Source organism: Achromobacter colocynthidis, from assembly GCF_057334535.1.
The window spans coordinates 69,364-161,776 of record NZ_JBHFIZ010000029.1; the positions used below are offsets into that span (position 1 = coordinate 69,364).

Annotated in this window: 77 protein-coding genes and 1 pseudogene; 51 read left to right on the plus strand and 27 right to left on the minus strand. The window is 65.1% G+C overall.

The window, feature by feature from the left end; all coding sequences use genetic code 11:
- Positions 1-20 precede the first annotated feature (20 nt).
- Together ACE04A_RS12800 and ACE04A_RS12805 are read right to left on the minus strand one after the other, a co-directional pair.
- Positions 21-1,490, minus strand: a complete 1,470-nt coding sequence (locus ACE04A_RS12800) for an NAD-dependent succinate-semialdehyde dehydrogenase (RefSeq protein ID WP_100856579.1) — start codon at positions 1,488-1,490, stop codon at positions 21-23.
- A 126-nt stretch (positions 1,491-1,616) separates the two neighbouring features.
- On the minus strand, positions 1,617-2,879 hold the full coding sequence (locus tag ACE04A_RS12805) for a 4-aminobutyrate--2-oxoglutarate transaminase (RefSeq protein ID WP_485820177.1): 1,263 nt from the start codon (positions 2,877-2,879) through the stop codon (positions 1,617-1,619).
- Between the two features lie 96 nt (positions 2,880-2,975).
- Here ACE04A_RS12805 and pdxR point away from each other — a divergent pair, with 96 nt between their 5' ends.
- Positions 2,976-4,469: a MocR-like pyridoxine biosynthesis transcription factor PdxR gene (gene pdxR / locus ACE04A_RS12810; protein WP_391431081.1), complete on the plus strand. Its 1,494-nt coding sequence runs from the start codon at positions 2,976-2,978 to the stop codon at positions 4,467-4,469.
- Between the two features lie 57 nt (positions 4,470-4,526).
- On the opposite strand, the gene ACE04A_RS12815 is transcribed toward pdxR, so the two are convergent.
- Complete coding sequence (locus tag ACE04A_RS12815; protein WP_448718162.1) at positions 4,527-5,423, minus strand: DUF72 domain-containing protein; 897 nt, start codon at positions 5,421-5,423, stop codon at positions 4,527-4,529.
- A 92-nt stretch (positions 5,424-5,515) separates the two neighbouring features.
- On the opposite strand from ACE04A_RS12815, the gene ACE04A_RS12820 reads away from it, so the two are divergent.
- From ACE04A_RS12820 to ACE04A_RS12850, 7 genes are all read left to right on the plus strand, one after another.
- Positions 5,516-7,633, plus strand: a complete 2,118-nt coding sequence (locus ACE04A_RS12820; protein WP_448718163.1) for an ATP-dependent helicase — start codon at positions 5,516-5,518, stop codon at positions 7,631-7,633.
- Between the two features lie 64 nt (positions 7,634-7,697).
- Positions 7,698-8,762, plus strand: coding sequence for a magnesium and cobalt transport protein CorA (locus ACE04A_RS12825; protein WP_448718164.1), 1,065 nt, complete (start codon positions 7,698-7,700; stop codon positions 8,760-8,762).
- Between the two features lie 106 nt (positions 8,763-8,868).
- A complete protein-coding gene (locus tag ACE04A_RS12830; RefSeq protein WP_259246002.1) occupies positions 8,869-9,555 on the plus strand; it encodes a thermonuclease family protein in 687 nt (228 codons plus the stop codon).
- Between the two features lie 167 nt (positions 9,556-9,722).
- Positions 9,723-11,957, plus strand: coding sequence for an ABC transporter substrate-binding protein (locus ACE04A_RS12835; protein WP_485820178.1), 2,235 nt, complete (start codon positions 9,723-9,725; stop codon positions 11,955-11,957).
- Entirely contained in the window at positions 11,954-12,931 is a 978-nt protein-coding gene (locus tag ACE04A_RS12840; RefSeq protein WP_448718166.1) for an ABC transporter permease, read from the plus strand. Before ACE04A_RS12835 ends, ACE04A_RS12840 begins: the two co-directional genes overlap by 4 nt.
- A 5-nt stretch (positions 12,932-12,936) precedes the next feature.
- Positions 12,937-14,445, plus strand: coding sequence for an ABC transporter permease (locus ACE04A_RS12845; RefSeq protein WP_448718167.1), 1,509 nt, complete (start codon positions 12,937-12,939; stop codon positions 14,443-14,445).
- The gene (locus ACE04A_RS12850; protein WP_448718168.1) at positions 14,442-16,136 is read left to right on the plus strand and encodes an ABC transporter ATP-binding protein; all 1,695 of its coding nucleotides are present in this window, start codon (positions 14,442-14,444) and stop codon (positions 16,134-16,136) included. The genes ACE04A_RS12845 and ACE04A_RS12850 overlap by 4 nt, the downstream gene beginning before the upstream one ends.
- A 114-nt stretch (positions 16,137-16,250) precedes the next feature.
- Here the strand turns inward: ACE04A_RS12850 and ACE04A_RS12855 are convergent, their stop codons facing one another.
- The 3 genes from ACE04A_RS12855 to ACE04A_RS12865 all read right to left on the minus strand — a co-directional run bounded on the left by ACE04A_RS12855 (position 16,251) and on the right by ACE04A_RS12865 (position 20,642).
- Positions 16,251-16,799: a MarR family winged helix-turn-helix transcriptional regulator gene (locus ACE04A_RS12855; RefSeq protein WP_279996097.1), complete on the minus strand. Its 549-nt coding sequence runs from the start codon at positions 16,797-16,799 to the stop codon at positions 16,251-16,253.
- A gap of 27 nt (positions 16,800-16,826) precedes the next feature.
- Positions 16,827-18,551 (minus strand): collagen-like triple helix repeat-containing protein, encoded by a 1,725-nt coding sequence (locus ACE04A_RS12860; RefSeq protein WP_485820179.1) that lies wholly within the window; start codon positions 18,549-18,551, stop codon positions 16,827-16,829.
- Between the two features lie 381 nt (positions 18,552-18,932).
- Positions 18,933-20,642: a ShlB/FhaC/HecB family hemolysin secretion/activation protein gene (locus ACE04A_RS12865; protein ID WP_448717395.1), complete on the minus strand. Its 1,710-nt coding sequence runs from the start codon at positions 20,640-20,642 to the stop codon at positions 18,933-18,935.
- Positions 20,643-21,129: 487 nt separating this feature from the next.
- Here ACE04A_RS12865 and ACE04A_RS12870 point away from each other — a divergent pair, with 487 nt between their 5' ends.
- From ACE04A_RS12870 to ACE04A_RS12950, 17 genes are all read left to right on the plus strand, one after another.
- Positions 21,130-21,960, plus strand: coding sequence for an MHYT domain-containing protein (locus tag ACE04A_RS12870; protein ID WP_259246010.1), 831 nt, complete (start codon positions 21,130-21,132; stop codon positions 21,958-21,960).
- Positions 21,961-22,076: 116 nt separating this feature from the next.
- Positions 22,077-22,262: a Flp family type IVb pilin gene (locus ACE04A_RS12875; RefSeq protein WP_100856567.1), complete on the plus strand. Its 186-nt coding sequence runs from the start codon at positions 22,077-22,079 to the stop codon at positions 22,260-22,262.
- Between the two features lie 147 nt (positions 22,263-22,409).
- Positions 22,410-22,931, plus strand: a complete 522-nt coding sequence (locus tag ACE04A_RS12880; RefSeq protein ID WP_259246011.1) for a prepilin peptidase — start codon at positions 22,410-22,412, stop codon at positions 22,929-22,931.
- Positions 22,901-23,338, plus strand: a complete 438-nt coding sequence (locus tag ACE04A_RS12885) for a TadE family protein (protein ID WP_424917692.1) — start codon at positions 22,901-22,903, stop codon at positions 23,336-23,338. The genes ACE04A_RS12880 and ACE04A_RS12885 overlap by 31 nt, the downstream gene beginning before the upstream one ends.
- Position 23,339: 1 nt before the next feature.
- Positions 23,340-23,840 carry a TadE/TadG family type IV pilus assembly protein gene (locus tag ACE04A_RS12890; RefSeq protein ID WP_279996094.1) on the plus strand — a complete coding sequence of 167 codons (501 nt, stop codon included), beginning with the start codon at positions 23,340-23,342 and terminating at the stop codon, positions 23,838-23,840.
- Positions 23,837-24,796, plus strand: a complete 960-nt coding sequence (gene cpaB, locus ACE04A_RS12895) for a Flp pilus assembly protein CpaB (RefSeq protein WP_448717394.1) — start codon at positions 23,837-23,839, stop codon at positions 24,794-24,796. Before ACE04A_RS12890 ends, cpaB begins: the two co-directional genes overlap by 4 nt.
- A gap of 119 nt (positions 24,797-24,915) precedes the next feature.
- The gene (locus ACE04A_RS12900) at positions 24,916-26,247 is read left to right on the plus strand and encodes a type II and III secretion system protein family protein (RefSeq protein ID WP_259246014.1); all 1,332 of its coding nucleotides are present in this window, start codon (positions 24,916-24,918) and stop codon (positions 26,245-26,247) included.
- On the plus strand, positions 26,244-27,584 hold the full coding sequence (locus ACE04A_RS12905) for a pilus assembly protein CpaE (protein WP_448717393.1): 1,341 nt from the start codon (positions 26,244-26,246) through the stop codon (positions 27,582-27,584). The genes ACE04A_RS12900 and ACE04A_RS12905 overlap by 4 nt, the downstream gene beginning before the upstream one ends.
- A gap of 34 nt (positions 27,585-27,618) precedes the next feature.
- Positions 27,619-28,977, plus strand: a complete 1,359-nt coding sequence (locus ACE04A_RS12910; protein WP_259246016.1) for a TadA family conjugal transfer-associated ATPase — start codon at positions 27,619-27,621, stop codon at positions 28,975-28,977.
- On the plus strand, positions 28,977-29,900 hold the full coding sequence (locus ACE04A_RS12915; protein ID WP_259246017.1) for a type II secretion system F family protein: 924 nt from the start codon (positions 28,977-28,979) through the stop codon (positions 29,898-29,900). Before ACE04A_RS12910 ends, ACE04A_RS12915 begins: the two co-directional genes overlap by 1 nt.
- Before the next feature lie 12 nt (positions 29,901-29,912).
- Positions 29,913-30,911: a type II secretion system F family protein gene (locus ACE04A_RS12920; protein WP_485820180.1), complete on the plus strand. Its 999-nt coding sequence runs from the start codon at positions 29,913-29,915 to the stop codon at positions 30,909-30,911.
- Positions 30,911-31,789: a tetratricopeptide repeat protein gene (locus tag ACE04A_RS12925; protein ID WP_448717389.1), complete on the plus strand. Its 879-nt coding sequence runs from the start codon at positions 30,911-30,913 to the stop codon at positions 31,787-31,789. The genes ACE04A_RS12920 and ACE04A_RS12925 overlap by 1 nt, the downstream gene beginning before the upstream one ends.
- Positions 31,790-31,810: 21 nt before the next feature.
- On the plus strand, positions 31,811-32,287 hold the full coding sequence (locus ACE04A_RS12930) for a DUF3613 domain-containing protein (RefSeq protein ID WP_448717388.1): 477 nt from the start codon (positions 31,811-31,813) through the stop codon (positions 32,285-32,287).
- A gap of 50 nt (positions 32,288-32,337) precedes the next feature.
- Positions 32,338-34,434, plus strand: coding sequence for a TadG family pilus assembly protein (locus ACE04A_RS12935; protein WP_485820181.1), 2,097 nt, complete (start codon positions 32,338-32,340; stop codon positions 34,432-34,434).
- A 49-nt stretch (positions 34,435-34,483) separates the two neighbouring features.
- Entirely contained in the window at positions 34,484-35,884 is a 1,401-nt protein-coding gene (locus ACE04A_RS12940) for a sigma 54-interacting transcriptional regulator (RefSeq protein WP_485820182.1), read from the plus strand.
- A 117-nt stretch (positions 35,885-36,001) separates the two neighbouring features.
- Positions 36,002-36,709: a DUF2968 domain-containing protein gene (locus ACE04A_RS12945; protein WP_485820183.1), complete on the plus strand. Its 708-nt coding sequence runs from the start codon at positions 36,002-36,004 to the stop codon at positions 36,707-36,709.
- Between the two features lie 144 nt (positions 36,710-36,853).
- Positions 36,854-37,312 carry a DUF1178 family protein gene (locus ACE04A_RS12950; protein ID WP_485820184.1) on the plus strand — a complete coding sequence of 153 codons (459 nt, stop codon included), beginning with the start codon at positions 36,854-36,856 and terminating at the stop codon, positions 37,310-37,312.
- A gap of 108 nt (positions 37,313-37,420) precedes the next feature.
- Here ACE04A_RS12950 and efp read toward each other — a convergent pair whose 3' ends face one another.
- The 3 genes from efp to ACE04A_RS12965 all read right to left on the minus strand — a co-directional run bounded on the left by efp (position 37,421) and on the right by ACE04A_RS12965 (position 40,452).
- Entirely contained in the window at positions 37,421-37,978 is a 558-nt protein-coding gene (efp, locus tag ACE04A_RS12955) for an elongation factor P (protein ID WP_046804079.1), read from the minus strand.
- Between the two features lie 152 nt (positions 37,979-38,130).
- Complete coding sequence (earP, locus tag ACE04A_RS12960) at positions 38,131-39,243, minus strand: elongation factor P maturation arginine rhamnosyltransferase EarP (protein WP_485820185.1); 1,113 nt, start codon at positions 39,241-39,243, stop codon at positions 38,131-38,133.
- A 6-nt stretch (positions 39,244-39,249) separates the two neighbouring features.
- The gene (locus tag ACE04A_RS12965; RefSeq protein ID WP_259246025.1) at positions 39,250-40,452 is read right to left on the minus strand and encodes a DUF2863 family protein; all 1,203 of its coding nucleotides are present in this window, start codon (positions 40,450-40,452) and stop codon (positions 39,250-39,252) included.
- 228 nt (positions 40,453-40,680) lie between these two features.
- Between ACE04A_RS12965 and ACE04A_RS12970 the strand changes: the two genes are divergently transcribed.
- A complete protein-coding gene (locus ACE04A_RS12970) occupies positions 40,681-41,457 on the plus strand; it encodes a DODA-type extradiol aromatic ring-opening family dioxygenase (protein ID WP_448717385.1) in 777 nt (258 codons plus the stop codon).
- Between the two features lie 97 nt (positions 41,458-41,554).
- Here ACE04A_RS12970 and acnA read toward each other — a convergent pair.
- Both acnA and ACE04A_RS12980 read right to left on the minus strand, forming a co-directional pair.
- Positions 41,555-44,260 (minus strand): annotated as a pseudogene (acnA, locus tag ACE04A_RS12975) (aconitate hydratase AcnA).
- 299 nt (positions 44,261-44,559) lie between these two features.
- Positions 44,560-45,489: a LysR family transcriptional regulator gene (locus ACE04A_RS12980; protein ID WP_485820186.1), complete on the minus strand. Its 930-nt coding sequence runs from the start codon at positions 45,487-45,489 to the stop codon at positions 44,560-44,562.
- A 135-nt stretch (positions 45,490-45,624) separates the two neighbouring features.
- Between ACE04A_RS12980 and ACE04A_RS12985 the strand changes: the two genes are divergently transcribed.
- The 3 genes from ACE04A_RS12985 (at position 45,625) to ACE04A_RS12995 (ending at position 49,195) form a co-directional block, all read left to right on the plus strand.
- A complete protein-coding gene (locus ACE04A_RS12985) occupies positions 45,625-46,512 on the plus strand; it encodes an SDR family oxidoreductase (protein ID WP_259249218.1) in 888 nt (295 codons plus the stop codon).
- Positions 46,509-48,116, plus strand: coding sequence for an AMP-binding protein (locus ACE04A_RS12990; protein WP_485820187.1), 1,608 nt, complete (start codon positions 46,509-46,511; stop codon positions 48,114-48,116). The genes ACE04A_RS12985 and ACE04A_RS12990 overlap by 4 nt, the downstream gene beginning before the upstream one ends.
- Positions 48,117-48,208: 92 nt before the next feature.
- Positions 48,209-49,195 (plus strand): Bug family tripartite tricarboxylate transporter substrate binding protein, encoded by a 987-nt coding sequence (locus ACE04A_RS12995; protein WP_485806133.1) that lies wholly within the window; start codon positions 48,209-48,211, stop codon positions 49,193-49,195.
- Here the strand turns inward: ACE04A_RS12995 and ACE04A_RS13000 are convergent.
- A complete protein-coding gene (locus ACE04A_RS13000) occupies positions 49,182-50,117 on the minus strand; it encodes a LysR substrate-binding domain-containing protein (protein WP_448717379.1) in 936 nt (311 codons plus the stop codon). The genes ACE04A_RS12995 and ACE04A_RS13000 overlap by 14 nt on opposite strands.
- A 206-nt stretch (positions 50,118-50,323) precedes the next feature.
- Between ACE04A_RS13000 and ACE04A_RS13005 the strand changes: the two genes are divergently transcribed.
- Together ACE04A_RS13005 and ACE04A_RS13010 are read left to right on the plus strand one after the other, a co-directional pair.
- Complete coding sequence (locus tag ACE04A_RS13005; protein ID WP_448717378.1) at positions 50,324-51,328, plus strand: pirin family protein; 1,005 nt, start codon at positions 50,324-50,326, stop codon at positions 51,326-51,328.
- 264 nt (positions 51,329-51,592) lie between these two features.
- Positions 51,593-53,821 (plus strand): TonB-dependent receptor, encoded by a 2,229-nt coding sequence (locus tag ACE04A_RS13010; protein WP_485820188.1) that lies wholly within the window; start codon positions 51,593-51,595, stop codon positions 53,819-53,821.
- Between the two features lie 90 nt (positions 53,822-53,911).
- On the opposite strand, the gene ACE04A_RS13015 is transcribed toward ACE04A_RS13010, so the two are convergent.
- The 6 genes from ACE04A_RS13015 to ACE04A_RS13040 all read right to left on the minus strand — a co-directional run bounded on the left by ACE04A_RS13015 (position 53,912) and on the right by ACE04A_RS13040 (position 59,972).
- Positions 53,912-54,193, minus strand: coding sequence for a helix-turn-helix domain-containing protein (locus ACE04A_RS13015; protein ID WP_100856545.1), 282 nt, complete (start codon positions 54,191-54,193; stop codon positions 53,912-53,914).
- Positions 54,190-54,528 carry a type II toxin-antitoxin system RelE/ParE family toxin gene (locus tag ACE04A_RS13020; protein WP_448717376.1) on the minus strand — a complete coding sequence of 113 codons (339 nt, stop codon included), beginning with the start codon at positions 54,526-54,528 and terminating at the stop codon, positions 54,190-54,192. The genes ACE04A_RS13015 and ACE04A_RS13020 overlap by 4 nt, the downstream gene beginning before the upstream one ends.
- Positions 54,529-54,587: 59 nt before the next feature.
- Positions 54,588-55,187, minus strand: a complete 600-nt coding sequence (locus tag ACE04A_RS13025; RefSeq protein ID WP_100856543.1) for a transglycosylase SLT domain-containing protein — start codon at positions 55,185-55,187, stop codon at positions 54,588-54,590.
- Positions 55,188-55,465: 278 nt separating this feature from the next.
- Positions 55,466-58,057, minus strand: a complete 2,592-nt coding sequence (gene acnB, locus ACE04A_RS13030; protein WP_259246033.1) for a bifunctional aconitate hydratase 2/2-methylisocitrate dehydratase — start codon at positions 58,055-58,057, stop codon at positions 55,466-55,468.
- Between the two features lie 201 nt (positions 58,058-58,258).
- Positions 58,259-59,095: an FxLYD domain-containing protein gene (locus ACE04A_RS13035; protein WP_448717375.1), complete on the minus strand. Its 837-nt coding sequence runs from the start codon at positions 59,093-59,095 to the stop codon at positions 58,259-58,261.
- Entirely contained in the window at positions 59,085-59,972 is an 888-nt protein-coding gene (locus ACE04A_RS13040; protein ID WP_448717374.1) for an FxLYD domain-containing protein, read from the minus strand. Before ACE04A_RS13040 ends, ACE04A_RS13035 begins: the two co-directional genes overlap by 11 nt.
- Positions 59,973-60,181: 209 nt before the next feature.
- Between ACE04A_RS13040 and ACE04A_RS13045 the strand changes: the two genes are divergently transcribed.
- Positions 60,182-60,946 carry a sulfite exporter TauE/SafE family protein gene (locus ACE04A_RS13045; protein WP_259246036.1) on the plus strand — a complete coding sequence of 255 codons (765 nt, stop codon included), beginning with the start codon at positions 60,182-60,184 and terminating at the stop codon, positions 60,944-60,946.
- 46 nt (positions 60,947-60,992) lie between these two features.
- Here ACE04A_RS13045 and ACE04A_RS13050 read toward each other — a convergent pair whose 3' ends face one another.
- From ACE04A_RS13050 to ACE04A_RS13065, 4 genes are all read right to left on the minus strand, one after another.
- Positions 60,993-61,433: a CBS domain-containing protein gene (locus ACE04A_RS13050; protein WP_259246037.1), complete on the minus strand. Its 441-nt coding sequence runs from the start codon at positions 61,431-61,433 to the stop codon at positions 60,993-60,995.
- Positions 61,434-61,566: 133 nt separating this feature from the next.
- Positions 61,567-62,472: a LysR family transcriptional regulator gene (locus ACE04A_RS13055; RefSeq protein WP_279996077.1), complete on the minus strand. Its 906-nt coding sequence runs from the start codon at positions 62,470-62,472 to the stop codon at positions 61,567-61,569.
- Between the two features lie 89 nt (positions 62,473-62,561).
- A complete protein-coding gene (locus ACE04A_RS13060; protein ID WP_485820189.1) occupies positions 62,562-63,569 on the minus strand; it encodes an acyl-CoA dehydrogenase family protein in 1,008 nt (335 codons plus the stop codon).
- Between the two features lie 15 nt (positions 63,570-63,584).
- Positions 63,585-64,742 (minus strand): acyl-CoA dehydrogenase family protein, encoded by a 1,158-nt coding sequence (locus ACE04A_RS13065; protein WP_448717370.1) that lies wholly within the window; start codon positions 64,740-64,742, stop codon positions 63,585-63,587.
- A 222-nt stretch (positions 64,743-64,964) separates the two neighbouring features.
- Here ACE04A_RS13065 and ACE04A_RS13070 point away from each other — a divergent pair, with 222 nt between their 5' ends.
- Together ACE04A_RS13070 and bktB are read left to right on the plus strand one after the other, a co-directional pair.
- Positions 64,965-65,750: a crotonase/enoyl-CoA hydratase family protein gene (locus tag ACE04A_RS13070; RefSeq protein WP_448717369.1), complete on the plus strand. Its 786-nt coding sequence runs from the start codon at positions 64,965-64,967 to the stop codon at positions 65,748-65,750.
- A 53-nt stretch (positions 65,751-65,803) separates the two neighbouring features.
- The gene (gene bktB, locus ACE04A_RS13075; RefSeq protein ID WP_279996073.1) at positions 65,804-66,985 is read left to right on the plus strand and encodes a beta-ketothiolase BktB; all 1,182 of its coding nucleotides are present in this window, start codon (positions 65,804-65,806) and stop codon (positions 66,983-66,985) included.
- Between the two features lie 105 nt (positions 66,986-67,090).
- Here bktB and ACE04A_RS13080 read toward each other — a convergent pair whose 3' ends face one another.
- Entirely contained in the window at positions 67,091-67,864 is a 774-nt protein-coding gene (locus ACE04A_RS13080; RefSeq protein ID WP_448717367.1) for an IclR family transcriptional regulator, read from the minus strand.
- A 139-nt stretch (positions 67,865-68,003) separates the two neighbouring features.
- Between ACE04A_RS13080 and ACE04A_RS13085 the strand changes: the two genes are divergently transcribed.
- From ACE04A_RS13085 to ACE04A_RS13135, 11 genes are all read left to right on the plus strand, one after another.
- Positions 68,004-68,807 carry an enoyl-CoA hydratase gene (locus ACE04A_RS13085; protein ID WP_259246044.1) on the plus strand — a complete coding sequence of 268 codons (804 nt, stop codon included), beginning with the start codon at positions 68,004-68,006 and terminating at the stop codon, positions 68,805-68,807.
- Complete coding sequence (locus tag ACE04A_RS13090; protein ID WP_448717365.1) at positions 68,804-70,888, plus strand: acetate--CoA ligase family protein; 2,085 nt, start codon at positions 68,804-68,806, stop codon at positions 70,886-70,888. Before ACE04A_RS13085 ends, ACE04A_RS13090 begins: the two co-directional genes overlap by 4 nt.
- Before the next feature lie 47 nt (positions 70,889-70,935).
- A complete protein-coding gene (locus tag ACE04A_RS13095) occupies positions 70,936-71,904 on the plus strand; it encodes a Bug family tripartite tricarboxylate transporter substrate binding protein (RefSeq protein WP_259246046.1) in 969 nt (322 codons plus the stop codon).
- Between the two features lie 5 nt (positions 71,905-71,909).
- Complete coding sequence (locus ACE04A_RS13100) at positions 71,910-73,109, plus strand: acyl-CoA dehydrogenase family protein (RefSeq protein WP_485820190.1); 1,200 nt, start codon at positions 71,910-71,912, stop codon at positions 73,107-73,109.
- Between the two features lie 106 nt (positions 73,110-73,215).
- On the plus strand, positions 73,216-74,286 hold the full coding sequence (locus ACE04A_RS13105; protein ID WP_448717360.1) for an acyl-CoA dehydrogenase family protein: 1,071 nt from the start codon (positions 73,216-73,218) through the stop codon (positions 74,284-74,286).
- Positions 74,287-74,352: 66 nt separating this feature from the next.
- A complete protein-coding gene (locus ACE04A_RS13110; protein ID WP_100856527.1) occupies positions 74,353-75,123 on the plus strand; it encodes a class I SAM-dependent methyltransferase in 771 nt (256 codons plus the stop codon).
- Positions 75,124-75,286: 163 nt separating this feature from the next.
- Positions 75,287-76,039, plus strand: a complete 753-nt coding sequence (locus ACE04A_RS13115) for a GntR family transcriptional regulator (protein WP_279996069.1) — start codon at positions 75,287-75,289, stop codon at positions 76,037-76,039.
- Positions 75,990-77,306: a malonyl-CoA decarboxylase domain-containing protein gene (locus ACE04A_RS13120; RefSeq protein ID WP_259246051.1), complete on the plus strand. Its 1,317-nt coding sequence runs from the start codon at positions 75,990-75,992 to the stop codon at positions 77,304-77,306. Before ACE04A_RS13115 ends, ACE04A_RS13120 begins: the two co-directional genes overlap by 50 nt.
- A 55-nt stretch (positions 77,307-77,361) precedes the next feature.
- Entirely contained in the window at positions 77,362-78,153 is a 792-nt protein-coding gene (locus tag ACE04A_RS13125) for an enoyl-CoA hydratase/isomerase family protein (protein ID WP_259246052.1), read from the plus strand.
- Positions 78,154-78,158: 5 nt separating this feature from the next.
- On the plus strand, positions 78,159-79,700 hold the full coding sequence (locus ACE04A_RS13130) for a malonate--CoA ligase (protein WP_447990280.1): 1,542 nt from the start codon (positions 78,159-78,161) through the stop codon (positions 79,698-79,700).
- 166 nt (positions 79,701-79,866) lie between these two features.
- Positions 79,867-80,838 carry a Bug family tripartite tricarboxylate transporter substrate binding protein gene (locus tag ACE04A_RS13135; RefSeq protein WP_485820191.1) on the plus strand — a complete coding sequence of 324 codons (972 nt, stop codon included), beginning with the start codon at positions 79,867-79,869 and terminating at the stop codon, positions 80,836-80,838.
- Between the two features lie 43 nt (positions 80,839-80,881).
- On the opposite strand, the gene ACE04A_RS13140 is transcribed toward ACE04A_RS13135, so the two are convergent.
- Complete coding sequence (locus ACE04A_RS13140) at positions 80,882-81,838, minus strand: aldo/keto reductase (RefSeq protein WP_391431244.1); 957 nt, start codon at positions 81,836-81,838, stop codon at positions 80,882-80,884.
- Positions 81,839-82,108: 270 nt separating this feature from the next.
- Between ACE04A_RS13140 and ACE04A_RS13145 the strand changes: the two genes are divergently transcribed.
- From ACE04A_RS13145 to ACE04A_RS13155, 3 genes are all read left to right on the plus strand, one after another.
- Complete coding sequence (locus ACE04A_RS13145) at positions 82,109-83,080, plus strand: ABC transporter substrate-binding protein (protein WP_259246055.1); 972 nt, start codon at positions 82,109-82,111, stop codon at positions 83,078-83,080.
- Between the two features lie 204 nt (positions 83,081-83,284).
- Positions 83,285-84,175: an ABC transporter permease gene (locus tag ACE04A_RS13150; protein ID WP_438858150.1), complete on the plus strand. Its 891-nt coding sequence runs from the start codon at positions 83,285-83,287 to the stop codon at positions 84,173-84,175.
- A 1-nt stretch (position 84,176) separates the two neighbouring features.
- Complete coding sequence (locus tag ACE04A_RS13155; protein WP_259246057.1) at positions 84,177-84,971, plus strand: ABC transporter ATP-binding protein; 795 nt, start codon at positions 84,177-84,179, stop codon at positions 84,969-84,971.
- A 224-nt stretch (positions 84,972-85,195) separates the two neighbouring features.
- On the opposite strand, the gene ACE04A_RS13160 is transcribed toward ACE04A_RS13155, so the two are convergent.
- Genes ACE04A_RS13160 through ACE04A_RS13170 form a run of 3 tightly spaced genes read right to left on the minus strand, consistent with a single transcriptional unit; the run spans position 85,196 to position 89,623 of the window.
- Positions 85,196-86,443 (minus strand): NAD(P)/FAD-dependent oxidoreductase, encoded by a 1,248-nt coding sequence (locus ACE04A_RS13160; protein WP_448717356.1) that lies wholly within the window; start codon positions 86,441-86,443, stop codon positions 85,196-85,198.
- The gene (locus ACE04A_RS13165) at positions 86,436-88,112 is read right to left on the minus strand and encodes an NAD(P)-binding protein (protein WP_448717355.1); all 1,677 of its coding nucleotides are present in this window, start codon (positions 88,110-88,112) and stop codon (positions 86,436-86,438) included. The genes ACE04A_RS13160 and ACE04A_RS13165 overlap by 8 nt, the downstream gene beginning before the upstream one ends.
- On the minus strand, positions 88,112-89,623 hold the full coding sequence (locus tag ACE04A_RS13170; protein WP_279996064.1) for a polyamine aminopropyltransferase: 1,512 nt from the start codon (positions 89,621-89,623) through the stop codon (positions 88,112-88,114). The genes ACE04A_RS13165 and ACE04A_RS13170 overlap by 1 nt, the downstream gene beginning before the upstream one ends.
- Positions 89,624-89,712: 89 nt before the next feature.
- Between ACE04A_RS13170 and ACE04A_RS13175 the strand changes: the two genes are divergently transcribed.
- The 3 genes from ACE04A_RS13175 to ACE04A_RS13185 form a co-directional block, all read left to right on the plus strand.
- Positions 89,713-90,099 carry a DUF350 domain-containing protein gene (locus tag ACE04A_RS13175; protein WP_100857823.1) on the plus strand — a complete coding sequence of 129 codons (387 nt, stop codon included), beginning with the start codon at positions 89,713-89,715 and terminating at the stop codon, positions 90,097-90,099.
- Positions 90,100-90,142: 43 nt separating this feature from the next.
- Positions 90,143-91,168: an SPFH domain-containing protein gene (locus tag ACE04A_RS13180; protein ID WP_259246062.1), complete on the plus strand. Its 1,026-nt coding sequence runs from the start codon at positions 90,143-90,145 to the stop codon at positions 91,166-91,168.
- Between the two features lie 6 nt (positions 91,169-91,174).
- A partial coding sequence (locus ACE04A_RS13185; RefSeq protein WP_485820192.1) for a DUF4178 domain-containing protein occupies positions 91,175-92,413 on the plus strand: 1,239 nt, incomplete at its 3' end.

The following is a 92,413-nucleotide window of genomic DNA, read 5'->3' on the forward strand; positions in this document are numbered from 1 at the left end:
CGCCCCCCACCGCTTCGGGCTCAGGCGCCCAGGTCCACGCACAGGTACTTGATTTCGAGGTATTCCTCGATGCCGTACTTCGAGCCTTCACGGCCCAGGCCCGACTGCTTGACGCCGCCGAACGGGCCGACTTCGTTGGAGATCAGGCCGGTGTTGATGCCGACAATGCCGTACTCCAATGCTTCGGACACGCGCCAGATGCGGGCGTAATCGCGGGTGAAGAAGTAGGCGGCCAGACCGAAGATGGTGTCGTTGGCCATGCCGATGACTTCTTCTTCGGTGTCGAAGCGGAACAGCGGGGCCACCGGGCCGAAGGTTTCTTCGGTGGCAAAGCGCATCGACTGCGTCACGTCGCGCACCACGGTGGGTTCAAAGAACGTGCCGCCCAGCGCATGCGGCTTGCCGCCGGCAATAACCTTGGCGCCGTGCGAGGTGGCGTCAGCGATGTGCTCCTGCACCTTTTCAATGGCGTTCTTGTCGATCAGCGGACCTTGCGTCACGCCGTCGGCAAAGCCGTCGCCGACCTTCATGGCTTCGACCTTGGCGACCAGGCGCTTGGCGATTTCCTCGTACACGCCGGCTTGCACGTAGATGCGGTTGGCGCACACGCAGGTCTGGCCGGCGTTGCGGTACTTGGAGGCCAGGATGCCGTCAACGGCGCGGTCCAGGTCGGCGTCGTCGAACACGATGAACGGCGCGTTGCCGCCCAGTTCCAGCGACAGCTTCTTGATGGTGGGGGCGCATTGCTCCATCAGCGTGCGGCCCACTTCGGTGGAGCCGGTGAAGCTCAGCTTGCGCACGACATCGCTTTCGCACAGGGCGGCGCCGATATCGCGCGAGCTGCCCGTGATGACGTGGAACACGCCCGCGGGCACGCCGGCTTCTTCGGCCAGCACGGCCAGCGCCAGCGCGGTCAGCGGGGTCTGCTGGGCGGGCTTGACCACCATGGTGCAGCCGGCGGCCAGCGCCGGGCCGACCTTGCGGGTGATCATGGCAGCCGGGAAGTTCCACGGCGTGATGGCGGCGGTAACGCCGATGGGCTGCTTCAACGCCAGGAGGCGCTGGCCGGCCTTCGGGCTTTGCAGCACGTCGCCGTCGATGCGCTTGGCTTCTTCGGCGAACCACTCCAGGAACGAGGCGGCGTAGGCGATTTCGCCCGCGGCTTCGGTCACGGGCTTGCCCTGTTCGGACGTCATGATGGCGGCCAGGTCTTGCTGGTTCTGCATCATCAGTTGCGACCACTTCAGCAGGATCGCGGCGCGTTCCTTGCCGGTCTTGGCGCTCCAGGCGGGCAGCGCGGCTTGCGCGCTGGCGATGGCCTGCTCGGTTTCCTTGCGGCCCAGCTTGGGCACCGACACGATGGTCTTGCCGGTGGAGGGGTTGTCCACCGGGATCGACGCGCCGTTGCCGGCGCCGACCCACTTTCCGTCGATGTAGCAGGCGTCGCGCAGCAGATCCGGGCGCGACAGGGGATGAGTCAATGCGGTCATTATTGAAGTCTCCTTGATGGGGATTCAGTGGGGCCAACAAGCACTAGCGGGCGCGGCGGAAAGATCCGCGACGCCCGCAATTACCGTGCCTGTGGCCCCCTGAATAAAGGGTTCAGGCCGTGAACCTTACGCTGCCAGTGCGTCGGACAAAATCGCCAGCGCGCGGTCGAACTGCGCGTCGGGGATGGTCAGCGGGTACAGGAAACGCAGCACGTTGCCGTAAACGCCGCAGCTCAACAGGATAAGCCCTTGTTCCAGCGCGCGCGCTTGCACGCGCTTGACGGCTTCGGCGTCCGGCTTGCCGCTGGCGTCGTTCAGTTCCAGCGCCACCATCGAGCCCAGGCCGCGCACATCGGCAATGCCCGGCACCTTGGCGCGCAGGCCTTCCAGGTGGGCGCGCAGCTTCTCGCCCAGCACGTTGGCGCGATCGCACAGCTTTTCTTCGGCAATCACGTCCAGCACGGCGTGGGCCGCGGCAACGGCCAGCGGGTTGCCGGCGTAGGTGCCGCCCAGGCCGCCAGCCGCCGGGCCGTCCATGACGTCGGCGCGGCCGCCCACGCCCGAAATCGGGAAGCCGCCGCCCAGGCTCTTGGCCATGGTGATCAGGTCAGCCTGCACCGAGTGGTGTTCCATGGCGTACAGCTTGCCGGTACGGCCAAAGCCGGTTTGCACTTCGTCGGCGATCAGCAGGATGCCGTGCTCGTCGCAGATCTTGCGCAGCGCGGTCATCAGTTCGGGCGGGGTGATGTTGAAACCGCCTTCGCCTTGCACCGGTTCAATGATGATGGCGGCGACGCGCTTGGGGTCGATGTCGCACTTGAACAGCAGGTCCAGCGCCTTGAGCGAATCGGCCACGCTGATGGCTTGCGTGGCGTTGGGGAACGGCACGTGATAGATGTCGCCGGGCATCGGGCCGAACGACAGCTTGTACGGGGCGACCTTGCCGGTCAGCGCCATGCCCAGCATGGTGCGGCCGTGGAACGAGCCCGAAAACGCGATGACGCCCGAACGGCCGGTCGACGAACGCGCGATCTTGATGGCGTTTTCAACGGCTTCGACGCCGGTGGTGAAGAAGGCAGTCTTCTTCAGGCCGTCGATGGGGGCCAGGCGGTTGATGCGTTCGGCCAGCGAGATGTAGCTTTCGTAAGGAACGATCTGGTAGGCCGTGTGCGTGAAGTTGTCCAACTGCGCAGCGACGGCGGCCTTGACCTTGGGGTGCAGGTGGCCCGTGTTCAACACGGCGATGCCGCCGGCGAAATCGATGTATTCCTTGCCGTTGGCATCCCACAGGGTGGCGTTCTCGGCGCGCACCGCGTAGAAGTCGCACATGACGCCAACGCCGCGCGGCGTGGCCAGGGAACGGCGGGTATTCAGGTCTTGATTCTTCATCTCAGCCTCGATGAACAGGGTGGGCGGGAAAAACCTTATTTAATGCTACGATGGCCCCACTTGTGGGAACCACTTTGATAAAACAGGTAGAACCAATTGCGGTCCATTGTAGGTGACTTGCTGCTGCTGCGCCTGGCCGAGGCCTCCAGCGAGCCCATGAACAAGCGGCTGTATCGCGGCATACGCGAAGCGATCCTGGACGGCGCCATTGCGGCGGACTCGCGTTTGCCCGCTTCCCGCGACCTGGCTACCGAGCTCGGCATCGCCCGCAACACGGTGGTTCACGTCTATAGCCAACTGCTGGCCGAAGGCTATACGCGCAGCCGGCAGGGCAACGGCACCTTCGTCAACGCCTCGGTGCCCGATTCCTACCTGGCCAGCGGCCGTCGCCTGCGTCACCCTGCCCAGGCCCAAGCGGGCGCCGCGCTGTCGGCGCGTGGCGCGGCCATTGTGGACGGCGTGTCGGCCTCGCCCTACCAATGGGGCGCCTTCATGCCCGGCGTGCCCGACCTGACGGAATTCCCGCACAAGAAGTTTGGCCGCATCGTCAGCAGCCTGTGGCGCAACCCGTCGCCCGATCTGCTGACCTACGCCTACGGCGGCGGCCTGCCGGCGCTGCGTGAAGCGCTGGCCCAGCATCTGGCATTGACGCGATCCATCGACTGCGACCCGGACCAGATCATCATCACCGAAGGCTCGCACCAGGCCATCGACCTGACCACCCGCATCCTGGGCGAAGCGGGCGAAACGGCCTGGGTCGAAGACCCCGGCTACTGGGGCGCCCGCACCATCCTGCAGGCCAACGGGCTGCACACGGTGCACCTGCCGGTGGACGAAGAGGGCATGCGCCTGCCCGAACCGGGCGGCACGCCGCCACGCTTCATATTCGTCACGCCGTCGCACCAGTATCCGCTGGGGCCGGTGATGTCCCTGACGCGCCGCCGCCAGTTGCTGGCGGTTGCTCGGCAAAGCGGCAGTTGGATCATCGAAGACGATTACGACAGCGAATTCCGATTCTCGGGCCGGCCCATTGCCTCGCTGCTGGGGCTGGAACCCGACGCGCCGGTCATCTACATGGGCACGTTCAGCAAGACGCTGTACCCGGGCCTGCGCGTGGGCTACCTGGTCTTGCCCAAGCCCTTGACCGCCGCATTCCAGGCGGCGCACGCCGAGCTCTACCGCGAAGGCCACCTGATGACGCACGCGGCGCTGGCCACGTTCATCTCGGAAGGGCATTACGCCGCGCACATTCGTCGCATGCGCATGCTGTACGGCAGGCGCCGTGCGATGCTGGTCAACCTGATTGAACGCCGCCTTGGCCCCGACTGGCTGCATCGCGACGCCAGCATGGCGGGCCTGCATCTGGTGCTGACCTTGCCGCCGGACATGGACGACCTGCGCGTGGTGGACGTGGCGCGCGGCAAGGGCGTGCTGACGCGCGCGCTGTCGCGCTATTACGTCAACGCAGAGGGGCGGCGGCCGGGCCTGCTGTTGGGCTACGCCTGTGTGCCCGAGCACGACATCGCGCGCAAGTTTGAAGTGCTGCTGGAAAGCCTGGCCGAAGTGGCGCGCAAGCCTGTCGCCGCCTGACGCGCCGGGTCAGGCAGGCCTATCAGAAAGGCCATCAGGCAGGCGGTCGGTTGGCCATCAGAAAGGCAACAGCGCGGTGGCAAAGGCCGCGGCGTTGCGCATGCCCTGGTCTTCGAAGTTGGTATTGAACACCGCATGCGCCCGGGCGCTTTGCGCGGCCAGGCGCGAGAAGCGCTCGGCCAGTTCCGCCAGTTCCTGCTCCGTGTATTCGTATTGAAAGCGGCTGGACGAAGCGGGGCCGGACGCATTCCACGCAGCCGCATTGCGGCCATGCAGGCGCAGCAAAGTCAGGTCGGGATGCGTGCTTTCCCACACCGCGGGCACCGTGTTGTCAAAGCCCTGCGGCGCATCGACCACGGTATGCACCACGCCCAGATCGCGTTCAAACGCCAGCGTGTCGGCGATGGCCGCCGGGCTGTCGAACCAACTGCGATGGCGGAATTCCACGGATATCAGGTGCTCTTGCATGCGCTGCGCGCAATCGGCCACATGCGCGCGGCCTCGGGCGTCACGGCGGATCCACGGCGGAAACTGAAAATGCACCGCGCCCAGCTTGCCGGGCATGCGCAGCGGCTCCAGCGCCAGTTGATAGCGGCGCCAGAGTTCGTCGCGCAAGTCCTCGGGCATGTGGTGGTGGTAGATCATGGGTTCCGGCCAATCTTCCAGCTCGCGCGCAATGTCTTTGGGCAGCGCGGCAAGCGGCGTCTGGTGGCCGGTGAACAGGCGGAAGGCCTTGATGTTGAACACGAAATCGTCGGGCGTGCGCTGCGCCCAAAGATAAGCATTGTTGGCCGAGGGCAGGGCGTAGTAGCTGGAATCGATTTCGGCCATGGCAAAGCGCGTGGCGTAGAAACGCAGCCGCGCCTCGGCGCCACGCACGTCTGGCGGGTAAAAGCGCCCGCAGGCGAGCAGGGTGGGGTCGGTCCAGGAGGCGGTGCCGGTCAGGATACGCATGGCGAAAGGTCGACGGATGAGGCGGGGGCTGCAGCGGCTACGCTGCTATGATAGCTGGATAAATAGCCAGTCATTTGGCCTACTTTACCGTCATGTCCGACCACAATCCCCCTTTGAATTCCCGCCCCGACCCCTTAGCCGACCTGAACCCCGCCCAGCGCGAAGCCGCCGAATTCGGCGTCAGCGTGCCAGGGGGCGGGGCGGCGGCGGGCGACGATGGCCCTTTGCTGGTGATCGCCGGGGCGGGCTCGGGCAAGACCAACACGCTGGCGCATCGCGTCGCCCACCTGATCCTGAACGGGGCCGACCCGCAGCGCATGCTGCTGCTGACGTTTTCGCGCCGCGCGGCCCAGGAAATGGATCGTCGCGTGGGCAGCGTGCTGCAACGGGTCATGAACCTGCGCGGCTCGCAGCAGGCGCCCTCGCTGCCGTGGGCGGGCACCTTCCACGCCATCGGCGCGCGGCTGCTGCGTGATTGCGCGCTGCGCATCGGGCTGTCGGAAGCCTTCACCATCCACGACCGGGGCGACGCCGAAGACCTGATGGGCATGGTCCGCCACGAACAGGGCCTGTCGTCGACCAAGTCGCGCTTTCCCCTGAAGGGCACCTGCCTGGCCATCTATTCGCGCGTGGTCAACAGCCAGAGCCCGGTTGCCGATGTGTTGAAAACCTCGTTCCCTTGGTGCGCGCAATGGGAAGACGAGCTGAAGACGCTGTTTCGCGGCTATGTGGCGGCCAAGCAGGACCAGCAGGTGCTGGACTACGACGACCTGCTGCTGTACTGGGCCGAGATGATGTCGGACCCGGGCATCGCGGCGGATGTCGGGGCGCGCTTCGACCATGTGCTGGTGGACGAATACCAGGACACCAACCGCCTGCAATCCGCCATTCTGCTGGCCATGAAACCCGACGGCCGCGGCCTGACGGTGGTGGGCGACGACGCGCAATCCATCTATTCGTTCCGCGCCGCCACCGTGCGCAACATCCTGGATTTTCCAACGCAGTTTCCCAAGCCCGCCCGCGTCATCACGCTGGACCGCAACTACCGCTCGACCCAGCCCATCCTGAACGCCTCCAACGCGGTGATCGGGCTGGCAACAGAGCGCTTCGCCAAAGACCTCTGGACCGACCGCGCGTCCTCGCAATTGCCGGAACTGGTCACGGTCAGCGACGAGGCCGGGCAAGCGCGCTGGGTGGCCGACCAGGTGTTGGCGCAGCGCGAGGGCGGCGCCACGCTGAAGTCGCAAGCCGCGTTGTTCCGCACGGCCAGCCACAGCGCCGCGCTGGAACTCGAACTGACCCGGCGCAATATTCCCTTCGTGAAATTCGGCGGTCTGCGCTTTCTGGAAGCCGCGCACGTGAAGGACTTGTTGTCGCTGTTGCGCTGGGCGGAGAACCCGCGCGGCCGCATGGCGGGCTTTCGCGTGGCGCAGTTGATGCCCGGCATCGGCCCGGCCACCGCCGGCAAGCTGATGGACGCCATGTCCGCTAGCGCCGAGCCGCTGCGCGCGCTGCGTGAATTCAAACCGGGCGCGGCGGCGCAGCAGGAGTGGGGCGCGTTCGCCGACACCTATGCGGCGCTGTGCGACCCCGGCCTGCGCTGGCCCGCCGACGTGGACCTGGCCTTGCGCTGGTACGCAGGCCAGCTTGAACGCCTGTATGACGACGCCCGCGTGCGCAAGACCGACCTGGATCAGTTGGTGCGGCTGGCGGCGGGCTACCCGTCGCGCGAACGCTTCCTGACCGAACTCACGCTGGACCCGCCCGACGCCACCAGCGACGAATCCGGCGCACCGTCGCGCGACGAGGACTACATGATCCTGTCCACCATCCACTCGGCCAAGGGCCAGGAATGGAAGGCGGTCTATGTGCTGAATGTCGTTGACGGCTGCATCCCTTCCGACATGAGCACCGGCACCGCCGAAGAAATCGAGGAAGAACGCCGCCTGCTGTATGTGGCCATGACGCGCGCCAAGGAACGCCTGCAATTGATCGTGCCGCAGCGCTTCTACGTGCATCAGCAGACGGGCATGGGCGACCGCCACGTCTACGGCTCGCGCACGCGCTACATCACCAATGCCATGCTGCCGCTGTTTGACCACCTGCCCAAGCCGCCCGCGCTGGCCGACCTGCCCGGCGGGAGCGCGGCCAAAGAACCGCAGGCGCCCGCCATCGACGTGACCAAGCGCGTGCGCAGCCTGTTCTCATAGCCTGGGCTATCATCGCCCGATGCCATAAGTTGTTCGGCAAGGATCGCATTGCCAGAGGGTGTCCATGTCCGCTGAAGAGAATTTCGCCGACGTCCACAAGGGCGAGGTGGTTGCGTCGATCGCCTATGTGAACGGACGCCGCGACCGCGAAGTGCCCATCGACGAGGTCGGGCAATACATAGGCCAATACGGTGGCCAAAGTGACGACCAAAGCGCGGGCCAAAGCGACGAAAAAAAGCCGGGTCACGCACCCAGCATGCTGTGGATCGGCTTGCGCAACCCCACGCCTGAATTGCTGGCCCGGGTGACCGGTGAACTTGGCGCCTGCGACAAGAACCAGGAAGAGATGCTTGAACCGCACCGGCGGCCCAAGATCATCGACTACGGCAACATGGTCCTGATCGTGACCATCACCGTCGAGGTCGAAGCCGAACGTCCGGTCTTCGGCGAAACCCAGTTATTGATAGGCGACGGCTTCCTGGTCACCGTGCGGCGCGGCGCCACCGCGGCGCACAGCCCGCTGCGCGAACGGCTGGAAGCCTCGCCCGACCTGCTCAAGCGCGGCAGCGACTATGTGGCCTCGGAAGTGCTTGACTGGCTGGTCGATCGCTACGTGGCGGCGGCGGGCAAGATCGAGAGCGTGGTGGAAGGCGCCGAACAAAAGCTGCTGATCCGTGGCGCCAAGGATTCCGACATCCGCAGGCTGTACCGTCAGCGTCGCGATCTGTTGCGCATCCACACGGTGGTGTCGCCCATGGCCGAAATCTGCCGGCGTCTGGCGCGGGTGGAGATGTCCGCCGTGGATGAACATGCCAGGCCGTACTTCGGCGAGGTCGCCGACCGGGTGTTGCGGGTGGATGAACTCTTCAACGCCTTGCGGGAATCGTTGGCCTTCGCGTTCGAAGCCAGCTTGATGATCGGGCAGGCCGCGCAGAACGACACCACCCGCAAGCTGGCGTCCTGGGCCGCCATCCTGGCGGTGCCGACCGCCATTGCGGGCATTTATGGCATGAACTTCGAATTCATGCCGGAACTGAAATCGCCGTGGGGCTATCCGGTGACGCTGGGCGTCATTGCGTCGATCTGTTCGGTCCTGTACTGGCGCTTCCGGAAATCGGGCTGGCTATAGGCGGGCGGGCAATGGCGGGCGGCAGGGCCGTTTTCGCACGCGGTTTTTGCAAAATCGCGCCCCGCCTGTGGCACACTTGCCGCGTTTCTCATCTGGAGCCCAGCCGGTGCGTGGCAAACCCCCATTTCGCGGCGGCGGCAAGCTGACCGCCCTGATCGTCGCCCTGATCCTTGCGGCGGCGGGCGCCATCGTCAATTGGCTTCAGCCCTCGGGGCGCGGTGATTCCTCCCCGGCCTCGCGCCAACCCCAATCCCAAAGCACACCCGCGCAGCCGTCCACGCCTTCGTCGCGGCCCGGCCCGGCGCTGGCAGGCGGCATTCCGGCGGGCAGCTACACGCTGACCGGCGCGATCGTCAACGTGGCCGACGGCGACACCGTTACGCTGCGCGCGAGCGACGGCCAGCGCCGTATCCGCATGGACAGCATCGATGCACCCGAAGAGGGCCATGGCGCCGACCAACCCGGCCAGCCCTACGCCGAAGCCTCGCGCAAGCATCTGGCCGACCTGGTGGCGGGCAAGACCCTGACCGCCCAGTGCTACGAACAAGACCAATACGGCCGCGATGTGTGCGCGCTGATCCTGGACGACGGGCGCTCGGCCAACCGCTTGCAGGTGGAAGCGGGCTACGCCTGGGCCTACACCGCCAGAAAGGGCGCATACCTGCGCGACAAGGCCCTGCCCGGCTTGCAACGCCAGGCCAAGGACGCCAAGCGCGGCCTGTGGGCGCAGCCCGCCGCCATGCAGCCCTGGAAGTGGCGCTATGACTGCTGGCGTCAGCGCCAGTGCGGTTGATGCCGGCGAGTTCGCATCCATGTACTCCACGCACCGCACGCATCCCAGGCGATCCGCGCGATTCGCGCACCCCGGGCACCCCACGCACCCGCTAGGGGGATGCCTGGGTATGGGCTCTGTCCCGCGTTTGCTATTCTCTGTCGCAACGATTTGAAGGGAAGGTTTCCATGCTTGCTATGAAGCGGCTCGGGGCAACAGCCATGCTGATGTTGCTGGCGCTGGCGGGCTGCTCGCAAGAAAGCCCCATCAACAGCCCGTATCCGTCCGGCGCCGAAGGCCAGAACACGTTCTACTCCGCGTTCGTGCAGCGTTCGCCCAAGTACCTGGATCCGGCAAGCTCTTATTCCGGCGACGAAACGCCCTACACCTACAACATCTACGAGACGTTGTACGGCTATCACTACCTGAAGCGGCCCTACGAACTGGTGCCGCGCGCCGCGCAGTCCATCGACCCGCCCCAGTATCTGGATGCCCAGGGCCAGCCGCTGCCGGCCGACGCGCCGGGTGAATCCATCGCCGAAAGCATTTACGACATCAAGATCCGGCCAGGCGTGCGCTACCAGCCGCACCCGGCCTTTGCCCGCAAGACCGATGGCAGCTACGACTACTACCCGCTTGCCGACGGCGAACTCAAAGACAAGTACTACATTCCCGACTTTCCGCGCACCGGCACGCGCGAGCTGACGGCGGACGACTACGTCTACGCCTTTCGCCGCCTGGCCAGCCCGCGCGTGGTGTCGCCCATCTATTCCGTGATGGCCGACCACGTGGTGGGCATGCAGGAATACGGCGACCGCCTGCGTCAACGCGACCAGGCCATGCGCCGCGATCTTCCGGGCGGAAGCACGGCCCCGTGGCTGGACCTGCGCGACGCCTACGGCTTTACCGGCGTCCAGGCGCTGGACCCGCACACGCTGCGCATCCGCGTCAAAGGCAAGTATCCGCAGTTCAAATACTGGCTGGCCATGACGTTCACGGCGCCCATCCCCTGGGAGGCCGACCGCTTCTATAACCAGCCCGGCATGGCCGAGCACGACCTGTCCTTGAACACTTGGCCGGTGGGTACCGGCCCGTACATGATGGCGGAATCGTTGCAGAACCGCCGCCATGTGCTCGTGCGCAATCCCAACTACCACGGCGAGGCCTACCCCTGCGAGGGCGAACCTGGCGACAAGGAAGCAGGCCTGTTGGCCGACTGCGGCAAGCCCACGCCCTTCATCGATCGCGCGGTATTCAGCCTGGAAAAAGAGGCCATCCCGCTGATCGGAAAATTCATGCAGGGCTATTACGACGTGCCGCAGATTGAACGCGGCGAGTACGGCGTGGCCATGCTGGTGGCCGCAGGCGACAGCCAGGACAAGGCCAAGCAGTACCGCGAGCACGGCATCCGCCTGCCGACCACGGTGGAAACCGCCAACTGGTACATGGGCTTCAACTGGCTGGACCCGGTGGTAGGCAAGGGCGACACGCCCGAGCAGGCGGAAAAGAACCGCAAGCTGCGCCAGGCCATCAGCATCGTGTTCGACTGGGAAGAGTTCGTTACCGTGTTCGAAAACGACCAGGCCTCCGTGGCGCAAGGCCCGGTGCCGCCTGGCGTGCTGGGTTACCGAGAACCGCCCGAAGGCGTGAACCCGGTTGTCTACAACCTGGTGGACGGCAAGCCGGTGCGCAAATCCGTGGACGTGGCCAAGCGCTTGCTGGCCGAAGCGGGCTATCCCAACGGACGCAGCGCCGAAACCGGTGCGCCGCTGGTGCTGTATTACGACGCCATGCAAGGCGGTGGCTCGAACCCGCGCTTTGACTGGATGCGCCGGCAAATGGCCAAGATCGGCGTGCAACTGGACGTGCGGTCCACCGACTACAACCGCTTTCAGGACAAGATGAAGCGCGGCGCGGCGCAGATTTTCCTGTGGGGCTGGAACGCCGATTATCCCGACGCCGAAAATTTCCTGTTCCTGCTTTACGGCCCCAACGCCAAGGCGCGCGGGGGCGGCGAGAACGCGGCCAACTACGACAGCCCCGAATTCAACAAGCTATTCGAGCAGATGAAGTTCCTGGACGACGGCCCGGAGAAAGAACAATTGATCGCCAAGATGGTGGCCGTGGTGCAACGCGACGCGCCCTGGATGTTTGGCTATTTCCCCATGTCGGGTGGCGCGTACCAGCAGTGGGTTGGCAACGCCAAGCCCACGCAGATGGTGCGCAACACGCTTCAGTACATGAAGATTGATCCACAACTGCGACAGCAGAAGATCGACGAATGGAACGTCCCAAGGTGGTGGCCGATCGGCCTGTTCGTGCTGCTGTTGGCGCTGGCGATCTGGCCGTCGTACGTCGCGCTCAAGCGCCGTGAACGCCAGACTGCCTTCGGCCCGGCCGTGAAGAAGGAGCATCAATCATGATCGGCTACGTAATCCGCCGGCTGCTGTATGGCGTGCTGATCCTGATCGGCGTCAACCTGTTCACGTTCATCCTGTTCTTCGCGGTCAACACGCCCGACGACATGGCGCGCCTGGCCATCGGCGGGCAACGCGCCAGCCAGGACGCGGTGGAAAAATGGAAGGTCGAGCGCGGCTACGACAAGCCGCTGTTCTTCAATGCGCAGGCGCAGGGCGCGGCGCAACTGACCGACACCATCTTCTATCAGCGCTCGGTGCCGCTCTTGGCCATGGAGTTTGGCGCGTCGGACAGCGGGCGCGACATCGGCCGCGAGATCCAGACGCGGATGGGGCCCAGCCTGGCGCTGGCCGTGCCCACCTTCGTTCTAGGCTTGTTTGTCAGCATCGTGTTTTCACTGACGCTGGTGTATTTTCGCGCCACGCGGCTGGACTTCTGGGGCGTGGTGGTGTGCGTGCTGCTGCTGTCGATATCCAGCCTGTTCTACATCATCGCGGGGCAATGGGTGTTCGCCAAGCTGATGCGGCTGGTGCCGTTCTCGGGGTTTTCGGGCGGGCTGGACGTGGTCAAGTTCCTGGCGCTGCCGGTGCTGATCGCCATCATTTCCCGCCTGGGCCCTGAAGCGCGTTTCTACCGCACGCTGTTCCTGGAAGAAATCGGCAAGGACTACGTGCGCACCGCGCGCGCCAAGGGCCTGGCCGAGCGCGTGGTGCTGTTTCGCCATGTGCTGCGCAACGCCATGCTGCCCATCCTGACCAGCACCGTCGCCGCCTTGCCGCTGCTGTTCATGGGCAGCCTGATCGCCGAATCGTTCTTCGGCATTCCCGGTTTGGGCAGCTACACCATCGACGCCATCAACGCGCAAGACTTTTCCGTGGTGCGTGCCATGGTGTTCCTGGGCGCGGCGCTCTACATCGTGGGGCTGATCCTGGCCGACATTTCCTACACGCTGGCTGACCCCCGCGTCCGATTCGAGTAGCCGCCATGCCCAAGATCGTCTTCCTGTGGACCGACATCGCGCTGTGGCTGATGGTGCTGAGCGCGCTAGCCTACCTGTGGCATGTGCGCCGCAGCCCGAACCTGCGCGCCACCTGGGGGCGCGTGGCGCGCGACACGCCCGCCATGTGCTCGGCCGTCATCCTGGCCGCGTTCACCGTGGTGGGGCTGCTGGACTCTATCCACTACCGGCCGCAACTGCCGCCCGCGCCCGGGGCCGCCGCCAATGCCGCGCCCATTTATGCGCCCGTGGTGAAGTCCGCGCTGGACGGCCTCCTGGCCGGCACGGTGCTGACGCAACCGGAAAGAAATTACTCGCAGCCCCTGGCCACGAAGCTGTTCCTGAAGGAAACCATGCTGGTGGACGACAAGCCGGTGCGCGATTTCCCGCGCCTGCGCGGCGCCGCCACGCATCTGACCGACCCCGACACGCAACATGTGGGCGATGTCTTGAAACGCCTGGGGTGGGGCGTGGCGGGCGGGCTGGTCGTGGCGCTGTTGTCGGCTGCCATGCTTTACGCCTGCCTGGCGCGCCACCTGGGGTCGGCGTCGCACGCGGGCCAGGTGTTGCTGCGGGGCGAATCCGATGTGCCGTGGAGGGCCATGGCAATCACCTTTGGTTTGCTTTGCATGACGGCCGGCGCGCTGGCGGGGCTATCCAGCGGCTACCACGCGCTGGGGACCGACCGCATCGGCAACGACGTGTTGTGGCAGGCGCTGAAGAGCATCCGCACGGCGCTTGTCATCGGCAGCCTGACCACCATCGCCATGCTGCCGCCGGCCATTATTTTTGGCATCGCGGCGGGCTACTTCAAAGGCAAGGTCGACGACGCCATCCAATACCTCTACACCACCATCACGTCGATCCCCGGCGTGCTGCTGGTGGCCGCCTGCGCGCTGATGATGCAGGTGTATATCGACAACCATGCCGACCTGTTCGACACCTCGGTCGCGCGGGCGGACCTGCGGCTGTTCCTGCTCTGCATGATTCTTGGGCTGACCGGCTGGGCGGGCCTGTGCCGCCTGCTGCGCGCCGAAACCTTGAAGCTGCGCGAGCTGGAATACGTGCAGGCGGCGCGCGCGTTTGGTGTGTCGCACTGGCGCATCATGACGCGGCACCTGCTGCCCAACGTGGCGCACCTGGTGCTGATCACCGTGGTGCTGGAATTCTCGGGCCTGGTGCTATATGAGGCCGTGCTGTCCTACCTGGGCATCGGCGTGGACCCCAGCATGAATTCCTTTGGGTCGATGATCGACGGGGCGCGCCTGGAAATGTCGCGCGATCCCATGATCTGGTGGAGCCTGATGACCGCTTTCCTCTTCATGCTGGCGCTGGTGCTGGCGGCCAACCTGTTTGCCGACGCCGTGCGCGATGCCTTCGACCCGCGCACTCGCCGCTACAAGCCCAGCCGCCTGGCGCGGATGGGCAGCGTGTTCGGCCGCCGCCAGGTGTTGGCCGCCGAACCGCGCGCCTCGAAATCGGGAGAAGCGCCATGAGCTCGAATACTCTCTTGCTGGACGTGCGCGGCCTGGAGGTGGACATCGCCGGCGAATCCGGCATGACGCACGCCGTCAAGCGGCTGGAACTGGCCATTTCGCAGCGCGAGACGTTCGCGCTGGTTGGTGAGTCAGGCTGCGGAAAAAGCATCACCGCATTGGCGTTGCTGCGCTTGCTGCCGGACGCCGGCCGCATCGTTGGCGGGCAGATCGACCTGGACGGGCAAGACCTGAACCGGTTGCCCGAAAGCGCGATGCGCGGCGTGCGCGGCGGCCGTATCGGCATCATCTTCCAGGAGCCGTCCACCAGCCTGAACCCGGTCATGCGCGTGGGCGACCAGATCATCGAAACCCTGACGGCGCATACGCCCTTGCGCGGCGCGGCGGCGCGGGCTCGCGCCATCGATTGGCTGCGCCGCGTGGGCATCCCCGAACCCGAACGGCGCGTGGACGACTACCCGTTCCAGTTTTCGGGCGGACAGAAGCAGCGCGTCATGATCGCCATTGCGCTGGCGGCCGAGCCGCTGCTGCTGATCGCGGACGAACCCACCACGGCGCTGGACGTCACGGTGCAGGCGCAGGTGCTGGACCTGCTGGCTGACATCCAGCGCGAAATGGGCATGGCCGTGCTGCTGATCACGCACGACCTGGCCGTGGTGAAAAACGTGGCGCATCACGTGGCGCTGATGCGCGGCGGCGAAATCGTTGAAAGCGCCAGCGCCGAAGAATTTTTCCGCGCGCCCAAGCACCCATACGCACGACAATTGTTCGAAGCCATCCCCACCTTCGCCAAGCGTGGCGCGCCGCTGACGGCGCAGGCGCGTGATGCCATCGCGCAAGACGGCGCGCAGCGAGCCACGCCGCGCGCGGCAGGGGGCTTGGTGCTGGATGTGCAGGATCTGAAAGTGCATTACCCCGTGCGCAAGGGCCCGTTGCGGCGCATCGTGTCCTGGGTCAAGGCCGTTGACGGCGTAACGTTTTCGTTGCGCGCGGGCGAAACGCTGGCGCTGCTGGGCGAGTCCGGCTGCGGCAAGACCACCACGGGCAAGGCGCTGCTGCGGCTGATCGACGGTGCGCGCATCTCCGGCCGCGCGATGCTGCAAGGCAAGGACGTGCTGTCGGCCGACCGCCGCACGTTGCGCGATCTGCGGCAAGACATCCAGATTGTGTTCCAGGACCCCTACGCATCGCTTGACCCGCGCATGCGCGTGGGCGACATCCTCGACGAGGGCCTGGCGTCGTTGCGACGGGGCATGAGCCAGCAGGCGCGCGCCGCGCACGCCGCGCAGTTGATCGAGCGCGTGGGCTTGCCGGCCAACACGCTGACGCGCTATCCCCATGAATTCTCGGGCGGCCAACGCCAGCGTATCGCCATTGCGCGCGCGCTGGCGGTGGAACCCAAGGTACTGATCTGCGATGAACCCACGTCGGCCCTGGATGTGTCGGTGCAGGCGCAGATTCTGGACCTGCTGCGCGAGCTTCAGGCCGAATTGGGCATTGCGTATCTCTTCATCACGCACAACTTCGGCGTGGTCGAGTATCTGGCGGACCGCATCGCCGTCATGGATGGTGGCCGCATTGTGGAGCTGGGCGAGGCCGACACCGTGTTGCACGCGCCCCGCCAGGAATTGACGCGCCGGCTGCTGGCGGCGGTGCCACGTCTGGAGTTCGGTACGCCCAGCGCGGCTTGAACCGGCGCTTCAGCGCTTGTTGAATAGTCATCTCCCGCATCCATGAAAAACGCGCCCTGATTGCTTGAAATCAGGGCGCGTGGTCAGTCGGCGTCGCGGCATACGCCGCCGGGTTTACAGATCGTCGCGATGGGCACTGGGCGTTTCCAGCCAGACCAGCGTGTCGTGCCTTAAGGCGCGCACGCATTGCGCCAGGAAGGCATGCACGGTTTCCAGCTCGACCGTGTCGTAGCGTCGCGCCATCAACATCACCGCATCCGCGACCCATTGGCGTTCCTGCGCCAACTGCTGGCACTGTTCCTCAACCGGCCGGATCACGATCATCCGGCGATCCAGCGGGTGGCGGCCACGCTGCACATAGCCCGCCGCCTCCAGCCGATTGATCAAGGCGGTGGCGCCGCCCGAGCTGATGCCCATCAGTTGGGCAAGCTGCCCGGTCGGCAAGGCGTCGAACTCCATCACCAGTTCCAGCGCTTTCAAGTCAGCCAGGGGGATACCCAGCTTTTCCGCCAGGGCCGACTGGCACGCGGTGTTGTACACCGAGAACTGTCGACCCAGCATCAGGGCGATATCGTCAAGCGTTCCCGGTCGCAAGTCACTCGTGCGGGATTCAGGCATCAGGGTCACATGCTCGTGGTGAACCATCGTTTCTTGTTGCAGCATGATGTCGCTCCGTAGCGGATAGATCGATTACTTCTGTGCCGACAAGCCGCCGAGCAGACCGCCCAGCAAGCCGCCGTTGTTGGTGCCGCCTGCCGTCGTACCGCCCGTCAAGCCGCTTGTGACGCCACCCAGCAAACCACCCAGCAAGCCGCCATTGGCAGCCGTGCCCGCACCGGCCGCGCCACCGGCGCTGGCACCCGCGCTGGCACCCGCACTGGCGCCTGTTCCTGTTGTGGCGCCGACCGATACGCCGCCCGCCACGCCACCCAGCACGCCGCCCAACAGGCCACCCCCCGCAGCGCCACCGGCGCCACCCGCACCGCCCGCGGCGCCACCAGTCACGCCGCCCGTCACGCCGCTCAGCAAACCGCCCAGCAGGCCGCCATTGGCCGCGCCGCCCGCTGTGCCGCCCGTCGCACCGCCGACGGCACCCGTTACACCGCCCAAGAGGCCGGTCACCGGCGCCAGCAGGCCAGCCACGCCGCCCGCGGCCGGCGTGCCGCCGCCGCCGCCGCCGCCGCCCAGGATGCCGGTGATGGGGCTGAGCAAGCCGCCCGTGCCGCCACCCGTCAGGCCCCCCGTGACGCCGCCCAGGCCGCCGGTCAACGAGGCGACCGCGCCGGTCGCGTTGGCCAGCGTGGCGCCCAGCGGGTTGGTATTGCCTGGCGTGGCGTGGAGCAGGCCACCGGCGCTGGCGACCGCGCCGCCCAGGCCTTGCAGCACCCCATTCAAGCCAGCCGTGTTGCCAGGCAGCGTGCTGCCGGCCCCGGCGCCCGTGCCGCCCAGGCTGGAGAGCAGCCCGGCCACCGGTGCGCCCAGATTTGTCGTGGCGCCTACTTGCTGCGTCAGGTTGGTCACCACGCCGGCAACCGGCGCCACGTTCACGTCCAGCGCCGCGCCGACGCCGCTCAGTGCGGGCTGCAGGCCCAGGGGCAAGAGGTTGTCCGCGGCTTTGCCGGTGTTGGACAAAGCGGGTTGCAGCACGGGGCTGCCGGGGCCGTCCAACACGCCGCCCGTCACACCACCCAGCGCTTGGGTAACAGGGTTCAGCAAGCCGCCCTGGCCCGACAGGCCAGCGGTCAGCGCGCCCACGGCATTCGTGGCGTTGCCCAGGACGGTCGTCAAGGGCATGGGGTTGGCGGGATCTGCATTCAACAGGTCACCCGCGCTGGACACGGTCTTGCCCAGGCCATCCACCAAGCCGCCTACGCCGCTGCTCAAGCCACCCGGCAGGCCGGTGCCCTTCAGGGTGGTGCCCAGGTCGCTGACCACGCCGCCCGCTTGCGTGGTGATGCCATCCACGGGGGCGCCCAAGCCGGTCGTGGCGCCGATTTGTTGCGTCAGGCCGACCACGGTATTGGCCACGGGCGCTACCGTGGGATCCAGCGCCTTGCCGACGCCGCCCAGGGTCTCGCCCAGATTCAAGGGCAGGGTGTTGTCGACGGCGTTGCCGGTGTTACCCAGGGTGGTTTGCAGCAAACCTGCCGTAACGGGATTGACCGGGGTATTGGGGTCCGTGCCGCCAGGGTTGGTCGGGTCCGTGCCGCCGGGGTTGCTGCCGCCCGGATTGCCGCCGCCCGGGTTGCCACCGCCCGGGTTGGTCGGAATATTCGTGCCTGGCAGGCCGGCTGATTTATCGCCGCCGCCGCCACCACCACCGCCGCAAGCGCTCAATGCGCCAGCCAAGGCAGTTGCCATCACGGTGGCGGTCAAAATACGTTGAATGCGGCTTGCTTCAATCTTCGAAACCATGAAGAGCTCCTCGGGTGGATGGTCTAGGCAAAGAAACTGCCCGATACGGCTCTACATGCATAAACCGTGCCAAGATTTTTCAGAACCCGAGGAGGTGTGTTGCTAAGTCATGTTTTCTTTTCCAAAAAAACCTTGTTTATCAATGAGTTGTTGTTTGTGGACCAGGGTTTGTACTAGCGTTCGATGATCGCAAGTTTGCGACCACATAAACCCTGCGAATGTTACGAATGGCCGGTAATCCGACGTTACGTTACGGGCAACGTTACGTAACGCGGCGCGGGGAATCTTCCCAAATAAATCGACGCCCGTGACGTGGGTGCGCCCATGAAAAAGCGCCTGTCGAAACAGGCGCATTACCAGAGCGGAGGACGGGCAACCGAGTCAGAAGGCGTCGTAGAACAGCGAGTAGTTGGCGTTGAAGCGCACGTCGCGGTCGTTGTTGATGGTGGCGGAGCCGATCGGCTTGGCCACGTTGAAGTCGAACAAATAGTATTTGTCGTCCGTGAACCGCAGGCCCAGCGCCACGGATGACAGGTGCCGCTGGTTCAAGGCTTGCAAATCCTTGTTGTTGTACCAGGTGCGGGAGTAGTCGATCAGCGCGTATGGCTGGACGCTGGACAGGTATTCCCACCCAGTGCCGAAGCGCCGGTTGACTTCGGCCGACACGCCCACGCCTTTGTCGCCGCTTTGTTCGCCTTGGGGGTATCCCATGGCATAGCGCCAACTGCCGAACGATACCTGTTCCGAAGACGGCAATATATTGCTGGAATACTGCGCCGCGCCAGAGAAGATCAGGCCAAACTGGGCGGGTAGGGCGAACGTTTGTTTGGCATTCAGGTTATAGCGGACGAAATCCAGATCCAGAATGGGGGTGGCTGAATAACCATAATTGGTGGAAATGTCCTTCTTGGCGCCCGCCGCGTCAAACCCCTTGGATACGCTGCCGCTAATGTCCGAAGTTTGGCTTTCAGAAACCTGTATATATCGTAGTTCGATATTAGCGGCACGCACGCGCGCGTCTTGTTGCAACCAACGATCCGAATTGCGCGCTTCATATCGGTCTTTGGAATTGGCCGCGTACATACCCACCGTGCCGGTAAGTGAACGCCTGTTGTTCAGCAATATCGGATAGCTGACGCCGATTCCGATGCGGTCATTCTTGACGCGCCTTTCAAACCCCAGGTATTCAATCGCGTCGTCCTGGGGTTTGGCGTCATAGTGGTATCCATCCACCTTGACCGCCAAACCGTCTGGCCCGATGGGTACGCTGATCTCACCCATGACGTATTTGACGTCGTCGGTATTGAATGGCACCGACGCCGTCAGTTTGACCTGTTCGCCCAGCGGCGTGAGGCTGTTGGTGCCCATATTGACCAAGGGCTGCATCCCGGTACCCAGGTCGGCGATGCCGCCCGACAAACTGAACGGGTGGCGCGTGGCCGCCAAGACCAATTCAGTTGCGCCATCCGCGCGGCGGGGCAGATCCAGGCTGGGTGTGAACTTCACGCCGGGCACGGTCCGCATCAGATTCAATTGGCGCTCAAGCGTGGTTTGTTTCAGCGGACGCTCTTCTGTGAGCGGGCCGGCCAAGGTGTCCAGACGCCCCTGGGCGTTGCCGATATCGCCTTCGATCCGGACATTGGAAATGAAGCCCTCAACCACGGTCACCACCACCAGGCCATTGGCGAACGTCTGGTTCTGCACCAGCGCGAAAGACAGCGGATAGCCCTTGTCGCGGTACAGCTGCGTGATCTTGTCGACTTGCTGGACCAGGTCGCCCAGGCTGATTTCCTTGCCCGACAGCGGGCTGAGTATCGCGGAAACTTCGTCGAAGGGAATGGCGTGCACGCCGCTTACGTCAAAGTTCAGCGGCACGATGCGTTGCGCCAGCCTGGCCTGCAACGCCAACTGTTCGGGCGTGGCGGTTTGCACAACGGGCGGCGGCTGCGTGGCGCCTGGCGGCCTTTCAAGCTGGGGCAGGGCGTCAACGGGGTTGCCCCGTAGAGGGCCATCCGCCCGCGCCTGCGCGCCGAAGGCAAAGATGCAGATAAGGGCGAGGGTAAGCGAACTTGCCGGGTACGTACGTCTCATTGCCTAGGTGTCTCGGTTTCCGCCGACGCCGTCCCAATGAATATTCGGTATTGCCGATATATTGAATATATAAAGGGACACAACGTTGGTAAACGCGCTTGGTGCGCCGCGGGTAGTATGGGGCCAATGACGATTAGTAATAACAATTTATTTCTTTGTGACCATCCGGGCACGACAGGATTACAACATATGGAAATTCTCAGGAACGAAAATATTCACGATATATAAGGGTTAACTATGGTTTTTTAATCAAATTGGCGCGAATTTTGCTGTATCGGTTACAAGTCTGTAGCCGCATTATCGCGAATATAGGTAATAACCCTGATGTGTATTAAATGTTAATAGATAAGACTATATAAACGTATCAAAAACACATCGGTTATGAGCCACCGGGAGTCCACAAAATGGGCACGCATCACCCCAATAATGCTTGGCGCGATCAACCGATCCCGCACTTTGGTTTCCGGCGCGTTTGCTGGGGCAGTTCATGAACCCCGGCGATATCGTTCCGCTATCTTTCAACGGCGGTCTGGTCGCTCTGTCATTCCTGACGGCGGTGCTGGGTTCGTATGTCGCCTTGTTGGCGGCGGCCGGCATCCGCACTGAAACCCAAGACGGTGATATCCGCATCGGTTACATCATCATTGGCGCCGTGGCGATGGGCGGCGTGGGTATCTGGAGCATGCACTTCATTGGCATGCAAGCGCAAAACCTGCCGTTCGACGTGGGTTATCAAGTCGGCCTGACCGTACTCAGCTTCTTCGTCGCCGCGGGCTTTTCCGGTTGGGCTTTCTGGTATGTCGGGCGCGCGAACTTCACTTTCGGCCGCTGCGTCATGGGCGGCTTGGCCGCTGGGCTGGGGGTTGCCGCCATGCATTATCTGGGCATGGGCGCAATGCGCATGCCCGCCGTGTTGCTGTGGAATTTGCCCATTGTCGTTTTATCGGTGCTTATCGCCGTAATTGCCGCTTCGGCCGCGCTGTGGCTGGCTTTCAATACCCAGAACGAGTTTCAGCGCGGCGGCGCGGCCATTTTGATGGCGGTGGCCGTGTGCGGCATGCATTACACCGGCGCGGCGGCCGGCACCGTTATCTGCACCGCCCCGCGCGACAGTTCCAGCCTGCAAATTGGCGGGGTCATGCTGCCCTACATCGCTTTCGTGCTGTCCGCGCTCATGTTGCTGATCATGCGTTGGCAATTGCAGCGGGCATCAAACCGCTTCCGCGCGCGCATGGCGCAGCGGATCGACTCTTTCATTGAATCGGCGCCTGTGGCTGAACCAGGCAAGGCGCCCGGCTCCACGCTGGGGCCGGGTTAGCAGGGCCCGGTCTGCGAACGGATGCGGGGCATTCGCAAAGCAGAAATACCGGGAATAGGGGGTCGGCGCCGCATCGCGGATCGGCTCAATTATCAAGCGAGTGTTAGGAGCTCGAAATGAAAGCGAAACTTGCGCAGTTCTGGAACGACGAAGACGGCATCACCGCCCTGGAATACGGGCTGATCGCAGGTCTGGTGGCAGTGGCCCTGATCGCTGCCGTGGGCACTTTCACTGATGCCCTCGGCGACATGTTCACGGGGCTCGGCGGCAAGCTCGATACGGCCGGTGGCGCGGGCGGTTAATCGTCCTGCTGTGCTACGCGTACCGCGACGGCTCAATCAATGTGGCGAGTCATCGCGGTACGCGGTCTGTATCAGTTGCTTGACCGGGGCATGTTCGTCTGGATGAGCACGCCTGCCGTTGAATCTGATTGATAAGAAGGTCCTGCCTTGTATCCAGGGGAAGTGCTGTGGCTGCTGTTGTTCGCATGCTGGGGTGGGGCGCTGATCTACAACGATCTGCGCTATCGCCGCGTACCCAACACGTTGATCGTGGCGGGATTCGCGGCGCAACTGCTTTGGCTGGCCGCCGCCGCGTTCGTGCCCGGATGGATGTTTCCGCCGCGTTGGACGGGCTGGCTGATGACCTTGGCGGGCTTTCTGGCCGCCTTTCTGTTCCTGCCGCTTTGGGGCCGACGCTTGATGAGCGCGGGCGATATCAAGGCCATCGCCATTCTTGGGCTGTGGCTGGGCTTGGCGCCGCTGGTGCTGGTGCTGCTGCTGTCGAGCCTGCTGGCGGGCCTGCACAGTCTGGCCGTCGTGGCCGCGTCGCGCTACTGGGCGCTGACGCAACGCTGGCGCCAGGTTCCTTATGCAATGTATCTGGGCATCGCCGCGCTCAGCGTGGTGCTTATGCCATTGAGTTCGCCCTGGTATTCGTGGTGTTCTTCCTGGTGTTCTACGGCATCCTGACCTACGGGCTGGTGTTTCTTGCACAGAATTCGGTGACCTTGGCGGCGCAGGACGGCGCGCGCAAGGTTCTGCAATGGCAGGCCGGCACGGCCTCGCTGGCAGCGCGCGCCAACGCCGGGCGTGACACGGCATTGGACATCGCACAGTGGATGTCCTCGATGTCGTCCGCGCCCATCAAGGTGGCGGTGTGCGGCAGCGGGGGCGCCTTGAGCAGCAGCGCCGGGGGCACCTGCAGCGGCCAACCCTTGGCGCCCGACCAGATTGAAGTGACGGTGTCTTATGCCTATGGCGCGAATCCCCTGATTCCGTCGTTCCCGCTGTTGCAGTTGGCCATGATGCCGGCTTCCAGCGTGTTGAGCGCGCGCGCCACGGTCCATCTGGGCAACACGGTTGGCGTGGGAGGCTGACATGACCTTGCCCACCGCTTTCCGCCGTCCTGTGCACCATTGCCCTCGCTTGATCCGCCAACGCGGCATTGCCGCGCTTGAGCTGTCGCTGACCTTGACCATGCTGCTGATCTTCATCTGCGCCGTGGTCGGCTACGGCGTGCTGTTCTGGATGCAGCAACAACTGGCCGCCGCCGCCGGCGAAGGCGCGCGCGCCGCCGTGCACGCTCAGATCACCGGCAGCCCGAATGTGCAGGGCGCTGCCTGCGCCGCCGCCATGAGCGTCTTTTCCACGGGTTCGGCCGTTGCCTGCGCGACCACCAGCGCCCCATGCACGTGGACCGGATCCGGTGGCCAAGTGGCCAACTGCGCCACTGTCGCCATGACCTACAACACCCAGTCCTGGCCTTTGCTGGCCACCTTGCAGTCGTTCATCGTCCTGTTGCCCGGCACGAACAAGGACTGGGTTCCCAGCAGGTTGTCGTCGAAAGCCATCGTACAGATATCGCAAGGGACACCATGAGCAGTCTTAGCAAAATCATCGCGGGCGTTTTGTTGGTGGCGGGCCTGGTGTTGGCCTTCCTGGCCTGGCGCCTGGCGTCCCATCCCAGCGCGCCGCCGGCAAGCCCGGCCCCGGTGGCCACGACGCCTGCGCCCGCCGCGCCGCCGGTCAAGTTCTATTCCGTTGTGGTGGCCAAGGAAGCCATTCCCGCCGGCACCCGGATCGAAGCCGAAAAAATGCTGACGGTGGCGCAATGGCAGGTGGCGCTGTCCAACAGCTTCGACACCATGGCGCCCTTGGAAGGGTCGGTGACGCGCGTGGACGTCGCGGCGGGCGACCCCATCGTGCCCAGCCTCTTGGCGCAAGGCCTTGCCAGGCAGCTCAAGCCCGGCGAGCGCGCCGTCGCCATCGCGGTCGATGAGGTGGTGGGCGGTGGCAACCGCATCGCGCCGGGCGACCTGGTGGACGTGTTCTTCATGGTGGAAAAAAGCCAGGAAATCTCGGGTGGCCAGGCCCGGCTGCTGCAAGCGCAACTGCGCGTGCTGGCCTACGGCAAGGCCTCGGTCGATGGCCCTGAAGAAAAATCGATGCTGCAGCAAGGCCCCAGCCAGCCGGCGCGCACGGCGGTGCTGGCGGTGCCGGTCGAACATATCAACGAGCTGATTCTGGCAAGCCGCGCCGGCCGCTTGCAATTGGCCTTGCGCCCGGTGGGCGACGACGCGGTGCCCGACGAGACGCTGTTCGCCAAGCGCGGCACGGTCTTGCCCACGCGCGCCGACCTGACGCCGGCGCAGCGCGAGGCCTTGCTGGCCGGCCCCAACCGCGCGTACGCGGGCGACAGCCTGCTGCAACTGGAAGGCACGACGCCTGCGGCCCGGGCCCCCGCCAACCGCGTGGCGGCCACGGGCGGCGGTGGCGGTGGCGGCAGAACCATCGAAATCGTGCGGGGAGATAAATCCGAGCGCGTTCGCTATTGACCATCGCCGCGCGTGGCCTGGTGCCGCCCGCGGCTGGACCTTTCAAAATAACTAGATCCGGCACTATGAAGAGATATCAGCGCACCACTATGATCTGCGTCCTGTCGGCCGCAGCGGCGATGACATACGGTGTTGTCAGCCTGGCGCAAACCGCCGCGCCCGCGACGGGGGCAAATGCTCCTGTCCGTGATATCGCGGTGGCCGTCAAGGGCCAGCAATCCCTCATGCTGGATGGCGCCACGCCCCGCCGCATCGCCATCGGCGACCCCGAGGTCGCCGACGTGAAAATCCTGCCGGCCTCGGGCAAGCGCGCGGGCTCGCTGCTGATCTACGGCAAGAAGGCGGGCACCACGCAGCTTCAGATATGGACTGGCAACAATGCCGCGCCGCAAATCTGGAACGTGCGCGTGGCGTCGTCGGTGCAAGCCGCGCTGGCCAGCCGTGGCATCGACGGCGGCGTCAACGTCGACATCGCCGGCGACCGCGCCATCGTGTCCGGCTACTCCGAAACCCCGCTGGCGCAGATTGCCGCCGCAAAGGCAGCGGCGGCGGCCGTGGGCGATAAGAACGTGGTCGACGTGTCCACCGCCGGCACGGGCGGCGTGGTCCAGGTGGAAGTCAAGGTCGTGGAAGTATCGCGGTCGGTGATGAAGCAGGCCGGCATCAACTTCGCGGCCAGTAATGGCCCGTGGGCGAGCACCAGCGCGCAGCCGCTCCCGAGCCAGTCGTCGTCGGTGGGCGGCTTCACCCCGGGCGGCGTCCTTGCCGCGGGCTTCTCGTTGTTCTACGACTCCAACAACTTCGCGGCGCGCCTGCGCCTCTTGCAAAGCAACGGCATGGCGCGCGTGCTGGCCGAGCCCACGCTGGTGGCGCTGACCGGCCAAAGCGCCAGCTTCCTGGCGGGTGGCGAATTGCCGATTCCGGAAGCCGGCGGCCTGGGCACCACCACGGTCACCTTCAAGCCATTCGGTATCGGCCTGACCGTGACGCCCACCGTGCTGTCACGTGACCGCATTTCCTTGAAGGTGGCGCCCGAGGCCAGCGAGCTGGACTACAGCAACGCCATCTCCATCAACTCTGGTTCGGACAGCCCCATGCTCATTCCGGCGTTGCGCACGCGCCGCGCGGACACCACCGTGGAATTGGGCGATGGCGAAAGCTTCGTGATCAGCGGGCTGGTGTCGCGGCAGACCAAGGCGATGGTCAACAAAGTGCCGATGCTGGGTGACCTGCCGATCATCGGCGCGTTCTTTCGCAGCGTCGATTACACGCAAGAAGACACCGAACTGGTGATCGTGGTGACGCCGCGTCTGGTGCGTCCGATTGCGCGCGGCGTGACGCTGCCGCTGCCGGGCGGGCGGCAAGAAGTATCGGATTCGACTTTCAATGCCTGGGGCTATTACCTGATGGGCCCGGTGGGCGGGCAGCAAATGCCGGGCTTTTCACGGTGAGTAATATGAAGACACATGCCAGCGAGTGGGTTGGCCTGCAAAACGGAAGGCGGTTTCTGTTTTGCTCAAAAGGCGATGGTGTAGCCGCGCAGCTTGGACAGGCCTTGGGGGACATGGGTATGTTGACCCAGGAAACCCCGGGCATCGAAGAGCTGGCGCGGCGCTTGACCGAGATTGCACCGCAGGTGGTGTTCCTGGACTTCACGCTAAGCGAAGACGAACCGGGCAAGCTGTTCAAGTCCGCGGAGCTGGCACGAGTGTTGGCGCGCATAGCGCCGACCGTGCCGCGCGTGGCGGTGGGTTTGCTGAGCCAGCCTGAAGGCGCCATTGCCGCGCTGCGCGCTGGCGTCAGCGATTTTGTCGACCCCTCCGTTGCCCCCGAGGAAGTAAAAGAAGTTGTGCTGCGTCTCTTGGAATTGCCGGCGGGCGGCGGCCGCATGGACGGATCCCGGCGCAGCGTGTTGCTGCTGGGTGCGCGCCCCGGTGTGGGCACCAGCACGCTGGCCGTGCACTTGGCCGGCATGGTGCAAGACCGCTTGAAACAGATCCATGCCACGCGCACCACGGCCAACGGCGCCAAGCCCGCCAAACCAGCCGAGCAAACGGGCGCCATGCTGCCGCTGGCCAGCCGCGTGGCCCTGATGGACCTGGGCTGGCCCGTGGGCGATTGCCAGCTTTACCTGAATATCGGCAGTGATTTCGATTTTGCTGAAGCCGCGCGCAACCTGCGCCGGCTGGATTCCACCTTGCTCGGCTCGGCGATGGCGCACACCGCCAACGGCCTGAGCGTGCTGGCATTGCCGCGCGATCTTGCCCAGATGCGCGACGTCTCGCAGTCCGACTCCCTGCTGGTGTTCGAGCGCATGCGCCAACACTTCGGCGTGGTTGTAGCGGATGCGGGCGGCTTCACGAACCCGGAGTTCGTGGCGGGCCTGGCCCGCTCGTCTCAACAGAACTGGATAGTGACCGACCAAAGCGTCGGGGCGTTGGTGTCGCTGGCCGGCCTGCTGCAAGAGCTTGAGCAACTGCACGTGGACCGCCGCAGCCTGGGCCTGATCGTTAACCGCTACGACGAACGCTACGGCATGACTGCGCAGCAGATCGCCGACCGCTTTCAACTGGAGCTGGTGGGTACCTTGCCTGACCGCACGCTGGCCTTGATGGTCTGCACGAACCAGGGCCACCTGCTGCACGAAGAAGCCGAGCGCGACGTGTATGTGCGCGCGGTGCAGACCCTGGCGGAAAAACTCAGCGCGGAAGAGAACACTCCCGGCGGGCGGGCAAGCTGGCTGGCCACGTGGCTGCCTGGCGTGCACCGTCGCATGATCGTCGGTTAACGGCAAGATTCACGGGGCGGCGGCGGAATCCGACATGATCATGACAGCGACCATAGAATTCGGCGGTGACGGCGACAAGGGCTTTGCCTCGTCGAACCGCTTTCAGGAAGTCAAGACGGCGGCGTACGAGCACCTGCTTTCCCGTATCGAGGAACTGGGCGCCGAGTTCGGCCGCTGGGCGCGTTCGGCGATCCAGGAATTCGTTGACATCGAAGTGGCCAGCTTCGTGCGCTTGCGCCGCGTGCCGATCAACGAAGGCGAAATGCGCCAGATCGCCGAGGCGCTGACCAAGGAACTGGCGGGCCTTGGCCCACTGGAAGACCTGCTGGCCGACCCGGCCGTTGAAGATATCTTGATCAACGGCTATGACAACGTGTTCGTGTCGCGGCGCGGGGTGCTGGCGCGCGAGACGCTGCGCTTTACCGACAACCAGCATGTGCTGCGCATCGTGCGCCGCATCCTGGCGCCCATCGGCCGGCGGCTGGACGAGTCCAGCCCCATGGTGGACGCGCGTCTGCCCGACGGCGGCCGCTTGAATGTGGTGATTGAACCGCTGGCCGTCGACGGCCCGATGGTGTCCATCCGCAAGTTTCGCCAAGACCCGCTCAAGCCCGCCGATCTGCTGACGCTGGGCACCTTTGACGAAGACATCTACCGGCTGCTGCACGAAGCCGTGAAGCACCGCTGCAACGTGCTGGTGTCGGGCGGCACCAGCTCGGGCAAGACCTCGCTGTTGAACGCGCTGGCGTTTTTTATTCCAGAGACCGAGCGTGTGGTGACGGTGGAAGACACCGCCGAACTGTCGCTGAACCACCCGCACGTGGTGCGGCTGGAATCGCGCCAGGGTGGCTTTGACGGCAGCGGCGCGGTCAGCATCCGCGAACTGATCCGCAACAGCCTGCGGATGCGACCCGACCGCGTGGTGGTGGGCGAAGTGCGCGGCGCCGAAGTCATGGACATGCTGCAAGCCATGAACACCGGCCACGAAGGCTCCATGGCCACCATCCACGCCAACTCACCACGCGAATGCCTGTACCGCATTGAAATGCTGGCGGGCTTCGCGGGCTTTCAGGGCAGCGAAGACAGCCTGCGCCGCCAGATCGCCAGTGCCTTGGACTTCATTGTGCAGATCGGCCGCCTGTCCAACGGCAAGCGCCGCGTGCTGTCGGTGACCGAAGTGACCGGCATGGGCGACAACGTCATCTCGACGCAGGAACTCTACCGCCACGAAACCTTCACGACGCCCGAGGGCGAAGAGAAGGACCGCTGGAACTGGCTGGGCATTCATCCGCACACGCCCAAGCTGGCAAAACTACGCAACGATGCGCGTGTCAATGACCCGCCGCCCGGCGACAACGATGGCGGCGGCGGATTCTGGAGCCGGAGGCGCTGATGCAAGACGCTCTGATCCTGGGCGCGCTGGCGTTGGTGCTGGCTTCCGGCGCGGTGCTGCTGTGGCGTCATGCCAATAGCGGCGCGCGCCGCGCGGCCAGCTCCGCGTTCCTGGACAACCAGCTCAAGCGGGGCCGCGAAGCGGTCGAAGCCGCGCCGTTCGCTGAAGGCGGGCGCGCAATGCGCAGCGGCTTCTCTGGTTGGGACCGCCTGCTGCTGCTGGCGGGCGTGCGGCAAAGCGTGGGGTTCTATTTGCGGATCGCCATTCCTGTCGTCGCGGGCGCGGTGCTGGCCTGGGTGTTCCTGGGCCCCCTGTCCGGCGTGGTGTCTTTCATCATGCTGGCCGTGCTGACGTACTTCCTGCTCTGGCTACGCGCCGACAAACGCCGGCGTCGGATGATTGCGCAACTGCCTGCTTTCCTGGACAACATCGTGCGCTTGATCACCATCGGCAACAGCATGGGCGCGGCGTTCCAGACGGCCGCGGCCTCAACCGACCAGCCCTTGCTGGAAGTGGTGGAAACGGCGGCCAGCCTAAGCCGCTCGGCCAAGGAACTGGATGCGGCGCTGGTGCAGGTGTCGCGCATGTATGGCTTGAAAGAGTTGTACATGGTGGCGGCCGTGGTGTCGCTGGCGATGCGCTTCGGCGGCCGCAGCGACCAGGTGCTGGAACGCATGGCCGCCTTCATGCGTGACGTGGCCCAGGCCCGCAACGAATTGACGGCCAGTTCCGCCGAGGTGCGCTTGTCGGCATGGATCCTGGCCTTGCTGCCGGTGGGTATTGCCGGCTTCATCATGGTGGCGAACAACAAGCTCTTCATGGGGCTGTGGGAAGACCCGCTGGGCTTCAAGATGCTGCTGACTGCCGTGGTGTTGCAGATTGGCGGCTGCTATTGGCTGTATCGCATGGCCAAGTCAATTTAAGGGATGGCGACGATGGAGATGCTGCAATCCTGGAATGCCTCGACCGTGCTGGCGGCGGCATTGATGCTGGTGGCCGTGGCGCTGTTGGTGTTGGGCATTGGCATGGCGCGGCGCCTGCGCGGGCAGGACCGCAGCCGCCAGGTGATCGACCAGGCGCTGGCAACGCGCCAGAACCCTGGCGCGACGGCGGCGACGATGGCCGCGAACCCGGGCGAAGGGCGGTTTTCATCGGCCACCCGCGCCGCCGACGCCTTTGGCAAACGCCTGAGCGAAGGCCGTCTGGCCGACACGCTGATGGCCGCCGAAGACCGCAGGATGGTCGACATGGCGGGCTATGCAAATTCCGGCACCGCGCGCTCGCGCTTCGTGGCGGCGCGCTTCGGCCTGGCCATCGTGCTGCCCATCGCGGCGGTGCTGCTCAACCAGCAGAAGCAGTTGATCGATTCCCCGATGGGCGGCTTGATCGCCGCGTTCTTCGGCTTCGCCATCGGCTACATGCTGCCCAAGTGGGTGGTCAGCCGGCGCCTGTCGCGCCGCAAGCGGATGGCGGGCGACGAACTGCCGCTGCTGATCGACCTGCTGCGCTTGCTGCAAGGGGTGGGGCTGTCCATCGACCAAAGCATGCAGGTGCTGATCAAGGAATTCGCGCAAGTGCTGCCGGTGCTGTCGCATGAACTGCGGCTGGCGTCTGAATTGCACGTGCGCGGGCGCAGCCGCGAGCAATCGCTGGCGCGGCTGGCCTCGGGCTTTGACAACGACGATCTGTCGGCCATCTGCCGCTTGATTGCGCAGGTGGATCAGCACGGCGGCGCGGTGCAAGAGCCCTTGAATCGGTTTGGTGAGCGCCTGCGCGACAAGCGCAGATTGGAACTGAAGGAAAAGGTCGGCAAGACCACCGTCAAGATGACGGGGGTCATGATCGTGACCTTGCTGCCCGCGCTGTTGATCGTGACGGGCGGGGCGGGGTTTATCGCGGTATTGCGCGGCATGTCGCGCATGGGGGGGATGTAATGGCTGGCGAAATCAAGAGCAAGGCGCGCGTCTTGCGGTGGACCTTGGTGGCGGCGACGGTGGCCGCCGGCGCGGGGTTGACCGGATGCAAGACCAATAGCGCGGAGTCGGCCTGGCAGCTTATCCAGCAGCAACAGCAGGAACAGGCGCTGGCGCGGCAGAAGGAAGAAGAGGCCGATGCCAAGGGGCGTCCCCAAGCGCCCGAGATGATGCTGTCGCTGATTTCCGAAGCGCAGCGCCAAGAGCGCTATTTTGCGTCGCTGGCGTATATCGACGCCTATCAGCAACGGTTCGGCAACGATGCGCGGGTGTCGGTGCTGCGGGCGGAAGCCTTGCGCCAGACCGGGCAGACGGCGCTGAGCGAACAGGCGTATCGCGCGCTGCTGGGTACCGATCAGGCAGCCGACGGTTGGCACGGCCTGGGCTTGATCGCCGGTTCGCGCGGGCAGTTCGACCAAGCGGCCGACGACTTGGCGCGCGCGGCGAAGTTGTCGCCGATGGATCCGCGCATTCTGGGCGACCTGGGTTATGCCCGGTTGCGCGCCGGCGATCCGGCCGGCGCGCGCGTGCCCTTGGGGCAAGCGGCCGAGCTGGCGCCGGATAACGGCAAGGTGCTGGCCAATCTGGCGGTGCTGCTGCTGGTGGAAGGCGAGCCCGTGCGCGCGCAACGGCTGATGGACCAGGCCCAGCTTACCGAGGAAGCGCGCAGCCAGGTGCTGCGCATGGCCTCCGACATCCGCGCGCAGCGTCCGTCGGCGCCGGTGCCCGTGGCGGCGGCCGAAGCGTCGACGACCCGTGTGTCGGGCGGCGGCGGCATGATCATGCCGGTGATGAGTCCGTTGATGGAAGGCCTGGGCAATGGGCCCATCGTGCGCTAACCCGTATTCAGGAAGAGATCCATGTCTGACTCCCGCTATTCCGCTTCCCAAGTGCTGACTGCTGCGTTGGTCACCACGCTGGTGGCCTTGGCGCCGTTGACCAGCCAGGCGCAATCGAACGCGCCGCTGACCGGTGGCATGACCAGCAGCCCGCCCGCCGCCGCGCCGGCCCAGGCCTTGCCGCAGGCGCAACTGCCCACGCGGCCCGTGGTGCAGCAGGTGCAGACGCCGATGCCGCAGCCGCAGCCAGCCACTGCTTCCACACAAGTCGTGCAGCCCACCTCGACCGCCGCCCCGGCCTCCGCGCCGGCCGAGGAAGCGTTTGGCGACGTTACGCGGGGCCTGTTGGCCGCGCAGGCCGACGGCCGCCGCGCGGGCGCCATGTTGCCCGTGCTGGGGCCGGTGTCGACCGCTGCCTGGAACCGCTACCTCGAGAGTTTTTCGCATCCGATTCCGGAGTATCTGCAAAAGCGCGTGGAGACCAAGAACACGAATTAACCCCGGCGCCGACACGCCCTCACCGCCTTGCAATCCAGGATTGCCCGATCATGCCTGCCAGACCTCTTCGTTGTGTGTCCTTGCCTCGCCAGCGCGGCAGCATGACCGTGGCCGTCGTGTTCGCGGTGCTGGTGGGCGTGGCGATGCTGGGCGTGGCGCAACTGGGCTACGGCTATTACATGAAGCGCGAAGTGCAAAAGGCCGCGGATCTGGCCGCGCTGTCGGCGGTTCAGGTGCTGGGCATGGGGTCCCCGGCGGATTGCACGCGGGCCAGCGCGGCCGGCAAGACGTCTGCCTTGGCGAACCTGCCCAATATCTTTGACACCTTCGCGGCCGACGACATCACGGTGGAATGCAAGCTGTGGGATTCCACTCGCGCCGACGCCAGCGGCATGCATGTGTTCGACCCCACGGGCGCGCAGACGCTCAACGCCGTGCGCCTGACCATCCGCAAGGAACTGGCCAGCCTGTTCGGTACCTTGGGGCTGAGCACAACCGTGTCGGTCAGCGCCGTGGCCACCAATACGCAGCCCGTGGCGGCATTCACCGTGGGTTCGCGCTTGCTGCGCCTGGAACGCGGCGGGCTGCTGTCGCAATTGTTGTCGACCGTGGGCGCCTCGCCCGCGCAGTTGGACGTGCTGGACGCGGCCGGCCTGGCCAGCGTCAACATCACCCCATCCGGCCTGTTGCAGGCGCTGGGCCTGCCGCTGTCGGTGGCCACCGGCGTGGGCACGCCGGCGGAATTGGCGGCGCTCGATAACCTGACACTTGGGCAGTTGCTGCAAGCCACGCTGACGGTCGTCAACCAAAGCGGCACGGCGGCCGCCGACATCGGCCTGATCAGCAACGCCATCAACACGGTGCTGGCGGTGATGCCGCTGAACCTGCCCGTGAAGCTGTTTGGCGACGGCGGCGTGCTGGACCTGTCGGTGGTGGGGGGAGACGCCACGGGCGCCCTGGCGGCGAACGTGAACGCCCTGAACCTGTTGGAAACCGCGCTGGTTGTGGCTAACGGCGAGAACCTGATCAACCTGGGCTTGAGCGTGCCGCTGCTGGGCGTGGACGCCCGGGTGCGCGTGGTGGAACCGCCCACGCTGGCCATCGGCGGCATCGGCACCCAGGCCACCAGCGCGGGCATACGCGTCTACCTGCGGCTGAACACCAGCAACATCCCGCTGGTGGGGCCCTTACTGGCAAACACCTTGGGCACGCGGGTTGACCTGCCCATCATCATCGATGTGGCGCAATCCACCGGCACGCTGACCAACCTGTGCCAGGCGCCGCTGACCGAGCACCAGGCCACCATTGCGGTGACCGCGGCGGCGGCCAGCATCTGCCTGGGGCGCTTTCCCGGCATGACGTCCAGCACCGACCAGAACGCCGCGAATTTCGTGTCGCTGACCAATAGCTGCCAGCCCAGCTCGTTTGGCGCCATCCAGCGCCATCAGGTGTTGAACGTGCTGGGCATTCTGCCCCTGACCGCCAAGGTGACCCTGCCGGTCTTCAATTCCACGACCCCGGTGTCGGTCACGCTGACGGAACCGCCGGGCGCGCCGTCCACCCAGACCGTGAACGCCACGTCCATCGACCTGGGCGGCTTGGCCTCGAACCTGGCGGACGCCGTGGTGGGCGGCATCCTGGGCGATCTGGTCAATTCCGGCACGCCGTTGACGGCTGCGGAGCGCACGGCGCTTGCCACCAATCTGGTGGGCGGCGGCGGCAGCAATGCCGGCAAGTCCATCACGCAGGTATTCAATGACATGCAATGGTCCGCGACCGCGCTGAACCAGTTGGGCAACCGGTTGTCCACGGGCGGCTTGACGGGCGTGCTGGGCGGCACCCTGCAACTGGTGGGCAATATTCTGACGTCGCTGCTGGTGGCGCCCGTCAATGACCTGGTCTGCACGCTGGCGATCACGCCCAGCGCCATCCGGCAGTGCCGCATCAATTCGGTTGCGGCGCTGGCCTTGGACGGGGGCTCGCAGGTGGGCGGGGTGCTGTCCATCGTGGTGAACCTGTTGCAGCCCGTGCTGTCGCCCCTGTCCGCCTTGCTACAGCAACTGCTGGACACGCTGGGCGTCAGCGTGGGTCAGACCGACGTGTCGCTGCTGTCCGTGGATTGCGGGCAACCGCGCTTGGTGTACTGATGAGGATGCTTTTGGACTACGCCCTTTCTTTGTTGGCATGGTGTCTGCGATGACCCAAAAATTTGCCCGCGACGAGTTCGATGTGTATGTCTGGGAAGGCACGTCCGACATTGCCGGCCGCGCGGAACGCTGCCTGGCCGGCATGGACGTCACGCTGGTGCGCGCGGACGCCGGCACCGCTTTCCCGCCGCCACGCGACCCGACGCGCCCCGCCGTGGCCTTGGTGTCGGTGTCGGTCATGGGTGACAACCGCTTCAGCGGCTACGACTGGCTATCGGCCCAAGCCATGCCGGTGATATGGGTGGCGGCCGAGGCGCGGGGGCGCGATTCGCGCTATTACCCGCCTGAATATTCCTACACGCTGCCGCTGTCCTTCACCACGGCCGATTTGCGCAAGCTGCTGTATGAACTGTTGGGCACGCTGGACCAGTTCAACCGATCCGCGCCCAAGCGTGAACAGCCCCTGATTGCGGTTTCCGAGCCCATGCGGGCGCTGCTGGCCGAGGCCGAGATGTTTGCCGATTGCCGCAGCAACGCGCTGATCCACGGTGAAACCGGCGTGGGCAAGGAACGCATTGCGCGCCTGCTGCATGACCGCGCCGCCTGGTCCGACGGCCCCTTCGTGGCCGTCAACTGCGGCGCCATTCCAGAAGGGTTGTTTGAAGCGCATTTCTTCGGCCACGCCAAGGGCGCGTTCACCGGCGCGGTCGGCGCGCACAAGGGCTATTTTGAACAGGCCAATGGCGGCACGCTGTTCCTGGACGAAATCGGCGACTTGCCGCTGTATCAGCAGGTCAAGCTGCTGCGCGTGCTGGAGCAAAGCGCTGTGACGCGGCTGGGCTCGACGGTAGAGATTCCGGTGGACTTCCGCCTGGTCGCGGCCACCAATAAAGACCTGCGCGTGCTGGTGGGCCAGGACGAATTTCGCGCGGATCTCTATTACCGCCTGGCGGTGATCGAACTGCGCATTCCCAACCTGGAACAACGTGGGGGCGAAGAAAAGATCGCGATTTTCCGCGCGCTGCTCGAACGCCTGGGCGGCGAGGGCGAGCCGCCGGACTGGCTGCTGGATCGCGTGGCGCGTACGCAGTACGCGGGCAATGTGCGCGAACTGTCCAACGTGGCCGAGCGCGTGGCCATCATGCGCCGGCAATTCCAGGGGTGGGACCAGGCCCGCATCGAGCGCATCTTTGATCAGATCGCCGAACCGCTGCGCGCCTCGGGCGCCCTGGGCGGCACCAGCGCAATGTGCGAACCGCCGGTATTCACCGATGCCGAACGGGCCGAGCGTGCCCGCATCCTGGCCGCGCTGGACGTCAATGGCTGGCGCCGTCAGGACACCGCCAACACGCTGGGCATCAGCCGCAAGGTGCTATGGGAAAAGATGCGAAAACTGCATCTGGGTGGCGGCCAGGGTGAGACGGCGGAAGGGGTCGTCGAGGCATCTTGATTGCTGCAATTGGGGAAGGCCCGTAGGGGGCGACAGTTCGCCCGCGGCTAATGTAAGCGGATCAGCCGTGAGCGAAATAAATTGCTATAGTTCCGCAACGATTTTTTTGGGGAAGGCATGAACGTCCAATTTATCCGTGCCGCCACACGCATGGCGCTGTTAGGCACGGTGATGTCCGGCTTGGCGGCGTGCGCCAGCGCGCAGTCCGAAGCGCCGCGGCCAACGGTCAAACAGGGCGAAGACCCGCAGGCCGCTGCCACGCCGGTGACCCCGCCGGCAGCACCCGCCGCGCCCGCTCGGCCGGCCTCGACGGTGGCCGAACTGCAAGACCTGATCCAAAGCCGCCAGGTGTCGGAACTGCGCACCGCCTATAACGGGACGTATGGCGCCAGCCTGCTGTTCAAGCCCGAAGACCTGACCTATTACGTGGCCTTGTTCCAGCAGAAGGATTTTTGGCGTGTGCTGAAAACGGTGTCTGAAAAGCAGGCCGAATCCACCTACCGCGCGTTTGCCGCGCAGTCGGCGGAATTGGCTGAAGTCGACATCAAACGCATCAAGCTGCAAGCCGAATACGCGCATGCCGAAAAGCTGCTGGCCAGCCGCAGCGCCCAGCTCAGCACGCTGCAGGCCGACCGTACCTTGCGCATGCAGCAGGAACAGCAAGTGGCGGCGCGCCAGGAACAGTCGCGTCAGGAAGCCACGGCGTTGGCCGACCAGCAAAAGGATGTGCGCGAGCAACTGCGTGATTTGCAGCGCCAGATTGATTCGCTGCAAGCCCAGCAAGCCCAGATCAACGCGGGCCCGGGCGCCAAGCGCGGCAAGTAAGTGTTGTTCATTACGCCGTGCCAAGACGGGCCCGCGGGCCCGTTTTTTCTTGGGGCGCGGCGCCTTGTCCCTGCGCTTTCAAGGGGATAGCACGCGCGGCGAGCGGATTCTTGTATTCTGGCTGCTGGCCCCCATATACCGACCATGGCTCTAAAAGTTTTCGACCTTCAGTGCGAGCACAGCCACATTTTTGAAGGCTGGTTCGGTTCGCACGACGACTATGACGCGCAACAGGCGCGTGGTCTGGTCACGTGCCCCGTTTGTGGCTCGGCCAGCATCACCAAGCGGCTGTCGGCGCCGCGCCTGAACGTGTCCCACCTGCATGCGCCGGCCCAGCCGCCCGCCGGGCCGGCCGGCGCGTCCGACGCCGAGAAAATGGCGGCCGTGCAGGCCGTGGTCATGAAGCAGGTGCGGGCGCTGTTGCGCAACACTGAAAACGTTGGCCCGCGCTTTGCGGAAGAAGCCCGCCGCATCCACGACGGCGACGCCGATGAACGCCCCATCCGTGGCACCGCAACGCCCGAAGAACGCGAGGCCCTGGCCGAGGACGGCATCGAAGTCATGGCGGTGCCTGACTTCCTGGACGACGAACGCTTGCAGTAGGCACCTAATACGCAATTGGCGCGCGCTTCCGTTTCCGGATAGCGCGCCCATGAAAAAAGCCAGGCCCTGTTGTCAGGGGCCTGGCTTTTTCGTACCTGCTGCCGGATCTTACTGAACGCGGCTGCGGTATTCGTTCGTGCGGGTGTCGATTTCGATCTTGTCGCCAATGGCGCAGAACAGCGGCACGTTCAGTTCGTAGCCGGTGTTGATCTTGGCCGGCTTGGTGACCTTGCCCGACGTATCGCCACGCACGGCGGGTTCGGTGTAGGTGATTTCGCGAACGATCGTCGTGGGCAGTTCCACCGAAATGGCGCGGCCGTCGTAGAAGACCACTTCCACGGGCATCGCTTCTTCCAGGTAGTTCAGGGCGTCGCCCATGCTTTCCGCTTCGATTTCGTACTGGTTGTACTCTTCGTCCATGAAGACGTACATCGGGTCGCCAAAGTAGGAGTAGGTGCACTCCTTGCGATCCAGTTGAACGACTTCGAACTTTTCGTCGGCCTTGTAGACCGATTCGCTGGCCGAGGCGGTCAGCAGGTTCTTGAACTTCAGCTTCACAACAGCAGCGTTACGGCCAGACTTGTTGTATTCGGCTTTCTGGACCACGAGGGGATCCTTGCCGACCATGACCACGTTGCCGACTCGCAATTCCTGAGCGGTTTTCATCGATAAAACTCCGGGGGGTAGGGTGCACTCGCCGTGCTTGCAAAAAGCCGCTGTACGCTTACTTTCGTACTGCATTGCGGCTTTTTGCACACCCCGGGAGGCGTCATGTTGAGGCCCGACAAAATTCAGGGCAGCTCAGAAAACTCTCTATTCTAACGTTTCTTGGCCAAGTCTGCGCAAAATCTGGCCAGATTTTCAGCCAGATCGGGTAGCGCCGCCTGCTTGGCGTCCCAGTCGCGGGCGGCTGTGGCCCAGGCCTGCCAGGCGTCAGGCGCCAGCGCCGCAGCGGCCGCCGCGACGGTTTGTTCGCCTTGCGGCGCGTTCCAGGCCCGGATCAGCGACTGCGCGGATTCCGGGGCCGGATAGCGTGCCAGCCAGGCTTCTAGCTTTTCCAGGTGCGTGTTCTGATCCTGCGGGTAAATCTGCCACACCAGCGGACGCGCCGCCCAGGCGGCACGGATAAACGAGTCTTCACCGCGCACGAAATTCAGGTCCGACAACCATAGCACCCGGTCGAAATCCGGCTGGGCGACGAAGGGCAGGCGGGCAAGCAGCGGGGCGCCGGGTGCCGCGCAGGCGGCTTCCAGGCCCGGCGCAACGCCCACGGGCGCCAGTAACACGCTGGGCCGTGAGTCAGCCGCCAGGGCACTGACCAACGCCTGCACCGGCGCCGTGGGATAGCAGAACACGCTGACCGTGCGCGCGCCGTCGCGGCGGCGCGCGAGCACGGCGTCGTCCACGCCCAGGGCGCGCAGAAAATCATCTTGCAGATCCATCGACGCTTGCAGCGCGTCGCGTTCCGCGCTCAAGCCCGGTTCGCGCAGCAGGCCGCCCGTGGCGGCGGTGAATCCGGGAAAGAAAAAGTGCTTCACCAGCCCATCAGGCCGCTGCGAAGGCAGGCCGTGGCAGCTTTCCACCCAGGCTTCGGCGCTTAAATATTCCAGGTTGATCCAGGCCGGATGCGCTTGGCGCATGCTTTGCAGAAAGGCGTCCGGGGGATCGCAGGCGAAGGCCTCGATGACGACATCGCGCGCGCCCAGGGTCGGGTCGGGGGTGTCGGACCAGTGCACGACATCCACGCCCGCGCAGCGTTGCCGCGCGGCGTGTTCGGCTATACCCGGTTGGATGCGGGCGAAGCTGGCCAGGTCGTCCACCCACAAGCGGATATCCCAGCCAAAGCCCTGGGACAGCCGGCGAGCCAGCCGCCAGCACACGCCGATGTCGCCATAGTTATCGACGACCCGGCAGAAAATATCCGCTTGCATGGACGTTTAGTGGAACTTGGCCGGCGCGGCTTCGGCGTCCTCGGGCAATTCGGCGTGTACCAATTCGCCCAGCGGATTCGGGAAGTAGGGCGCGCCGCAATCTTCGCAATATTCCGCCGGCAGCACGCCCGGGATGCGGCGCATTTCGGTGACGCCGTATTCCTTCAGCAAGGCCGCGATTTCATCGACCACGTCGGGTTGGCCTTCGTCGGACGGCGTTTCTTCCTCGCGTCCATACAAGGGCCATACGCAGCCGTAATACACGTCATTGCTGTTGCGCGCCGTGAAGCTGATGCGGTATTCGTCGATGCGGTTTTCGCCGCAGCCGGCCACCACCGCGCGCAATTGCGAGGCTTCCAGGTTGACCGCGCCTTCCAGCCAACTGACAGCCGCGCGCAGCGACAGGGGGCGCACGCGCCGGTCGGCTTCGCGGTTGCTGACGTAGTAGGCGTCCGGCAACAGGGCTTCGAAGCCGCAGCCGGGCAGCAGCGCGGCCAACGTGGGCTGCGCCTGGGCGGCCCATTGCTCCTGGCAGGCGTCGCGCGTGGCGTCGGCTTCGCCCAGGCTTTCCTGCCAGCGGAAGATAGGTGCGTTTTCGGGCACGGCGACGGCGCCGATGATGTAGCGCGTGTCGGCCAGCATGTTGGCCGTTTCAACTTCGGTGTTCAGCGTGGGCTTGGTGGCTTCGCCGCCCAGGGCTTGCGAGCCCAGGCGTTGCAGCCACTGCCAGGTTTCGCCGAAGGTGCGCGGCATCTGGTCCACGCTGACCAGCATGGGCATCAATGCCGTGCGCGCCTGGCTGGACAGCACATGGCCGTGCAGTTGCGCCAGCAGCGCCTGCTGGACGCTGGCGGAAACGGGGCCGGTGGGGATCGTGTAGCGGGTCCAGGCGACAATCGGCGCGACGATCAGCAACACGTCGTGCACGACGCCATCTTTTTCGATCTTCATCGACTCGGACAGCGTTTCCGCCTGTTCGATCAAGACTTCGTAGGCGCCTATGTCGCTTTGCGCGAGGTGGTCCAGGGCCGCTTCCAGCGGGGCGTCCTGCCCAGCCTTGAGCAGCTTGGGAATCGCTTCGCCAAGCTGGTTCTCCCAGAACACGTCTTCAACGCGGCTGCCCGAACGGTTAAGCGCTTGGGACAGCGCCACCAGGCGGGTGGCGTCGCGGGTCATGCGGGGAGCGGATTGGCTGCGGGATCGGGCCATAACTTCGAGGGACGTCCAGTAAGTGTGTAACGACGTAGTTTAACGCCCGCCGCGCGCGTCGGCGTGGCCGCTAGGGTTTGCAAGGGCAGGGGCGGCCGGGCACGGCGGCGGCGCGGGTTGTCCATATTGATGCCAGATTGGCAACAGAGCATCCCCGCCCTAGGGGTTTATTGCTGATCGGAAACGTTCGAAAATCTGGGCATCGACTTATTTTCAGGAGGCTTCGCCATGCGTTGGCCTACGCTATTCGTTTCCCACGGTTCGCCCATGCTGGCCGTTGAACCCGGGCTGACCGGCCCCGTGCTGGCAACCTGGAGCCAGGCCCAGGGCCGCAAGCCGCGCGGCATCCTGGTGGTGTCGCCGCATTGGATGGGTGAAGGCCTTGCGCTGTCCACCCGCGACCAGCAAGTGGCCTGGCACGATTTCGGTGGCTTTCCGCCCGAGCTCTACACGCTGCAATATGCGGCGCCCGGGTCGCCCGAACTGGCCGCGCGCGTGCAAACGCTGCTGGCCGAATCCGGCATTACCGCCGACCGCGACCCGCGCCGTCCGCTGGACCATGGCGCCTGGGTGCCGTTGCGTTACCTGTATCCCGATGTCGACGTGCCGGTGGTGCAACTGTCGCTGGACATGGGTCGCGACGCCGCCGGACAGTTGGCGCTGGGACGCGCGCTGGCGCCGCTGCGCGACGAGGGCATCCTGATCATCGGCTCGGGTTCGTTGACGCACAATCTGCGCCATGTGCGCATGCCGCAAGACGCGCCGGCGGCGCCTTATGTGACCGAGTTTCAGGACTGGTACGCGCGCCATCTGGCCGATCACAACGTGCCGGCGCTGCTGGACTGGCAGGCGCGGGCGCCGGGTGCAGCGCAGGCCCATCCGCATGACGATCACCTGATGCCGCTGTATGTGGCGCTGGGCGCGGGCGGTGCGTCGGCCACGCGCTTGAATGACGAGATCTCGTACAGCGCGCTGGCCATGGACGCCTATCAGTTCGACGACTGACACGTTGCTTGTCTACGAAGTAAAAAGCCCCGAAGCCGCAAGGCTTCGGGGCTTTTGCATTGCGCCGCCGCGAGCGGGGCGCAAGCGAGTGGCGGGGTCAGGCCGCCAGCAGTTGGCGCAGCACGAAGGGCAGGATGCCGCCATGCAGGTAGTAGTCGACTTCGATCGGCGTGTCGATGCGCAGCAGCACCGTCACGTCTTGCTTCGAACCGTCCTTGCGGGTAATCGTCAGCGTCACGTCCTGCATCGGCTTGATGCCGTTTTCCAGGCCCGAGATGTCGTAGGTTTCTTCGCCGGTGATGCCCAGCGACTCCACGCTGTCAGCGCCCTTGAATTGCAGCGGCAACACGCCCATGCCCACCAGGTTGCTGCGGTGGATGCGTTCAAAGCTGCGGGTGATCACGGCCTTGACGCCCAGCAGTTGCGTGCCCTTGGCCGCCCAGTCGCGCGACGAGCCGGTGCCGTATTCTTCGCCGCCGAACACCACGGTGGGGGTGCCCTGCGCCACGTACTTCATGGCCGCGTCGTAGATGGACATCTGTTCGCCGGTGGGCTGGAACAGGGTCTCGCCGCCTTCAAAACGGCTGCCGTCCGGCAGCGACGGGATCATCAGGTTCTTGATGCGCACGTTGGCGAAGGTGCCGCGCATCATGATTTCGTGGTTGCCGCGACGCGAGCCGTAGCTGTTGAAATCGGCCTTCATGACGCCGTTTTCCTTCAGCCACTTGCCAGCCGGCGAGGTTTCCTTGATGGAGCCCGCGGGCGAGATGTGATCGGTAGTGACAGAATCACCAAACACGCCCAGCGCGCGCGCACCCTTGACGGTGGGCATCGCGGCCGGCGTCATGTCGAAGCCTTCGAAGAAGGGCGGTTCGGCAATGTAGGTGGAGTCGGGCCAGTTGTAGGTATCGCCGGCCACGCCCTTGATGTTTTCCCACAGCTTGCCGGGATTGCTCTTGACCTGGCCGTAGTTGGCCTCGAATACCTTCGGGTCCAGCGCGTGCTTCATCAGCGCTTCGACTTCTTCGGACGTGGGCCAGATGTCGCCCAGCCAGACGTCGCCGTTCTTGCCCTTGCCAACCGGCTCGGTCATCAGGTCGCGCGTGACGGTGCCGGCCAGCGCGTAGGCCACCACTAGCGGGGGCGAGGCCAGGAAGTTGGCCTTGATGTTCGGGTGGATACGCGCTTCAAAGTTGCGGTTGCCGGACAGCACCGCCGAGCAGACCAGGTCGTTGCCGGTGATGGCTTCGTTCAGATCGGGCGTGAGGTCGCCGGCGTTGCCGATGCAGGTGGTGCAGCCGTAGGCGGCCACGTCAAAGCCCAGCTTTTCCAGGTAGGGCAAGAGGCCCGTCTTGGTCAGGTAGTCGGTGACCACGCGCGACCCAGGGGCGAGCGACGTCTTGATGTGCTTGGGTACCTTCAGGCCGGCTTCCACGGCCTTCTTGGCCAACAAGCCGGCGGCCAGCAGCACGTTCGGGTTCGACGTGTTGGTGCAAGACGTGATGGCGGCAATCAGGATGTCGCCGTTCTTGATCTTGGTGCCGGTGCTGGTCGTGAAGGTCTGGTTCAGCTTTTCTTCCGGCTGGTTGAAGCCGTTTTCCGCGACCGGCTTGGAGAACAGGTCGATGAACGTGTTCTTGACGTTGCCGATTTCGATGCGGTCTTGCGGGCGCTTCGGGCCGGCCAGCGACGGCGCCACGGTGGACAGGTCCAGCGTCAGCAGCTTGGTGAAGTTGATGTCTTGGGCGGCGGGGATGCCGAACATCTTCTGCGCCTTGAAATAGGCTTCGAAGGCGGCGATTTCGTCTTCCGTGCGACCGGTGCCACGGAAGTAATCGATGGTGCGTTCGTCAACCGGGAAGAAGCCCATGGTGGCGCCGTATTACGGCGCCATGTTGCCGATGGTGGCGCGTTCGGCCACGGTCAGGCTGGCGGTGCCTTCGCCGCAGAATTCAACGAACTTGCCCACCACCTTTTCACGGCGCAGCATTTCGGTAATGGTCAGTACCAGGTCGGTGGCGGTGACGCCGCCGCGCAACTGGCCCTTGAGTTCGACGCCCACCACGTCGGGCGTCAGGAAGTACACGGGCTGGCCCAGCATGCCGGCTTCGGCTTCGATGCCGCCCACGCCCCAGCCCACCACGCCGATACCGTTGATCATCGTGGTGTGGCTGTCGGTGCCCACCAGCGAATCGGGGTAATAGACATTGTTTTTCTTGTCCTGGTGTACGCCGCGCGCCAGGTATTCCAGGTTGACCTGGTGGACGATGCCGAAGCCCGGGGGCACGACGCCGAAGGTGTCAAACGCCTGCATGCCCCACTTCATGAACTGGTAGCGCTCCTGGTTGCGCTTGAATTCCAGCTTCATGTTCAGGTCCAGCGCATTCTTGGTGCCGAAGTAGTCGATCATGACCGAGTGGGCGACGACCAGGTCAACCGGCACCAGCGGTTCAATGCTCTTGGGGCTCTTGCCCATCTTGTCGGCCACCGAACGCATGGCCGCGATATCGGCCAGCAGCGGCACGCCGGTGAAGTCCTGCAGCACGACGCGCGCCACGACGAAGGGGATCTCGTCTTCGCGGCGGGCATTGGCTTGCCAGTTGGCGAGCTGCTTGACGTGTTCTTCCGTGACTTTCTTGCCATCACAGTTGCGCAGCACGGATTCCAGCACGATGCGGATCGATACCGGGAGCCGCTGCACATCGATGCCGAGGGACTTGCCCAGCGCCGGCAGCGAATAGTACTGACAGGATTTATTGCCGATCTTGAAATTCTTGAGAGTGTCTAGGGTGTTGTGCGGCATGATGGACTCCGTGGTTTTGCCCGGCTGTATTCGCCCAAGCGCAGGCGGCATTTTCTGGCGTTTTTGCGCGTTTGTCATTGTAGGGGACACAAGCCCGCGCGCGGCCGTATGTCTTATATCTTATATAAGACTTGGTGCGCACGTCAAAGTTCAAGCCCAAGTCCGGTCAGGTCCCGTTCAGCGACTGCAAAACCCCTACTTTGGCGGACATGGACCAAGCCCGCAAGACCCCGTGGTTTTACCAGGGTTGTCCTACAGCGGCGTGGCGGCGGGTGTTGCCCAGGAAGCGGCTGCCCGGATCAATTCAAATAAGCGCGCAGCAGCGGCTCCAGTTCCCGTTTCAGGAAGGCGACCAGGGCGCGTTGGGCGGTTGATGGGTAAGGCGTGGGCGAGGTCAGGATGAACAGCTTGTCGCCGGGGCCTTCCGCTCGATAGGCCGGCAGCACTTCCCGCAGCCGCTGCGATTCCAGGTCGGGTTGCACGATGTAGGCGGGCAGTAATGCGATGCCCGCGCCGGCGCGCGCGGCCTGGGCCAGAAAAGGGAAGTATTCGGATTGCAGCCGGGGCGCCAGCTTGGCTTCATAGGTTTGCCCCTTGCGGCTCAAGCGCAGCGTGGTCTGCGGCTTGGGGCCGGGCGGGCACAGGAAGTCGAACCGGCCCAGGTCGCGGGGGGGCGCGGGCATGCCCACGCGCCGCAAATAATCGGGGGCGGCGCACAAATGCCATTTCACGTCGCCCAGTTCGCGGGCCACGTAGTCTTGCGGGGGCTGCGAAATCACCCGCAACGCCACGTCGATCTCTGACGAAATCAGATCGCTGACGCGGTTGGAAAACAGGACCCGCAGGCTCAGGCTGGGATGCTCCAGCGCAAAACGCACCAGCAGGGGGCGCAGCGCATCCAGTTCGCCCAGGCCGGTGGGCAAGGACAGGCGGACGTGGCCGGTGGGTTCCGCGCCCAGCTTCTGCAGGGCATGCCGCGCCGATTCCACCTCGCGCGCCATACGCGCCCCATGCTCGTACAGCACCGTGCCCTGCTGGGTCAGTTCCAGGCGGCGCGTGGTGCGCCGGATCAACTGGGCGCCGAACGCGCGTTCCAGCTTTTGCAGGTTGCGGCTGACGTGCGACCGCGTCACCCCTTGGCGCAAGGCCGCTTCGCTCAGCGTGCCCGCCTCGACGATGGTCACGAATAGCTGGATCAGGTTCAGGTCTAGCGCGGGCAAGGCGGACATGGCTGTCTTTGATTGTTGCCTCTGGGGAAACAGAGTTTACTCAGACTGAAGGATTGTCGCGCCATTGGCGCGTTGATAATCTGCTTCCCACACCGCATTGCGATCAGATAAAGGAGACAAACCATGGTGCAAAGCATGTTCCGCGCGGACCTGTTCCGCGGCCAGCGCATCCTCGTCACGGGGGGCGGCACGGGGCTGGGCCTGGCCATGGCCGAACAATTGGCCTCGTTGGGCGCCACCGTGCATTTGTGTGGCCGCCGCCAGGCCGTGGTGGAAGAAGCCGCCGCCGGGCTGCGCGCCAAGTACGGCGCCCAGGCCTACGCGCATGCCGTCGACATCCGCGACGCCGACGCGGTGGATGCCATGGTTGAAGGCATCTGGACCACGCACGGCGGGCTGGATGGCCTGGTCAACAACGCGGCGGGCAACTTCATCAGCCCCACCGAAAAATTGTCGGCGCGCGGTTTCAACGCCATTGCCGACACCGTGTTTCGCGGCACCTTCTACATGACGCAGGCGGTGGGTAAGCGCTGGATTGCGTCCGGCACGCACGGCGCGGTGGTGTCGATTGTGGTGACCTGGGTATGGACCGGGTCGCCGTTCGTGGTGCCCTCGGCCATGTCCAAGGCGGGCATCGACGCCATGACCAAATCGCTGGCGGTGGAGTGGGGCAGGCATGGCATCCGCTTGAACGCCATTGCGCCGGGCGTGATCCCCACTGAAGGCGCGACGGCGCGCTTGCGCCCCAATGGCGACGGCCAGGACGCACTGACGCAACAAAACCCCATGCGGCGCCTGGGCACCGGGCACGACATCGGCGAACTGGCGGCCTTTCTGCTGGGGCCGGGCAACGATTGGATCAACGGCCAGACAATTGCGCTGGACGGGGGCGACTACCTGGCCAATGGCGCCTACTTCAAGCAGTACTTCGATTGGTCAGACGACGACTGGGCGGCCGCCCGCGCCGCCATCGAAGCGCGCACCGCGCAAGACAAGGCGCAACGCGCGGGGAAGCCGGCATGACGGCACGCATCATTGCCGGGGACGTGAGCCTGACGCGCGATGCGCTGGTGGCCCGGGGCGAGCAGGTTGCGGCGGGCCTGGCGGCGATGGGCGTACGCGAAGGCGACGTCATCGCCGTGCTGCTGCGCAACGGCATGCCGTACCTGGAAATCATCCAGGCCTGCAAACGGCTGGGTTGTTATTACTGCCCCATCAACTGGCATTACACGGCTGACGAGGTGGCGTTCCTGGTGGCCGACAGCGGCGCCAAGGTGTTGATCGCCGAAGACGATCTGTGGCGTCAGGTGCACGCCGCCTTGCCTACCGGCCTGCCCGCGCTGCGGGTCGCGGGAAATGGCGATGCGGTGGCCGCCGCGCGCAGCGAAGACGGTGGCTGCGGCGATGGTGGCAGTGGCAGTGGCGATGGCAACGGCAATGGCAACGGCAACGGCAATAGCAACGGTTGCGGCAGCGGCGACAGCGCCGACTACAACGCCTGGCGCAACGCACAGCCCCGCTACGACGGCCCCGTGGTCGCCCCGCGCGGCCACATGGCGTACACCTCGGGCACGACCGGCCGGCCCAAGGGCGTGGTGCGCCAGCCGTTCCCGGTGGACCGCCTGGCCGAGCATCTGGCGGCGGTGGAGTCCGTGGTGGAACAGGCCTACGGCCTGCGACCGGGCTGCCGCGCGCTGCTGCCGGCGCCGATCTACCACAGCGCGCCCAGCGTCTTCGCCCAGGTGGCCCTGCGCGTGTGCGACACGCTGGTGCTGACGGCGCGGTTCGACCCGCTTGAAGTCTTGCGCCTGATCGAGCAGCACCGCATCGACACCGTCTACCTCGTGCCCATCATGTATGTGCGCCTGCTGAAGCTGGATGCGCGCACGCGGGCGTCGTTCGACCTGTCCTCCTTGCGCTTCGTGGCGTCGACGGGGGCGCCCTGCGCGCCCGAACTCAAGCGCGCGATGATCGACTGGCTGGGGCCGGTCATCCATGAAACCTATGCGTCCAGCGAAGCGGGCATGGTGACCGTGATCGATTCGCACGAAGCGCTGGCCAAGCCCGGCAGCGCGGGGCGGCCCATCGGGCCGGCGCAAGTGCGCGTCTACGGCGACGACGGCCACGTCTGCGAGCCCGGCGAAGTCGGCCGCATCTACGTGCGGCAGCCGGCCTACGCCGACTTCACCTACCGCAACCATCCCGAAGCCCGCCAGGCGGTGGAACGCGACGGGCTGATTGGCCTGGGTGACCTGGGCTACGTGGACGAAGACGGCTACCTGTTCGTGTGCGACCGGGAATCAGACCTGGTGATCTCGGGCGGCGTGAACATCTATCCAGCCGAAATCGAACACCACCTGACCCAGTACCCGGGCGTGGCCGATTGCGCCGTGTTCGGCGTGCCGGATGCGGAATTCGGCGAACGTTTGCTGGGGCTGATCCAGCCCGCGGTCGACGCCGCTATCGACGTGCAGGACCTGATGCAATGGCTGTCCACCCGCATCGCCCGCTACAAGGTGCCGCGTGAATTGCTGCTGCGCGCCACGCTGCCGCGTGACGACAACGGCAAGATCGCCAAGCGCCGCTTGCGCGCCGAGTTTTGGGAAGGCCAGGCGCGCAAGGTATAAGCGCCGGGCTGCCAGGCAGCACCGCCCGAACGCAGGGCAACACCACGATAGACGTCAAAAAATCAGAGTCGCCAAAGACTCGGGAGACAAGCATGTTGAAGATGAATCGTTGGATCGGCCGCGCCGCGGCCGCGATGTGGGTTTGCACGGCCGCTGCCGCGTCGCCTGCGATGGCGGCGTTTCCCGACCGGCCGTTGAAGCTGGTCGTGCCCTACACGCCGGGCGGCGCTGCCGACCAGTTGTCGCGCGTGCTGGCCGAGCGCCTGTCGCGGGAACTGGCGCAGCCCGTCGTGGTTGAAAACAAGCCCGGCGCCAACACCATGATCGCCGCCACGCAGGTGGCGCGCTCGCAGCCCGACGGCTACACCTTGTTCCTGGCCAGCAACGCCAGCATGGTGCTGAACCCAATGCTCTACCAGAAGATTGCCTACGACGCGGCGCGCGACTTCAGCGTGCTGTCGGTGGTGGCCGAATTGCCGCTGGTGGTGGTGGCCAACAACGAGGTGCCGGCCACCACACTGGCGCAATTCGTCAGCGTGGCCAAAGCGCGCCCCGGCAAGCTGAACTACGCTTCGGTCGGCATCGGCAACCCGCTGCAACTGGCGACGGAACTGCTGAAGTCGCGCACCGGCATGGACGTGGCGCACATTCCGTACAACGGCAGCGCGCCCGCGCTCAGTTCGCTGATGGCCAATGACACGCAGTTGATGGTCGACGTGATCAGCACGTCGCTGCCGCTGGTCAAAGAGGGCAAGATCAAGGCCCTGGCGGTGACTACGGCTGAACGCCTGCCGGTGCTGCCCGACGTGCCCACGGTGGCCGAAAGCGGGTTCCCGGGTTTTCGCGCGGCCACGTGGTTTGGGGTTGCGGTGCCCGCGGAAACCCCGGCGGCCGAGGCCAACGCCCTGCGGGACGCGGTAGCCAAGGTGATGCGTCAGCCGGATTTCCGCGAACGCTTTCAGGCCTTGGGGCTGGTGATCCAGGCGCCGCGCGATCAGGCCGAGACCGAACGCTACGTGGCGGAAGACCGCGAGCGCTGGGGCGAGGTGATCCGGGCGAACCACATCAAGCTGGACTAAGGAGGTCGTGTCGCGCCAGCAAGGCGGGCAGTTCGGCCGCCGCCACTTCCAGGAAGCGGCGCAAGGCCAGGGGCTCGCCCCGGCGCGCGGGCATGATGGCGTAGATGCGCGACGGTGCGGCCCGCCAGCCCGGCAGTATCTCGACCAGCTTGCCCTTGGCCAGCATGTTGGCGCACAGATAGTGCGGTATCAACGCCGCGCCCAGCCCCGTCAGTGCCATGGAACGCAGCGTTGCCATATTGCTGCTCAGGCAACGCGGCTGAAACTCCAGTGATGCCGCTTCGCCGCCCGGGCCGGTGAAGCGCCAGGTGTGCAGATTGTCTTGCGTGGCATGCGCCAGGAGCGGCAGCGCGGCCAGGTCGCGCGGATGGCGCGGCGCGGCCGCCTTTACCAGTGCCGGCGTGCCGACCAGCGTCAGGGGCGCCAGCGCCAGCTCGCGGCCGATCAGCCGCGAATCCGTCAGCGGCGCACCCATGGCGCGAAACGCCAGGTCATAGCCTTCGCCCACCAGGTCGATGATCTCGTCGCGCGTGTCCAGCAGCACGCGAACGCCGGGGTGCGCCAGGCAAAAGCGCGCCACCATATCGCCCAACAGCGTGACCGCCAGCGGCGAGGGCGCGGTGATGCGCAACAGGCCGCTGGGCGTGTCGCCCATGGAAGCCGCCAGGTCGAACGCGATGCGGGCCTCGCGGGCCACGGCTTGGGCGTGCACGTAGATCTGCTCGCCCATCGGGGTCAGCGACACCCGCCGGGTGTTGCGATGAAGCAGTCGCACGCCCAGCCGCGCTTCCAGTTCGGCCACGCGCCGACTGAGCTTGGAACGCTGCATGTTCAACACGCGCGCGGCAGCCGAGAAGCCGCCTCTTGCGACGACTTCGCTGAACAGCAGCAGATCGTCAAGGTGATACAGGGGCGGGGGCATGGGGGGGGCGGCGGCTGGATGGCGGGACGGGGGGCGGATTGTCCTGCATGGCAGGACAACTATTCCTGAAATTGGCCTCTACTGTCCGCCTGGTGGAACGAATAAGCTTCGGCACTTCAAACGTCGTTTCACACGCGCTTGGGCACGGCAAGCGTCATTCCCACACGCTGGCCCCGCAAGCGTCATCCCAATCAGGCAGCAGCTTTTTGACTATTCATCTCAGCAACGTCGTTGCCAGCCAGCCGCAATCGGCCGGCGATTCCTGCACGATTCGTCCGTTTTGCCACGCCGATTTTTACCGCGAGCCTTCAGCGGTTTCTTCCCAGGCGCCTTCCCCGGCTTCGTCGCCCTTGATCCAGGTGGACTATTTCGCCATGACCGCGTCGGACGCCGTGTTCCCGTCGGTACCCGGCGCGCGGCCCGGCCTGTGGGTGGCGACGCTGATGCTGGAGGATTGCCGAGGCTTCATGCAAAGCCTGGGCGGCAACGGCGAAGACCATCAACTGCAGGCGGGGGATCTGTTCTGGACTCGGGAAGACGCCGGCGTCATGCGGGCGCGGGCGGCAGGGGATGCCGCGTCGCCGGGCGCTGAGCTCCGGTTGAACGGCCTGCGGATGGTGTTGGGCCTGCATGGCCAGTCCGAAGCGGCAGCCGGCCCCGAATCGGAATCCGAATCCGAATCAAACCCCCAGCCTTTGCCCGCCACGTCCGCCTTGCTGCGCGGCTGGGAGATGCCGGTGATAAAGACCGACGCCGGCCGCATCCGGGTGGCGGCGGGTAGCCATGCCGGATCGCAGTCGCCCTTGGCTACCCCCGCGCCCCTGACGATCCTGGACGTCTGGCTGCGCCCCGGCGCCCCCCAGTTGGTGCCGCTGGCGCCGGGCTGGAACGCGTGGGTCTACTCGGTGTCCGGCGAGCTTGGGGTGCGCGCCCGGCATCGCCGGATCGGGGCGCCGCCGTTGCCCCGGCAAGCGGCAGGCGACCGGGACTTCGCGGTGCTGGACGCGGGCTCGGCGCTGGTCGCGTCTGCGTCGGCCTCGGCCGGTGACGAGGAAGGCGTGCTGGTCTTGATGGCGGGCAGGGCGCCCGCGCACTTCGTGCTGGTGGGTAGCGCGGGCAGCACGGACAGCGCGGTGAGTGCAGCGAGCGCGGGCAGCGCGCCGTCGGCGGCAATGCCCAGTCGTCGCGGCGCCCAGCCGCTCGCAGCTTAACCCTGCGACCATCAGGGATGTCTGTTGTGTGACGGCAACGTCAATCAACGTAAAAAAACGGGGAAATATTGAGAATGATTATCGGTTTGATAACATTTGCGACTCAAGACCTCAAGACCCCCTTGGTGAACGGGCTCGGTCAGGGCCTGATGGCAGGCTTTCGCGGTAGTGCCCACTGATAAGCCGTTTTCCGTGCGTGACCCAATCGGGATTGTGTGTTTGTTTGCGCGGCGACGCGCCCCACCTTCCTCTCTTGATCCCGAAATGAAAATTCGAACTCTCGCTTGCGTGGCCGCGACGCTGCCATGCATGGGCGTCGTCCATGCGCAAACCGCCACCCCTGTCCCAGCGCAGCCTGCCACGGACAGCAGCTCGGTGGTGTCGATGCAAGCCATCAAGGTAGAGGCCAGCGCCGACGCCTCGGCCGGCGGCCTGGCCCCGGCGTTCGCGGGCGGGCAGGTGGCCACGGGCGGCCGGGTGGGCGTGCTGGGCACGCTGGACAACATGAGCACGCCGTTCAGCATCACCAGTTACACGAACGAACTGATCCAGGACAAGCAGGCCCGCAGCGTGGGCGATGTCTTGCAGAACGATTCGGGCGTGCGCGTGGCGCGCGGCTTCGGTAATTTCCAAGAGTCCTACTTCATTCGCGGCTTTATCCTCAGTTCGGACGACGTGGCCTACAACGGCCTGTACAGCTTGCTTCCGCGCCAGTACATCGCCACCGAACTGTTCGAGCGCGTGGAAGTGCTGCGCGGTGCAACGGCTTTCCTGACAGGCGCCACGCCTGGCGGCGGCGGCATCGGCGGCGTGATCAACCTGGTGCCCAAGCGCGCGCCGAACGAGCCGCTGACCCGCGTGACCACCGGCGTTGCCAGCGGCGGCCAGTTCCAGATCTCTACCGACATCGCCCGCCGCTTTGGCCCGGACGACAGCACCGGCATCCGCCTGAACGCCGCGCAACGCAGCGGCGACACGGGCATTGACGACGAACATTCGCGCACCAGCCTGGTGTCGCTGGGCCTGGACTGGCGCTCGGCGGACACGCGCTTGTCGGCGGATATCGGCTGGCAGGAAAACAAGCTGAAGCGCGCGCGTCCGAATGTGACGCCACTAATTGGCACCGTTACGACGGTGCCGGATGCTCCTGACGCAAGTTCTAACTATGCTCAGCCGTGGTCATATTCGAACGAACGTGATCTTTTCGGCACCGTTCGGGCTGAACATGATTTCAGTGAAAAGCTAACGGGATGGGCTGCGTATGGCATGCGCCGTAGTGACGAGTCCAATTCGCTAGGTAACGTGACGCTGACTAACGGGAGCACGGGTGCGGGGCGTTTTTTCCGCTTTGATAATGTCCGTGAAGACACTGTTGATACTGGGGAGGTCGGCGTGAGAGCCAAGCTGGCTACCGGATCGATCAAACACGAATTCGTTGCGTCAGCAGCTTTTTTTCAGTTAAAGAAAAAGAATGCGTATGCGGTAGGTGGAACGCGCTTCACCAACATCTACGATCCAATTTCGTATGAGGATCCACCTGCCATAACTTCTGTATCAGGTGATATGGACAACCCGACGCTGCAAGGTCGAATCAAGATGACCAGTTTTGCGATCGGCGACACGATGTCTTTTTTTGATGATCGGGTCATATTGATTGGCGGTGTGCGCCATCAACGGCTATCTAGCCGCGGTTACGACTACAACACGGGTTCCGAAACATCCGCGTCGGACGCCAGTCGAAATTCGCCTGCAGCGGGAATTGTCTTCAAGCTGTCGCCCAACGTTTCTCTTTACGCCAACTACATAGAAGCTCTGGCAGCGGGTGATACTGCACCGGCTACAGTCGTCACCACGTCTGGGCAGGCGCCAGTCCAGAATGCTGGGCAGACCCTGGCACCCTATGTTTCCAAACAAAAAGAAATTGGTATTAAGTACGAGGGGGATGGATTGGGAGCGACCCTCGCGGCCTTTTCGACGGACAAGCCGCGTTCATATGTAGATCTGTCCGACTTAACGTTTAAGTCTTCGGGCAAAGACCGACACCAGGGCGTTGAATTGAACCTATTTGGCGAAGTCACACAGACCGTGCGCCTTTTGGGGGGACTAACTTGGCTCGACGCCCAGCAACGATCAACTGGTAATTCCGCTATTGACGGCAATCGTGTAATTGGCGTCCCTCGTTTCCAGGGAAATATGGGCGCGGAATGGGATATTCCCGGGGTTGAAGGGCTAACCGTGGACGGGCGGGTTGTCTACACTGGAGCTTCCTACGCCGATGCTGCCAATACGCTAAAAGTCCCGGGTTGGACCCGCTTTGATGCCGGCGTGCGCTACATGACGGACGTAGGCGGCCACTTGGTGACCCTGCGCGCTCGCGTGGAAAATATCGCCAACCGCAACTACTGGTCCTCTGTGGGCGGCTACCCTAACAGCGGCTACCTGGTGCTCGGCGGCCCGCGCACCTTCCTGCTGTCGGCAAGCATGGACTTCTGATCGAGGCGGCCGGTTTCGGCCGGCATACCAAAAACAAATCCCGGCACGAAGCCGGGATTTGTTTTTGGGGATAAGAAAATCAACAGCGGATCACGCTGCTTCCTGAATCGTCATCTGCACGTGCAGGCCCGCGGCGGTTGCCATATTGACCAGCGCATCCAGCGCAAACAGGTTGATCTTGCCGCGCATGAGATCCGAAACGCGCGGCTGCGTAACCCCGAGCAGTTGCGCCGCTTGCTGTTGGCTCATTTCAGAGCGGGCGATGTGGTTCTTCAGCGCCACCATCAGTTCGGAGCGCAGTTTCATGTTTTCAGCTTCGGCGGGGGTGTCTTCAATGGCATCCCACACGCTGGTGAATTGTTGCTTGCTCATTGGCCTAGCTCCTTCAACAGTTCGCGGTATCGCTTGGCAGCCAGATCCAGGTCGGTTTTTCCTGTCTTCGCCGCCTTCTTTTGAAAGCAGTGCAAGACGTAGATGGATTTAGCAAACTTTGCGACGTATATCACGCGAAACGCACCCGACTCTTCCCGAAGCCTGATTTCGCGGACCCCAGGTCCGATCGTTGTCATGGGCTTCCAGTCGTCCGGCTCCAAGCCGCGCTGTACCTGATCTATCTGATGCCCCGCGTCGCGTCGTGCATGCAGTGGAAAGGCCCGCAGTTCGTCAAGTGCCGTACCCAAAAAGGTGACGAGTTTGAGGACTCTCATGCGGCGATTATACAAATTTTTGTATAGAACTCAATGCCAGGGAGGCGGGCGCTATTTCCTCACCAAAACCACCCCCCGCGCGTCAGATCCGCTTCGCAGCTTTTGTACTGCGACGTGAACTTCTCCGCGCGCGCCTTGACCTTCAGCGATACCGTTTTCAACCATGCCTTGCGGTCGTAGCTGCGGTTGCGGTAGCCCGTCCAGCCTTCGTGGTAGTTCAGGTATTGGGCGTAGGCGTCCCATTTGGATACGCCGTTGATGCGCTGGCTTTTGCTCATGTACCAGCCCATGAAGTCCAGTGCGTCGGCGAAGTCGTCGCGGCTGGCGCCCCAGCTTCCGGCTTCGCGCTTGTAGTCTGCCCAGGTTTCGTCCTTGGCTTGCGCGTAGCCGTAGGCGGAACTGACGCGGCCCCAGGGGATGAAACCCAGGAAGTAGTAGCGGGGTGGCACGGCGTCCTGTTTGTAGGAGGACTCCTGATACATCATCGCCATGGGCACCGGCACGGGCGCGCCCCATTTCTTTTGCACCTTCAGGGCGGCGTCGTGCCAGTCCGGCTTTTCACGGAAGATCGCACAAATGTTCTCGGGGTTGGATGGCGGCGCCGTGGCGCAACCGGCAAGCGCCAGCAGTAGCAGCGGCGGCAGCAAAAGCCGGGTCATTGGCGGGCTTCCTCCTTCGGGTCATGGCGCGAACGGATCGCTGCGCCGGGGCAAGGGTCACAAAGTACCGCGATTGTATGAAAACGTATCGGGGGAAAAGTTTCCTGTTCGGACGCTTGCTTGGGCGTTCAGGCAGGAACCGCTGAAACCCGATGCCGAAAGCTCACCCTCTGAAGTCCGCCTTCCGAAACCCGCCCCAAAAGAAAACGGCCCCGGATTGCTCCGGGGCCGTCGTTCCTACTGCAAGCAGGTCAAGACACCTGGCTAGCGTGCAAGGCTTAGACCTCGATCACGTCCGCCACGTCCTTGTAGTCGGCGATCTTGTCGAAGTTCAGGTACTGATAGATCTGGTCGCTGCTCTTGTTGATGACGCCCATGTCGGTCATGTACTCGTCCTTGGTCGGGATGCGGCCCAGCTTCGAGCAGATGGCGGCAAGTTCTGCCGAACCCAGGTACACGTTCGTGTTCTTGCCCAGGCGGTTCGGGAAGTTGCGGGTGCTGGTCGACATGACGGTCGCGCCTTCGCGCACTTGTGCCTGGTTACCCATGCACAGCGAGCAGCCCGGCATTTCGGTGCGGGCGCCGGCGGTGCCGAAGACGCCGTAGTGGCCTTCCTCGGTCAACTGCGTGGCGTCCATCTTGGTGGGCGGGGCCACCCACAGCTTGACCGGGATGTCGCGCTTGCCTTCCAGCAGTTTGGATGCCGCGCGGAAGTGGCCGATGTTGGTCATGCAGCTGCCGATGAACACTTCGTCGATCTTGGCGCCGGCAACTTCCGACAGCGTCTTGACGTCGTCCGGGTCGTTCGGGCAGGCCACGATGGGCTCGTGCACGTCGGCCAGGTCGATCTCGATGACGGCGGCGTATTCGGCGTCGGCGTCCGGCTCCAGCAGCTTGGGGTCAGCCAGCCAGGCTTCCATGGCCTTGATGCGGCGGCCCAGCGTGCGTTCGTCTTCGTAGCCGTTGGCGATCATCCACTTCAACATCACGATGTTGCTGTTGATGTATTCGATGATCGGTTCCTTGTTCAGGAACACCGAGCAGCCGGCGGCCGAACGTTCAGCGGACGCATCCGACAGTTCAAAAGCTTGCTCGACCTTCAGGTCCGGCAGGCCTTCGATTTCCAGGATGCGACCCGAGAAGATGTTCTTCTTGCCTTGCTTGGCAACGGTCAGCAGGCCTTGCTTGATGGCGTACAGCGGGATGGCGTTGACCAGGTCGCGCAGGGTGACGCCGGGTTGCAGCTTGCCCTTGAAGCGGACCAGCACCGATTCCGGCATGTCCAGCGGCATCACGCCGGTGGCGGCGGCAAAGGCGACCAGGCCCGAACCGGCGGGGAACGAAATGCCGATGGGGAAGCGCGTGTGCGAATCGCCGCCGGTGCCGACGGTGTCGGGCAACAGCATGCGGTTCAGCCACGAGTGGATCACGCCATCACCCGGACGCAGCGACACGCCGCCACGGGTGCTGATGAATTCCGGCAGCGTGTGGTGCGTCTTGACGTCCACGGGCTTGGGATAGGCGGCGGTGTGGCAGAACGACTGCATCACGAGGTCAGCCGAGAAGCCCAGGCAAGCCAGGTCCTTCAGTTCGTCGCGGGTCATCGGGCCGGTGGTGTCCTGGCTGCCGACCGAGGTCATCTTCGGTTCGCAGTAGGTGCCCGGGCGGATGCCCTTGCCGTCCGGCAGGCCGCAGGCACGGCCAACCATCTTCTGGGCCAGCGTGTAACCCTTGCCGGTATCGACCGGGTCTTTGGGCAGGCGGAACAGCGTCGACGGGGCCAGGCCCAGTGCTTCGCGCGCCTTGCTGGTCAGGCCACGGCCGATGATCAGCGGAATGCGGCCACCGGCGCGCACTTCGTCGAACAGCACGTCGGACTTCACTTCGAATTCAGCGATGACTTCGCCGTTCTTCAGAGCCTTGCCCTCGTAGGGGCGCAGTTCGACGACGTCGCCCATTTCCATCTTGGAAACGTCGAGCTCGATCGGCAGCGCGCCGGCGTCTTCCATCGTGTTGTAGAAGATGGGGGCAATCTTGTTGCCCAGGCACACGCCGCCAAAACGCTTGTTCGGCACGAAGGGAATGTCTTCGCCCGTGAACCACAGCACCGAGTTGGTGGCCGACTTGCGCGACGAACCCGTACCGACCACGTCGCCCACGTAGGCAACCAGGTGGCCTTGTTCCTTCAGCGATTCAATGAACTTGACCGGGCCGCGCTTGCCGTCTTCTTCCGGTTCGAACGCCGCGCCGTCGCGCTTGTTCTTCAGCATCGCCAGGGCGTGCATCGGGATGTCGGGGCGGGTGGTGGCGTCGGGCGCGGGCGACAGATCGTCGGTGTTGGTTTCGCCAGGCACCTTGAAGACGGTGATGGTCAGGCTTTCCGGCAGTTCCGGACGGCTGGTGAACCATTCGGCGTCAGCCCAGCTTTGCATCACGGACTTGGCGTTGGCGTTGCCCTTGTCGGCCTTTTCCTTCACGTCATGGAAGGCGTCGAACATCAACAGGGTCTTTTTCAGCGCATCGGCGGCGATGGTGCCGATTTCCGCATCGTCCAGCAGGTCGACCAGCGGGCCAATGTTGTAGCCGCCGAGCATCGTGCCCAGCAGTTCCGTCGCCTTGGCACGGCTGATCAGCGCACAAGCTTCCGTGCCCAGCGCCACGGCGGCCAGGTAGGACGCCTTCACCTTGGCGGCATCGTCCACGCCGGCCGGCACACGGTGGGTCAGCAGTTCGACCAGGTTCTGCTCCTCGCCAGCGGGCGGGTTCTTCAGCAGTTCGATCAGTTCGGCGGTTTGTTTAGCCGTCAGGGGCAGCGGGGGAATCCCCAGAGCCGCGCGTTCGGCAACGTGTTGGCGGTAGTTATCCAGCATGTGAGGCCTGCTCAAAAGTCGGGTTGGAAGAAGGGTTGTCGGGCGGAATTGTAGAGGCAACAGAAGGCGCTAGCAAATGTCTTATATCTTATATAAGACCTGAGCCGATAGCTGTTGCATTGTGGAGACGGGGGGGGCGCCATGCTGGGTCCGGACAGGCGCCGGCACAGACGCCAGCCCAGACGCCAGCCCAGACGCCGACTATCGCCCGGCCACGTCGTACACCACGTCCACCCGTGCAAAATTCCCGCCGTGCTGCTTGACGATGACCTCGAACGGGGCGCTCTCGCCCGGTTGCAGCTTGGGCAGGCGCAGTTCCTTGAAGCTGGCGCCGCTGAGCTTGTCCTGCGCGTCATAGAGGCTGATCCACACCCGCACGTTGTTCACTTCCGCCTGGTCCTCATTGCGCACGCGGCCCGTCACGGTGACGTATTTGTAACGGTAGCGGTAGCTGAAGTTCAGCGTGCCGGTGCCGACACCGGCTTCGGTGTTGTCGACGGAAATGTCCAGCTTGGGGCGGGGGCCGGGCAGGGCGGCGCGCTTGGCGGGCATCCAGTCGGTCTTGACCTCGGTATAGCGGTCGTAATTGCCGCCCACCAGCGCCACCGGCACGCGCTCGCCCGGGTACAGATAGGCGGGTAGCGTCCAGTCCTGCCGTACCTTCAACGGGGTCGAGCCATCGAACACCGTGATCTGCGCCTTGGGCGACAGGGCCACGTAGTCCGCGCTGGTATTGACGACTTCCGCGTACATCAGCGGGCGGTCGATTTCATCCAGCAGGCGGCGCGGCGGGGACAAGGTCAGCGCTTTGTTATCAAACAGCGCAAAGCCGGGGTCCAGCAGTTCTTCGGTGGTCAGGCGCACATGGTCGATCACCCGCACCTCGGCCGGGCTGACCCGCACGATGCGGGATGCGGAATCGGCATCCTTGGGCGTTTCCGCGCGTGAGGACGCCTGGGCGGCCGTCAGAATCATCAGCACCGATACGGCCTTGACCGGCCAGGACAGCGGCGGGGCGCCGCGACGATCAGCTTTCACTTTGCACCATGTAGTCGTAGGACGCGACCTTGCCGTCGCCAAGCATTTCGCAGCGCACGTCGAACGCCGTCAGCGCGCCGGGCGCCAGCGGGTTGGCCGTGGCGTAGCCGTTGCCGGTGCCGATCATCGTGCCGTCTTCGCCGTACAGCATGACGGTGATCTGCGTGCTGCCGGCCTGCGCGTCGCCCTCGTTTTTCACCAGGCCCACCAGGCGGTAGGCGCCGTCGTTCTTCACCAGTTGCACCTTGCTGGGCGTGACGTGGTTGTTCTTGCCGCGCGCGGCCCTGGGCGTGGCCACTTCAAGCGTGTAGCGCGAGTAGGCCTTGTCCGGTACCGAGACCAGCACGGGCACGTATTCACCCGGCTGCAACGAGCGCGCCGACGGCGATGCCGACGATGACGACAGCGTCAGCTCGCCTTGGTAGAAGGTCGCCGTGACGCGGGGCGGGTCGATCTTCTGGCCGGTTTCGTTGCGCATGATCATCACCAACTGCTTGCGCCCGTGCGTCTGGGTTTCGCGCACGTCCGTCAGCTTGACCTTGGCGGCATCGATGGGTGGCGTGACGGGTTGCGCGCGGTAGGGCGCCGACGGCCGGCTTGAGGTCAACAGTGACGCCACCAGCGGAATGGCCACCCCCGCCGCCACCACCAGGGCGACGATCGCCACCACGCGGGGCTTGATCTGCGCGGGATGGGCGGGCCGCTGCATGCCCGCCAGGATTTTCTCCAGCCGCTGCGCAACGTCGTCTTCCACCAGCGTCAGCGCGTGGCAGTGATTGCAGCGGTATTCGTTGGTGGCGAGCTTGGTGAACTGCGCGCTGCCGCAGGTTGAGCAGGTCAGCGTGACCGTGTTGATCGTGGTGTGTTTAGGCGTCATTCTGTGCGGGGTTGGCCGGGGCAAAGCGGACAGGGGGACAGGGCGGGAAGGATAGCGGCAGGGCATCGCGCGCGGGGTGCGGGTGCGCTTCCGGTTGTGACAATATGTGCCCGGCGTTGACGGCGGCCGACCGCCATGGCGTTCTGCCGGGGCCAAAGTCGCCGATGCCCGGGTGATATCATCGCCGCGACTACACCGCCCCCCTCCGCATGACCCTCACCCATCACTTGCTATTCCTGGCCTGCGTGGCGCTCGCCACCTATGCCCAGACCATGACCGGCTTTGCGTTCGGACTCGTGCTCTTGGGCCTGTCCGGCGTCTTCCAGTTGGCCTCGGTGGCCGAAGTCGCCAATGTGGTCAGCGTGCTGTCGCTGGTGAATGCCGCCGTCACGCTGGCGCGAACCAAGCCGCAAGTGAACTGGTCGCTGATGCGACCCGCCATGATCGCCAGCTTTGTCGGCGTGGGCGTGGGCGTTGCCGCGTTGACGTGGATCAGTGGGTCAATGACGGTGTTGTTGCAGTTGCTGCTGGGCATCACGATCCTGGCTTGTGCCGTGCTGCTGGTGGCGCGCGCCAAACCGCTGGAATGCCTGTCGTCCAAGGCGTCTTTCTGGTTCTTTGGGGGCATATCCGGCGTGTTGGGTGGCCTGTTCTCCAGCGCCGGGCCGCCGATGGTGTATCACCTGTATCGCCAGCCCTTGCCCTTGGTGGCTATCCGCAACAGCCTGCTGGTGCTGTTTTCGCTGAATGCCGTGGTGCGCCTGACGCTGGTGACGGCGCAGGGCGCATTCGAGGCCTCGTCGTTCTGGCTCAGCGTGTACGCGCTGCCCGTCGTAATCGGCGTGACGTGGGCCGCGCGGCGCTTCAGCACGTCCGGGTCAATGAAGACCGTCAAGCGCATGGTGTTCGTGTTGTTGCTGGCGGCCGGCATGGGCTTGATCGTGCCGGCGGCGCGGATACTGGCGGCGGGGTAGCCGCCAGCGCCGCGTTGGCGCGGGGTGCGGCGTTATGCCAAGCCGCCTAGGCGTGGCCGCCGCTGATGTAGCGTTCCAGTTCGTGGATGATGAACTTCTGTTCGCTCATGACGTCCTTGACCAGATCGCCGATGGACAGCAGGCCAATGAGCTTTTCGTTGTCGATGACCGGAAGATGGCGAAAATGCCGTTCGGTCATCATGGCCATACAGTGTTCCCGCGTGTCGGAAGGGCCCACGTAATAGACCGAGTCGGTCATGATGTCGCGCACCTTGGTGCTGCGCGACGAACGATCCTGCAGGACCACTTTGCGGGCGTAATCGCGCTCGGAGAGCATGCCCAGCACCGTTTCCCCTTCCACGACCACCACCGCGCCGATGCTGCGTTCGGCCATGGTCTTGATGGCGTCGAACACCGAGGAATCCGGTGAAACCGTCACCACGGAATGGTTCGACTTTTCCCTGAGAATCTCAGCCACTGTTTTCACGATGTGCTCCCGTATCGCTGACAAGGTTCAACCGCGGACCGCGCGTTGCGCCCTGGGATAACGGTCAGGGCGCCGCCGCGCGGTCATGCTCCATCCTAAGCCTGCCGGCCACCTTGCCGCAAGCGCGGCGCGGTTATTTGGTTGGCCGGGGGCGGAATGCGTGGACCGCCAGCTCGCGCAGGTTGCGCGCGGCGCTGCGTTCGGTAGCGGGATTCCAGGCCAGGGAAATGCCGATCGACGCATCGGCCGGAAAATCGGACAGGGTCTTGGTGACCACGTTCGGGCTGGGATGGCGGCGGGCGCCGGCGGGAACCAGGGCGACCCCCAGCCCGCTTTCGACCAGGCTCAACAAGGTTTGCACCTGCACCGCCTCTTGTGTGATGCGGGGCGTGAAGCCGCGCAACTGGCAAGCGTTGATGGCCGCCATGCGCAAGCCCGCGGCTTCGGTCGCGGTGTACATGATGAAGGCCTCGTCGGCCAGGTCGGCCAACCGAAGTCGGCCCCGGCGCGCCAAGGCATGGCCCTTGGGCACGGCCAGCACGAAGTGCTCGGTGGTCAGGGGGGCGAGGCGAACGTTCGAGCCCATGGCCACCGGCACGCGCACGATGCCGACTTCCAGCGCGTCATCAGCCAGGTCCTGCATGATGCGGATGGAGGTGGCTTCGCGCAGCACCACCGTCACGCCCGGATAGCGTTGGCGGAACAAGGGCAGCACGCGCGGCAGGATGGCGTGCGTGGCCGACCCCACGAAACCGACGCGCACCGTGCCGCCTTCGCCCGCCGCGCCGGCACGCGCCGCCAGCCGGAATTGCTCGGCATGGAACAAGGCGCGGCGCGCTTCGTCCAGCGCCGCCAGGCCGGCCTCGGTCAGTTGCACGCCTTGGCGACCGCGCACGAAGAGAGCAACGCCCACGCTCTCTTCCAGCTTGCGGATTGACACCGACAGCGGCGGCTGCGACATATGCAGCTTTTCCGCAGCGCGGTGGAAATTCAAGGTGTCGGCAAGCACCAGGAATTGCTGTAGATGACGGAAATCCATGAGGGCGGTCCAAGGCGGCGGCGGCCTTCGATGATACGTGGACGCTATCGTCGTCGCCATCCGTCCAAGCCTTTCGGTATCAACAGTACCTAGGCCATGCCTTGCAGCGTGGTGCGCACCGTGTCCAGCGCGCTGGCGTTGCTGGCCAGCGCATGCGCGCCGATGCGTTCATGCCAGTAGGATTCCGACCCTGCCGCCCGCCGCCAGTCACGCAAGCGGCGCGTATACAACTGCAAGTCGAATTCCGCCGTGATTCCCATGGCGCCATGCACGGCATGCGCAATGTCGGCCACCAGCGGCGCCGCCTGGCTGGCGCGCGCCTTGCCCACGGCCGCCAGCATGGCTTGCGGCAAGCCGTCGCGGCCTTGAAACGCCAGTTGGGCGCCCATGCGCGCCGCCCACACCTGTTCGGCCATCACGCTGATCTGCTGCTGCACGGCTTGAAAGCGGCCGATGGCGCGGCCGAACTGCGTGCGTGCGTTGGCGTGCGCTAGCGTCATGTCCAGCACCCGTTCCATCGCGCCGGCCATCAGGCCTGCATAGGCGACGGCCGCCAGCGTATCCAGTGCGGGGCCGCTGCCCAGGCATTGCGCATCCGCCATCGCCCAGGATGCCTCGCCGTCCAATGAGCCATGCACGCCGTTGTGCTGGACGCAGCCCGCCTGCACGGGCAGCAGCCAGGCCTGCCCGTTGATCTCTGCCAGCACATGGGCGGCCACGCGAACCCATGGCACGTTGACGCCCGTGATGCGCTTGCCATCCATCGCCAGGCCATAAGGCGCGATGGCGATGGCGCCCGCCGGCCGGGCCTGCGGTGTCTGCCCGACAGCCGCCAGCCAGGCGCGCGCCAGCATCGTATGCGCGATGGGATAGGGGCACAGGTGGCGGCCGGCCGCCAGCGCCACGGGCAAGGCGTCGGCCAAGGCAAGCCCGGCGCCGCCTTGTGATTCCGGCACCAGCGCGTCGGCAAAGCCCGCGTCCTCGCAGGCCTGCCATGCCGAATCAACGGGCAGGTTTTGTTCGGCGGCGCGCAGCAGCGCGGGGGTGCAGGTTTGAGCGAACAGGCGTTCGGCGGCATCGCCAAGCAGGGTGTCCATGGGGGCGTCCAGTAGTTATCGAAGGCCAAGGCCGCGCGCGATGATGCCGCGCAGAATTTCGCGCGTGCCGCCGCGCAGGGAAAAGGTAGGGGCAATCTGTTCCAGGTAGGCCAGCGTGCGCAGCAGCGGCAGGGGCGGCGGTACATCGGCTTGGCGGCCCAGCGCATCGCCGATCAGTCGTGGAATTTGCTGCTCCAATTCGGTGCCCAGGTCTTTCACCAACGCGGCCTCGGTGGCCGGGCTGGCGCCGGCCGCCAGCTTGCCCGCCACCGCCAGCGACAAAGCGCGCAGCACCGCCATCTGCGACAGGATGGCGCCCAGCGTGGCGCGGCTGGCGGTGTTATCCGACAGACCTCGGCAATGCGTCAGCCAGCATTCCAGCAGCGCAATGCTGGAATACAAGCGTTCGGGGCCGCTGCGCTCGAAGGCCAGTTCAGCATTCACCTGCGCCCAGCCCGCGCCTTCCTCGCCGATCAGTGCATCGGCATGCAGTTCGACGTTGTCGAAGAACACTTCCGAGAAATGCGCATCGCCCGTCAGGTCTTGAATGGGGCGCACGGTCACGCCGGGCAGCGACAGGTCCACGATCAGTTGCGACAAGCCTTGATGGCGGTCTTCGGCGGTGCCCGACGTGCGGACCAGCGCAATCATGTAGTGCGAGCGGTGCGCGTTGGTCGTCCAGATCTTGCTGCCGTTCAAGCGCCAGCCGCCGCCTCCGGCGCTGATTGGGTCCGCGCGGGTGCGGATGCCGGCCAGGTCGGAACCAGCCCCAGGTTCGCTCATGCCGATGCAGAAGAAGGCGTCTGCGCGGCAGATGCGCGGCAGGTAAAACGCCCGTTGCGCGGGCGAGCCGTATTTCAGGATCAAGGGCGCGCTCTGGCGGTCGGCGATCCAGTGCGCCGACACCGGTGCCCCCGCGCCCAGCAATTCTTCCGACAGCACGAAGCGCGCGAAGTGGCCGCGCTCGGCGCCGCCGTATTCGCGCGGCAGCGTCAGGCCGAGCCACCCGCGTTCGGCAAGCTGGCGGCTGAAGCCTGCGTCAAAACCCATCCAGGAACGCGCGCGCTCGTCGGGCTCCAGGCCGTCCAGCGTGTCCGCCAGAAAGGCGCGAACCTCAGCGCGCAAGGCCTCGTCGGCGGAAGGAATGGTGGTCAGTTCCAGCGTGTCGATCATGGCGGTGAACCGAAGGGGGTGGCATGCCCGGGGCGGGCGCATCCAACGACTATCACTGAGCGCGCAGACAGGCGTCCAATATTATTTTCAAGGTTTTTGATACCGATTTCGTATCAGTGAACCCAAAACTAATATTGGACGATGCCCAGGCGCGGGGCCTACGCTGATGGCTTTCGCCGTAGCGCGCAGGCGATCCAAGAACTTTAATGTCAGGAGCACAACATGACGGAACTCGTGCATTTCGAGCTGGACGCGGACGGCGTGGCCACGCTGACGCTGGACGACCCGACCACCCGCAATGCCTTGACCGGCAGCGACATCGTGGACCAGATGCTGGCCGTGTTCGCGCGCATTGAACGCGACCCAGCCGTGCGCGTGCTGATCCTGACCGCGGCGGGCAAGGCATTCTCATCCGGCGGCAACATCAACGAGATGCAGCGGCAGATTGGCCCCGAGGTCGCCGGCGTGGAACTGCGCCAGGAATACCGGCATGGCATACAACGCCTGCCGCTGGCGCTGCACGCGCTGGAGGTGCCGACGATTGCGGCGGTGAACGGGCCGGCCATCGGCGCGGGCTGCGACCTGGCCTGCATGTGCGACGTGCGCATCGCGTCGGAAGCCGCCACGTTTGCGGAAAGCTTCGTCAAGCTGGGCATCATTCCCGGCGACGGCGGCGCCTGGTTTCTGCCGCGCCTGATCGGCATGGCGCGCGCCGCCGAAATGTCGTTCACCGGTGACGCCATCAGCGCGGCCACCGCGCTGGAATGGGGCTTGGTGTCGCGGGTGGTGCCGGCCGTTGAGCTGTTGCCCGCCGCGCGCGCGCGGGCGGCCCGCATGGCGGCCAATTCCCCCCAGGCGGTGCGGCTGACCAAGCGGCTCTTGCGCGAAAGCCAGCATTCGCGGCTGGACGCCTTGCTGGAACTGTCGGCGGCGTATCAGGCGCTGGCCCACAAGACCGACGCGCACGCCGATGCCGTCGCTCAATTCCTTGCGGCGCGGCGGCGCTAGGCCGGCGGTATGATGCAAAGCATCAGATGGAAACACCACAAGGAGGAAACACCATGAATGAAGTTATCGTCGCGTCGGCCGTCCGCAGCGCCATTGGCGACTTTGGCGGCGCGCTGAAAGATGTGCCGCCCTGCGACCTGGGCGCCACCGTCATCCGTGCCGCGCTGGAACGCGCCGCCGTCAAGGGCGACGAGGTCGGCCACGTTGCGGTGGGCCACGTCATCAACACCGAACCGCGCGACATGTATTTGTCGCGCGTGGCGGCCATGAACGCCGGCATCGCCAAGGAAACGCCGGCCTTCAACGTCAACCGCCTGTGCGGCTCGGGCCTGCAAGCCATTGTGTCCGCCGCGCAAACCATCATGCTGGGCGATGCCGACATCGCCATCGGCGCGGGCGCCGAAAGCATGAGCCGCGCCCCGTACATCGTGCCGTCGCAACGCTGGGGCGCCCGCATGGGTGACAGCACCATGCTGGACATGATGACCGGCGCCTTGTCCGACCCCTTCGGCCGCATGCACATGGGCGTGACCGCCGAAAACGTGGCGGCCAAGTTCGGCATCAGCCGGCAAGATCAGGACATGCTGGCCGTGGAATCGCATCGCCGTGCGGCCGCCGCCATCGACGCCGGTTATTTCCGCGACCAGATCGTGCCGGTGGTGTTGAAGACGCGCAAGGGCGAAGTCGTGTTCGACACCGACGAACACGTGCGCCGCGACGTCTCGGCCGACACCATGGCCGCGCTCAAGCCCGTGTTCAAGAAAGAGAACGGCACCGTTACGGCGGGCAATGCGTCGGGCCTTAACGACGGCGCGGGCGCCGTGGTGCTGATGAACGCATCGGTGGCGGCCAAGCGTGGCATCAAGCCGCTGGCGCGCCTGGTGGCTTACGCGCATTCGGGCGTGGACCCGGACATCATGGGCATTGGCCCGGTGCCCGCCACGCAGGCCGCTCTCAAGCGGGCCGGCCTCACGGTGGATCAACTGGACGTCGTCGAAGCCAACGAAGCCTTTGCCGCGCAAGCCTGCGCCGTGTCGCGCGAACTGAAGCTGGACCCGGCCAAGGTCAACCCGAACGGCAGCGGCATCGGCCTGGGCCACCCCATTGGCGCCACCGGCGCGATCATCACCGTCAAGGCGCTGCACGAGTTGCAACGCGTGGGCGGACGCTACGCGCTGGTGACGATGTGCATCGGCGGCGGGCAGGGCATCGCGGCTATTTTCGAGCGCATTTAAGTTGCTGGCCGCAAGCGCGTGAATTTCGCTGAATGAATGTGCTTGCAGTCGAGTGATAGCGCTTGACCAGACACGCGCCCCGCCATCACGGGGGGCGCGTGTCCATCAGGCATGACCCAGATAGTGCTGCGCCCAGGCCAGGCATTCGGCACGCAGCAGTGCCCCCATCTTGGCGCGGCGCGGTGCATCCAGCCGGCTGCTGATGGCGCCGAAGCTGAACGCCACCCACGTCAGTTCCGACACCGGAAACGCTACTCCCACCCCCGATACACCCGGCGTGATCGTGTCGACGATCTCGGAATACCCCGCCGCGCGTGTCTGCTTCACGGCCTTCATCAAGGCAGTGCTTGATACGCCGATCTGTGCGTAGCTGGCCGCGTGCCGCGCATACAGCGACGCAATCTCTTCGTCCGCCAGGCTGGCCATCAGCGCCAGGCCGCCCGCGCCCACGCCCAGCAGTCGGCGTTCGCCTTGGTCGATGGTGAATACCTTCACCGGAAACGAACCCGCCTCGCGCAGCAGGCACAGCGCGTAGTCGCCCTGACGGATCACCAGGAACACCGTATCGCCCGACAGCCGCGCCAGCTTCTGGGCGAAGGGCCGCAGCGCGTCCAGCAGCGGCGTGCGGCGCAGCGCGGCAAAACCCAACTGCATGGAATCCACCCCCAGGCGGTAGCGCCGGGTGCGCCCGTCGCGTTCGGCGAATTGTTCTTCCAGCAGGCAGCTCAGCAGGCGATGGGCGGTGGAGCGCTCCAGCCCGCTTGCCGCCATGACGCCTTGCAGGTCGATGCCGTCTTCCTGGTGCTGCGCCAGCACCCGCAGCAGCCCCAAGGCCCGCCGCATGCTCTGGGTTCCGCCGGTGCTCATCGTCTTGTTCATATTGTGGGAAAAAGTGATTGAATATTTTGTATTCTAGGATTTCAGGTGCGTTAATTCAATCAAATCCATGCAGTGCAAGCGCTGCAATCCAACCGACCCGGGCCCTACGAGCGCGGGCCCCGCAAGAGACGAGGAGACTATGGAATACGCCACCCTGGCCGTCGAGCACTACGACTCGGTCTGCCGCATCAGCCTGGCGCGCGAATCCGCGCGCAACGCCCAAAGCCAGCAGATGCTGGATGAGCTGGACGACGCCCTGACCCGCGCCGAGCAGGACGACGCCGTCCGGGTAGTGGTGCTGGCCGGGCGCGGCGCGCATTTCTCGGCGGGCCACGACTTGAAGGAAGCGCAGGCCAAGCGCGCGGACTTCACCGTGGAAGAACGCTGGGAATATGAATCGCGCCGCTACTACGGCTACTGCCTGCGCATCTGGGACTTCCCCAAGCCCACGGTGGCCCAGGTGCAGGGCGCCTGCGTGGCCGGCGGCTTCATGATCGCCAATATGTGCGACCTGGTCGTGTGCGCCGACACCGCGTACTTCTCCGACCCGGTCGGCCATACGCTGGCGGCCGCCGCCACCGAAGTGCTGATCCACCCCTGGGTGATGGGCCTGCGCAAAGCCAAGGAAATGCTCTACACCGGCGAAAAGGTTGACGCACAGGAAGCGCTGCGCATCGGCATGGTGAACCGCGTGGTGCCCGAGGCCGAACTTGACGACGCCACGCTGGCTTTGGCGCGGCGCATCGCGCAGGCGCCGCCGTTCGGGCTGCGGCTGATCAAGCGGTCGTTGAACCGTACCGCCGATGCGCAGGGCTTTCGCACCGCGTTGTCGGCCCACTTCGACACGCATCAACTGTCGCACCTGAGCGAAGAATTCCAGGCGGTGCGCGAGCGCGGCCTGGCGCAAGCCATTCAGCGCAACAAGAAGGGCGAAACGGCATGAGGCCCGCGCTGGATTGCCTGCTGGATCCGCATTCCATCGCGATGATCGGCGCTAGCGCCAACGCGGGCCGCATCGGCGGCATGCCGCTGGAATTGCTGACGCGCTTTGGCTACGCGGGCGGCATCTATCCCGTCAACCCGAAGTACCAGGAAGTGTTCGGCAAACGTTGCTGGCCCGACATCGAATCCGTGCCCGAGCCGGTGGACCTCGCGGTGCTGGCGATTGCCGCGGCCGACGTCACGCCGATGCTGCGCCGCTGCCACGCCAAGGGCGTGCGCGCGGCCATCGTCTATGCGGCGGGTTTCGCGGAAGCGGGCGGTGAGGGCGCGCGCTTGCAAGACGAACTGGAAGCCTTCGTGGCGCAAAGCGGCATGGCCGTGGCCGGGCCCAACTGCATGGGTTTCGCCAACTTGAACACGCAGGCGCACACGGCGTTTGCGTCGGTGTTCAAGACCGCGCCGGCGCAGTCCGGACCGGGCGTGGTCAGCCTGCTGACGCAGAGCGGCAATGTGTGCGCGGCGGTGTACGCCATCGCGCGCCGGCTTGACCTGCCGTTCTCGCATTTCATCAACACCGGTAATGAAGCCTGCCTGGATTTCTCGCAGTACCTGGAATACCTGGCGGGCGATCCGCGCACGGAAATCGTGCTGGGCTATATCGAACAACTGCGGGACGGCGAACGCTTCGTGCGCGCCTGCCGTGAACTGGAACGCCAGGGCAAGCTGCTGATTGCGCTGAAGGCCGGCAACACCGACAAGGGCGCGCAGGCCGTGCGTTCGCACACGTCGGCGCTGGCCGGCGACCGGCGCGTGTACGCGGCGGCGTTTCGTCAACTGAACGTGATTGAAGCCACGGATTTTGCGCAGATGGCACACCTGGCCAGCTTGGCCACGCTGCGCCATCGCAGCGCCGGCAAGCGGGTGGCCGTGTTGACGATGTCCGGGGCGCTGGGCGCGATCCTGGCCGACAAGTTCATCGGCGCGGGGCTGGACTTGCCCGATCTGCCCGAAGACTTGCAGGCCGTGCTGCGCGGCGGCATTCCCGATTACGGCATGGTCGGCAACCCGGTGGACGTGACCGGCAACGTGGTCAACGACCCCGACTTTGTGCGCACGGTGTTGCAGGCCCTGGCCACCACCGACGCCATCGACGCGGTGGTGGTCTATGCCCCCGGCTACATGCTGGACCGCATGGCCGATGCCTTGGCCGAGGCGTCGCGCCAGCATGCGCGCTTGTTCATCGCCATCGATACCGGCCTGGCCCAAAGCCGCGCCGCCTTGCGCGAAGCCGAGGTGGCCGTGTTTGAAGACCTGGGGCAGGCGGTGACCGCCCTGGCGCCTTACCTGCTGTGGTGCGACGCGCGCGGCGGCCATCGCACCGCGCCCGCGCCGCGCCTGGACGCGGCCGTGGCGCCGGCGCTGCCCTGCAATGAAGCCGATGCTCGCGCCTACCTGGCCGCCTTCGGCCTGCCGCAGGCCCAGGCTCGCCCGGCGCGCAATGCCGACGAAGCGGTGGCCGACGCGCGCGCCGCGGGCTACCCCGTGGCCCTGAAGATTCTTAGCGCCGACATCGCGCACAAGACGGAAGTGGGCGGCGTGGCGCTGGGGCTGGCGGATGACGGCGCCGTCAAAGCGGCCCACGAACAGATCCTGAATTCGGCGGCCGCCGCGCAACCGGATGCCCGCATCGACGGCGTGCTGGTGCAAAAGATGGAACGCGGCGTGGCCGAGCTGATCGTGGGCGCCACGCGCGACCCGGTCTTTGGCCCCGTGCTGACGGTGGGCCTGGGCGGCGTGCTGACGGAAATATATCAAGACACCAGCCACCGGCTGTTGCCCGTGGACGAAGACATGGCCATGCAGATGCTGCGCGAGCTGAAGGCGTTTGCGCTGCTGGACGGCTACCGGGGCAAGCCGCGCGCTGATCTGGTGGCGGCCTGCCGAAGTATTGTCGCCGTGGGCAACGCCATGTTTGCCGCGCCCGCGCACGTGGCGGAAATTGAAGTCAATCCCTTGCTGATCAAAGAGGCGGGACAAGGCGTTGCGGTACTGGACGCGCTGATCCTGCCCGCAACCCCGTAGTGCAACCGCGCAAACCGCGCAAGCGCATCCCCCAGGAGGAGACAAGCATGATGAAAAGACTATTGGCCGGCGTGGCGCTGGCCTGCATCGGCGTGACAGGCCCGTCGCACGCCCAGGACCCGTATCCCAACCGGCCCGTGCGTATCGTGGTGCCGTTTTCGCCTGGCGGCGCGGCGGACATCATGAGCCGCCTGCTGGCCGAACGGCTGACCGCCAAGCTGGGTCAGACCGTCATCGTGGAAAACAAGCCGGGCGGGGGCACGATGATTGCGTCCGACTATGTGTCGCGCGCCGCGCCCGATGGCTACACGCTGCTGATGGCGGCATCGTCGCTGGGCATCGCGCCCAGCATCTACGCCAAGGTCAATTACGACCCCATCAAGGACTTCGCGCCGGTCAGTCAGGTGGCGTCGGTGGTGCATGTGCTGGAGGTGCATCCGTCGATTCCGGCCAAGAATGTGGGCGAACTCATCGCCTATCTGAAAGCCAACCCGGGCAAGGTCAGCTATGGCTCGGTGGGCGCCGGCAGCTCCACGCACCTTGAGGCCGAACTCTTCAACAGCATGGCCGGCGTGCAGATGGCGCATATCCCGTACAAGGGCAGCGCGCCCGCGTTGAACGATCTGGTGGCCGGGCGCATTCAGGTGATGTTCGACGCCTGGGCCTCGTCCGGCCCCTTCGTGAAAGACGGCAAGCTGCGCGCGCTGGCGGTGACGACGACGAAGCCTTCGGCTTCCGTGCCGGACCTGCCGACGGTGGCGGCCTCCGGTCTGCCGGGCTATTCGGCGATGCCGTGGCTGGGACTGGTGGCGCCGGCGGGCACGCCGCAACCAGCGATCGACAAGCTCTACCAGAACCTCGCGCAGATTCTGGCGCAACCCGAGGTGAAGGCGCAGTTCAAGGGTTTGGGGCTGGACATCATCGGTAGCGACCCCAAGGCCTTCTCCGCCTTTATCCGGCAAGACGTAAGCACCTGGGCCAAGGTGGCGCGCGATTCCAACATTCGCTTGGAGTAGCAGGAATGGGTCGACAGGAACAAGCCGCGCAAGCCATCGCGGCTACAGACGACGCCGCCTTCCGCCGGCAACTGCGCGCGTGGCTGAACGACGCCTACGCCAGTTTCGGGCGCGGCTGGCCGGGCGGCGCGGCGCCGCGCGACCTGGATTTCCGGCGCGCCTGGGAAGACGCGCTGTGCGCCAGCGGCTGGTCGGGCCTGGGCTGGCCCAGGGACTACGGCGGACAGGATTTACCGCTGTCGCGCCAGGCCGTGTTCCATGAAGAGCATGCGCGTTGCGGCGCGCCGTTGGGCGTGAATCTGATCGGCCACGGCATTCTGGCGCCCACGCTGCTGCACTTTGGCAGCGAGGCCCAGAAGCGCCGCTTCCTGCCCGGCATCCTGTCCAACCGCGAGGTCTGGTGCCAGGGCTATTCCGAACCCGGGGCCGGGTCCGACCTGGCCGCGGTACGCACGCGCGCCGAAGCCGTGGCGGGCGGCTACCGGGTCAACGGCCACAAGATATGGACGTCGTTTGCCGACCGCGCGCAGTGGTGTTTCGTGCTGGCGCGCACGGACGCCAGCGCGCCCAAGCACAAGGGCCTGAGCTTCCTGCTGGTGGACATGCGCAGCCCCGGCGTGCGGGTGGAACCCATCCGCCAGATGACGGGCGACGCGGAGTTCTGCGAAGTGTTCTTCGAAGATGTCTTCGTGCCCCAAGATCTGCTGCTGGGGCAAGAGAACCAGGGCTGGAAGGTGGCGATGGCCGCCGCCAGCTTTGAGCGCGGCACCTATTTCATTCCGCGCCTGGTGCGGTTTGGGCAAGAGCTGGACGCGGTGCGCCGCCTGGCGTTGCGCCCGGACGCTTACGGGCATGTGCCGGCCTCGTCGGCGGCGGTGCGCCACAAGTGGGCGCGGCTGGCGGCCGACAGCCATGTGCTGGCATTGAAGTCGCAACGCGCGCTGGAAGGCGCCATGCGCGGCGACCCGCCCGGGCCGGAAGGCTCGTCCACCAAAATCCACTGGAGCGAGGCACATCAGCGGTTGCTGGAACTATCCATGCAGATGCTGGGCGATGCGGCATGCCTGGCGGACGACGCCGATGCACAAGCCGCCGAGCTGACGCACGCCTACCTGTGGTCGCGCGCCGAAACCATCCTGGCGGGCACGTCCGAGATCCAGCGCAACATCATCGCCGAGCAGATGCTGGGCCTGCCGAAGGCTTGAACCTCGCCACGAACTTGAAGCTGACCCCGGGCTTGAGCTAGCCAAGAGTCTGAACCCGCCCAGGATTTGACCCTGGCCGCAAGCTTGAACCTAGCCACTGAATACCATGACTTTTTCCTTGAATGAAGATCAGCGCATGTTGCAAGAGGCGGCAGGGCGTTTTCTGGCTGACCGCCATCCTCCAAGCGTCGCCCGCGCGGCGGCGGGGTGTCCGGCGGACGCCCGCCTGGCGCTGTGGCGCGAGATTGCCGAGCAAGGCTGGCCCGCGCTGCTCGCGCCGACCGGGCACGACGGGCTGGGCTTGGGCATGCGCGAAGCCTGGGTCGTGGCGGAAGCGGCGGGGCGGCATTTGTTGAGCCTGCCGCTGGTGGCGAACATGGTGGTGCTGCCGACCTTGTGCGAGTCGATCCCGGCAGGGCCCGTGGCGCAATGGGCGCAAGCCATGATGCAAGGCGAGATGTACTTCGCGGACGCGGCGATGCGCCCGGACGGATCGGCGTTCATCGAGGGCGCGGGGGCAGGCGTGTCGGCCTTGGCATTGCGCTGCCTGGGACCGGGCAGCTTGCGGCTGGAACGCCATGCGCCCTTGTCGGGCATCGGGGGCACCGCGGGCGCTTCGGCCACCGCGGGCCTGGACCCGACGATGCCGGTGGCGCGGGTGGCGTGCCCCGACGTGCAGGAGGCTATCGAAGTACAAGTCGACGCGCGTATGTGGCGGCGCTTGAAAACCCGCATGACGCTGCTGCGCTCGGCGGAACTGCTGGGCGCGGCGTCGGCGGCGTTGGACATGGCGGCGGCGTATGCACGCGAGCGCCGCCAGTTCGACCGCGCCATCGGCGCCAACCAGGCGATCAAGCATCGTCTGGCCGACGACTGGATGGCGCTGGACGACGCGCGGCTGGCCGGCATGGCCGCGGCGGCGTCCCACGATGCCGACGCACCATCGGCGGACCGCGACAGCCTATATGTGCCGCTGCTGGCGGTGGAGGGCGGCCGGCGCGCCGTGCAGAACGCGATTCAGGTGCATGGCGCCCTGGGCATCACCTGGGAATGCGACGCGCACCTGTACCTGAAGCGGGTGTTGCGGCTGGCGGCGAGCCTGCACGCGGAGGCGTCATGCACCGAATGGCTGGAGCGGATCTGGGAAGGCGCCGGCGCGGAACGGGTTGCGGCCTGATAAGGCAGCCCGGCATGGGCCGTGCTTGTGAGACGCCCGCCCGGCGTCCGCCCTACAATCGCCGCCATGAATAAATCGAACTTCCCCTCCGAACTCGACCAGCCGACCCTGTCCGAACTGGACGGCGTGCGCTATCTGCACTTCAACACCCAGTGGGTCCAGGGCGCCATGCGCGTCAAGACCCCGGCCGAGCTGGTGCTGGAATACACCGGCCAGATGATGGCCTGGCTGCTGTTCCTGGAGCCGCCCAAGGAAGAGGCCATCGGCATGCTGGGACTGGGCGCGGGCTCGCTGGCGCGCTTTTGCGTGAAGCACACGCGCAGCCCGCTGCTGGCCGTGGAATGGAACCCGCGCGTGACCGCCGCGTGCCACATGTTCTTCCGCCTGCCCGGATCGAACCGGCTGCAAGTCGAACACATGGACGCCGGCCTGTGGGTGGCCGACCCCGCCAACGCCGGACGTTGCCCCGTGCTGATGGTGGACCTGTACGACGCCGCCGCCGAAGGCCCCGTGCGCGACAGCGTGAAGTTCTACCGCGATTGCCGGCGCGTGCTGGGCGAGGTCGGCGTGGTGGCGGTGAACCTGTTCGGCCGCCACGAAAGCTTCGGCAAGAACATCGACAACCTGTCCAAGGCGTTTGACGATCGCGTGGTGTTGCTGCCGGAAGTCGACGCGGGCAACCAGATCGTGCTGGCCTTCTCGGGGCCGCGCCTGTCGGTCACGCCCGCCGAATTGCTGGAACGCGCGGAAGTGGTGGAATCCAAGTACGGGCTGCCGGCGCGCCGCTGGGCACGGGCGCTGACCCGCCACGCCGTGGACGGCGTGCTGCATTTCTGATCGGTCCCCGGTGTTCTGCCGGGGCGTTTTCGTCTTTAGGATGGGGTTCGGGGGCGGAAGGGGTTTTCCAGGGGTTTACCTTTTTCCGCGTCGGGATTTAACATGGGCCTGTTCATAATTATGAATTACGGCGCAGTGCTCGCGCACCCCCCGCCGCCATCCCATGAGCCAACCCATCGTCCGTCAAGCCCTCTACCTGGAAGTCGCGGATCGCCTGCGCGCCATGATTCACGCGCGTGCGCTGTGCAATGGCGAGTGGATCGACGAACTGCGGTTGGCCGGCGAAATGGGCATTTCCCGCACGCCCTTGCGGGAAGCGCTGAAGGTGCTGGCCACCGAAGGGCTGGTGCGGCTGGAGCCCCGGCGCGGCTGCTTCGTCAACGAGCTTTCCACGCAAGACCTGGAAGACATCTTCCCGCTGATGGCCATGCTGGAAGGGCGCTGCGCCTTCGAGGCCGCGCGCAAGGCCAGCGACGCGGAGCTGGCGGCGCTTGAGCCGCTGCATGCCGAACTGGCCGGCCACGCACGCGCCGGCCGTATCGACGCCTACTACCAAACCAATTACCTGATCCACGAAGCCGTGCAGGCGCTGGCCGGCAATCAATGGCTGTCGGACATGGTGGGCAACCTGCGCAAGGTGCTCAGCCTGTCGCGCCACCGCAGCCTGGCGCGGCCCGGGCGCATCCAGCAGTCCTGCGCCGAACACCTGGCCATTTTCGATGCGCTCAAAGCGCACGACAGCGACGCCGCCCAGGCGCTGGCCCACACCCATCTGATGCGGCAGTTGGAAGCCCTGCGCGCATTGGCCAATGAAGACGCCGCCGACCCGGTTTTGACCGATCCCATCGTTATCCAGGAGCCCGCCCATGTCCGTACCCGCCAATCTCGCGCCCGCGCGGGGCGCTCGCACGCCTGAGCCCGACCCCGAACTGATCGATGCCGCCGCCGCGGCTGAAGGCGCCAGCCTGATGACGCGGCTGGGCAAGCTGTGGGAACGCGGGCGCTTGCCCAGCGAATCCGAAGTGCGCCGCCTGTTCGAAGCGCGCCTGACCGACGTAGCCGCCAACAAGCTGGCGCGCCGCTGGTGTGAGCAGTACAGCGCGGCCGACGGCAAGGACCGCCGGCTGATGCTGGCCGCGCTGGCGCAAGTGCGCGCCACGTTCCCGGCAGATGGCGGCGAGGGCACGCGCCTGTTCAAGCGCTTTAACGCCTTGCCGCATGGCTTGCGCTTCCTGGTGGATCTGCGGGCTGACATGCTGCGCTGGCGCAAGCAGGTGTCCGGCATTCAGGGGCTGGACAAGGAACTGGAAGGCCTGCTGTCGGCATGGTTTGACGTGGGCTTGTTGGAACTGCGCCCGCTGACCTGGGATTCGCCCGCCTCGCTGCTGGAAAAGCTGATCCTGTACGAAGCCGTGCACGAGATCACCTCTTGGGATGACCTGCGCCGCCGCGTGTCGCCCGACCGCCGCTGCTACGCCTATTTCCACCCGCAGATGCCGGGCGTGCCGCTGATCTTCGTGGAAGTGGCGTTTGCCGGCAACATGGCCGACAACGTGCAGGTGCTGCTGGACAGCACGCTGCCGCCGCAGGATCTGGACAAGGCGCGCTGGGCCATCTTCTATTCCATTTCGAATACGCAGCCCGGCCTGAAGGGCATCAGCTTCGGCAACTTCCTGCTCAAGCGCGTGGTTGAGCAATTGCTGGAAGAACTGCCCAAGCTGAAGAACTTTGCCACGCTGTCGCCCATCCCCGGTTTTGCCGACTGGCTGGGCAAGCTGGACGCCGACGCCGTGGAAGCCATCGTGCGCGAAGACAAATCGCGCGCCAAGGACCGCAAGCGCGAAGGCGTGCCGGACGGGCAGCGTTGGGTGTCGCGCCTGGCCAAGGCCGCGCAAGGTCCGGCGTCCGACGTGGTCAAGCGCGCGGGCTTCCGCCTGGCGGCGACTTATTTGCAATCCATGAAAAACGGCTTGCCGCTGGACCCGGTGGCGCGCTTTCACCTGGGCAACGGCGCCCGCATTGAACGCTTGAACTGGGCGGCAGATACATCGACCAAGGGGCTCAAGCAATCTTGCGCGCTGATGGTCAATTACCTGTACGACCTTGACGAGCTCGACACCAACCTGGCGCGCCTGGGCGAAGGCAAGCCCCAGGTCAGCCGAGGCGTGGGGCGCGTGGCCTGATTGCCATTGCCCGGCGACGACGGCAAGACATATCAATAAAAAAAGGGTAGGGGACATGACGCAAGACGTGACCGGCCGCGTGCGGCTGGAACGCGAAGGGGCCTTGGCCTGGGTGACGCTATCGCACCCAGGGCGCCTGAACGCGATAACGGTGGGCATGTGGGGCGAACTGCGTGACGTGTTCACGCGCGTGTCGGCCGACGACGCCCTGCGCTGCGTGATCGTGCGCGGCGAAGGCGGCAATTTCGCGGCGGGCGCGGACATCCGCGAATTCCCCGCCCAGCGCGCCGACATGGCGGGCGTGCAGCGCTATCACCGCGACATCCTGGCACCGGCCCTGCAAGCGGTGGCCAATTGCCCGCATCCGGTGGTGGCGCAGATTGAAGGCGTGTGCGTGGGCGGCGGGCTGGAAATCGCCAGCCAGTGCGACCTGCGCATCGCGGGCGCGTCGGCCCGGTTCGGCGTGCCGATCAACCGCTTGGGTTTTCCCATGGCGCCCGATGAAATGCGCGGCCTGCTGGCCCTGGTCGGACGCGCGGCCACGCTGGCCATCTTGCTGGAAGGCCGCGTGTTCGGCGCCGACGAGGCCCATGGCCTGGGCTTGCTGACTCGCATCGTGCCGGATGAGCAGGTTGCCGACGCCGCGCGCCGCAGCGCCGAACGCATCTGCCAGGGCGCGCCGTTGGCCGCCCGCATCAATAAGCGCCTGTCGGCCAGGCTTGCCCAAGGCGGCGCCTTGACCGAAGACGAATATCAAGATTATTTCTCCTATGCCGAAAGCCGGGACCACCAGGAAGGCGTGCGCGCATTCCTGGCCGGCGTAGATCCATCCTTTTCCGGAGACTGACCAAGGTGAGCAACGCCAATCTATATGCTGTCCTGCAAGGCGGCTTTCCCAAAGACCGCAGCAAAGTCGCGCTGGAAACGCCCGACCTTGAATACACCTGGGATGACATCGACCGCGCCACTGCGTGCCTGGCCAACCTGCTGACGTCGCTGAACCTGCCCGACGGGTCGCGCGTGGCGGTGCAAGTGGAGAAGTCGCCGGAAGCGCTGTTGCTGTATCTGGCCACCTTGCGCGCCGGCCTGGTGTACCTGCCGCTGAACACGGCCTACCGCGAAGCCGAGATCGAATACTTCCTGGGCAACGCCGAGCCGGCCGTCGTGGTCTGCGCCAGCAAGAACCAAGACTGGGTGCAGCGCGCCGCCGACAAGGCCGGCTGCGCGCACGTCTACACGCTGGACGAAGACCGCACGGGCACGCTGCTGGACGCCGCGGGCAGCCTGCCGCAAACGTTCAAGACCGTGGAGCGCAAGCCGGAAGACCTGGCCGCCATTCTGTACACGTCGGGCACCACCGGCCGCAGCAAGGGCGCGATGCTGTCGCACGGCAACCTTGCCGCCAATGCGCAGGTGCTGCACGAATACTGGGGCTGGCGCGAAGACGACGTGCTGCTGCACATGCTGCCCATCTTCCACGTGCACGGCTTGTTCGTGGCCTCGCACGGGGCCTTGCTGGCGGGCGCCAAAATGATCTGGCTGCCCAAGCTGGACGCCGATCAGGCATTGCGCTATCTGCCACAGAGCACGGTGATGATGGGGGTGCCCACGTACTACGTGCGCCTGTTGGCCGACCCGCGCTTTGACCGCGCCGTGTGCGCCAACATGCGCTTGTTCATCTCGGGGTCGGCGCCGCTATTGGCCGAGACCTTCTCGGACTTCAAGACGCGCAGCGGCCACGCCATTCTGGAACGCTACGGCATGAGCGAAACCGTCATGCTGACGTCCAACCCTTACGACGCAAAGCTGGGCGAACGCCTGGCCGGCACCGTCGGCCGCGCGCTGCCGGGCGTGCAGGTGCGGGTGGTGGACGACGCGGGCGTAGCGCTTGCGCCGGGCGAGATCGGCAACGTGCAGGTGCGCGGCCCCAACGTGTTTTCGGGCTACTGGCGCATGCCGGAAAAAACCCGCGAGGAATTCACCGAAGACGGCTGGTTCAAGACGGGCGACGTCGGCCGCTGGGGCGGCGAATCCGCTGGCCACGAAGCGCCGGCCGATTACCTGTCCATCGTCGGCCGTAGCAAAGACCTGATCATCTCGGGCGGCTTCAACGTCTATCCCAAGGAAATCGAAACGCTGATCGACGACATGCCCGGCGTGGCCGAATCGGCCGTCATCGGCGTGCCGCATCCGGACTTCGGCGAAGCCGTCGTCGCGGTGGTGGTGCCCAAGGAAGGCGTGTCGCTGGACGCCGACGCGATGCAGCGCGAACTGAAGTCGCGCATTGCGAACTTCAAGGTGCCCAAGCGCGTGCACATCATCGACCAACTGCCGCGCAACACCATGGGCAAGGTGCAAAAGAACGTGCTGCGCGAAACCTATCAGGCGCTGTGACGCCAACCATCAGTGCCGGCCTTCAGGGGCCGGCATTTTTTTCTTCAAAGGAGGCGATGCCGACCCCATCCCCGCTATGCAGTCCTGGCAGCTTCATTCAATAAAAATTCAAGAGACGAGACGCAGACAACCGCGCCGTCCCCGTGATGCAGCAAGAGGAGACATTATGAAAGTTCGCAAGATCGCCACGGCCGTATTCGCCGTGGCAGCCCTGGGTTTCGGCGGCTCGGCCGCCGCGCAATGGCCAGAGCGCGCCATCACCTTGATTGTTCCGTTCCCCGCTGGCGGCGGCACGGACACCTTCGCCCGCCCGCTGGCCCAGCAACTGACCATGCAGTTGGGTCAGACGGTCGTCATCGACAACAAGGGCGGCGCGGGTGGCACGGTGGGCGCCGGTGTGGCGGCCAAGGCCAAGCCCGACGGCTACACCTTCTTCATGGGCGGCGCGCACCATGCGCTGGCTCCTTCGCTCTACAAAAACCTCAGCTACAACATCCAGAAGGACTTCGTGCCCGTCGCGCTGGTGGCCCAACCGCCGCAAGTGGTGGTGATCAACCCCGGCAAGCTGCCGGTCAAGACGCTGCAGGAATTCATCGACTATGCCAAGAAGCATCCCGGCGAAATCAACTATGGCACGGCCGGCAAGGGCAGCACGCACCATCTGGCGGGTGAGCTGTTCGCCATGCAGACTGGCATCAAGTTAGTTGACGTGCCCTATCAAGGGGCGGGACCTATGTTGTCGGCGCTGATCGGCGGGCAGGTGGACATGGCGTTCGACGGCTTGGGCTCGTCGGCCGGCCACATCCGCGCGGGGGCGATCAAGCCTCTTGCCGTGGCCGCCACCGAGCGGTCGGCGTCCTTGCCCGACGTGCCCACCGCTGCCCAGGCGGGCGTGCCGAATTACGTGGTGTCCACGTGGTACGCCATTTGGGCGCCGGCCGGCACGCCGCAAGAGGCGGTCGACAAGATGGCGTCTGAAATCACCAAGGCGCTGAACACGCCGAAGTTGAAGGAAACCTGGGCCGGAAACGGGGCGGCGGTGCCCAACATGACGGGCCCCGCCTTCGGCAAGTTCGTCGACAGCGAAGTGGCTCGCTGGGCGAAAGTGGTGAAGGATTCCGGCGTGACGCTGGATTGATGCGGGGGCGCCGCTAGTTCCCACTAGCGGCGCTTGGCCCTCGTCAGCGCCACTCGCTGGCCTGGCTCAGTTTGGCCAACTGGTCGTGCGTCAGCGTCAGGCTGGCGGCCTTGACCAGTTCGTCAAGCTGCGCCAGGGACGTGGCGCTGACGATGGGCGAGGTGATACCCGGCTGCGCGATCTGCCAGGCCAGCGCGGCCTGCGCGGGCGTGCAGCCGGCGTCTTCCGAGACTTCGTCCAGCGCTTTCAGGATGCGCATGCCGCGTTCGTTCAGATACGTGTCCACGATCTTCTGGCCACGCGCGCTTTTACCGGCATCCGCCGCGCTGCGGTACTTGCCGCTAAGAAAGCCGCTGGCCAGCGCGTAGTAGTTGATCGTGCCCATCTGCTGCGTCTTCACCAGGCTTTGCAGGCCGGATTCGAAGGGCGCGCGGTTGTACAGGTTGTATTCGGGCTGGATGCTTTCGTAGCGCGGCAGGTCGTGGCGTTCGGCCGCGATCAGCGCTTCGGACAGGCGCACCGCCGTGTAGTTCGACGCGCCAATGGCCCGCACCTTGCCGGCTTCAATGTGCTTGGCGTATTCGGCCAGCGTGTCGGTCAGAGGCGTGTCCTGGTCGTCCTTGTGCGACTGGTACAAATCCACGTAGTCGGTCTGCAACCGCGCCAGCGAGGCCTCCAGCGCACGCCGGATGTACGCGGGCGACAAGCCCACCGCGTCAGGGCCCATTTCCATGCCGACCTTGGTGGCGATCATCACCCGGTCGCGCTTGCCCGAGCGCTTGAGCCATTTGCCGATCAGGGTTTCGGATTCGCCGCCCTGGTTGCCGGGGGCCCAGCGCGAATACACGTCGGCGGTGTCGATGAAATTCAGACCCGCGTCCACCATGGCGTCAAGCAGGGAGAAGGCGCCGGCTTCGTCGACGGTCCAGCCGAAGACGTTGCCGCCGAAGGTAAGCGGGGGAACTTGCAGGCCGGAACGGCCCAGCGCGCGTTTGATCATGGTGAGGCCTTTGGATGCGTCTGACGGGTTGCCCTGGACTGCTGCATGAAGCGCGGGCAGCAAGAGCCCGGGTGGCGATATTTAGTATATTGGCGCCGCGCGCCCTGGCTTGGGGCATGCCTGATTGGCATGCACCATTTCAGGGATTCCCCGCAAATTCTTTTGTCTGGCGGCAAGTTAGACTATACGGCTTTACGGCTGACCGACCGGCGGGAAGCCGCCGGCGCAGTTGTAGTAACGAACAAAAACCAAGGGTTCAAGGAGCTTAGTATGCTGATCGGAAAAAAACATTTTCTGACGGTTGGCGCCATGGCGCTGGCAATGGCTATCGCCGCGCCGGTGTCCGCGCAGCAAAAATCGGTGGCGGTGACCGCCATCGTCGAGCACCCGGCGCTGGATGCCGTGCGTGACGGGGTGCAAGACGCCCTCAAGCAAGCCGGTTTTGAATCCGGCAAGAACCTGAAGTGGCAGTACCAAAGCGCGCAGGGCAACAACGGCACCGCCGCGCAGATCGCCCGCAAATTCGTGGGTGACCGCCCGGACGCCATCGTCGCCATCGCCACGCCCTCGGCCCAGGCCGTCGTGGCCGCCACCAAGGACGTGCCGGTGGTGTATTCCGCCGTGACCGACCCCGTGGCCGCCCAACTGGTCAAGAGCATGGACGCCACGGGCACCAACGTGACCGGCGTGTCGGACATGCTGGCGCTGGAAAAGCAGGTTGAACTGATCAAGAAAATCGTGCCCAACGCCAAGCGCGTGGGCATCGTCTACAACCCGGGCGAGGCCAACTCGGTCGTGGTGGTGAAGAAGCTGCAGGAAATTTTGCCGAAGTCGGGCATGAGCCTGGTGGAAGCCGCCGCCCCGCGTTCGGTGGACGTGGCCTCGGCCGCGCGCAGCCTGATCGGCAAGGTCGACGTCATCTACACCAACACCGACAACAACGTCGTGTCGGCCTATGAATCGTTGGTCAAGGTGGGTAACGACGCCAAGATCCCGCTGATCGCCTCCGACACCGACAGCGTCAAGCGCGGCGGTATCGCGGCGCTGGGCATCAACTACCACGACCTGGGCATGCAGACCGGCAGGGTGGTGGTGCGCATCCTCAAGGGCGAAAAGCCCGGTGCCATCCCGTCGGAAGTCATCTCCAAGCTTGAGCTCTACGTGAACCCGGGCGCCGCCGCCAAACAGGGCGTGACGCTGTCCGACGACGTGATCAAGTCGGCCGCGGTGGTCGTGAAGTAAAGCGATTCCGGCCAGACCCCGCCACGCTCAAGCGGCGTGCGCGGGGTTTTTGTTATGTTTTTTTGGGGTGCGCGGCGGCCCCGTCCCCGACGAACCGAGAAACGTTTGTTGCGAAAGCTCGGGTAAAACTGATGCCGGAACGCAAGAAATCCGACGTTTCAAGTCTTTAATATGCACCATCCTTACCCTGATTGGATTTAACCCATGTCATTGTTCTCGTTGTTAGGCGCGTTGGAGATCGGGCTGATCTTCAGCCTGGTGGCCTTGGGCGTGTTTATCTCCTTTCGCCTGTTGCGCTTCCCCGACCTGACCGTTGACGGCAGCTTTCCGCTGGGCGGCGCCGTCTGTGCCACGCTGATCGCGTCGGGCACCGACCCGTTTACCGCCACGGTCGTCGCCACCATCGCCGGCGCGGCGGCGGGGCTGGTGACGGGCTGGTTGAACGTGAAGCTGAAGATCATGGACCTGCTGGCCAGCATCCTGATGATGATCGCGCTGTACTCGATCAACCTGCGCATCATGGGCAAGCCCAACGTGCCGCTGATCACCGAACCCACCGTGTTCACCATCTTGCAGCCGGAGTGGATTTCCGACTATGTCGCCCGCCCGCTGATCCTGATCGTGATCGTGATCCTGGTGAAGCTGGCGCTGGACTGGTTCTTCGCCACGCAAAGCGGCCTGGCGCTGCGCGCCACCGGCTCCAACGGCCGCATGGCTCGCGCACAGGGTGTCAACACCGGCCGCATGATCCTGGGCGGCATGGCGCTGTCCAACGCACTGGTGGCGCTGGCCGGCGCGCTGTTCGCGCAGACGCAGGGTGGTTCTGATATTTCGATGGGCATCGGCACCATCGTGATCGGCCTGGCCGCGGTGATCGTCGGCGAAAGCATCCTGCCGTCGCGCAAGCTGGTGCTGGCGACGCTGGCCGTGATCATCGGCGCCATCGTCTACCGCTTCTTCATCGCGCTGGCGTTGAATAGCGATTTCATCGGCCTGAAGGCGCAAGACCTGAACCTCGTCACCGCGGTGCTGGTCACGATTGCCCTGGTCATCCCCATGCTCAAGCGCCGTCTCGTCGGCAAGAAGGGGCGCTGATATGTTGTCCGCCAAAGATCTGAAAATTACCTTCAACGCGGGAACGCCCATCGAAACCCGCGCCTTGCGCGGCCTGTCGCTGGACATTCCCTCGGGCCAGTTCGTGACCGTCATCGGGTCCAACGGCGCCGGCAAGTCCACGTTCCTGAACGCGGTGTCTGGCGACCTGCCGATTGATTCGGGCAGCATCGATATCAACGGCGTGGACGTGACGCGCCAGCCCGTCTGGGCGCGCGCCGGTCGGGTGGCCCGGGTGTTCCAGGACCCCATGGCGGGCACCTGCGAAGACCTGACCATTGAGGAAAACATGGCGCTGGCGCAGATGCGTGGCGTGCGCCGTGGCTATAGCCGTGCGGTCAAGGCGTCAATGAAAGACGGTTTTCGTGAGCGTCTGGCTACGTTGGGGCTGGGGCTGGAAAACCGGCTGACTGATCGCATCGGGTTGTTGTCGGGTGGTCAGCGTCAGGCGGTCAGCCTGCTGATGGCGGCCTTGCAGCCGTCACGGATTTTGCTGCTGGACGAGCACACCGCGGCGTTGGATCCGCGCACCGCGGATTTCGTGCTGCAACTGACGGCGCGCATCGTGGCCGAAAACCAGTTGACGACCATGATGGTGACCCACAGCATGCGCCAGGCGCTGGACGTGGGCGACCGCACGGTGATGCTGCATCAAGGGCAGGTGGTGCTGGACGTCTCCGGCGACGAGCGCCGCGGCATGGACGTGCCGGATTTGCTGGCGATGTTCGAGCGCGTGCGCGGGGAAAAGCTGTCGGATGATGCGTTGTTGTTGGGGTAGGACGGCGGCGTGACATGGGCGGCGCGTTGGCGTGCGGACCGTGCACGTTGGGGCGGCGTGTGATGGGTTGCGCGCGTTGGGGCGGTAAATGATGGGTTGCGCGCGTTGGGGCGGCGGCGATACGTTGCCGTTCATCGCGCGCTTCACCCATCCTACGAAGGACACCGGCTTTCCTTTATGGCGATCGCTAATTGCCCATTACCCGATCATCAAACGACCCCCACCTAAATAAACCGCCCCGGCCGAAACGCATGGTGGCGCGATGCCTCACCCTCGTCGAACATCAACTCACCCAAAATCTTCGCCGTGCCCGGCGCGGTGCTGAAACCGATGTGCTGGTGGCCCAACGCCAGCCATAATCCAGGGTGTTTCGGCGCCTGCCCGATCATCGGCCGGCTGTCCGGCAGGGTAGGGCGCCGGCCCAGCCACGCGCTTGGGTCCAAGCGCTCACCCAACGGAAACGCTTCACGTGCCCGCGCTTCCGCCATGTCCAACTGCGTGTTGCGTGGCGCGGCGTCGCAGGCGTCCAATTCCACACCCGTCGACAATCGCAGCCCGCGCGCCATGGGCGACAACACATACCCGCCGCCCGTGTCGTACACCGGGCGCGTGACGCTTGCCCCGTCTTCACCTCGGTAATGCATGTGATAGCCGCGTTCAAACGCCATGGGAAGCTCAATGCCCGTGCTCTTCAACATCGCCTTCGACCACGGCCCCAACGCCACCACCAACTGGTCCGCCGACACCGACTCGGACGCCTGCGCGCCAAGCACCGTCCATCCCTGGCCGTCGCGGCGGATGCTGGCGGCCTGCAAGCGCCGGAACGTGCCGCCCTTTGCACGGAACAGGTCGGCGTAGGCCGTGACCACCGCATGCGGGTCGTCAACCGAATACGAACCCTGGATCCACAGCGCCCGGTGAAAGATCGGTGACAACGCCGGTTCCAGCTCCGCCAATTCGGCGGCGCTCAAAGTTTGCGTCGGCACCTGATACTGCGCAAAGGTGTTGCGCGCCAACGCGCTGCCGTTCCACGCGGCCTCGCTGCGGTACAAAAACACCCAGCCCGTGTCTCGCAAGCGATGGCGAGCACCGGCATCAAGCAACAGTTTCAAATGCTCGGGCGCGGACAGCCGGATCAAACCGTCCAGCGCATTCACGGTTTCCTTGAATACCGACGGCCGCGCGTTCAACAAAAAGCGCGTCGCCCAGCCCAGGTTCCTGGCCAGATACGACGCGCGATAGCGGAACTGCACGCTGTCGTTCTTCATCAGCCGGGGCAGTTGCCCCCACAAGCCGGGGTGGTTGAACGGCATCAGTGAACTGCGCGCCAGCACGCCCGCGTTGCCCAATGACGTTTCCATGCCGGGCGCCTGACGGTCAACGAGCGTCACGCGCACACCCCGGCGCAATAGCTCCAGCGCGCAACACACGCCCACAATGCCCGCGCCCAAGACGATGACGTGCTTACCCATGTGTTCCTGTTCCTGTAGCTGTACCTGTTCCTTTACCTAGCGCGGCTTGTCCCAAAATCCGGCCCGCCGCCACTACGCCCCACCACGACGCTTCCTCGAAGACGGAATAGCCCGACAAGTCCGCATGCGCGAACAGCACCGGGCCGTCCACTTCGCGCAAGGCGGCAAGCCCGGCGTTGGATAAATAACCACAAAGCGGTGAGGCCATGGCGTGGCCGCGCACGGTGATGTCGAGCCGGCGAGCGTTGCGCCAGAACTCCTTGCCATAGGCGGCAAGCAGGTCGGCGGCGGCTTCGTCACGCAGGTCTTGCGGGCTGGCGGTGGCCAGCCATTGCCGCGCGGCGCTGGGTGACTGCCCGCTTAGCGCGTGATAAGCCGTGAAGACGCTGCGCGGCGAGCGTGTCACGCGCAGCAGTTGGTGCGTGGACACCACATAGCCCAGCGCCCGGCCCTGGTAGACCACGTTGTCCCACGACAGCGGTTCGCCGGGGGCCTCGATGGGATAGCCGTCCAGCACAAAGTTGGACACCAACCAGGGCGCATGCGACGAGGCATGCACGGCCGGGTCATACCCATAGGCGCGGATGTCGGGCAGCAGGCGTTGGGCCACGAACAGCGGCATGGCGCACACGGTGCGCTGGCTTTGCAGCGTATAGGCGCGCGGCGTGTCGTCCCCTGTCAGGCAAGTCGTCAAGGGGCCGGCGGGCGTGTCGGCCACGCGCACCGCCGTGCCGGCCATCAGCCAGCGGGAGTGCCCCAGCTTTGCGTCGATGGATTGGCGCATGCGCTCGGCCAGCACCGACAGGCCGCCCGGCCAGGTCAGCACCGCGCCTTCAGCGGCATTGGCGGCATGGCCGTCGCGGCTGGCGAAATAGTGCAGGCCCGCCCAGGCCGAAACCACGTCGTAGTTGGCGCCGTAGTCGTCGCGGCAGCAGTAGTTCAGATACCAGTGCAAGGCGGGCGACGTGTAGCCTTCGCGGTCCAGCCATTGCTTGAAGGTGATGGTGTCCAGCGCTCGCCACGCGGGGTCTTCCGACGACAGCACAAGCGGAATGCAAAAGACCTTGCGGCCGTCGTTGCCTACCTGGGTATGCAGACGTTCGATCAGCGCCAGGAAGCGATGATGTTGCGCCACGTCCGCATCGGGCAAGCCCGTCATGGGCAGCAGGCTGTCTTCCCAATGGCCGTTGCGCAGCAAGCGTTCTTGCGGCGAATGCACCAGGATTGATTCGTCGTAGTACGGGCGGATGTCGCCCGCGCCACGTTCGATGATGCCGAAGTCGGCCAGCATCTCGCGCACGTGGGTGGACGCCATCGAGGGCAGCGGCAGGTAATGCGCGCCCAGCGGATAGTGCAGTTCGTCGCGCTGCCCGCCCGCCGCGTTGCCGGCGAATTCCGGCCCTTGCACCACGACGAAATCGGTGAACCCTTCGCGCGCCAGCTTCCAGGCGCAGGACAGGCCCGCCACCCCCGCGCCCAAGATAACCACCTGATGCCGATAGTTGGCCGTGGGCGCGGGCAGCGCGGCGCCGTCGCGCAGCGCGTGCCCGGCCTGCATGCCGGGATAGGACACGTCCGCCGGGGTCTCGACGATGCGTGACCGGGCGTATCCCGCCGCGCCCGCCACCGCCGCCGTGGCCGCGCCCAGAAGAAAGCTGCGGCGGCGCATCAGCGGATGACCTTGCGCCAGTCCTCGTCGAAATAGCGCACAAGCGACTGCTCATTCAAGCGGTTGGGCGGCATCGCCAGCGCCGGCATGTCGGCGGGAAAGTGGAAGAGTTCGCGCGTGGTGACGGCATCCAGATAGCGCGTGGGCACGGTGATCTTGTCGGGCGGTGTGTAGTCGCGCCGCTTGCTGGCCAGAATGAAGCCCCAGTCGCCGAACGACGGCACATAGGTGTGGTACGGCCAGGTGTTAAGCCCCGCTTCCTTCAGCGTGGCGTCCACGCTCCAGAACGAGCGCGGGGCGAAGTAGGGCGACGTGGACTGGATCACCATGTAGCCGTTTTCCGCCAGGTGGCGCGCCATCAGGTGATAGACGGGCACCGAGTACAGGCGGCCCAGGCCGAAATTGGACGGGTCGGGAAAATCCACCACGATGAAGTCGTAGACCTCGGCGTGCGTTTCCAGCCAACGGCCGGCGTCGTCATTGATGACGGTGACGCGCGGGTCCTTCAGTGAACCCTGGTTCAATTCGACCAGCGGCTCGGAACGCGAGAACAGCCCGGTCATGGCCGGGTCCAGGTCCACCAGCGTGATGTGTTCGATGTTCTTGTATTTGAGGATTTCGCGCACCGCCAGCCCGTCGCCGCCGCCCAGCACCAGCACGTTGCGCGCCCAGGGCAGCGTCTGCAAGCCCGGATGCACCAAGGATTCGTGGTACCGATGTTCGTCGCGCGACGAAAACTGAAGGTTGTTGTTGATGTACAGGCGCAGGTCGTCGTGCCAGCGCGTTACCACCAGGCGTTGGTAGGGCGTGGTTTCGGCATGCACCACGTCGTCGCCATACAGGCCTTTTTCGGCCCAGGTCGTCATGGCGGTGGAATAGAAGAAGCCCAGCCCCAGGAAGCCGATCACCACGCAGGCGCGCAACGCCTTTTCCCCGGGGCGGCGCACCTCGGCGCGAAACAGCCACGTGGTCCACAAGGCCACGCTGGCGTTCAGGATGCCGAACAGGAAACTGGTACGCAGCAGCCCCAGCTTGGGCGCGAGCAGCAGCGGGAAGATCAGCGACACGGCCAGCGCGCCCAGATAGTCGAAGGTCAGCACGCGGCTGACGATTTCCCGGAACTCGGCCTTGCGCTGGTTGAACACCCGCATCACCAGCGGAATCTCCATGCCCACCATCAAACCGATGACGAAAACGCCCACATAGAGCGCCGCGCGAAAGGGTGCGGACAGCCAGGCGAACACCAGGAAAAGAACCGCCGCCGACACGCCGCCCAACAGGGCCACCAGCAGCTCGACGTCGATAAACCGATTCAAAACGTCTTCGTCTCTTACATATTTTGACAACCACGAGCCGATGCCCATGGCGAACAAATAGCAGCCGATGACGGAGGAGAACTGAAGGATGGAATCGCCCAGTAAATAGCTGGCCAGCGCGCTGCTGATGAGCTCATAGCCCAAACCGCAGGAAGCAACGATCAATACCGATAGGATGAGAACGCGGTCGCGCATGAGGTGTCCGGGGCGAAAAATGCGTTCGCAGTATATCGAACGCCGCGTATATACTGCGCGCAATTAGGAGGGTGGCAATGGGAGAAGCGATGCATCCGGCGGTGACCTATCTGATCTATATCGTCTCGGCGCTTGTCATGCTGGGCGTCTTCACCGCGGTCTATACCGCCGTGACCCGCTACAAGGAATTCGACCTGATCCGCGAAGGCAACATCGCCGCCGTGCTGTCGTATGGCGGCGCGCTGGTGGGCTTCAGCTTCACCCTGTGCTCAAGCATTGCCGTGCATGCCAGCTTCGTGATGTTCCTGGTGTGGGGCCTGGCCGCCATGCTGGTGCAGATCGTTGTGTACGTGGTGGTCAACAAGGCCGTCCAGGGCATGAACGAGGCCATCGAACAAAACAACATCGCCATGGGCGGCCTGATCGGTTCGATCTCGCTGGCCGCCGGCATCGTGAATGCGGCCTGCCTGACCTGAAGGCGGGCGCCATCGAATCCGATCTGACACGGGAGAGCTTTTCATGAGTCTCGGTTCCTTTATTCGCAAGCAGTTCATCGACATCCTGCAATGGAACGAGGATCGCGACGGCGTGCTCGCCTGGCGCCATCCGATGCAGGACTTTGAAATCCAGTACGGCGCCAGCCTGACCGTGCGCGAATCGCAGATGGCGGTGTTCGTGAACGAAGGCAAGGTGGCCGACGTGTTCGGCCCCGGCATGTACAAGCTGACCACGCAGACGCTGCCGATCCTGACCTACCTGAAGAACTGGGACAAGCTGTTCGAGTCGCCCTTCAAGTCGGACGTGATCTTTTTCAGCACGCGCTTGCAGCTGGGCCGGCGCTGGGGCACGGCACAACCCGTGACCTTGCGCGACAGCGAATTCGGCATGGTGCGGCTGCGCGCCTTCGGCGTGTACTCGTACCAGATTGCCGACCCGGCCAAGTTCTATCGCGAAATCAGCGGCACGCGCGACGAATACACGGTGGACGACCTGGAAGCGCAATTGCGCAACATGGTGGTGGCCGCCATGACTACGGCGCTGGGCGGGTCCAAGGTGCCGTTCCTGGACATCGCGGGCAACCAGGGGCTGATGTCGCAAAGCATCAGTGAACAACTGGCGCCGGTGTTCGACCGCTATGGCGTCAAGCTGGACAACTTCACGGTTGAAAACGTGTCCTTGCCCGAAGAACTGCAAAAGGCGCTGGACACGCGGATTTCGATGGGCATGGCGGGCGACCTGGGCAAGTTCACCCAGTACCAGACGGCCACCGCAATACCGCTGGCCGCGCAGAACGAAGGCGGTATCGCCGGCGTGGGCGCGGGCCTGGCGGCGGGCGCGGCGCTGGGGCAGACCATGGCGGCGGGTTTGGGCGTGGGGCAAGCCCAGCCCCAGCAACCGGCGCAACCCCAGCAACCCGCGGCGCCGTCGCAACCCGACCCGGTCGCGCGCTTGCAGCAGTTGAAAGACCTGCTGGATAAAGGCCTGATCACCGCCGCCGATTACGACACGGCCAAGGCGGAAGTGCTGAAGAAACTGACCAGCTAAGGCCCCATGCAGCAGGTTCTGTGTCCGCAGTGCGGCGCCCCGGTCAAGTTCACTTCTACCGCCTCGGTCATGGCGGTTTGCGGCGCATGCCGCAGCACCTTGTTGAAAGATGCCGAGTCGGTCAAGCGCATCGGCGAAATGGCCGACGTGCTGGAAGACTATTCGCCGCTGTGCCTGGGCGCGGCGGGCAGCGTCGACGGCAAGCGCTTCGATGTGATCGGCCGCATTCAACTGCGCTATGACGACGGCTTCTGGAACGAGTGGTACGTCTGGTTCGAAGACGGCGCCGACGGCTGGCTGTCGGACGCCTCGGGCCAGTACGCGGTCACGCGGCGGCGCACGGTCAAGTCCACGCAAGGGCTGCCGGCCTTTGCCGACATCGCGCCGGGTGATGTGCTCAAGCTGGACGGGCAGCGCTTCGTGGCGGCGGACGTACGCCGCGCGCAGGCCGGCGGCGCGCAAGGCGAACTGCCCTTTGTGCCCGGCAAGGGCTGGGAAGCCAAGGTAGCGGATTTCCGCAGCCTGGACGCCTTTCTCACGCTGGATTTTTCCGACGGCCCCGAACCCGAGCTCTACATCGGCAAGGCCTTCGACCTGTCCGCCATGCAGGCGGCATCGTTGCGCAGCAACGAGCAGGTGGAAGAGACGGCCGGACGTTTTCGCGGCCAGATCAAGGCGCTGGACTGCCCCAACTGCGGCGCGCCCATCAGTTTCGTGGCGGCCATGGCGACCCATGTGGTGTGCCCGTCCTGCGCGGCCGCGGTCGATTGTTCCGGCCCCACCGCCGAAGTCATCGCGAAGGCGCGCAAGGTCAAGTCGATTAGCACCACCTTGTCGCTGGGCGCGGTGGCCAAGATCAGCGGCGTCAGCTATACGCTGATCGGCTTGATGAAATGCGCCGATCCCGACCCCGACGAGCCGTCCGACTGGATCGAATACCTGCTGTTCAACCCGGCCAAGGGCTTTATCTGGCTGGTGGAAACGGACGAGGGCTGGGAACGCGTGCAAGTCTGCGACACCTGGCCCAGCCTGAACAACGCCACCAGCGTGCGCTGGCGCTCAAAGCTGTACCAAAAGCTTTACGACTACACCTCGCGGGTGGAGATGCCGCTGGGCGCGTTCAACTGGCGCGTGAAGGCGGGCGACACCACGAAGATCACCGACTACAAGGCCGGCACGCTGAAGCTGACGCGCGAACTGAGCGAGTCCGAGCTGGGCTGGTCGGCGTGGGGGGGGGGGGGGGGG

Excerpts from the sequence above, each read along its gene's own strand:
- ACE04A_RS13100 (WP_485820190.1), top strand. The coding sequence starts at position 71,910 with ATGGGTCGACAGGAACAAGCCGCGCAAGCCATCGCGGCTACAGACGAC.
- ACE04A_RS12900 (WP_259246014.1), top strand. The coding sequence starts at position 24,916 with ATGACATACGGTGTTGTCAGCCTGGCGCAAACCGCCGCGCCCGCGACG.
- ACE04A_RS12890 (WP_279996094.1), top strand. The coding sequence starts at position 23,340 with ATGACCTTGCCCACCGCTTTCCGCCGTCCTGTGCACCATTGCCCTCGC.
- ACE04A_RS12875 (WP_100856567.1), top strand. The coding sequence starts at position 22,077 with ATGAAAGCGAAACTTGCGCAGTTCTGGAACGACGAAGACGGCATCACC.
- ACE04A_RS12835 (WP_485820178.1), top strand. The coding sequence starts at position 9,723 with ATGCTTGCTATGAAGCGGCTCGGGGCAACAGCCATGCTGATGTTGCTG.
- ACE04A_RS12865 (WP_448717395.1), bottom strand. The coding sequence starts at position 20,642 with ATGAGACGTACGTACCCGGCAAGTTCGCTTACCCTCGCCCTTATCTGC.
- ACE04A_RS12850 (WP_448718168.1), top strand. The coding sequence starts at position 14,442 with ATGAGCTCGAATACTCTCTTGCTGGACGTGCGCGGCCTGGAGGTGGAC.
- ACE04A_RS13045 (WP_259246036.1), top strand. The coding sequence starts at position 60,182 with ATGACCCTCACCCATCACTTGCTATTCCTGGCCTGCGTGGCGCTCGCC.
- earP (WP_485820185.1), bottom strand. The coding sequence starts at position 39,243 with ATGCAAGCGGATATTTTCTGCCGGGTCGTCGATAACTATGGCGACATC.
- ACE04A_RS12945 (WP_485820183.1), top strand. The coding sequence starts at position 36,002 with ATGAACGTCCAATTTATCCGTGCCGCCACACGCATGGCGCTGTTAGGC.
- ACE04A_RS13135 (WP_485820191.1), top strand. The coding sequence starts at position 79,867 with ATGAAAGTTCGCAAGATCGCCACGGCCGTATTCGCCGTGGCAGCCCTG.
- ACE04A_RS12990 (WP_485820187.1), top strand. The coding sequence starts at position 46,509 with ATGACGGCACGCATCATTGCCGGGGACGTGAGCCTGACGCGCGATGCG.
- ACE04A_RS12980 (WP_485820186.1), bottom strand. The coding sequence starts at position 45,489 with ATGTCCGCCTTGCCCGCGCTAGACCTGAACCTGATCCAGCTATTCGTG.
- ACE04A_RS13170 (WP_279996064.1), bottom strand. The coding sequence starts at position 89,623 with ATGCGCGACCGCGTTCTCATCCTATCGGTATTGATCGTTGCTTCCTGC.
- ACE04A_RS13175 (WP_100857823.1), top strand. The coding sequence starts at position 89,713 with ATGCATCCGGCGGTGACCTATCTGATCTATATCGTCTCGGCGCTTGTC.
- ACE04A_RS13020 (WP_448717376.1), bottom strand. The coding sequence starts at position 54,528 with ATGAGAGTCCTCAAACTCGTCACCTTTTTGGGTACGGCACTTGACGAA.
- ACE04A_RS12825 (WP_448718164.1), top strand. The coding sequence starts at position 7,698 with ATGTCCGCTGAAGAGAATTTCGCCGACGTCCACAAGGGCGAGGTGGTT.
- ACE04A_RS13060 (WP_485820189.1), bottom strand. The coding sequence starts at position 63,569 with ATGGACACCCTGCTTGGCGATGCCGCCGAACGCCTGTTCGCTCAAACC.
- ACE04A_RS13145 (WP_259246055.1), top strand. The coding sequence starts at position 82,109 with ATGCTGATCGGAAAAAAACATTTTCTGACGGTTGGCGCCATGGCGCTG.
- ACE04A_RS13125 (WP_259246052.1), top strand. The coding sequence starts at position 77,362 with ATGACGCAAGACGTGACCGGCCGCGTGCGGCTGGAACGCGAAGGGGCC.
- ACE04A_RS12925 (WP_448717389.1), top strand. The coding sequence starts at position 30,911 with ATGGCTGGCGAAATCAAGAGCAAGGCGCGCGTCTTGCGGTGGACCTTG.
- ACE04A_RS13160 (WP_448717356.1), bottom strand. The coding sequence starts at position 86,443 with ATGGGTAAGCACGTCATCGTCTTGGGCGCGGGCATTGTGGGCGTGTGT.
- ACE04A_RS13065 (WP_448717370.1), bottom strand. The coding sequence starts at position 64,742 with ATGATCGACACGCTGGAACTGACCACCATTCCTTCCGCCGACGAGGCC.
- ACE04A_RS12870 (WP_259246010.1), top strand. The coding sequence starts at position 21,130 with ATGAACCCCGGCGATATCGTTCCGCTATCTTTCAACGGCGGTCTGGTC.
- ACE04A_RS12920 (WP_485820180.1), top strand. The coding sequence starts at position 29,913 with ATGGAGATGCTGCAATCCTGGAATGCCTCGACCGTGCTGGCGGCGGCA.
- ACE04A_RS13055 (WP_279996077.1), bottom strand. The coding sequence starts at position 62,472 with ATGGATTTCCGTCATCTACAGCAATTCCTGGTGCTTGCCGACACCTTG.
- cpaB (WP_448717394.1), top strand. The coding sequence starts at position 23,837 with ATGAGCAGTCTTAGCAAAATCATCGCGGGCGTTTTGTTGGTGGCGGGC.
- ACE04A_RS13085 (WP_259246044.1), top strand. The coding sequence starts at position 68,004 with ATGGAATACGCCACCCTGGCCGTCGAGCACTACGACTCGGTCTGCCGC.
- ACE04A_RS13120 (WP_259246051.1), top strand. The coding sequence starts at position 75,990 with ATGTCCGTACCCGCCAATCTCGCGCCCGCGCGGGGCGCTCGCACGCCT.
- ACE04A_RS12970 (WP_448717385.1), top strand. The coding sequence starts at position 40,681 with ATGCGTTGGCCTACGCTATTCGTTTCCCACGGTTCGCCCATGCTGGCC.
- ACE04A_RS13025 (WP_100856543.1), bottom strand. The coding sequence starts at position 55,187 with ATGACCCGGCTTTTGCTGCCGCCGCTGCTACTGCTGGCGCTTGCCGGT.
- ACE04A_RS12950 (WP_485820184.1), top strand. The coding sequence starts at position 36,854 with ATGGCTCTAAAAGTTTTCGACCTTCAGTGCGAGCACAGCCACATTTTT.
- ACE04A_RS13180 (WP_259246062.1), top strand. The coding sequence starts at position 90,143 with ATGAGTCTCGGTTCCTTTATTCGCAAGCAGTTCATCGACATCCTGCAA.
- acnB (WP_259246033.1), bottom strand. The coding sequence starts at position 58,057 with ATGCTGGATAACTACCGCCAACACGTTGCCGAACGCGCGGCTCTGGGG.
- ACE04A_RS13070 (WP_448717369.1), top strand. The coding sequence starts at position 64,965 with ATGACGGAACTCGTGCATTTCGAGCTGGACGCGGACGGCGTGGCCACG.
- ACE04A_RS12800 (WP_100856579.1), bottom strand. The coding sequence starts at position 1,490 with ATGACCGCATTGACTCATCCCCTGTCGCGCCCGGATCTGCTGCGCGAC.
- ACE04A_RS13095 (WP_259246046.1), top strand. The coding sequence starts at position 70,936 with ATGATGAAAAGACTATTGGCCGGCGTGGCGCTGGCCTGCATCGGCGTG.
- ACE04A_RS12845 (WP_448718167.1), top strand. The coding sequence starts at position 12,937 with ATGCCCAAGATCGTCTTCCTGTGGACCGACATCGCGCTGTGGCTGATG.
- ACE04A_RS13015 (WP_100856545.1), bottom strand. The coding sequence starts at position 54,193 with ATGAGCAAGCAACAATTCACCAGCGTGTGGGATGCCATTGAAGACACC.
- ACE04A_RS13115 (WP_279996069.1), top strand. The coding sequence starts at position 75,287 with ATGAGCCAACCCATCGTCCGTCAAGCCCTCTACCTGGAAGTCGCGGAT.
- ACE04A_RS12935 (WP_485820181.1), top strand. The coding sequence starts at position 32,338 with ATGCCTGCCAGACCTCTTCGTTGTGTGTCCTTGCCTCGCCAGCGCGGC.
- ACE04A_RS13150 (WP_438858150.1), top strand. The coding sequence starts at position 83,285 with ATGTCATTGTTCTCGTTGTTAGGCGCGTTGGAGATCGGGCTGATCTTC.
- ACE04A_RS13105 (WP_448717360.1), top strand. The coding sequence starts at position 73,216 with ATGACTTTTTCCTTGAATGAAGATCAGCGCATGTTGCAAGAGGCGGCA.
- ACE04A_RS13040 (WP_448717374.1), bottom strand. The coding sequence starts at position 59,972 with ATGACGCCTAAACACACCACGATCAACACGGTCACGCTGACCTGCTCA.
- bktB (WP_279996073.1), top strand. The coding sequence starts at position 65,804 with ATGAATGAAGTTATCGTCGCGTCGGCCGTCCGCAGCGCCATTGGCGAC.
- ACE04A_RS13010 (WP_485820188.1), top strand. The coding sequence starts at position 51,593 with ATGAAAATTCGAACTCTCGCTTGCGTGGCCGCGACGCTGCCATGCATG.
- efp (WP_046804079.1), bottom strand. The coding sequence starts at position 37,978 with ATGAAAACCGCTCAGGAATTGCGAGTCGGCAACGTGGTCATGGTCGGC.
- ACE04A_RS13000 (WP_448717379.1), bottom strand. The coding sequence starts at position 50,117 with ATGCCCCCGCCCCTGTATCACCTTGACGATCTGCTGCTGTTCAGCGAA.
- ACE04A_RS13080 (WP_448717367.1), bottom strand. The coding sequence starts at position 67,864 with ATGAACAAGACGATGAGCACCGGCGGAACCCAGAGCATGCGGCGGGCC.
- ACE04A_RS12815 (WP_448718162.1), bottom strand. The coding sequence starts at position 5,423 with ATGCGTATCCTGACCGGCACCGCCTCCTGGACCGACCCCACCCTGCTC.
- ACE04A_RS12965 (WP_259246025.1), bottom strand. The coding sequence starts at position 40,452 with ATGGCCCGATCCCGCAGCCAATCCGCTCCCCGCATGACCCGCGACGCC.
- ACE04A_RS12805 (WP_485820177.1), bottom strand. The coding sequence starts at position 2,879 with ATGAAGAATCAAGACCTGAATACCCGCCGTTCCCTGGCCACGCCGCGC.
- ACE04A_RS13155 (WP_259246057.1), top strand. The coding sequence starts at position 84,177 with ATGTTGTCCGCCAAAGATCTGAAAATTACCTTCAACGCGGGAACGCCC.
- ACE04A_RS13090 (WP_448717365.1), top strand. The coding sequence starts at position 68,804 with ATGAGGCCCGCGCTGGATTGCCTGCTGGATCCGCATTCCATCGCGATG.
- ACE04A_RS12840 (WP_448718166.1), top strand. The coding sequence starts at position 11,954 with ATGATCGGCTACGTAATCCGCCGGCTGCTGTATGGCGTGCTGATCCTG.
- ACE04A_RS12930 (WP_448717388.1), top strand. The coding sequence starts at position 31,811 with ATGTCTGACTCCCGCTATTCCGCTTCCCAAGTGCTGACTGCTGCGTTG.
- ACE04A_RS12820 (WP_448718163.1), top strand. The coding sequence starts at position 5,516 with ATGTCCGACCACAATCCCCCTTTGAATTCCCGCCCCGACCCCTTAGCC.
- ACE04A_RS13165 (WP_448717355.1), bottom strand. The coding sequence starts at position 88,112 with ATGCGCCGCCGCAGCTTTCTTCTGGGCGCGGCCACGGCGGCGGTGGCG.
- ACE04A_RS12940 (WP_485820182.1), top strand. The coding sequence starts at position 34,484 with ATGACCCAAAAATTTGCCCGCGACGAGTTCGATGTGTATGTCTGGGAA.
- ACE04A_RS12995 (WP_485806133.1), top strand. The coding sequence starts at position 48,209 with ATGTTGAAGATGAATCGTTGGATCGGCCGCGCCGCGGCCGCGATGTGG.
- ACE04A_RS12915 (WP_259246017.1), top strand. The coding sequence starts at position 28,977 with ATGCAAGACGCTCTGATCCTGGGCGCGCTGGCGTTGGTGCTGGCTTCC.
- ACE04A_RS12860 (WP_485820179.1), bottom strand. The coding sequence starts at position 18,551 with ATGGTTTCGAAGATTGAAGCAAGCCGCATTCAACGTATTTTGACCGCC.
- ACE04A_RS13140 (WP_391431244.1), bottom strand. The coding sequence starts at position 81,838 with ATGATCAAACGCGCGCTGGGCCGTTCCGGCCTGCAAGTTCCCCCGCTT.
- ACE04A_RS13110 (WP_100856527.1), top strand. The coding sequence starts at position 74,353 with ATGAATAAATCGAACTTCCCCTCCGAACTCGACCAGCCGACCCTGTCC.
- ACE04A_RS12855 (WP_279996097.1), bottom strand. The coding sequence starts at position 16,799 with ATGCTGCAACAAGAAACGATGGTTCACCACGAGCATGTGACCCTGATG.
- ACE04A_RS12910 (WP_259246016.1), top strand. The coding sequence starts at position 27,619 with ATGATCATGACAGCGACCATAGAATTCGGCGGTGACGGCGACAAGGGC.
- ACE04A_RS12985 (WP_259249218.1), top strand. The coding sequence starts at position 45,625 with ATGTTCCGCGCGGACCTGTTCCGCGGCCAGCGCATCCTCGTCACGGGG.